Annotated in this window: 132 protein-coding genes, 1 tRNA gene and 1 riboswitch (1 of these 134 running past the window's edge); of the genes, 47 read left to right on the top strand and 86 right to left on the bottom strand. The window is 60.9% G+C overall.

Annotated features, from left to right (window positions below):
* Positions 1 to 456 carry the beginning of a TrmJ/YjtD family RNA methyltransferase gene (locus tag HMPREF9696_RS08050; RefSeq protein ID WP_002712479.1) on the bottom strand. The gene continues 738 nt to the left of window position 1, outside the view, so only the first 456 of its 1,194 coding nucleotides appear in the window; it begins with the start codon at positions 454 to 456; its stop codon lies off the left edge, out of view.
* 180 nt (positions 457 to 636) lie between these two features.
* On the opposite strand from HMPREF9696_RS08050, the gene HMPREF9696_RS08055 reads away from it, so the two are divergent.
* The 5 genes from HMPREF9696_RS08055 to HMPREF9696_RS08075 all read left to right on the top strand — a co-directional run bounded on the left by HMPREF9696_RS08055 (position 637) and on the right by HMPREF9696_RS08075 (position 7,063).
* Positions 637 to 1,827, top strand: coding sequence for an HlyD family secretion protein (locus HMPREF9696_RS08055; RefSeq protein ID WP_002712480.1), 1,191 nt, complete (start codon positions 637 to 639; stop codon positions 1,825 to 1,827).
* Positions 1,814 to 3,397 carry an MFS transporter gene (locus HMPREF9696_RS08060; RefSeq protein WP_002712481.1) on the top strand — a complete coding sequence of 528 codons (1,584 nt, stop codon included), beginning with the start codon at positions 1,814 to 1,816 and terminating at the stop codon, positions 3,395 to 3,397. The genes HMPREF9696_RS08055 and HMPREF9696_RS08060 overlap by 14 nt, the downstream gene beginning before the upstream one ends.
* Before the next feature lie 431 nt (positions 3,398 to 3,828).
* Positions 3,829 to 5,043, top strand: coding sequence for an NADP-dependent isocitrate dehydrogenase (locus HMPREF9696_RS08065; protein WP_002712482.1), 1,215 nt, complete (start codon positions 3,829 to 3,831; stop codon positions 5,041 to 5,043).
* A gap of 290 nt (positions 5,044 to 5,333) precedes the next feature.
* Positions 5,334 to 6,191: a hypothetical protein gene (locus HMPREF9696_RS08070; protein ID WP_002712483.1), complete on the top strand. Its 858-nt coding sequence runs from the start codon at positions 5,334 to 5,336 to the stop codon at positions 6,189 to 6,191.
* 14 nt (positions 6,192 to 6,205) lie between these two features.
* A complete protein-coding gene (locus HMPREF9696_RS08075; protein ID WP_002712484.1) occupies positions 6,206 to 7,063 on the top strand; it encodes a hypothetical protein in 858 nt (285 codons plus the stop codon).
* 63 nt (positions 7,064 to 7,126) lie between these two features.
* Here HMPREF9696_RS08075 and alaS read toward each other — a convergent pair whose 3' ends face one another.
* Together alaS and ppk2 are read right to left on the bottom strand one after the other, a co-directional pair.
* Positions 7,127 to 9,805 carry an alanine--tRNA ligase gene (alaS, locus tag HMPREF9696_RS08080; protein ID WP_002712485.1) on the bottom strand — a complete coding sequence of 893 codons (2,679 nt, stop codon included), beginning with the start codon at positions 9,803 to 9,805 and terminating at the stop codon, positions 7,127 to 7,129.
* 158 nt (positions 9,806 to 9,963) lie between these two features.
* Positions 9,964 to 10,890 (bottom strand): polyphosphate kinase 2, encoded by a 927-nt coding sequence (ppk2, locus tag HMPREF9696_RS08085; RefSeq protein WP_002712486.1) that lies wholly within the window; start codon positions 10,888 to 10,890, stop codon positions 9,964 to 9,966.
* Between the two features lie 179 nt (positions 10,891 to 11,069).
* Positions 11,070 to 11,159, top strand: a riboswitch (glycine riboswitch).
* Between the two features lie 131 nt (positions 11,160 to 11,290).
* Between ppk2 and gcvT the strand changes: the two genes are divergently transcribed.
* The 3 genes from gcvT (at position 11,291) to gcvP (ending at position 15,804) form a co-directional block, all read left to right on the top strand.
* Positions 11,291 to 12,448 carry a glycine cleavage system aminomethyltransferase GcvT gene (gene gcvT, locus HMPREF9696_RS08090; protein WP_002712487.1) on the top strand — a complete coding sequence of 386 codons (1,158 nt, stop codon included), beginning with the start codon at positions 11,291 to 11,293 and terminating at the stop codon, positions 12,446 to 12,448.
* Between the two features lie 19 nt (positions 12,449 to 12,467).
* Positions 12,468 to 12,833 (top strand): glycine cleavage system protein GcvH, encoded by a 366-nt coding sequence (gene gcvH / locus HMPREF9696_RS08095; RefSeq protein ID WP_002712488.1) that lies wholly within the window; start codon positions 12,468 to 12,470, stop codon positions 12,831 to 12,833.
* 109 nt (positions 12,834 to 12,942) lie between these two features.
* On the top strand, positions 12,943 to 15,804 hold the full coding sequence (gcvP, locus tag HMPREF9696_RS08100) for an aminomethyl-transferring glycine dehydrogenase (RefSeq protein ID WP_002712489.1): 2,862 nt from the start codon (positions 12,943 to 12,945) through the stop codon (positions 15,802 to 15,804).
* A gap of 317 nt (positions 15,805 to 16,121) precedes the next feature.
* On the opposite strand, the gene recA is transcribed toward gcvP, so the two are convergent.
* From recA to HMPREF9696_RS08120, 4 genes are all read right to left on the bottom strand, one after another.
* A complete protein-coding gene (gene recA, locus HMPREF9696_RS08105; protein ID WP_002712490.1) occupies positions 16,122 to 17,210 on the bottom strand; it encodes a recombinase RecA in 1,089 nt (362 codons plus the stop codon).
* Positions 17,211 to 17,390: 180 nt separating this feature from the next.
* Positions 17,391 to 17,615 carry a hypothetical protein gene (locus HMPREF9696_RS08110; protein WP_040301264.1) on the bottom strand — a complete coding sequence of 75 codons (225 nt, stop codon included), beginning with the start codon at positions 17,613 to 17,615 and terminating at the stop codon, positions 17,391 to 17,393.
* The gene (locus HMPREF9696_RS08115) at positions 17,615 to 17,806 is read right to left on the bottom strand and encodes a hypothetical protein (protein ID WP_002712491.1); all 192 of its coding nucleotides are present in this window, start codon (positions 17,804 to 17,806) and stop codon (positions 17,615 to 17,617) included. The genes HMPREF9696_RS08110 and HMPREF9696_RS08115 overlap by 1 nt, the downstream gene beginning before the upstream one ends.
* A gap of 138 nt (positions 17,807 to 17,944) precedes the next feature.
* Complete coding sequence (locus HMPREF9696_RS08120) at positions 17,945 to 18,808, bottom strand: DDE-type integrase/transposase/recombinase (RefSeq protein ID WP_040301893.1); 864 nt, start codon at positions 18,806 to 18,808, stop codon at positions 17,945 to 17,947.
* 121 nt (positions 18,809 to 18,929) lie between these two features.
* Between HMPREF9696_RS08120 and HMPREF9696_RS08125 the strand changes: the two genes are divergently transcribed.
* On the top strand, positions 18,930 to 19,991 hold the full coding sequence (locus HMPREF9696_RS08125) for a P63C domain-containing protein (RefSeq protein WP_002712493.1): 1,062 nt from the start codon (positions 18,930 to 18,932) through the stop codon (positions 19,989 to 19,991).
* Here HMPREF9696_RS08125 and HMPREF9696_RS08130 read toward each other — a convergent pair.
* Both HMPREF9696_RS08130 and HMPREF9696_RS08135 read right to left on the bottom strand, forming a co-directional pair.
* Complete coding sequence (locus HMPREF9696_RS08130; RefSeq protein WP_002712494.1) at positions 19,969 to 20,202, bottom strand: hypothetical protein; 234 nt, start codon at positions 20,200 to 20,202, stop codon at positions 19,969 to 19,971. The two genes, HMPREF9696_RS08125 and HMPREF9696_RS08130, sit on opposite strands and share 23 nt — an antisense overlap.
* Positions 20,202 to 20,396 (bottom strand): hypothetical protein, encoded by a 195-nt coding sequence (locus HMPREF9696_RS08135; protein ID WP_002712495.1) that lies wholly within the window; start codon positions 20,394 to 20,396, stop codon positions 20,202 to 20,204. Before HMPREF9696_RS08135 ends, HMPREF9696_RS08130 begins: the two co-directional genes overlap by 1 nt.
* A gap of 462 nt (positions 20,397 to 20,858) precedes the next feature.
* On the opposite strand from HMPREF9696_RS08135, the gene HMPREF9696_RS08140 reads away from it, so the two are divergent.
* Together HMPREF9696_RS08140 and HMPREF9696_RS08150 are read left to right on the top strand one after the other, a co-directional pair.
* A complete protein-coding gene (locus tag HMPREF9696_RS08140) occupies positions 20,859 to 21,233 on the top strand; it encodes a glyoxalase superfamily protein (RefSeq protein ID WP_002712496.1) in 375 nt (124 codons plus the stop codon).
* A gap of 439 nt (positions 21,234 to 21,672) precedes the next feature.
* A complete protein-coding gene (locus HMPREF9696_RS08150) occupies positions 21,673 to 21,858 on the top strand; it encodes a hypothetical protein (RefSeq protein ID WP_002712498.1) in 186 nt (61 codons plus the stop codon).
* A 23-nt stretch (positions 21,859 to 21,881) separates the two neighbouring features.
* On the opposite strand, the gene HMPREF9696_RS08155 is transcribed toward HMPREF9696_RS08150, so the two are convergent.
* Positions 21,882 to 22,175: a hypothetical protein gene (locus HMPREF9696_RS08155; protein ID WP_002712499.1), complete on the bottom strand. Its 294-nt coding sequence runs from the start codon at positions 22,173 to 22,175 to the stop codon at positions 21,882 to 21,884.
* A gap of 328 nt (positions 22,176 to 22,503) precedes the next feature.
* Here HMPREF9696_RS08155 and HMPREF9696_RS08160 point away from each other — a divergent pair, with 328 nt between their 5' ends.
* Positions 22,504 to 22,758 (top strand): PilZ domain-containing protein, encoded by a 255-nt coding sequence (locus tag HMPREF9696_RS08160; protein ID WP_002712500.1) that lies wholly within the window; start codon positions 22,504 to 22,506, stop codon positions 22,756 to 22,758.
* Between the two features lie 17 nt (positions 22,759 to 22,775).
* Here the strand turns inward: HMPREF9696_RS08160 and HMPREF9696_RS08165 are convergent, their stop codons facing one another.
* Both HMPREF9696_RS08165 and HMPREF9696_RS08170 read right to left on the bottom strand, forming a co-directional pair.
* Positions 22,776 to 23,024, bottom strand: coding sequence for a PilZ domain-containing protein (locus HMPREF9696_RS08165; RefSeq protein WP_002712501.1), 249 nt, complete (start codon positions 23,022 to 23,024; stop codon positions 22,776 to 22,778).
* 38 nt (positions 23,025 to 23,062) lie between these two features.
* Entirely contained in the window at positions 23,063 to 23,392 is a 330-nt protein-coding gene (locus HMPREF9696_RS08170; protein WP_002712502.1) for a PilZ domain-containing protein, read from the bottom strand.
* A gap of 366 nt (positions 23,393 to 23,758) precedes the next feature.
* Between HMPREF9696_RS08170 and HMPREF9696_RS08175 the strand changes: the two genes are divergently transcribed.
* The 4 genes from HMPREF9696_RS08175 (at position 23,759) to HMPREF9696_RS08190 (ending at position 26,389) form a co-directional block, all read left to right on the top strand.
* Complete coding sequence (locus HMPREF9696_RS08175) at positions 23,759 to 24,976, top strand: GNAT family N-acetyltransferase (RefSeq protein ID WP_002712503.1); 1,218 nt, start codon at positions 23,759 to 23,761, stop codon at positions 24,974 to 24,976.
* A complete protein-coding gene (locus HMPREF9696_RS08180) occupies positions 24,973 to 25,917 on the top strand; it encodes a cupin-like domain-containing protein (protein ID WP_002712504.1) in 945 nt (314 codons plus the stop codon). The genes HMPREF9696_RS08175 and HMPREF9696_RS08180 overlap by 4 nt, the downstream gene beginning before the upstream one ends.
* A 71-nt stretch (positions 25,918 to 25,988) precedes the next feature.
* On the top strand, positions 25,989 to 26,183 hold the full coding sequence (locus HMPREF9696_RS08185) for a type II toxin-antitoxin system HicA family toxin (protein ID WP_040301270.1): 195 nt from the start codon (positions 25,989 to 25,991) through the stop codon (positions 26,181 to 26,183).
* Complete coding sequence (locus tag HMPREF9696_RS08190; protein ID WP_002712505.1) at positions 26,183 to 26,389, top strand: type II toxin-antitoxin system HicB family antitoxin; 207 nt, start codon at positions 26,183 to 26,185, stop codon at positions 26,387 to 26,389. Before HMPREF9696_RS08185 ends, HMPREF9696_RS08190 begins: the two co-directional genes overlap by 1 nt.
* A gap of 34 nt (positions 26,390 to 26,423) precedes the next feature.
* On the opposite strand, the gene HMPREF9696_RS08195 is transcribed toward HMPREF9696_RS08190, so the two are convergent.
* Positions 26,424 to 27,206, bottom strand: a complete 783-nt coding sequence (locus HMPREF9696_RS08195) for an AraC family transcriptional regulator (protein ID WP_002712506.1) — start codon at positions 27,204 to 27,206, stop codon at positions 26,424 to 26,426.
* A gap of 110 nt (positions 27,207 to 27,316) precedes the next feature.
* On the opposite strand from HMPREF9696_RS08195, the gene HMPREF9696_RS08200 reads away from it, so the two are divergent.
* Positions 27,317 to 28,570, top strand: a complete 1,254-nt coding sequence (locus tag HMPREF9696_RS08200; RefSeq protein WP_002712507.1) for an MFS transporter — start codon at positions 27,317 to 27,319, stop codon at positions 28,568 to 28,570.
* 93 nt (positions 28,571 to 28,663) lie between these two features.
* On the opposite strand, the gene HMPREF9696_RS08205 is transcribed toward HMPREF9696_RS08200, so the two are convergent.
* Together HMPREF9696_RS08205 and HMPREF9696_RS08210 are read right to left on the bottom strand one after the other, a co-directional pair.
* Positions 28,664 to 29,320 carry a DsbA family oxidoreductase gene (locus HMPREF9696_RS08205; RefSeq protein WP_002712508.1) on the bottom strand — a complete coding sequence of 219 codons (657 nt, stop codon included), beginning with the start codon at positions 29,318 to 29,320 and terminating at the stop codon, positions 28,664 to 28,666.
* Positions 29,321 to 29,532: 212 nt separating this feature from the next.
* Entirely contained in the window at positions 29,533 to 30,375 is an 843-nt protein-coding gene (locus HMPREF9696_RS08210; protein WP_040301899.1) for a helix-turn-helix domain-containing protein, read from the bottom strand.
* A gap of 104 nt (positions 30,376 to 30,479) precedes the next feature.
* Here HMPREF9696_RS08210 and HMPREF9696_RS08215 point away from each other — a divergent pair, with 104 nt between their 5' ends.
* The 3 genes from HMPREF9696_RS08215 (at position 30,480) to HMPREF9696_RS08225 (ending at position 31,542) form a co-directional block, all read left to right on the top strand.
* Positions 30,480 to 30,758 carry a hypothetical protein gene (locus HMPREF9696_RS08215; RefSeq protein ID WP_002712510.1) on the top strand — a complete coding sequence of 93 codons (279 nt, stop codon included), beginning with the start codon at positions 30,480 to 30,482 and terminating at the stop codon, positions 30,756 to 30,758.
* Positions 30,759 to 30,792: 34 nt separating this feature from the next.
* A complete protein-coding gene (locus HMPREF9696_RS08220) occupies positions 30,793 to 31,194 on the top strand; it encodes a hypothetical protein (protein WP_002712511.1) in 402 nt (133 codons plus the stop codon).
* Between the two features lie 135 nt (positions 31,195 to 31,329).
* Positions 31,330 to 31,542, top strand: coding sequence for a hypothetical protein (locus HMPREF9696_RS08225; RefSeq protein ID WP_002712512.1), 213 nt, complete (start codon positions 31,330 to 31,332; stop codon positions 31,540 to 31,542).
* A gap of 83 nt (positions 31,543 to 31,625) precedes the next feature.
* On the opposite strand, the gene HMPREF9696_RS08230 is transcribed toward HMPREF9696_RS08225, so the two are convergent.
* The 3 genes from HMPREF9696_RS08230 to HMPREF9696_RS08240 all read right to left on the bottom strand — a co-directional run bounded on the left by HMPREF9696_RS08230 (position 31,626) and on the right by HMPREF9696_RS08240 (position 33,518).
* Complete coding sequence (locus HMPREF9696_RS08230) at positions 31,626 to 32,318, bottom strand: SET domain-containing protein (protein ID WP_002712513.1); 693 nt, start codon at positions 32,316 to 32,318, stop codon at positions 31,626 to 31,628.
* A gap of 162 nt (positions 32,319 to 32,480) precedes the next feature.
* Positions 32,481 to 32,741 carry a hypothetical protein gene (locus HMPREF9696_RS08235; protein ID WP_051053226.1) on the bottom strand — a complete coding sequence of 87 codons (261 nt, stop codon included), beginning with the start codon at positions 32,739 to 32,741 and terminating at the stop codon, positions 32,481 to 32,483.
* A gap of 33 nt (positions 32,742 to 32,774) precedes the next feature.
* A complete protein-coding gene (locus HMPREF9696_RS08240) occupies positions 32,775 to 33,518 on the bottom strand; it encodes a TetR/AcrR family transcriptional regulator (protein ID WP_002712514.1) in 744 nt (247 codons plus the stop codon).
* A gap of 111 nt (positions 33,519 to 33,629) precedes the next feature.
* On the opposite strand from HMPREF9696_RS08240, the gene HMPREF9696_RS08245 reads away from it, so the two are divergent.
* The 3 genes from HMPREF9696_RS08245 to HMPREF9696_RS08255 are packed head-to-tail and all read left to right on the top strand — an operon-like array spanning position 33,630 to position 35,185.
* Entirely contained in the window at positions 33,630 to 34,196 is a 567-nt protein-coding gene (locus HMPREF9696_RS08245; protein ID WP_009736934.1) for a hypothetical protein, read from the top strand.
* A gap of 36 nt (positions 34,197 to 34,232) precedes the next feature.
* A complete protein-coding gene (locus HMPREF9696_RS08250; RefSeq protein WP_002712516.1) occupies positions 34,233 to 34,607 on the top strand; it encodes a hypothetical protein in 375 nt (124 codons plus the stop codon).
* An 11-nt stretch (positions 34,608 to 34,618) separates the two neighbouring features.
* Positions 34,619 to 35,185 carry an inner membrane-spanning protein YciB gene (locus HMPREF9696_RS08255; RefSeq protein ID WP_040301271.1) on the top strand — a complete coding sequence of 189 codons (567 nt, stop codon included), beginning with the start codon at positions 34,619 to 34,621 and terminating at the stop codon, positions 35,183 to 35,185.
* Here HMPREF9696_RS08255 and HMPREF9696_RS08260 read toward each other — a convergent pair.
* Positions 35,182 to 35,487 carry a PilZ domain-containing protein gene (locus HMPREF9696_RS08260; RefSeq protein ID WP_040301273.1) on the bottom strand — a complete coding sequence of 102 codons (306 nt, stop codon included), beginning with the start codon at positions 35,485 to 35,487 and terminating at the stop codon, positions 35,182 to 35,184. The two genes, HMPREF9696_RS08255 and HMPREF9696_RS08260, sit on opposite strands and share 4 nt — an antisense overlap.
* Positions 35,488 to 35,697: 210 nt before the next feature.
* On the opposite strand from HMPREF9696_RS08260, the gene HMPREF9696_RS08265 reads away from it, so the two are divergent.
* A complete protein-coding gene (locus HMPREF9696_RS08265; protein WP_002712519.1) occupies positions 35,698 to 35,994 on the top strand; it encodes a hypothetical protein in 297 nt (98 codons plus the stop codon).
* 146 nt (positions 35,995 to 36,140) lie between these two features.
* Here HMPREF9696_RS08265 and HMPREF9696_RS08270 read toward each other — a convergent pair whose 3' ends face one another.
* Positions 36,141 to 37,478: a carotenoid oxygenase family protein gene (locus tag HMPREF9696_RS08270; protein ID WP_002712520.1), complete on the bottom strand. Its 1,338-nt coding sequence runs from the start codon at positions 37,476 to 37,478 to the stop codon at positions 36,141 to 36,143.
* 143 nt (positions 37,479 to 37,621) lie between these two features.
* On the opposite strand from HMPREF9696_RS08270, the gene HMPREF9696_RS08275 reads away from it, so the two are divergent.
* Entirely contained in the window at positions 37,622 to 38,203 is a 582-nt protein-coding gene (locus HMPREF9696_RS08275) for a TetR/AcrR family transcriptional regulator (protein WP_002712521.1), read from the top strand.
* Between the two features lie 396 nt (positions 38,204 to 38,599).
* Positions 38,600 to 39,550: a hypothetical protein gene (locus HMPREF9696_RS08280; protein ID WP_002712522.1), complete on the top strand. Its 951-nt coding sequence runs from the start codon at positions 38,600 to 38,602 to the stop codon at positions 39,548 to 39,550.
* A gap of 109 nt (positions 39,551 to 39,659) precedes the next feature.
* Here the strand turns inward: HMPREF9696_RS08280 and HMPREF9696_RS08285 are convergent, their stop codons facing one another.
* On the bottom strand, positions 39,660 to 41,312 hold the full coding sequence (locus HMPREF9696_RS08285) for a fumarate hydratase (protein ID WP_002712523.1): 1,653 nt from the start codon (positions 41,310 to 41,312) through the stop codon (positions 39,660 to 39,662).
* Positions 41,313 to 41,521: 209 nt separating this feature from the next.
* On the opposite strand from HMPREF9696_RS08285, the gene HMPREF9696_RS08290 reads away from it, so the two are divergent.
* Complete coding sequence (locus HMPREF9696_RS08290) at positions 41,522 to 42,052, top strand: hypothetical protein (RefSeq protein WP_002712524.1); 531 nt, start codon at positions 41,522 to 41,524, stop codon at positions 42,050 to 42,052.
* Positions 42,053 to 42,058: 6 nt separating this feature from the next.
* Here HMPREF9696_RS08290 and HMPREF9696_RS08295 read toward each other — a convergent pair whose 3' ends face one another.
* Positions 42,059 to 43,309, bottom strand: coding sequence for a DUF2254 domain-containing protein (locus HMPREF9696_RS08295; RefSeq protein ID WP_002712525.1), 1,251 nt, complete (start codon positions 43,307 to 43,309; stop codon positions 42,059 to 42,061).
* Positions 43,310 to 43,456: 147 nt separating this feature from the next.
* Between HMPREF9696_RS08295 and HMPREF9696_RS08300 the strand changes: the two genes are divergently transcribed.
* Both HMPREF9696_RS08300 and HMPREF9696_RS21600 read left to right on the top strand, forming a co-directional pair.
* Positions 43,457 to 43,993 carry a hypothetical protein gene (locus HMPREF9696_RS08300; RefSeq protein WP_002712526.1) on the top strand — a complete coding sequence of 179 codons (537 nt, stop codon included), beginning with the start codon at positions 43,457 to 43,459 and terminating at the stop codon, positions 43,991 to 43,993.
* A 39-nt stretch (positions 43,994 to 44,032) separates the two neighbouring features.
* Positions 44,033 to 44,398 (top strand): hypothetical protein, encoded by a 366-nt coding sequence (locus HMPREF9696_RS21600; protein ID WP_157170011.1) that lies wholly within the window; start codon positions 44,033 to 44,035, stop codon positions 44,396 to 44,398.
* Between the two features lie 130 nt (positions 44,399 to 44,528).
* Here the strand turns inward: HMPREF9696_RS21600 and HMPREF9696_RS08305 are convergent, their stop codons facing one another.
* The gene (locus HMPREF9696_RS08305) at positions 44,529 to 44,816 is read right to left on the bottom strand and encodes a GIY-YIG nuclease family protein (RefSeq protein WP_002712527.1); all 288 of its coding nucleotides are present in this window, start codon (positions 44,814 to 44,816) and stop codon (positions 44,529 to 44,531) included.
* A gap of 1,161 nt (positions 44,817 to 45,977) precedes the next feature.
* On the opposite strand from HMPREF9696_RS08305, the gene HMPREF9696_RS08310 reads away from it, so the two are divergent.
* Together HMPREF9696_RS08310 and HMPREF9696_RS08315 are read left to right on the top strand one after the other, a co-directional pair.
* Entirely contained in the window at positions 45,978 to 46,217 is a 240-nt protein-coding gene (locus HMPREF9696_RS08310) for a hypothetical protein (RefSeq protein ID WP_002712528.1), read from the top strand.
* Between the two features lie 46 nt (positions 46,218 to 46,263).
* Positions 46,264 to 46,680, top strand: coding sequence for a hypothetical protein (locus tag HMPREF9696_RS08315; RefSeq protein ID WP_002712529.1), 417 nt, complete (start codon positions 46,264 to 46,266; stop codon positions 46,678 to 46,680).
* Positions 46,681 to 46,699: 19 nt separating this feature from the next.
* Here the strand turns inward: HMPREF9696_RS08315 and HMPREF9696_RS08320 are convergent, their stop codons facing one another.
* The 14 genes from HMPREF9696_RS08320 to flgB all read right to left on the bottom strand — a co-directional run bounded on the left by HMPREF9696_RS08320 (position 46,700) and on the right by flgB (position 57,845).
* On the bottom strand, positions 46,700 to 47,047 hold the full coding sequence (locus HMPREF9696_RS08320; RefSeq protein WP_002712530.1) for a hypothetical protein: 348 nt from the start codon (positions 47,045 to 47,047) through the stop codon (positions 46,700 to 46,702).
* A 212-nt stretch (positions 47,048 to 47,259) separates the two neighbouring features.
* Complete coding sequence (locus HMPREF9696_RS08325; protein WP_002712531.1) at positions 47,260 to 47,502, bottom strand: LIM domain-containing protein; 243 nt, start codon at positions 47,500 to 47,502, stop codon at positions 47,260 to 47,262.
* 172 nt (positions 47,503 to 47,674) lie between these two features.
* Positions 47,675 to 48,085 carry a (R)-mandelonitrile lyase gene (locus HMPREF9696_RS08330; protein WP_002712532.1) on the bottom strand — a complete coding sequence of 137 codons (411 nt, stop codon included), beginning with the start codon at positions 48,083 to 48,085 and terminating at the stop codon, positions 47,675 to 47,677.
* An 82-nt stretch (positions 48,086 to 48,167) separates the two neighbouring features.
* A complete protein-coding gene (locus HMPREF9696_RS08335; protein WP_002712533.1) occupies positions 48,168 to 48,452 on the bottom strand; it encodes a hypothetical protein in 285 nt (94 codons plus the stop codon).
* Positions 48,453 to 48,575: 123 nt separating this feature from the next.
* Positions 48,576 to 49,283 (bottom strand): glutathione S-transferase, encoded by a 708-nt coding sequence (locus HMPREF9696_RS08340; RefSeq protein ID WP_002712534.1) that lies wholly within the window; start codon positions 49,281 to 49,283, stop codon positions 48,576 to 48,578.
* Between the two features lie 61 nt (positions 49,284 to 49,344).
* Positions 49,345 to 50,007: a hypothetical protein gene (locus HMPREF9696_RS08345; protein WP_002712535.1), complete on the bottom strand. Its 663-nt coding sequence runs from the start codon at positions 50,005 to 50,007 to the stop codon at positions 49,345 to 49,347.
* Between the two features lie 168 nt (positions 50,008 to 50,175).
* Complete coding sequence (locus HMPREF9696_RS08350) at positions 50,176 to 51,138, bottom strand: Tim44 domain-containing protein (RefSeq protein WP_002712536.1); 963 nt, start codon at positions 51,136 to 51,138, stop codon at positions 50,176 to 50,178.
* Positions 51,139 to 51,378: 240 nt separating this feature from the next.
* Positions 51,379 to 53,946, bottom strand: a complete 2,568-nt coding sequence (cckA, locus tag HMPREF9696_RS08355) for a cell cycle histidine kinase CckA (RefSeq protein ID WP_002712537.1) — start codon at positions 53,944 to 53,946, stop codon at positions 51,379 to 51,381.
* Positions 53,947 to 54,259: 313 nt separating this feature from the next.
* Positions 54,260 to 55,327: a flagellar biosynthesis protein FlhB gene (gene flhB, locus HMPREF9696_RS08360; RefSeq protein WP_002712538.1), complete on the bottom strand. Its 1,068-nt coding sequence runs from the start codon at positions 55,325 to 55,327 to the stop codon at positions 54,260 to 54,262.
* A gap of 21 nt (positions 55,328 to 55,348) precedes the next feature.
* A complete protein-coding gene (gene fliR, locus HMPREF9696_RS08365; protein WP_002712539.1) occupies positions 55,349 to 56,119 on the bottom strand; it encodes a flagellar biosynthetic protein FliR in 771 nt (256 codons plus the stop codon).
* 68 nt (positions 56,120 to 56,187) lie between these two features.
* Positions 56,188 to 56,451: a flagellar biosynthesis protein FliQ gene (gene fliQ / locus HMPREF9696_RS08370; protein WP_002712540.1), complete on the bottom strand. Its 264-nt coding sequence runs from the start codon at positions 56,449 to 56,451 to the stop codon at positions 56,188 to 56,190.
* Positions 56,452 to 56,484: 33 nt separating this feature from the next.
* Positions 56,485 to 56,805 (bottom strand): flagellar hook-basal body complex protein FliE, encoded by a 321-nt coding sequence (gene fliE, locus HMPREF9696_RS08375; RefSeq protein WP_002712541.1) that lies wholly within the window; start codon positions 56,803 to 56,805, stop codon positions 56,485 to 56,487.
* Positions 56,806 to 56,982: 177 nt separating this feature from the next.
* Complete coding sequence (gene flgC / locus HMPREF9696_RS08380) at positions 56,983 to 57,405, bottom strand: flagellar basal body rod protein FlgC (protein WP_002712542.1); 423 nt, start codon at positions 57,403 to 57,405, stop codon at positions 56,983 to 56,985.
* Positions 57,406 to 57,434: 29 nt separating this feature from the next.
* Complete coding sequence (flgB, locus tag HMPREF9696_RS08385; RefSeq protein ID WP_002712543.1) at positions 57,435 to 57,845, bottom strand: flagellar basal body rod protein FlgB; 411 nt, start codon at positions 57,843 to 57,845, stop codon at positions 57,435 to 57,437.
* 325 nt (positions 57,846 to 58,170) lie between these two features.
* On the opposite strand from flgB, the gene HMPREF9696_RS08390 reads away from it, so the two are divergent.
* Together HMPREF9696_RS08390 and fliP are read left to right on the top strand one after the other, a co-directional pair.
* The gene (locus HMPREF9696_RS08390; protein ID WP_002712544.1) at positions 58,171 to 59,130 is read left to right on the top strand and encodes a flagellar biosynthetic protein FliO; all 960 of its coding nucleotides are present in this window, start codon (positions 58,171 to 58,173) and stop codon (positions 59,128 to 59,130) included.
* Positions 59,127 to 59,885 carry a flagellar type III secretion system pore protein FliP gene (fliP, locus tag HMPREF9696_RS08395; protein WP_002712545.1) on the top strand — a complete coding sequence of 253 codons (759 nt, stop codon included), beginning with the start codon at positions 59,127 to 59,129 and terminating at the stop codon, positions 59,883 to 59,885. The genes HMPREF9696_RS08390 and fliP overlap by 4 nt, the downstream gene beginning before the upstream one ends.
* Positions 59,886 to 60,009: 124 nt before the next feature.
* Here the strand turns inward: fliP and HMPREF9696_RS08400 are convergent, their stop codons facing one another.
* The 5 genes from HMPREF9696_RS08400 to fliL form a co-directional block, all read right to left on the bottom strand.
* Positions 60,010 to 63,663, bottom strand: a complete 3,654-nt coding sequence (locus HMPREF9696_RS08400) for a PspC-like choline-binding domain-containing protein (RefSeq protein ID WP_002712546.1) — start codon at positions 63,661 to 63,663, stop codon at positions 60,010 to 60,012.
* A gap of 122 nt (positions 63,664 to 63,785) precedes the next feature.
* On the bottom strand, positions 63,786 to 64,556 hold the full coding sequence (locus HMPREF9696_RS08405; RefSeq protein ID WP_002712547.1) for a MotE family protein: 771 nt from the start codon (positions 64,554 to 64,556) through the stop codon (positions 63,786 to 63,788).
* Positions 64,553 to 65,035 carry a DUF6468 domain-containing protein gene (locus HMPREF9696_RS08410; RefSeq protein WP_002712548.1) on the bottom strand — a complete coding sequence of 161 codons (483 nt, stop codon included), beginning with the start codon at positions 65,033 to 65,035 and terminating at the stop codon, positions 64,553 to 64,555. Before HMPREF9696_RS08410 ends, HMPREF9696_RS08405 begins: the two co-directional genes overlap by 4 nt.
* Complete coding sequence (fliM, locus tag HMPREF9696_RS08415; protein WP_002712549.1) at positions 65,032 to 66,237, bottom strand: flagellar motor switch protein FliM; 1,206 nt, start codon at positions 66,235 to 66,237, stop codon at positions 65,032 to 65,034. Before fliM ends, HMPREF9696_RS08410 begins: the two co-directional genes overlap by 4 nt.
* A gap of 17 nt (positions 66,238 to 66,254) precedes the next feature.
* On the bottom strand, positions 66,255 to 66,749 hold the full coding sequence (gene fliL, locus HMPREF9696_RS08420; protein ID WP_002712550.1) for a flagellar basal body-associated protein FliL: 495 nt from the start codon (positions 66,747 to 66,749) through the stop codon (positions 66,255 to 66,257).
* 369 nt (positions 66,750 to 67,118) lie between these two features.
* On the opposite strand from fliL, the gene flgF reads away from it, so the two are divergent.
* The 7 genes from flgF (at position 67,119) to HMPREF9696_RS08445 (ending at position 71,523) form a co-directional block, all read left to right on the top strand.
* Positions 67,119 to 67,886 (top strand): flagellar basal-body rod protein FlgF, encoded by a 768-nt coding sequence (gene flgF, locus HMPREF9696_RS08425; protein ID WP_002712551.1) that lies wholly within the window; start codon positions 67,119 to 67,121, stop codon positions 67,884 to 67,886.
* A 12-nt stretch (positions 67,887 to 67,898) separates the two neighbouring features.
* Positions 67,899 to 68,687: a flagellar basal-body rod protein FlgG gene (flgG, locus tag HMPREF9696_RS08430; protein WP_002712552.1), complete on the top strand. Its 789-nt coding sequence runs from the start codon at positions 67,899 to 67,901 to the stop codon at positions 68,685 to 68,687.
* Between the two features lie 11 nt (positions 68,688 to 68,698).
* Entirely contained in the window at positions 68,699 to 69,727 is a 1,029-nt protein-coding gene (flgA, locus tag HMPREF9696_RS08435; RefSeq protein WP_040301902.1) for a flagellar basal body P-ring formation chaperone FlgA, read from the top strand.
* A gap of 6 nt (positions 69,728 to 69,733) precedes the next feature.
* Positions 69,734 to 70,492 (top strand): flagellar basal body L-ring protein FlgH, encoded by a 759-nt coding sequence (gene flgH / locus HMPREF9696_RS08440; RefSeq protein ID WP_002712554.1) that lies wholly within the window; start codon positions 69,734 to 69,736, stop codon positions 70,490 to 70,492.
* Between the two features lie 357 nt (positions 70,493 to 70,849).
* On the top strand, positions 70,850 to 71,026 hold the full coding sequence (locus HMPREF9696_RS21605) for a hypothetical protein (protein ID WP_002712555.1): 177 nt from the start codon (positions 70,850 to 70,852) through the stop codon (positions 71,024 to 71,026).
* Complete coding sequence (locus tag HMPREF9696_RS21225; RefSeq protein WP_002712556.1) at positions 71,023 to 71,241, top strand: Lar family restriction alleviation protein; 219 nt, start codon at positions 71,023 to 71,025, stop codon at positions 71,239 to 71,241. The genes HMPREF9696_RS21605 and HMPREF9696_RS21225 overlap by 4 nt, the downstream gene beginning before the upstream one ends.
* 60 nt (positions 71,242 to 71,301) lie before the next feature.
* Complete coding sequence (locus HMPREF9696_RS08445; RefSeq protein WP_002712557.1) at positions 71,302 to 71,523, top strand: hypothetical protein; 222 nt, start codon at positions 71,302 to 71,304, stop codon at positions 71,521 to 71,523.
* Positions 71,524 to 72,276: 753 nt separating this feature from the next.
* Here HMPREF9696_RS08445 and HMPREF9696_RS08455 read toward each other — a convergent pair.
* The 43 genes from HMPREF9696_RS08455 to HMPREF9696_RS22205 form a co-directional block, all read right to left on the bottom strand.
* Positions 72,277 to 72,963, bottom strand: a complete 687-nt coding sequence (locus HMPREF9696_RS08455) for a ribonuclease H-like domain-containing protein (protein ID WP_051053228.1) — start codon at positions 72,961 to 72,963, stop codon at positions 72,277 to 72,279.
* Positions 72,964 to 73,319: 356 nt separating this feature from the next.
* Complete coding sequence (locus HMPREF9696_RS08465; RefSeq protein WP_002712562.1) at positions 73,320 to 73,550, bottom strand: hypothetical protein; 231 nt, start codon at positions 73,548 to 73,550, stop codon at positions 73,320 to 73,322.
* Positions 73,551 to 73,658: 108 nt separating this feature from the next.
* Complete coding sequence (locus HMPREF9696_RS08470) at positions 73,659 to 74,009, bottom strand: hypothetical protein (protein ID WP_002712563.1); 351 nt, start codon at positions 74,007 to 74,009, stop codon at positions 73,659 to 73,661.
* Entirely contained in the window at positions 74,009 to 74,479 is a 471-nt protein-coding gene (locus tag HMPREF9696_RS08475; protein WP_002712564.1) for a lysozyme, read from the bottom strand. The genes HMPREF9696_RS08470 and HMPREF9696_RS08475 overlap by 1 nt, the downstream gene beginning before the upstream one ends.
* Complete coding sequence (locus HMPREF9696_RS08480) at positions 74,476 to 74,685, bottom strand: DUF7940 domain-containing protein (RefSeq protein ID WP_002712565.1); 210 nt, start codon at positions 74,683 to 74,685, stop codon at positions 74,476 to 74,478. Before HMPREF9696_RS08480 ends, HMPREF9696_RS08475 begins: the two co-directional genes overlap by 4 nt.
* A gap of 188 nt (positions 74,686 to 74,873) precedes the next feature.
* Entirely contained in the window at positions 74,874 to 76,022 is a 1,149-nt protein-coding gene (locus HMPREF9696_RS21230) for a GDSL-type esterase/lipase family protein (protein WP_157170012.1), read from the bottom strand.
* Positions 76,023 to 76,115: 93 nt separating this feature from the next.
* Positions 76,116 to 76,805, bottom strand: a complete 690-nt coding sequence (locus tag HMPREF9696_RS21610; RefSeq protein ID WP_002712568.1) for a glycine-rich domain-containing protein — start codon at positions 76,803 to 76,805, stop codon at positions 76,116 to 76,118.
* The gene (locus tag HMPREF9696_RS21925; protein WP_002712569.1) at positions 76,805 to 78,145 is read right to left on the bottom strand and encodes a hypothetical protein; all 1,341 of its coding nucleotides are present in this window, start codon (positions 78,143 to 78,145) and stop codon (positions 76,805 to 76,807) included. Before HMPREF9696_RS21925 ends, HMPREF9696_RS21610 begins: the two co-directional genes overlap by 1 nt.
* The gene (locus HMPREF9696_RS08500; RefSeq protein ID WP_002712570.1) at positions 78,142 to 78,483 is read right to left on the bottom strand and encodes a hypothetical protein; all 342 of its coding nucleotides are present in this window, start codon (positions 78,481 to 78,483) and stop codon (positions 78,142 to 78,144) included. The genes HMPREF9696_RS21925 and HMPREF9696_RS08500 overlap by 4 nt, the downstream gene beginning before the upstream one ends.
* A gap of 10 nt (positions 78,484 to 78,493) precedes the next feature.
* Positions 78,494 to 79,474 carry a hypothetical protein gene (locus HMPREF9696_RS08505; RefSeq protein WP_002712571.1) on the bottom strand — a complete coding sequence of 327 codons (981 nt, stop codon included), beginning with the start codon at positions 79,472 to 79,474 and terminating at the stop codon, positions 78,494 to 78,496.
* On the bottom strand, positions 79,474 to 79,974 hold the full coding sequence (locus tag HMPREF9696_RS21235) for an HNH endonuclease (protein ID WP_040301287.1): 501 nt from the start codon (positions 79,972 to 79,974) through the stop codon (positions 79,474 to 79,476). The genes HMPREF9696_RS08505 and HMPREF9696_RS21235 overlap by 1 nt, the downstream gene beginning before the upstream one ends.
* Positions 79,975 to 80,045: 71 nt before the next feature.
* A complete protein-coding gene (locus HMPREF9696_RS08515; RefSeq protein WP_002712572.1) occupies positions 80,046 to 81,974 on the bottom strand; it encodes a hypothetical protein in 1,929 nt (642 codons plus the stop codon).
* Complete coding sequence (locus HMPREF9696_RS08520) at positions 81,975 to 83,003, bottom strand: hypothetical protein (protein ID WP_002712573.1); 1,029 nt, start codon at positions 83,001 to 83,003, stop codon at positions 81,975 to 81,977.
* An 11-nt stretch (positions 83,004 to 83,014) separates the two neighbouring features.
* Positions 83,015 to 83,761, bottom strand: coding sequence for a hypothetical protein (locus tag HMPREF9696_RS08525; protein ID WP_002712574.1), 747 nt, complete (start codon positions 83,759 to 83,761; stop codon positions 83,015 to 83,017).
* Positions 83,762 to 83,770: 9 nt separating this feature from the next.
* Complete coding sequence (locus HMPREF9696_RS08530) at positions 83,771 to 84,481, bottom strand: LamG domain-containing protein (protein ID WP_081602392.1); 711 nt, start codon at positions 84,479 to 84,481, stop codon at positions 83,771 to 83,773.
* On the bottom strand, positions 84,478 to 84,960 hold the full coding sequence (locus HMPREF9696_RS08535) for a hypothetical protein (protein ID WP_002712576.1): 483 nt from the start codon (positions 84,958 to 84,960) through the stop codon (positions 84,478 to 84,480). Before HMPREF9696_RS08535 ends, HMPREF9696_RS08530 begins: the two co-directional genes overlap by 4 nt.
* Positions 84,960 to 86,378, bottom strand: coding sequence for a packaged DNA stabilization protein (locus tag HMPREF9696_RS08540; protein WP_002712577.1), 1,419 nt, complete (start codon positions 86,376 to 86,378; stop codon positions 84,960 to 84,962). The genes HMPREF9696_RS08535 and HMPREF9696_RS08540 overlap by 1 nt, the downstream gene beginning before the upstream one ends.
* The gene (locus HMPREF9696_RS08545; protein WP_002712578.1) at positions 86,378 to 86,713 is read right to left on the bottom strand and encodes a hypothetical protein; all 336 of its coding nucleotides are present in this window, start codon (positions 86,711 to 86,713) and stop codon (positions 86,378 to 86,380) included. The genes HMPREF9696_RS08540 and HMPREF9696_RS08545 overlap by 1 nt, the downstream gene beginning before the upstream one ends.
* Positions 86,714 to 86,769: 56 nt before the next feature.
* Positions 86,770 to 87,243, bottom strand: a complete 474-nt coding sequence (locus HMPREF9696_RS08550) for a hypothetical protein (protein ID WP_002712579.1) — start codon at positions 87,241 to 87,243, stop codon at positions 86,770 to 86,772.
* A 12-nt stretch (positions 87,244 to 87,255) separates the two neighbouring features.
* The gene (locus tag HMPREF9696_RS08555) at positions 87,256 to 88,392 is read right to left on the bottom strand and encodes a N4-gp56 family major capsid protein (protein WP_002712580.1); all 1,137 of its coding nucleotides are present in this window, start codon (positions 88,390 to 88,392) and stop codon (positions 87,256 to 87,258) included.
* A gap of 56 nt (positions 88,393 to 88,448) precedes the next feature.
* The gene (locus HMPREF9696_RS08560) at positions 88,449 to 89,309 is read right to left on the bottom strand and encodes a hypothetical protein (protein ID WP_002712581.1); all 861 of its coding nucleotides are present in this window, start codon (positions 89,307 to 89,309) and stop codon (positions 88,449 to 88,451) included.
* 104 nt (positions 89,310 to 89,413) lie between these two features.
* Positions 89,414 to 91,384: a portal protein gene (locus tag HMPREF9696_RS08565; RefSeq protein ID WP_040301289.1), complete on the bottom strand. Its 1,971-nt coding sequence runs from the start codon at positions 91,382 to 91,384 to the stop codon at positions 89,414 to 89,416.
* A 53-nt stretch (positions 91,385 to 91,437) separates the two neighbouring features.
* The gene (terL, locus tag HMPREF9696_RS08570) at positions 91,438 to 92,715 is read right to left on the bottom strand and encodes a phage terminase large subunit (protein ID WP_245259215.1); all 1,278 of its coding nucleotides are present in this window, start codon (positions 92,713 to 92,715) and stop codon (positions 91,438 to 91,440) included.
* A 91-nt stretch (positions 92,716 to 92,806) separates the two neighbouring features.
* The gene (locus HMPREF9696_RS08575; RefSeq protein WP_002712584.1) at positions 92,807 to 93,154 is read right to left on the bottom strand and encodes a hypothetical protein; all 348 of its coding nucleotides are present in this window, start codon (positions 93,152 to 93,154) and stop codon (positions 92,807 to 92,809) included.
* An 856-nt stretch (positions 93,155 to 94,010) separates the two neighbouring features.
* Positions 94,011 to 94,187 carry a hypothetical protein gene (locus HMPREF9696_RS21620; RefSeq protein WP_002712586.1) on the bottom strand — a complete coding sequence of 59 codons (177 nt, stop codon included), beginning with the start codon at positions 94,185 to 94,187 and terminating at the stop codon, positions 94,011 to 94,013.
* On the bottom strand, positions 94,187 to 94,753 hold the full coding sequence (locus HMPREF9696_RS08580) for a hypothetical protein (protein ID WP_002712587.1): 567 nt from the start codon (positions 94,751 to 94,753) through the stop codon (positions 94,187 to 94,189). The genes HMPREF9696_RS21620 and HMPREF9696_RS08580 overlap by 1 nt, the downstream gene beginning before the upstream one ends.
* Before the next feature lie 81 nt (positions 94,754 to 94,834).
* A complete protein-coding gene (locus HMPREF9696_RS21625) occupies positions 94,835 to 95,032 on the bottom strand; it encodes a hypothetical protein (protein ID WP_002712588.1) in 198 nt (65 codons plus the stop codon).
* Between the two features lie 121 nt (positions 95,033 to 95,153).
* Positions 95,154 to 95,303, bottom strand: a complete 150-nt coding sequence (locus tag HMPREF9696_RS21630; RefSeq protein ID WP_002712589.1) for a hypothetical protein — start codon at positions 95,301 to 95,303, stop codon at positions 95,154 to 95,156.
* Positions 95,304 to 96,153: 850 nt separating this feature from the next.
* Entirely contained in the window at positions 96,154 to 96,678 is a 525-nt protein-coding gene (locus HMPREF9696_RS08590) for an endonuclease domain-containing protein (RefSeq protein WP_002712591.1), read from the bottom strand.
* Positions 96,678 to 96,929 carry a DUF2312 domain-containing protein gene (locus HMPREF9696_RS08595; RefSeq protein ID WP_002712592.1) on the bottom strand — a complete coding sequence of 84 codons (252 nt, stop codon included), beginning with the start codon at positions 96,927 to 96,929 and terminating at the stop codon, positions 96,678 to 96,680. Before HMPREF9696_RS08595 ends, HMPREF9696_RS08590 begins: the two co-directional genes overlap by 1 nt.
* Complete coding sequence (locus HMPREF9696_RS08600; RefSeq protein WP_002712593.1) at positions 96,922 to 97,353, bottom strand: helix-turn-helix domain-containing protein; 432 nt, start codon at positions 97,351 to 97,353, stop codon at positions 96,922 to 96,924. The genes HMPREF9696_RS08595 and HMPREF9696_RS08600 overlap by 8 nt, the downstream gene beginning before the upstream one ends.
* A gap of 504 nt (positions 97,354 to 97,857) precedes the next feature.
* A complete protein-coding gene (locus HMPREF9696_RS08610) occupies positions 97,858 to 98,148 on the bottom strand; it encodes a hypothetical protein (protein ID WP_210161299.1) in 291 nt (96 codons plus the stop codon).
* 44 nt (positions 98,149 to 98,192) lie between these two features.
* Positions 98,193 to 98,612, bottom strand: a complete 420-nt coding sequence (gene ssb, locus HMPREF9696_RS08615) for a single-stranded DNA-binding protein (RefSeq protein WP_002712596.1) — start codon at positions 98,610 to 98,612, stop codon at positions 98,193 to 98,195.
* Entirely contained in the window at positions 98,612 to 99,331 is a 720-nt protein-coding gene (locus tag HMPREF9696_RS21030) for a trna delta -isopentenylpyrophosphate transferase (RefSeq protein ID WP_157170014.1), read from the bottom strand. The genes ssb and HMPREF9696_RS21030 overlap by 1 nt, the downstream gene beginning before the upstream one ends.
* A gap of 32 nt (positions 99,332 to 99,363) precedes the next feature.
* Positions 99,364 to 99,597 (bottom strand): hypothetical protein, encoded by a 234-nt coding sequence (locus HMPREF9696_RS21635; RefSeq protein WP_002712598.1) that lies wholly within the window; start codon positions 99,595 to 99,597, stop codon positions 99,364 to 99,366.
* A gap of 19 nt (positions 99,598 to 99,616) precedes the next feature.
* Positions 99,617 to 100,009 (bottom strand): RusA family crossover junction endodeoxyribonuclease, encoded by a 393-nt coding sequence (locus HMPREF9696_RS08625; protein ID WP_002712599.1) that lies wholly within the window; start codon positions 100,007 to 100,009, stop codon positions 99,617 to 99,619.
* Entirely contained in the window at positions 100,009 to 100,191 is a 183-nt protein-coding gene (locus HMPREF9696_RS08630; protein WP_002712600.1) for a hypothetical protein, read from the bottom strand. Before HMPREF9696_RS08630 ends, HMPREF9696_RS08625 begins: the two co-directional genes overlap by 1 nt.
* The gene (locus HMPREF9696_RS08635) at positions 100,188 to 100,490 is read right to left on the bottom strand and encodes a TSCPD domain-containing protein (protein ID WP_002712601.1); all 303 of its coding nucleotides are present in this window, start codon (positions 100,488 to 100,490) and stop codon (positions 100,188 to 100,190) included. Before HMPREF9696_RS08635 ends, HMPREF9696_RS08630 begins: the two co-directional genes overlap by 4 nt.
* Complete coding sequence (locus tag HMPREF9696_RS08640) at positions 100,487 to 100,873, bottom strand: helix-turn-helix domain-containing protein (protein ID WP_002712602.1); 387 nt, start codon at positions 100,871 to 100,873, stop codon at positions 100,487 to 100,489. The genes HMPREF9696_RS08635 and HMPREF9696_RS08640 overlap by 4 nt, the downstream gene beginning before the upstream one ends.
* The gene (locus HMPREF9696_RS08645; RefSeq protein WP_157170015.1) at positions 100,870 to 101,214 is read right to left on the bottom strand and encodes a helix-turn-helix domain-containing protein; all 345 of its coding nucleotides are present in this window, start codon (positions 101,212 to 101,214) and stop codon (positions 100,870 to 100,872) included. Before HMPREF9696_RS08645 ends, HMPREF9696_RS08640 begins: the two co-directional genes overlap by 4 nt.
* Before the next feature lie 125 nt (positions 101,215 to 101,339).
* Positions 101,340 to 101,732: a hypothetical protein gene (locus HMPREF9696_RS08650; RefSeq protein WP_210161300.1), complete on the bottom strand. Its 393-nt coding sequence runs from the start codon at positions 101,730 to 101,732 to the stop codon at positions 101,340 to 101,342.
* Between the two features lie 53 nt (positions 101,733 to 101,785).
* Complete coding sequence (locus HMPREF9696_RS21640; RefSeq protein WP_157170016.1) at positions 101,786 to 102,460, bottom strand: hypothetical protein; 675 nt, start codon at positions 102,458 to 102,460, stop codon at positions 101,786 to 101,788.
* Positions 102,457 to 102,666 (bottom strand): helix-turn-helix domain-containing protein, encoded by a 210-nt coding sequence (locus HMPREF9696_RS22205; protein ID WP_040301295.1) that lies wholly within the window; start codon positions 102,664 to 102,666, stop codon positions 102,457 to 102,459. The genes HMPREF9696_RS21640 and HMPREF9696_RS22205 overlap by 4 nt, the downstream gene beginning before the upstream one ends.
* Before the next feature lie 92 nt (positions 102,667 to 102,758).
* Between HMPREF9696_RS22205 and HMPREF9696_RS08665 the strand changes: the two genes are divergently transcribed.
* Positions 102,759 to 103,079, top strand: a complete 321-nt coding sequence (locus tag HMPREF9696_RS08665; protein ID WP_002712607.1) for a helix-turn-helix domain-containing protein — start codon at positions 102,759 to 102,761, stop codon at positions 103,077 to 103,079.
* 228 nt (positions 103,080 to 103,307) lie between these two features.
* On the opposite strand, the gene HMPREF9696_RS08670 is transcribed toward HMPREF9696_RS08665, so the two are convergent.
* Positions 103,308 to 103,397: transfer RNA gene (locus tag HMPREF9696_RS08670), tRNA-Leu, on the bottom strand.
* 191 nt (positions 103,398 to 103,588) lie between these two features.
* Between HMPREF9696_RS08670 and HMPREF9696_RS08675 the strand changes: the two genes are divergently transcribed.
* The 6 genes from HMPREF9696_RS08675 (at position 103,589) to HMPREF9696_RS08700 (ending at position 105,419) form a co-directional block, all read left to right on the top strand.
* The gene (locus tag HMPREF9696_RS08675) at positions 103,589 to 103,780 is read left to right on the top strand and encodes a hypothetical protein (RefSeq protein ID WP_002712608.1); all 192 of its coding nucleotides are present in this window, start codon (positions 103,589 to 103,591) and stop codon (positions 103,778 to 103,780) included.
* A gap of 76 nt (positions 103,781 to 103,856) precedes the next feature.
* Positions 103,857 to 104,252, top strand: a complete 396-nt coding sequence (locus tag HMPREF9696_RS21035) for a hypothetical protein (RefSeq protein WP_051053230.1) — start codon at positions 103,857 to 103,859, stop codon at positions 104,250 to 104,252.
* Positions 104,249 to 104,530, top strand: coding sequence for a hypothetical protein (locus HMPREF9696_RS08685; protein ID WP_002712610.1), 282 nt, complete (start codon positions 104,249 to 104,251; stop codon positions 104,528 to 104,530). Before HMPREF9696_RS21035 ends, HMPREF9696_RS08685 begins: the two co-directional genes overlap by 4 nt.
* Complete coding sequence (locus HMPREF9696_RS08690; RefSeq protein WP_002712611.1) at positions 104,527 to 104,736, top strand: hypothetical protein; 210 nt, start codon at positions 104,527 to 104,529, stop codon at positions 104,734 to 104,736. The genes HMPREF9696_RS08685 and HMPREF9696_RS08690 overlap by 4 nt, the downstream gene beginning before the upstream one ends.
* Before the next feature lie 201 nt (positions 104,737 to 104,937).
* A complete protein-coding gene (locus tag HMPREF9696_RS21930) occupies positions 104,938 to 105,120 on the top strand; it encodes a hypothetical protein (protein ID WP_210161301.1) in 183 nt (60 codons plus the stop codon).
* Positions 105,117 to 105,419, top strand: coding sequence for a hypothetical protein (locus HMPREF9696_RS08700; RefSeq protein WP_002712612.1), 303 nt, complete (start codon positions 105,117 to 105,119; stop codon positions 105,417 to 105,419). Before HMPREF9696_RS21930 ends, HMPREF9696_RS08700 begins: the two co-directional genes overlap by 4 nt.
* Positions 105,420 to 105,697: the final 278 nt, after the last annotated feature.

Here is a 105,697-nt window from a genome sequence, read left to right on the forward strand (position 1 = left end):
ATTGACCGGGAATGTCACGATGCGGTTGGCGAGCGCGACCTCGTCGTTCTCAAGACCGTAGCGTTCGCGCCCGAACATGATCGCCGCGGTGCCGCTGGCGGCTGTTTCATGAACGATCTGGCGGGCGGCCTCCTCCGGTCCGACAACAGGCTTGGCCTGGTCGTGCGCCCGCGCCGTGGTCGCGAACAGCAGCGAACAGTCCGCCACCGCCGCCTCGACTGTATCGAACAGTTCGACCTTCTCCAGAATATGATCGGCGCCGGCGGCGGCCCGCTGGGCGGCCATGTTCGGCCAGCCGTCGCGCGGATTGACGATGCGCAGCCGCGTCAGGCCGAAATTGCCCATGGCCCGCGCGCACATGCCGATGTTCTCGCCAAGCTGGGGCTCGACCAGCACCACGATGGGGCCGTTCAGTTCCTTGCGCGTCTTGGTCTTGTCGGTGCCTGAACCGGTCATTGCCTCTGCTTCAATCCGTCATATGTCCCCTGCCGTAACGCAGTTGGCGCGGCGCAGGTCAAGACCTTTTCTCGGATCGGCGGCGATTGGCAGATTGCTGCAACAGGACAATACTGGAATGCACTCGGAGTTCTCCGTTTCGGCTGCCGTTTGCGGTAGTCATTCCGGACAAGGTGACCCGTGACCCAGACAGACGCAAGCAGCACACCCCCGCCCCCTTCGCCAAACCCCACGCCTGCTCCGGACAAGCCATCCGCAAGCGCGACCTTGCGGCGGCTGGCAATTCCGCTTGCGTGCATTGCCGCCGCTGCGGCGTTTGTCGCGGTGGCAACCATCAGTTGGGACGAATGGATCAGCAGCGCCCGCATCCAGACCACCAACGACGCCTATGTCCGCGCCGAGGTCTCGCAACTCAGCAGCCGTGTTGCCGGCGAAGTGAAAACCGTGGCGGTGCGCGACTATCAGCGCGTCAAGGCCGGCGACCTGCTGGTGGAGATCGACCCTGCCGATTACGAGGCGCAGGTCGCGCAGGCCGAAGCATCCGTCGCCGGCGCGCAGGCCGCGCTCGACAATCTTGCCAACCAGGTCGAGCTTCAATACGCGACCATCGCGCAATCGGAAGCGCAGCGCGCCTCCGCCGAGGCCGTTCAGGTCGAAGCGCAGCAGGAATATGACCGCCAGCACGGCCTCCTTCAGAGCCCTGCCTTCACGCGCCAGCGGCTTGAACAGGCCACCGCCACGCTGGCCAAGGCGGACGCGGATGTGCGCGCCAGCCGCGCCGTCATCGCCGCGCAAAAACATCAGATGGAAGTTCTCGCCGGAACGAAGAAGCAGCGCGCCGCCGATGTGCTCGCCGCACAGGCTTCCCTGAAGGCTGCAAAACTCAAGCTCGGCTATACCCGCATCGTCGCGCCGTTCGACGGAATTGTCGGCGCGCGGCAGGTGCAGCCCGGCGACTATGTCAACATCGGCAGCAACCTGTTCAATGTGGTGCCGCTGCCCAATGTCTATGTGATCGCGAACTACAAGGAGACGCAGCTCACCCGCGTGAAGCCGGGACAGCCCGTGGACATCACCATCGACAGCTTCCCGCGTCAGGTCCTGCACGGCAAGGTCGTACGCATCTCGCCCGCCAGCGGCGCGCAATTCGCGCTGCTGCCGCCGGACAACGCCACCGGCAATTTCACCAAGGTGGTGCAACGCATTCCGGTGCGGATCGAATTCGACAAGGGACAGCCGCTGCTCGACAGCCTGCTGCCCGGGATGTCCGCGGAAACCCGGATCAACACAGAGGGCGCGGCGGCCCCGTCGAACACCGGAGCCAAGACAACTGGAACGGCGACTGGAGCTTCGGCCGGTGGCGGAAACTAAAATCATCGCCAGCGGGCCGGTTTCCACCGGCCAGCCTGTCCACTACCCGCTGCTGGCGGTCGCCGCCGTGCTGCTCGGCGCGTCGATGGCGAACATCGACAGCCGGATGTTTTCCATCGGGCTGCCTGACCTCAAGGGCGCGTTCTCCCTGTCCTTCGACCAGGGGGCATGGCTCTCGACCGCGTCCACCGCGTCGCAGATTTTCATCGCGCCCGCCGTGGCCTGGCTTGCAACCACATTCGGCCTGCGCCGCATTCTCGGCGCACCCAGCATCGTGTTTGCGGTGATTTCGCTGATCCTGCCGTTCATTCGCGATTATCCCACGCTGATGGGCCTCACCATCCTGCACGGCCTGCTGCTGGGCACCTTCGTGCCGGCCACGCTGATGATCATTTTCCGCAATCTGCCGATGCAATGGTGGCTGATCGCGATCGGTATCTACGCGCTGCGCGTCGGCTTCTCGCTCAATTTCGGCCCGGCGCTGGTGGGCTTCTATGTCGAGCATGTCGGCTGGCAATGGCTGTACTGGCAGGACGCGCTCCTCGCCGTGCTGATGGCGATCCTCGTCTATCTCGGCGCGCCGCGCGATCCGGTGAACAAGGCGCTGCTGGAAACCGCGGACTGGGGCGGCATGCTGCTGCTCGGCACCGGGATTGCCATGGTCTATGCGGGCCTCGACCAGGGCAATCGGCTGGACTGGCTCAGTTCGGGCACCGTGGTGGCGCTGCTGGCGAGCGGCGCAGCGCTGCTGGTGGCGTTTTTCATCAATGAGGCGTTGGTCCGCGATCCATGGGCCCATGCCAACGTGCTGCTGTCGCGCAATATCGGCTTCGCACTGGTGGTGATCCTGCTCTACACCCTGACCAGCCTCTCCAATTCGTCACTGGTGCCGAATTTCCTCCTGAACGTGGCGCAGCTTCGGCCCGAACAGACCGGCCACCTTCTGCTGATCTATGGCGTCCTGCCGATGGCTGTGCTGTTTCCGCTCTCGATCTGGCTGGCGCGGAATTTCGACGCCCGGATCCTGATTTTGCTCGGTCTCGTCGCCTTCGCAGCCGCCGCCCTGCTCGGCACCCGGATCACCAACGAGTGGCGGCTGGAAGATTTCATCCCGATCGTGCTGCTGCAATCCGTCGGCCAGTCCTTCACGCTTCTGCCGATCATCCTCACGGCGCTGGCCAATTCCGATCCGACGCGCGCCACCGCCTTCGCCGCCTATATCCAGATCATGCGCCTTGGCGGAGCCGAATTCGGCATCGCTCTGATGGGCACATGGCTGCGGGTGCGCGAACAGATCCATTCCAACCTGATCGGCCAGCATGTGACCCACGCCAAGGATCAGGTGCTGGACCTTCTGGCCAAACTGTCGGGCTACTTTGCCGGCCATGGAACGGGCACAGCCATGGGACGCAGTGTCGGCAAACTGGCCGGGATCGTTCAGCGCGAAGCCAATGTGCTGGCCTATATCGACGGCTTCTGGCTGACCTTCATTTTTGCAATCGCGGGTCTGCTCTGCGCGGCCATGATCACCCGCGCCCCGCCGGGGCCGTTCAGCCCGAAAGCGCAGTAGTGTCCTCGACTGAGAAGGTTCGGCTCCGTTTTCGATTCAAGCTCTGAACACTTTGAATCAGGCCGTGACGATGCTGATTCAAGTTCTGATGGCTTTGAATCAACGCACGAGGACCAGCGGTACAGCGGTGGATGGCACATTGAATCGGTCTGTGAAGGTTTTGATTCAAGCCGTGAAGGGATTGAATCAAGAACCGAAGAAACCGATTCAACACGGCCTCCCTTTCCCGGAATTATCCTTATAGATCAATAGGGTTACAGAATCGTTTGAATCTCGTGCGGAACGCGAGAAGCAAGACGCCCGCGCGCCCGGCATGTCAGAAAGTCTCAGCCCCGTTGCCTTCCAGCTTGCCATGGCGGGTGCTATAGGCTCGCTACGGAACCGGTCGCGGTTCTCTCGCCCTCTGTGCATCCACTAAAGGCCCGATCCCAATGGCAAAAATCAAGGTGACCAACCCCGTCGTCGAACTTGATGGCGACGAAATGACCCGGATCATCTGGCAGTACATCAAGGACAAGCTGATCAACCCGTTCCTGGATGTGAAACTCGAATACTACGACCTCGGGATCGAATACCGCGACAAGACCAACGACCAGGTCACCGTGGACGCCGCCAACGCGATCAAAAAGCACGGCGTCGGCGTCAAGTGCGCCACCATCACGCCGGACGAAGCCCGCGTGAAGGAGTTCAACCTGAAGGAAATGTGGAAGTCGCCGAACGGCACCATCCGCAACATCCTCGGCGGCGTCATCTTCCGCGAGCCGATCATCTGCAAGAACGTGCCGCGTCTGGTTCCCGGCTGGACCAAGCCCATCATCATTGGCCGTCACGCCTTCGGCGACCAGTACCGCGCGACCGACATCAAGTTCCCCGGCAAGGGCGTGCTGACGATGAAGTTCGTCGGCGAGGACGGCACCGTGATCGAGCGCGAGGTGTTCAAGGCGCCGGGCGCCGGCGTCGCCATGGGCATGTACAACCTGGACGACTCGATCCGCGACTTTGCCCGCGCCTCGCTGAACTACGGCCTGTCGCGCGGCTATCCGGTGTACCTGTCGACCAAGAACACCATCCTCAAGGTCTATGACGGGCGCTTCAAGGACATCTTCCAGGAGATCTACGACACCGAGTTCAAGAAGGACTTCGAGGCCAAGGGCCTGACCTACGAGCACCGCCTGATCGACGACATGGTCGCCTCGGCGCTGAAGTGGTCCGGCGGCTATGTCTGGGCCTGCAAGAACTACGACGGCGACGTGCAGTCCGACACCGTGGCGCAGGGCTACGGCTCGCTCGGCCTGATGACCTCCGTGCTGCTGACGCCGGACGGCAAGGTGGTGGAAGCCGAAGCCGCCCACGGCACCGTGACCCGCCATTACCGCGAGCACCAGAAGGGCAAGGAGACCTCGACCAACTCGATCGCCTCGATCTTCGCCTGGACCCAGGGCCTCGCCCACCGCGCCAAGCTCGACAACAACGAGGAACTGGCAAAGTTCGCCAAGACGCTGGAGAAGGTCTGCGTCGATACCGTCGAGGCCGGCTTCATGACCAAGGACCTGGCGCTGCTGGTCGGCGCGGACCAGCGCTGGCTCTCCACCACCGGCTTCCTCGACAAGGTAGCGGAGAACCTCAACAAGGCGATGGCCGCATAAGCAGCCCGCACCGTCAAAACATCAAAGGCGCGGATTGCTCCGCGCCTTTTTTGTTACCCGCGAGACACCTGAAACCGATGCGAGGCAATTGCAGGCCCCGTCGCGGATAAGTCTGAACGGCAGCTTGCCCGCCCCCTCGCGGTCCACACGCCGTCATTCAAGGCAACGGTAAGCCCGTGTTGATTTTCAGCCGTTGCGAATCATGAAAAAAGTAACGGGTCCCCTCCCGTCTGGCGCGATCAAAAACGCACCTGAATTTCAAACGCCGTGTACAGCTCCCCGCAGGCAGCATGCTCCTGGTTCAGCCCGACCGCGATCTGGAAGACCCGCTGCTTGCGGAAGCGGCGCAATTGCGCGCCTCACCCGGTTTCCCGGCCGCCGTTCGCGAATACACGGTTGCCATTGCCCGGTTTCGCGAAGCGCCGCGCCTGATCAACAAGCTGATGGCTTCGGAAACGCGGTTCCGCTTGACCGCCTATGTGTTCTGTTTCGCGGCCTATTATGAAAGGCATGGCCCGCTTGGCGGCGTCACCTATACCCAGTTGCTCGACCTGTGCGCACAGCGGGAGGAATTGACCCCGCGCACGCTCAAGACCACGCTGACCCTGCTCAAGCTGGCGGGCTTTGTGAAAACATCACGCAATCCATCCGACCGCCGCTCGAAATCCTATCATCCGACCCAGCGCATGGTGGATTTCGTCAAGAGCTGGATGCCCCATGCGGTCAATGCTCTCGACGCGGTGCAGCCGCAGATGCAACGCGCGCAGATGCTGGCCCAAGACCCGGATTTTATCCGGCGTTTCGCCGCTGCTGCCGGACACGCCCACGCCTCGGGCATTCCGCTGATCGACCGCATGCCCGAATTCACCAGCTTTTTCGGAAAGCGGGAGGGCGCCATTCCCGTGGTGCTGGCGATCATGCTGTCCGATATCGAGGGCACACCGTTGCCGAGCCGGGCGCAGATCGCCAAGCGCTTCGGACTGTCCAAGACGCAGGTGGCGAACATGGTGGCCGAAGGCACCGCGCTCGGTTTCTTCTCCGCCGACGAGACAGGAACGCCCTGTGCGACCGCCCATTTGCGCAACAGTTATGCGCGTTTCATTTCGATTGAACTGGCCTTCTATGCACGGCACATGCAGCCGGCGTAACGTCGAAGACAAACATGTCACTGGTTCAGTCCGACGATGAACTGAAGGACCCTCTGCTGGCGGAGGCCGCGCAACTGCGCGCCTCGCCCGCGTATGCCGCCGCGATCCGCGAATACACGGTCGGCCTCGCCCGCTTTCGTGAAGCACCCCGGCTGGTCAACAAGCTGATCTCGTATGAGTCCCGTTTCCGTGTCACCGGTTACCTGCTCTACCTCGATGCCGATCACGAACGATACGGCACGGACGGCGGCGCGACCTACACCCGCCTGCTTGAACTCTGCAGCCGGCGCAACGAAGTCAGCCCGCGCGTTCTCAAGACGACGCTGGCGATGCTGAAATTGACCGGGTTCATCAAATCCGCGCCCAGCCCATCCGACCGCCGCTCGAAATCCTATCGGCCGACGGCGCGCATGAACGAATTCACCCGCAACTGGCTCACCTATGCGGTCGGCGCGCTCGACGTGCTGCAACCGCGCGAAGCCCGCGCACAACAGCTCAACAACGATCCCGAGTTCATCCGGCGTTTTCTGGTGTCGGGCGGGCGCGACCACATCGTGGGCGAACCGCCCGCGGACCGGATGCCCGAGTTCATCGGTTTCTTCGGCTCGCGCGAAGGGGCCGCAGCCCTTGTCCTGTCAGTCATGCTTGCGGACATCGACGGCACGCCGTTGCCAAGCCGCGCGCGGATCGCCAGCCGGTTCGGCCTGTCGAAAACGCAGGTCTCCAAGATGATCGCCGAGGGCGGCGACCTCGGTTTCTTTGCCATGGATACGGCAGGCGTTCCGGCGGCCACGGACCATCTGCGCAATGCCTACGCGCAATGGATCTCCATCGAGCTCGCCTTCTACGCCCGGCACATGCTGCCTGCGTAAGCGCTCAGGCGCCGGCCAGACCGAATTGCGCGATCATCGCAAAGACGTAGTGCCGAGAGGGCCTCACGCCCCCATCGCGGCTTCGATCGCCTTCAGCGCATCGTCCGCCTTCGCGCCGTCGGGACCGCCAGCCTGCGCCATGTCCGGCTTGCCGCCGCCGCCCTTGCCGCCGAGCACTTCGGACGCCTTGCGCACGAGATCGACGGCGCTGAAGCGCGATGTCAGGTCCGGCGTGACGCCGACCACCACGCTCGCCTTGCCGTCTTCACTCGTAGCAACCAGCGCGACCACGCCGGAGCCGATCTGCTTCTTGCCCTGATCGGCGAGGCTCTTGAGATCCTTGATCTCGATGCCCTGCACCGCGCGCGCGAGCAGTTTCACATCGCCGACCGTGCGGACATCGGACGCAGCGGCCGTCCCGTTCGCAGCCGAGCCGCCGCCCATGGCGAGCTTCTTGCGCGCCTCGGAGAGTTCGCGCTCGAGCTTCTTGCGCTCCTCGATCAGCGCCGCGACACGCACGGGCAGATCGTCCAGCGTGGTTTTCATCTCGGCGGCCGCAGCCTTTGCGGTCTGGATCGTGGCGTTGGCGGCATGACGCGCATTGGTGCCGGTCAGCGCCTCGATGCGGCGGACGCCGGAGGCCACCGCGCTCTCGCCGCTGATGGAGATCAGGCCGATATCGCCGGTGCGCTTGACGTGGGTGCCGCCGCACAGTTCGACCGACCAGCCGAGCGCATTGCTCGCCGCGCCCTCGCGCGCCGCGCTGCCCATCGACACCACGCGCACCTCGTCGCCGTACTTCTCGCCGAACAGCGCGCGCGCACCGGATTCCCGCGCATCGTCAATCGCCATCGAGCGGGTAACGACCTCGCCGTTTTCCAGCACGACATCGTTGGCGATGTCCTCAATCTTGCGCAGCTCATCCGGCGTGATCGGCTTGTTGTGTGCGAAGTCGAAACGCAGGCGATCCGGCGACACCAGCGAGCCGCGCTGCGCGATGTGATCGCCGAGCACCTGACGCAGCGCCTCGTGCAGAAGATGCGTCGCGGAGTGATTGGCGCGGATCGCGCCGCGCCGTCCGTGATCGACTTTCAATTCAAGAGGAGTACCCGGCCAAATTGAACCACCCTCAGCAACTCCTAGATGAACAAACAAATCTCCCGCTCTTTTCACTGTATCAGTGACCCGAAAGCGAACGCCGGGTGCAATCATCAGGCCAGTATCGCCGACTTGCCCGCCAGACTCTGCGTAAAAGGGAGTCTGATTGAGAATGATTGCTCCGGTCTCGCCATCGCGAAGCAATTCAACTTCCTTGCCGTCCTTCACTAGCGCGGTGACGACACCTTCGGCGATCTCGGTGTCGTAGCCGAGGAATTCGCTCGCGCCGAGTTTTTCGCGCAGCGGGAACCAGACGTTTTCGGTCGCGGTGTCGCCCGAGCCCGCCCATGCCGCGCGCGCCTTGGCCTTCTGCTGTTCCATCGCGTCGGTGAACGAGGCGATATCGACGCCGATGCCGCGGTTGCGCAGCGCATCCTGCGTCAGGTCGAGCGGGAAGCCGTAAGTGTCATACAGCGTGAACGCAGTCTCGCCGTCGAACATGTCGCCCTTCTTGAGCGACGCGCTTTTCTCGTCGAGGATCGAGAGACCGCGATCCAGCGTCTTGCGGAAGCGGGTTTCTTCCAGCTTCAGCGTTTCCTCGATCAGGTTCTCGGCGCGCACCAGCTCCGGATAGGCCTGGCCCATCTCGCGCACCAGCGCCCAGACAAGGCGGTACATCAACGGCTCTTTCGCCCCGAGCAATTGCCCGTGGCGCATGGCGCGGCGCATGATCCGGCGCAGCACATAGCCGCGGCCTTCGTTCGACGGCAGCACGCCGTCCGCGATCAGGAACGACGAGGCGCGCAGATGGTCCGCGATGACGCGCAGCGACGCCTTCTGTTCGCCATGCGGATCGGCGCCGGTCAGGTCGGCGATGGCGCGGATCAGCGCGACGAACAGGTCGATGTCGTAATTGTCGTGCTTGCCCTGCAGCACGGCGGCGATGCGCTCGAGGCCCATGCCGGTGTCGATGGACGGCTTCGGCAACGCGATGCGATTGCCGGGGGCAATCTGGTCGAACTGCATGAACACGAGATTCCAGATCTCGATAAAGCGGTCGCCGTCTTCCTCAGGCGAGCCCGGAGGACCGCCCCAGACCTTGTCGCCATGATCGAAGAAGATTTCGGAGCACGGGCCGCAGGGACCGGTGTCGCCCATCTGCCAGAAATTGTCCGAGGTTCCGATTCGGATGATTTTCGATTCGGGCAGGCCCGCGATCTTTTTCCAGAGCTTTGCCGCGTCCTCGTCCTCGGAATAGACGGTGACCAGCAGCTTGTCCTTCGGAAGCCCGTAATCCTTGGTGATCAAATTCCAGGCAAGTTCGATCGCCCGTTCCTTGAAATAATCGCCGAACGAGAAGTTCCCGAGCATCTCGAAGAAGGTGTGATGCCGCGCGGTGTAGCCGACATTGTCGAGGTCGTTGTGCTTGCCGCCGGCGCGCACGCACTTCTGCGACGAGGTGGCGCGCTGATATGGCCGCTTTTCAAGACCCGTGAACACGTTCTTGAACTGCACCATGCCCGCATTGGTGAACATCAGTGTCGGGTCGTTGCGCGGAACCAGCGGCGAAGACGGCACAATCTCGTGACCATTTTTCGCGAAATAATTCAGATACGCCGACCTGATCTCGTTAACGCCGCTCATCATCAAATATCCGCAGCCGCGCCGCGCCGCGGCCGGTCGGCCATGCGGCGACACCGGCTGAATGCAAGGGGGTGTCTAACCCCTTGTATCTAGGCGGTCTGGCGCTGTCCAGAAACCCCGGAGCGCCGGATTCATGGGGTCAACACGCTCCGCGAGGGCTAGAAAACGGCCGGAACGTACATTTCGGCCGGAACCGGGCCGCGCAGATAGTCCGGATTGCGGACCCTTGCCGGTAACACCACCGGCTGATGGGCGACATCCTGATAGGGAATCTGGCTCAACAGGTGCGACATGCAGTTCAGCCGGGCCCGCTTTTTGTCCACAGCATCCACGATCCACCAGGGAGAATCCGGCAGATGGGTCCGCTCCAGCATGGTTTCCTTGGCCTTGGTATAAAGCTCCCAGCGGGTACGGGCCTCCACGTCCATCGGGCTCAGTTTCCACTGCTTGAGCGGGTCGTGGATCCGTATGTTGAACCGGAATTCCTGCTCCTCATCGGTGATCGAGAACCAGTATTTCAGCAGGATGATGTCGGAGCGAATCAGCATCCGCTCGAATTCCGGCACCGACTGGAAGAACTCCTGATACTGCTCCTCGCTGCAGAAGCCCATCACCCGCTCGACACCGGCGCGGTTGTACCAGGAGCGGTCGAACAGCACGATCTCCCCGCCGGCCGGAAGATGCGCCGCATAACGCTGGAAATACCACTGGGTGCGCTCGCGCTCGTTTGGCGCCGGCAGCGCAGCGACACGGCAGACGCGCGGATTGAGCCGCTGGGTGATGCGCTTGATGACGCCGCCCTTGCCAGCCGAGTCGCGGCCCTCGAAAAGAACCACGACCTTCTTCTTTTCGTGCTGCACCCAGTCCTGCAATTTCACCAGTTCGGTCTGCAGGCGGAGCAGTTCGCGAAAGTAAACCCTGCGGTCGATGGACGGACGCCCGGACCGATCCGGCGCATCCTTCACCAGCGCATCAAGGCGCTCGTCGTCCAATTCCAGTTCCAGCTCTTCATCGAGGCTGTCCGCCATCTCCTGATGAATGCGCGCACGGAGCGCGGCCTCGATGCTCTGGGTCATGTCGTTCATGCGCGCCTCCCGCAGGATGTGATGCGGAAAACCATTGCAAGCCTCCCGTTACATCGGTGTGACAGGCCCGCCGCTGGCCCGATTGTGCGACAATTGTGGTCATTGTGATGAAAATCTGTCGTTGAAAGCGGCAGGCCGCCGCGTTGACTTCCGCCTTGATCGGGTGTTCTTTCCGGTCAAGACGTCACGTCGGGAGAGACCGGCTTTTTGCCGGCGCCGAAGGAGCAACCGCCCCGGAAACTCTCAGGCAAAAGGACCGTGTGACGGACTGAAATCTGGAAAGAGATGCGGCCGGTGACGGCGCGGCATCCGCCGACGGGATAATACTCTCAGGCACAGCGACAGATGGGGCTTCGACAGAGATTCGGGAACTGGTCCCGAATCCGTCAGGAGCCCGATCATGCTAGCTGCCGAGCGCCCCTCACCCGAACCCGCACTGAAGCGCGTTCCGCTGCATGATCTTCATGTGGCGCGCGGCGGCAAGATCGTGCCTTTCGCGGGCTATGAGATGCCGGTGCAATATGCCGCCGGCGTGCTGAAGGAACATCTCCACACCCGCGCCTCCGCAGGCCTGTTCGATGTCTCGCATATGGGCCAGATCGTGCTGCGGCCGAAATCCGGCAAGGTGGAAGACGCCGCCCGCGCGCTGGAGCAACTGGTGCCGCAGGACATTGTTGCTGTTGCGCCCGGCCGCCAGCGCTATGCGCAGTTCACCAATGACGGCGGCGGCATTCTCGACGACCTGATGGTGGCGAATTTCGGCGATCACCTGTTTCTGGTGGTCAATGCCGCCTGCAAGACCGAGGACGAAGCGCATCTGCGCAAGCATCTCTCCGACACCTGCGTGATCGAACCGCTGACCGATCGAGCCCTGATCGCGCTGCAGGGACGGAAGGCCGCCGAAGTGCTGGCCAAACTCGCCCCGAGCGTGACCACGATGAAGTTCATGGATGCCGGGCCGCACGCGGTTCTCGGCATCGCCTGCTTCGTGTCGCGTTCCGGCTATACCGGCGAGGATGGTTTCGAGATTTCGGTCCCGGCGAAAGACGCCGAACGTCTCGCGACCGCCCTGCTCGCGGACCCCGCCGTGCTGCCGATCGGCCTTGGCGCGCGTGACAGCCTGCGGCTTGAAGCGGGCCTGTGTCTCTATGGTCATGACATCGACACCACGACCACGCCGGTCGAAGGCGCGCTGGAATGGTCGGTGCAGAAGAGCCGCCGCACCGGCGGCGCGCGGGCGGGAGGTTTTCCCGGCGCGGACATTATCCTGAAACAGTTCGACACCGGAGCCTCGCGCCGCCGCGTCGGCCTGCGCGCCGAAGGCCGTGCCCCGGTGCGCGAACACGCGGCACTCCACGCCAGCGAAACCTCATCGGACAAAATCGGCACCGTCACATCGGGCGGCTTCGGCCCGACGCTGAATGCACCCGTGGCCATGGGCTATCTGCCGACCTCGCTTTCCACCGAAGGCACCATCGTCTTTGCCGATGTGCGCGGCCAGCGATTGCCGCTGCGCGTGTCCGCGATGCCGTTCGTGCCCAATGGCTGCAAACGATAATTCAACGCTGAGGAATGACATGACCACGCTTTACACGTCCGATCATGAATGGCTCCAGATCGATGGCGACGTCGCCACCATCGGCATCACCGACTACGCGCAAACCCAACTCGGCGACGTGGTGTTCGTCGAACTGCCGAAGGTGGGCCGCGCCTTGAAGAAGGCTGAAGCCGCCGCCGTGGTGGAAAGCGTCAAGGCCGCATCCGATGTCTATGCGCCGATCACCGGCGAGGTCATCGAGATCAACGACGCACTGGTGGCCGATCCCTCGCTGATCAATTCCGACCCCGGCAAGGCCGCATGGTTCTTCAAGATCAGGATTGCCAACAAGGGCGATCTCGACGGCCTGATGGATGAAGCTGCGTACAAGGACCATACGGCGTGACCGTCATTGCGAGCGAAGCGACGCAATCCACCTTCCAAAAGCTGGATTGCCTCGTCGCTCCGCTCCTCGCAATGACGACTTTTGAATTCTTGCCTTCAAGGAGAAGTCCATGACCGCGCATCGCAAACCTGCCGAGCCCGCCGTCGATTTCGTGCGCCGCCATATCGGCCCCTCGCCGCGCGATATCGAAAGCATGCTCTCGACTGTTGGCGCAGCGAGCCTGCAGGCGCTGATGGGCGAAACGCTGCCTTCGTCCATCCGCCAGAACGCGCCGCTCGATCTCGGCAAGGCGCTCTCAGAAACCGAGGCGCTGGCGCATATGCGCGGCATCGCGGAACGCAACCAGGTGTTCACCTCGCTGATCGGCCAGGGCTATTCCGGCACGATCCTGCCGGCGGTGATCCAGCGCAACATTCTGGAAAATCCGGCCTGGTACACGGCCTACACGCCGTACCAGCCCGAGATCAGCCAGGGGCGTCTTGAAGCGCTGTTCAATTTCCAGACCTTGGTCTGCGATCTCACCGGCCTCGACATCGCCAATGCCTCGCTGCTCGATGAAGGCACGGCAGCGGCGGAAGCCATGGCGCTGGCGGAACGTTCATCGTCCGTGAAAACGAAAGCGTTCTTTGTGGATCGCGAGGTGCATCCCCAGACGCTGGCGGTGCTGCGCACCCGCGCCGAGCCGCTCGGCTGGTCGCTGATCGTCGGCGATCCGGCGCACGATCTTGAGAAGGCCGATGTGTTCGGCGCGCTGTTCCAGTATCCCGGCACGCACGGCGGCTTGAGCGATCCGCGCACGGCCATTGCGGCATTGAAAGCCAAAGGCGGCATTGCCGTCATCGCCGCCGATCCGCTGGCGCTGACATTGCTCACCTCGCCCGGCGACCTCGGCGCGGACATTGCGGTCGGCTCGATGCAGCGCTTCGGCGTGCCGATGGGCTATGGCGGACCGCACGCGGCCTATATGGCGGTGAAGGATGCGCTGAAGCGTTCCATGCCCGGCCGCATTGTCGGATTGTCCGTCGACTCGCGCGGCGCGCCGGCCTATCGCCTCGCGCTGCAGACGCGCGAACAGCACATCCGCCGCGAGAAGGCGACCTCGAACATCTGCACCGCGCAGGTGCTGCTCGCGGTGATCGCCTCGATGTATGCGGTCTATCACGGCCCGGAAGGCTTGAGCCACATCGCCCGCAACGTACATCGCCGCACGGCTGTGCTGGCGGCAGGCTTAAAGAAGCTGGGCTTCGCGCCGCTGAACGATACTTATTTTGACACCGTGACGGTCGCGGTGAACGGCCAGCGGCAAGCGATCATTTCCCATGCCGCGCATGAGCAGATCAATCTGCGGCTGGACGAAAAGACGGTCAGCATCGCCCTTGATGAAACCACCACGCCTGCGGTGATCGAAGGCGTCTGGCGCATCTTCGGCGGCAACCTCTCCTATGCCGACATCGAGAAGGACGTGCGCGAGACGTTGCCGTCCGCGCTCGCGCGCACCAGCCAGTTCATGACCCATCCGGTGTTCCATGAGCATCGCTCGGAAACGGAACTGTTGCGCTACATGCGCAAGCTGTCCGACCGCGACCTCGCGCTCGACCGCGCCATGATCCCGCTCGGCTCCTGCACTATGAAGCTGAACGCCACCACCGAGATGATCCCGGTGACCTGGCCGGAATTCGGCAACCTGCATCCGTTCGCGCCGAAAGAACAGGCCGCCGGTTATCACGCCATGTTCGCCACACTGGAAAAGTGGCTCGCCGATATCACCGGCTATGACGCGGTCTCGCTGCAGCCGAATTCCGGCGCGCAGGGCGAATATGCCGGGCTGCTGGCGATCCGCGCCTATCATCGCGCACGCGGCGAAGCGCACCGCAAGGTCTGCCTGATCCCCTCCTCCGCCCACGGCACCAATCCGGCCTCCGCCAGCATGGTGGGCATGGATGTGGTGGTGGTTGCCTGCGACGCCGGCGGCAATGTCGATGTGGACGATTTGCGCAAGAAGGCCGCGCAGCACGCGAACGACCTCGCCGCGGTGATGATCACCTATCCCTCGACCCATGGCGTGTTCGAGGAACAGATCCGCGAGATCTGCGACATCGTGCACAGCCACGGCGGACAGGTCTATCTCGACGGCGCCAATCTGAACGCACAAGTCGGTCTCGCGCGGCCCGGCGACTACGGCGCCGATGTCAGCCATCTCAACCTGCACAAGACCTTCTGCATTCCGCACGGCGGCGGCGGCCCCGGCATGGGTCCGATCGGCGTGAAGGCTCATCTCGCGCCGTTCCTCCCGGGCCGTGAGTCCGGCGGCAAGGTTGCGGTGGAAGCGGTGTCCGCCGCGCCCTACGGCTCGGCGTCGATCCTTGTGATCTCCTATATCTACATCCTGATGATGGGCGGCGAAGGCCTGACCCGCGCCACGGAGATCGCGATCCTCAACGCGAACTACATCGCGAAGCGGCTCGATCCGCATTTCCCGGTGCTCTACAAGAATCACAACGGACGTGTCGCCCATGAATGCATCGTCGATCCGCGCGGATTGAAGACCACATCAGGCGTCACGGTGGACGACATCGCCAAGCGCCTGATCGACTACGGCTTCCATGCGCCGACCATGAGCTTCCCGGTGCCGGGCACACTGATGATCGAGCCGACCGAATCCGAATCGAAGATCGAACTGGATCGTTTTTGCGACGCCATGATCGCGATCCGCCGCGAGATCGCCGATGTCGAGGCCGGACGCTTCAGGATCGAGGCCTCGCCGCTGCGCCACGCGCCGCATACGGTGCATGACATTGCCGAGGACAAGTGGGACCGGCCATATACGCGCGTCGAAGGCTGCTTTCCGGCGGGCACCTCGCGCACCGACAAGTACTGGTGCCCGGTCGGCCGCGTCGACAACGTGCACGGCGACCGCAATCTGGTCTGCTCCTGCCCGCCGGTGTCGGACTACGCGCAGGCGGCGGAGTAAGTCCGCTCGCGCGGTTTCTAAACCGGTCGTCCCCGCGAAAGCGGGGAGCCACCTTCTTCTTTCTCATCTGACGAGAGCTACGCATCCATCCCGCATCCCACGGCATCGATAGCTCAGGGAGTATGGGTCCCCGCTTTCGCGGGGACGACGCGGAGAACAGCCGCGCTCGTCGCTCAAAACAAATCGGGCGCTGGGGATGTCGGCAACTCAACATCCACAACGCCCGTTTGCTTCCGAAGATGCGATGGATGCCCGAAAAGGATTCCCGTCTTTCCGGATCGCACCTGATCCGGGCCGAGGCCCGGCTCGAAACTTGATTAGTCTTCCGCCGGCTCCTCGCCGTCGGCATCGCGCTCCGGCGAGCCGGCCAGAATCTGCTCGGCGATCAGGCCCGAATTCTGCCGGATCGAGGCCTCGATCTTCGCCGTCATCTCCGGATTGGCTTTCAGGAAGGCCTTGGCGTTCTCGCGGCCCTGCCCGAGGCGCTGGCTGTCATAGGAGAACCAGGCGCCGGACTTCTCGACCAGGCCGGCCTTGACGCCGAGATCGAGGATTTCGCCCATCTTGGAGACGCCCTCGCCGTACATGATATCGAATTCGACCTGCTTGAACGGCGGCGCCAGCTTGTTCTTCACCACCTTGACGCGGGTGGTGTTGCCGACGACCTCGTCGCGCTCCTTGATCTGGCCGATGCGGCGGATGTCGAGACGCACGGAGGCGTAGAACTTCAGCGCATTGCCGCCGGTGGTGGTTTCGGGCGAGCCGTACATCACACCGATCTTCATGCGGATCTGGTTGATGAAGATCACCATGGTGTGGGACTTGTTGATCGAGGCGGTCAGCTTGCGCAGCGCCTGGCTCATCAATCGCGCCTGCAGGCCGGGAAGGCTGTCGCCCATTTCGCCTTCGAGTTCGGCGCGCGGCACGAGCGCTGCCACCGAGTCGACAATCAGCACGTCCACCGCGCCGGAGCGCACCAGCGTGTCGGCGATTTCCAGCGCCTGCTCGCCATGGTCCGGCTGCGAAATCAAAAGTTCATCGACATTGACGCCGAGCTTGCGGGCATAGACCGGATCGAGCGCGTGTTCGGCGTCGATGAAGGCGCAGATGCCGCCCTTCTTCTGGGCTTCGGCCACCGTATGCAGCGCCAGCGTGGTCTTGCCGGAAGATTCAGGCCCGTAAATCTCGACCACACGGCCCTTGGGCAACCCGCCGATGCCCAGCGCGATATCGAGCCCGAGCGAGCCGGAGGACACCGCCTCGACTTCCATCGAGCGGTCGTTCTTGCCGAGCTTCATCACCGATCCCTTGCCGAACTGGCGCTCGATCTGGGAGAGCGCGGCCGACAGGGCCTTGGTCTTGTCCATGGACGATCCTTCAACGATACGCAGGGCGGCGGGGGCCATCTGATGCTCCTTATGTATGGGATTCGCCTGCCGGACAAACGGCTTCCCAGGGTCGGCGGACCGGAATCGGGCTTGATCCGATGGAACTAACGTACCCTATTTGTTCTAAGTTCGCAATATGTTCTTTTGCGAGGGGCGGGGTAGTGTCTCAGTTTGCCGACTGAACTTTTGTGCTTAGGCCTAGTCGTGGCGTTTTAAGGTGTGAGCACAAGGTACGATCCAACGATTGGAAAGAATGTCATCGACTAAATCAGCGTCGATCCAATCGTTATCGTAAACGGGCAAAGTGAAGCCATGACCGTCCGCCGTCTCAAAAGCGATGCCGCCCGAAAGCTTATCGCCACTCGGGCAACAATGTTGCTCTTCTAAAAACCTGATAACTTCCACTAGGATATAACGCGCCATTAGGCGTAGCGTTTTTGAACCTGCTCACGCTCATCGCGGCGCGCATTAATGCGCTCAATGGCGGCAATGGATTCGGGCACCTGCCCAAGCGCAGTAGCCTCATCAGGATGAGCTACATACAAACCCGGAAGATCGGGGGACGTATAAACGTACAGGTCCCCAATTTTCTTTTGGACCAGACGATAGGACATTGTGAACTCCAAACACCCAGCAATAGGTCCTGCAACAACCATATGTTGGCATGTTCGTTCCAAAAATCAAGCGAAGATTCAGTGACTTAGCCGACGCCTCATTGGAATTTTCCAGTAAAATCAATAGCTCACTAATTGTTAACCAAGTTTATTTCGTCGCAGGTCACGAGCTTCAATCAAGCCCACCACATCTTCCATGTTCCAAAGCCTGTCTGTGACCCCTGCCGCCATCGCTGGCGATACTTTCAGCGTCTTATGTATGCGGCAGAAGTTGTAGAAAATGAAGTACAGCGCCAGCGCGTGACAGTGATTGTCGATCTTCTTTGAGAAGGCGTTTGTCAGGCGGGTGAACCGGCGCATTCCCATGCGCATATTCAGGTTCTGGCGTTCAACGTAGGACGTTGAGACGTGCTTAATGTCCGGATTGCCGTCCACCACAGCCTTCTTTGCGCCAACGCACTGGGCGGGACTGTAGCGGCGCTCATCGCCGCGCCCTTCCGGCGCACCGTAAATCTTGATGAGCATGGCGTAGTCCACGCCGTCCGCGCCAAAGGCCTCCTGCACGGCATCCAGATACAAGCGTAGGCCATCCGTGGTGATCTGGGTGCGCGTCTTAACGCGACCCTGCAAGTCCTCCATGAAGCGCTGAGCGGTTTCAGCATCGCGCCCGCCCACCGCCCATGAGCAAATCAGCTTTGTGTCCGCATCGACCGCCGTCCACGTCCAGACGTTGCCAGCGCCCGCCGGAGCCGCTTTAGCGGTCTTTACGTTCTTGTCCTTGGAGTAGCAGAACGACCAGATTTCGTCGCACTGGATGCGCTTGCTCTGAAGGTTGCGGACATACTGGTCGTGATAGGCCGAACAAACCTCTCCAGCGTCCACCAACATCTTCGAGACGGTATTGATCGACACATCGGCCACGCGGGAGACGGACCGCATGGACGACCCCTCGCAAAGCATGGAGAGGATTTGGACGCGCTTCTGGAGGGGCAATTTGTTCATGCCCCGAGTATCTGAACTTTTATGCTTAGCGTCAAGCATTATTGTCATATTTTCATCCTGCTTGCACAAAATATTGTGCTAGCATATGCTTGCACGTCGATTCTGCAAGCAGGAGAATCTTATGACCGGCATCGAGGGTAAGGATCCAAAGAAAGTTGCTGCGGCGATGGCGCGGAAAAAGAGCCTTTCGCCGGAAGAACGCAGCGCAATTGCGCGGCGCGCAGCACTTGCGCGGCACGACAAGGGGCTTCCGAAGGCAATTGCCGAGGGTGCCATCGTTATCGGTGACCTGCGGATTACCTGCGCGGTCCTTGACGACGCGGAAAACACGCGAGTGTTAACGCAGGAGGGATTTCTGACGGCGATTGGCCGCGCCGGGAAGGCAAAGGGCGGTGAAGGCGCTAGCGTCGACGGGTTGCCAGCATTTTTGAGGGCGGCAAACTTAAATGAGTTTATTTCCAATGACTTGATTGCGTCGACGACTCCAATTGAATTTGTGCCACTTCGCGGTCCTGGATATCAGGGGCGCGCCTTTGGATATCGAGCTTCCCTCCTGCCGAATGTCTGCTGGGTCTACCAAGATGCTCTCGTTGCGCAGAAGTTGTTGCCGAGCCAGAAGCACATTGGTGAGGCATGCCGGTTCTTTCTCAAGGCGCTTACGAATCACGCCATCGATGATCTTGTCGACCGGGCAACGGGCTTTGAGGATGTGCGCAAACGGCGCGCCATCGACAAGATTATTCAAAAGTACGTTGAAGTTGGCGCGCGGCCTTGGGTCCAGATGTTCGATCTTGAGTTCTATCGGCAAATTTTTCGATTGAACGGATGGGCGTTCGATCCCGAGAAAACAGCCCGCCCGGGAGTCATCGGAAGATGGACGAACGATATTTATGACCGACTCGCCCCCGGCGTCCGAACTGCTCTGCATGAGAGGGTGCGGCGTAACGCAAAGGGCAAGCCGACGCAGAAGCTCACGCAATATTTGACTCCAGAGGAGGGAAAGCCGGAATTGAAGCGCCTTCTGGAGGGGGTGATGCTTTTGATGCGAATGAGCACAACGTGGGATGAGTTCAGGCTTAAGCTGGACGAGTGGTACCCACGATTTGAGGATACTTTGCAACTTCCGTTTTCGTCGGGAGTTTACTCACTGCCCGCGCCACCTAAGACTTTGACCAGCGAGTAGCTGCAGCTTTCTTGGCGATTTCTTTGCGGCGTTTGGCGGTCATGCCCTCGGCCCGCGCCTTCCCGCCCTTGCTGCCGAGTTCCACGGCGGCGGCGTTCTTGGTGGTGGCCGGTGGCTTTTCCTCAATCTCGCCGGTCGCGATCCTGCCGATCATGACGGCGGCTCCGATCACGTCGGCGGGGCGCTTCTCGCCTTTAGGACCGCGTGGCATTAGCGATCCTCCCACTTCATCAGCAGGTCGTCGAACTGCTGATGGGTGTAGATTATCCCCTCGGGGTCTTTGATGTGGACGCCCTTGAGGCCAGCACCCATCAACTGCAGGGCCTTTTCAATGGCCTGCACTACCGACATCGCCTGAAACGCGCCGCTAGCCGCCCCGTCAACGCCGCCCAAGATCATGAACATAACCGCCTCCTGCTTATCGCTAAGCATACCACACATTGCGGTGGGAGTGCGACCGTCCGTCAAGGCGGATTATTTTCAAACTGAGACACTACCAGGGGCGGTACTGGCCTGTTTTATCCCCGAGTGGCCTGATTTGATTTTGGGAGGACGTGTTCACCGGACCGGCCGTCGTGGATGGTACTGCTGCAGCCGGCCCCCTATCCAAACGAATAGCGACGGCGGGCGGTCGCCAGCGCTAGTTTGTCCCTGCAGCCAATTCCGGCTGCAACGTTCAGTGCATTGCAATCCTCAGGGTCGCCCGGTCGGCGGCCCTTGTTTTTAGGCTGATTGCGCCAAGCCCCGGCCAGCTTGCCAGACGCGGCTTTTCCCGCGGCACAAACTCAAGCACACTCTGCCGGCCATCGCTGGCTTCATTCACCGAATGGCAGCCCGCCCCTCGCCTGCCCGTTGCCCAAGGCGCCCATGACCATCACGTTCTCCCGCGTCATCCCGACGCTTCGCATGTTCGACATCGCCAAGGCGCGCGAGTTCTATCTGGATTATCTCGGCTTCACGGTCGATTTCGAGCATCGCTTCGAGCCGGGCCTGCCGCTGTTTCTCGGCATCTCGCGCGGCGGGCTGCAGCTTTACCTGAGCGAACATCATGGCGACGGATCGCCCGGCGTTCACATCTCGATCCAGATGACCGGGCTTGCGGACTACCACGCCGAACTGAAGGCGAAGAACTACGGCTACATGCGTCCGGGCCTTGAGCGGCAGCCCTGGGGCGCGACGACGATGACCGTGTACGACCCGTTCTCAAATCATCTGATCTTCACCGAGAACGACGGCGGCTAGGCTGGCGGGCTCCTGACGCGGAATACACGGCAACTCGATACCGCCTCAGCCATGGAGCACGGAGCCTCAGGAGCGCGGAGGGTTCGCGTCGATCCCCGGCCCGTCGTGGCGCCCCTCCACACTGCCGGATGCATCGCGCTCAGGCTCCAGCAGCCGGACGAGGTCGGCCATGCTGGATGTGTCCTGCGCCTGTGTGGAAGGTTCCGGCGCCGCTGGCCGCAACCAGCGTCCGACAAACCTGATCAAACCAACCATTGTCCCCGCCATGCACTGTTTGAAGACAGACGATTGCCCGGCGGCATTCGTTCCATAAAAAACGAAAAATATATGCAGGTTCCACGCGCTACAGCGAGGGATCGTTCCGGCCCACCGCCGGTTGAACCTGTTCACCCGACGCATCACGAACCGGTGGAACCCAGCAGGCAGGAGACGCTGACCCATGCGCCAAACACACGACATATCAATCACAGAGAAATGGCAGAAGATCGCCGATGAAACCCGCAGCAAGGCGCGCGCAATGCCGCCCTGTGACAAGCGTGACGAGCTGATCAAGAAAGCCCGTCAGCTGGATGTTGCCATCAATCTGAATGACTGGCTGTCAGCGGGGGCAAAGGCCGCCAAATAACGGCCACGGTGCGGCTTGCAGGCTTAGTTCTGCTTGCTCGACGGGGATTTGGCCGCCGATGATTTGGTCTTGGCGGATTTCGGCGCGGGCTCGTTGCGCACCGCAGCCCACGGATCGTTGCTCACCTTGGCATCGGGGATCTTGGAGCGGGCGGCCTTTGCCGCCTCCTCGTTGGCCTTGATCTTGGCCTTCTCTTCCTCGCTGTATTCCTTGCCCTCGCCGAGCCGGAACCCGGGCATCATGCTCTGGGCGTAGACCGGCACCGAAACAGGCGTCATCGCCAGGCCAATCAGCATCGCCACTCTCAACACCCGCATGAAAGCTCTCCCCGTCGTCCCTGTCGGCCGGTCATTGTGAATCCGGTAATCGCGCGTCCGCGCCCGCCGGAAACCTACCTCACCGCAGGACGATGGCCAAGACAGGGCAGAAGACAGGGCAAAACGACAGGGCAGACCGTTCAAAACAGCCTCGCCGGGCGGATTGCCGCATGATCCCATCCCATGATCCAGTCTCACGGGGCCGGACCGCCGGGGCGAACATGGTGAATCAATTCTCACCACGCCCTGCCCCGGCAGCGTGCATCGTTTCATCCGCTGGCAACGCGCGACAATTAGATTCAAGGTTATGGTTCAGAGGATCGCAGCCATGACAGACATACCGCTGGCGGAGCGGCGCCTCGATGTGCGCCGCCGCGTCTTCAAGGGCGGCGTGATTACATTCGATGGTGCAGGCGTGGACTGCACGGTGCGTAATATGTCGGATGGCGGCGCGGCGCTGGATATCGCACGCGGCACCCTGCTGCCGCCGCGTTTCCGGCTCGCGATCAAGGCCGACGATTTCGTGGCGCACTGCCGTCTGGTGTGGAGCGATGGCCGGCGCGTGGGCATTGCATTCGACTAAGCGAAGCGCTTTTCAAACTAGAACGACACGCCGACGCGCACGCCCTTCACCCAGACAAGGCGGCATTTCTTTTTCGATCCGGCATAGAGCAGTTCAAACCGCTTCGGCAGCGGCTTGCCGGGCGCCACTTCGAGACATGCGCCGCCCGCGGAATAATCCACGACGTTGCAGCCGATCACCGGCGCTTTCGGATCGAGGATGATGCTAGCGGTCCGCGATAGATTGCCAGCGGGCTTGATGCGATTGAAGCGGCGATCCTGATGCATGGCCTCGTGCCTTGGTGTCACACTCATTCAAACGGAAGTCAGGAAACGCTCTGCGCAGGCGCGCGCCGGTCGGACGGCGACGCGATCTTCTTCCTGCATTCGTGCTTCAGAAAAAGAACGCCGATCTGATCGCCATTCACGCGGACCATCTTGCAGCGCCGGAAAGCAAGACCCGTCGCGGACAGCACCAGGAAGAATTCCTTCAGATCGAGATCCCCGACCGACCCTTCCACCTGGAGCAGCGCGCCGCTTTCCGAAACATCCAGCATCCGGCAACCCCGCCGCCAGGTGCCGTCGATTCCCATGATCTGCACGTCAAAGCCGCGTTGAAAACCGACGCGCGGGTTCTTGCGAAGTTCCTTGCCCATTGCGACCTCCTGCGGAGACTGCCGCCTGGTAAATATCCGAACCAGAGATTCTGGTTTACAAAAGCTGAAGACTGAAAATTTCAGGCCGCCGGGAAATCCAGTCCGGGCGGTGACATAATGCTGTCAGGCTGCGCTCAATTGCTTAAATTTCCCTGACGATGCCAATTTGCCGCAGCTAAATACCGCGCTTCGCCGCCGCATCGTCGCGCAGAAAATCACCGTTAACGGCGGGTGAAAAAAGCACAGCCGATTTAACCCTAATCCCACATCCGATTTTGATGTTTGCCCCCTACTGTTCAGGATCAGGGACGCAAGAAAAACGCGCGCGCTTCGCCGTGCGCAAAAAGCGTGGATGGGAACAGGGCCGTGGCCGAGATTGCCAATGCAGCAGAAGCTGCGACGCGACGCGAGATGAACTTTGCGCGCGATCGCGCCGCCAGCAATGCTGCGGCTGAAGGGCTCGTGCCGCTCGACACCGTGAACACCGAGCGCTGGCACCGCCTGAGCGATAACGCCGTCGAACCCAACGGCTATTTCCTTCCCGAATGGGAGATGGCCGTCAACGCAACCGCGCAGGGCCGCACCGGTGTCAACGCGATAACCGCCCATGTCACAGCCAGCGAAGGCCAGCGCCTGATCGGCCTTCTGCCGGTGGTCTCTGCGTGGCGTGCCTATGGTCTCCCCTTGCCCGCACTGGTCAGCGCCGATCCTTACGGCACGCTCGCCACGCCGCTGCTCGACCGCGATCAGGCCGACGAGGCCGCAAAGGAATTGATGCAACAGGCGCGGAGCAGCGGCGCCCATGCCCTGATCCTGCGCGACATCGCGCTCGATGGCGCGGTGATGATGTCGTTCACACGCGCGCTCGCATGCCGCGGACTGAAGCCGCGTCTCCTGCAACGCCATGAACGCGCCTGCCTCGACGCGACGCGCAATGCCGACGACCTGCTGCGCGATGCGCTCGGCCCGAAGAAGCTCAAGGAATTGCGCCGCCAGCGCAACCGCCTCGCGGAACATGGCGAGGTGATCTTCACCATCGCCACCGCGCCAAGCGAAATCAAACGCGACCTCGCCACCTTCCTCACGCTGGAGGCCAGCGGCTGGAAGGCGAAACGCGGCACCGCGCTGGCGCAGAACGAGGGCGACGAGACCTTCGTCCGCCGCGCCGTCTTCGATGCGGCCGCACGCGGCCATTGCGAGATCGTCACGCTGCATGCGGGCGACACGCCGGTGGCATCCGGCATCGTCCTGCGGCATCTCGACCGCGCCTTCTATTTCAAGATGGGTGTGGACGAACGCTTCGCCAAATGCTCACCGGGCGTGCAACTGACGCTGGAGCTGACGCGGCATCTGTGCGCCGATCCCGCCATCGCCATGGCCGACTCCACCGCGATCCCCGGCCATCCGATGATCGACCCGATCTGGCGCGGACGCCTCGCCATCGGCGACGTGCTGATTCCGCTGGGCCGCCGCGATCCGTTCGTTCCGGCCATCCGCTACGGCCTCGCCCTGCGCACGCTCATCCGCGAGCCGGTGCGCCGCCTTGTTCACACCATCAGAAAACTCCGGGAGACACGCTCATGAACGTCGCCTCAAGCATTTCGCCGGTCATCACAGCAGACAACGAAGCGCTGAAGCACGACTTTCCGCTGAAGCCCTTCGCGATCCGCCACAAGCTCTCCGGCCATCCGCTGCTGACGCTGCCGCGCATCGCCCAGCTCGCCGCGGAAATGCCGCGCGACCTGATCGAATACAATTCCGGCGACGCCTCCGTCAGCCAGGACCCCGACAAGGTCAAGAGTGTGGATCTCGATCCGGTCGAAGTGGTCAACCGCATCCAGACCGCGGGCGCATGGATGGTGCTCAAGCGCATCGAAAAATCACCCGAGTATCGTCAGTTGCTGGAAGACGCCCTGACTTCGGTCGCCCGCGCACGCGGCTTCAAGAGCATCGAGGACGCCGGCTTCTCGCAGATCGAGGGCTTCCTGTTCGTGTCGTCGCCGAACTCGACGACGCCGTTCCATATGGACGCGGAAGACAACTTCTTCGTGCAGATCCACGGCGAGAAGATTTTCGCGGTCTACGACAACCGCGACGGCCAGATCGCCGACGATGCGCAGGTGGAGCATTCCACCGTCAAGCACCGCAACGTGCCATACCACGAGAGTTTCCGTCCGCGCGGCATCGAGTTCAATCTCGACGCGGGCGACGGCTGCTACATCCCCTATCAGTGGCCGCACTGGGTCAAGACCCGGGGCTCGCATTCGATCTCGATGGCGATCACCTGGAAGACCGAAGAAGTCCGCCGCCTCAACGACCTGCATCGCTTCAACTCGATGCTGCGCAGCCTCGGCATGCCGCAGGCCGCTCCGGGCAAGAACCCCGTGCTCGACAGCGTCAAGCTCGGGGTCTATCGCACCGCCGCCGCCGTCGTCGAACCGCTGCGCGGCTCGGAAACCATGCGCCGGGTGATCCGCCGCATCGCGCTGGGCAAGAACGCGAATTATTATCTGAAGAAGGCGTGAGGGCCGTCCGATCGGTCCGCGCCACTTGTGACATTTTGCACCTCCCGCTAAAATCTTGGCGGGGGCGCAAGGTGAAGGTCAGGGACGCGATTACGCTGCTGGAGAGAGATGGCTGGTTTCTGGTCGCGACCCGCGGTTCTCACCGGCAATACAAGCACCCGCTTAAATCCGGCCGCGTGACAGTGGCAGGAAAGCCTTCGGACGACCTTGCGCCGGGCACATTCAACAGTATCTTGAAGCAATCTGGACTGAAGGATAGCCGCTGATGCGCTACGCAATCGTTATCGAGAAAACCGAAGGGAATTATTCAGCCTTCGTGCCCGATCTTCCGGGCTGCGTTGCGACGGCTCAAACAATCGCTGACGTCGAGACTGAAATTCGCGAAGCCATCCGCTTTCATATCGAAGGCCTGAAGGCCGACGGTCTTGAGGTGCCGCTTCCTACAAGTCTGGCTGAGTACGTGGAAGCGTAACGTCCATCGCGATCCCGAGGTCAGCCTTAATCCCTTAATCCACCCCCTCCACCCGCAACGACCTCGGCGGCTGGCCCATGGCCTTGCGGAACGCCGCCGAGAACGCGCTTGAGCTGCGATAGCCGTTGCGCTCGGCGACGCGCGCGATCGGCTCGCCCGCGACGATCGCCTCCAGCGCATTGTGAAAGCGTACGCGCTGACGCCATGCGGCGAAGCTCATTCCCAATTCGGACTCGAACAGCCGCGCCAGCGTCCGCGATGACGCGCCCGCCACATCCACCCAGCTCTCCAGCGTGAGTCTGCTTGCCGGATCGGCCAGAAGTGCGTTGCAGACGCGCAGCAGGCGCGGATCGCGCGGCATCGGGATCACCAGCGACAGCCGCTGCGCGCGGGCGATCTCCGCCAGAATAAGAAATGCCACCGCACCGGCGCGGCCCTTCTCGTCATAGATCACCGGCTCCTCGACCATCGCCAGCACCAGTTCGCGGAGCAGAGCTGAGACTTCCAGCACGGTCGGGCTGGATGGCAGATCGTCGCTGGCGCCGCGCGAGATATAGAGCGTGCGCATCTCCACCTGCCCGCGAATGCTGATCGAATGAACCGTCTTCGCCGGCAGATACACCGCGCGGTCCGGCGGCACGATCCACGCCTCATCGGCGGTGCGCACGCGCATCACGCCGGTCACCGCATAGACAAGCTGGTCGCGCGCATGATGATGCGGCTCGATCTCGGAGCCGTCGCAAAAGCTCTTCGACATCGCCGCCAGCGGACGCGGCACGAATTGATAATCGCGGGCATCGGTGCTGCGGCGGGCCATAAGCCAAAATCCTGAATGGCAGTTTCTCGACGATTTTTGGCATGACAGCGCCAGCGTGCCAAGGCTACTTTTCACCTCAGAATCGAGAATACGCCCAGCAAGAGGCTCCCATGACGCGCGACCGCATCCATTTCCTGTTCCTGAACATCGGCCATTATCTCGACCACCTGTTCACGCTGATCTTCGCCACCGTCGCGGCGCTCGCGCTCTCGCGGGAATGGGGCCTCAGCTACAGCGAACTCCTGAAATATGCCGCGCCCGGCTTTTTCGCCTTCGGCGTGTTCTCGTGGCCTGCCGGATGGCTCGCCGACAAATGGAGCCGCGAAGGCATGATCGCGGTGTTCTTTGTCGGCATCGGCGCCGCCTCGATTGCAACGGCCTTCGCGCAGACGCCGCTGCAGGTCGGCATCGGCCTGTTCGTGGTCGGCGTGTTCGCCGCCATCTATCATCCGGTCGGCCTCGCCATCGTGACGCAGAAGTGGAAGAACACCGGCATGCGGCTGGCGACCAACGGCATCTGGGGCAATCTCGGCGTTGCCTCCGCCGCGCTGATCACCGGCTATTTCATCGACCACGGCGGCTGGCGGATGGCGTTCATCATCCCCGGCGTGTTGTCGATCGGCGTCGGCATCCTCTACACCCTCCATCAGTGGGGCGAGATCGCACATGCGCACCGCAAGGTGGCGGCCGCCACCGTCGCGAGCGCGCCGCAGACCGCCGACATGAAGGCGCTGTTGCTGCGAATTTCCGCCATCGTGTTCCTCACGACAGCCGTTTCAAGCCTGGTGTTCCAGTCCACAACCTTCGCGCTGCCAAAAATCTTCGACGAACGCCTGCAGGGCATCGCCACCGACATGACGCAATGGCTGTCCGCGAGCGGACTGACGGCGGCCAAGGGCGATATCGCTACCATGGTCGGCGCGTTCACCTTCATCGTGTTCGCGGTGGCGTCGATGGCGCAGCTTGTGGTCGGCGCGCTGCTGGACCGGCTCGGCCCGCGCACCGTGTTTATGATCGTTGCGGCGATGCAGGTGGTGTTTTTCGCCGCCATGCCCGGCCTGCGCGATGCATGGGCGCTGGCCGCCGCGCTCGGCTTCATGCTCGGCGCGTTCGGCCAGATCCCGATCAACGATTTCATGATCGGCAAGATGGCGAGCGGCGAGGCCCGCGCCCGCATCTACGGCATCCGCTATGTGGTGAGCTTCACGGTGTTCGCGCTGGCGCTGCCGATGATCTCGTTCGTCTACGGCAATTACGGCTTCGACACGCTGTTCTGGCTGATGGCGACGTCGGCAGCGATCATCTTTGTCGCGGTGGCGTGTTTGCCCTCGAAACTGCCGCAGCCGGCGGCCGCGGCGGCGTAAATCTCGTCATTGCGAGCGAAGCGAAGCAATCCATTCTTGAAGAAAGCTGGATTGCTTCGTCGCTACGCTCCTCGCAATGACGACCGAAACCCATCACGCCGCCTGGTTGATCTCCGCCGAGACCTGGCGGATCGCGCGGGCCAACTGGTCCGCGGGCTGCGCGCCGGAGACTGCGTATTTCTGTGCGAAGACAAAGGTCGGCACGCCGGAAATGCCCTTGTCGGCAGCCTCCTGCGCATCCGCTGAAATGCGCTCCACATCCTCGTCGGTGGCGAGGCGCTTGCGCACGCTCTCCGCGTCGAGGCCCACGTCAGCGGCCGCCTGCACCAGCACATTGCTGTCGGTCAGGTCGCCGCCGTCGCGGAAATAAAGCTCCATCAGCCGCTGTTTCATTTGCGCGGCCTTGCCCTCGGCGTCGGCCCACAGGATCAGCCGATGGCAATCAATGGTGTTGGGCTGGCGCTTCACGCTGCCGGGATTATATTGCAATCCCTCTTCCTCCGCCGCCGCGACCACGCGGCCCGCGATGTTCTTGTAAGCCTCGGGCGAGCCGAACTTCGCGGTGAGGTATTCATCGCGGGTGATGCCTTCGCGCGGCACCCAGGGATTGAGGAAAAATGGCCGCCAGTTGACATGGACCGGAACGTCGCTCGCCAGCGCCAGAGCATCCTCGATGCGCTTCTTGCCGATATAGCACCATGGGCACACAACGTCGGAAACGATGTCGATCTGCAGCGGTTTCAGGGCCATGGCGTGTCCTCACGAATGTGAACCCGGAAGATAAGCCACACCGGCCATAAGGCAAGGCACTACACCCCGGTGTCGTCCCCGCGCAGGCGGGGACTCATAACCACCGGCTGCGGTGATACGGGGAAAGAGGCAATCGGCTATCGCAACAACGCTGATAATTCAGGGAGTATGGGTCCCCGCTTTCGCGGGGACGACCGCTGAAAGATCACATCTTACCCCTGCCCCTTCGCCATCGCCCGCATTGTTTCGGTGGTCACCTCGTCCGCCGGAAAGAATGTCTCCAGCGCCAGTTCGGACAGCGTGACATCGAGCGGCGTACCGAACACCATGGTGGTGGAGATGAAACTGAGCACGGTGTCGCCCATCTTCATCCTGAACGGGACGGCAAGACTGTCCGCGCCGGAGGACTGCGGCGCCTTCCGCGCCGGGATCGGATAGGTCTTCAACTCTTCATAAAGCGCGATCAGGGCCGGATCGGCGGTCGCCTCGCATTGCCGATGCAAGCGCTCGAGCAGATGCCCGCACCATTCCGCAAGATTGACCGTGAGCGGCGCAAGGCCCTGCGGATGAAAGCTGAGGCGCATCACATTGATCGGCGGGGCAAGAAGCGCCGGCGCGACACTGGTCAGAAACGGCGCGATCATGGCGTTGGCCAGCACTAGATTCCAGTGCCGGTCCACCGCCATCGCCGGATACGGCTCATGGGCTTTCAGCACCGTCTCCATCGCCTGACGCGCGGCGGCCAGCGCGGGATCGTCGAGCGAGCGATTGGGAAAGGCCGGCGCGAAACCCGCCGCCACCAGCAGCACATTGCGCTCGCGCAAGGGCACATCCAGCCGCTCGGCCAGACGCAGCACCATGTCGCGCGACGGCGCGGCACGTCCGGTTTCCACGAAGCTGAGATGCCGCGCTGAAATCTCGGCGTCGCCCGCCAGATCGAGCTGGCTGAGATGGCGGCGCTGCCGCCACTCGCGCAGGTGATCGCCGAAATGGCTGGGCCGTGCGGTCTTGACCGAAGTCTTGGCGGCGCGGCGCGCCGATGTGTGTGCGTTCATCATGGCAGAAGCCTACCATGCAGATTTCGCACGTTCCATTACCTGACAGGTAATCGAATTGGGCGCGCGGCCGGATCATCTTCGCCATGACAGGAGATGACCTCATGACCACGCGAACGACCTCACCCGCACAGACACCCCGCACGCAGGAGCAACCGGCGCCGAAGCCTGGCGGCTCCATCATCGAAACAAGCCCGCTGGCCTGGGTCGCCAAACTCGCCAAGCGCCTGCTCGCGCAGTCGCTCAACATGCCCGAACCGCTGCTGCATCACACCGGCGTTTTCGTGTTCGCGCATGTGCAGGCCGCCGAAGACCGTGCGCTGAAAACCCTCTGCCCGCTCACACTGCTGCGCCAGTTCCTCGCGCAGCGCCGCAAGCCCTGATCGCTCACGTCCACCTCACCAAAGGAGAACCACCATGATCCATCCGTCCCCCTTCCTTCGCCGTGCCCTTCAGATCGACGCTCTCTTCAGCGCTGTGTCCGCGCTGCTGCTGGTGTTCGGCGCAGGCTTTCTTGCTTCGCTGACAAACCTGCCTGAAGATTTTCTGCGCAACACCGGTCTCGTGCTGGTGGCGTTCGTGCTCGGTGTCGGCTATCTCGCCACCCGCGACATGATGCCGAAGATCGCGGTATGGGCCGTAATCGCCATCAACGCGGTCTGGACCATCGACAGCATCGCGCTGCTCGCCAGCGGCTGGGTCTCGCCCAATCTGCTCGGGCAGGTCTTCATCGTCGCGCAGGCCATTGCAGTCGGCGTGTTCGCGGAGCTGGAATTCATCGGCCTGCGCAAGAGCGCGGACGCGGTCGCGGCCCGGTAAGAACTTCCTAACCAAAAGCCGGGCGGAAACACTATTCCGCCCGGCTTTTTTCGTTTCCGTACAATTTTATCGGTCTCCCTTGCTGCCACTTAATGCGGCTCGGCTAGCCTCATCGCGTTGTCATGGGAGCCGGACATGTCGGTCATGGAAGCAGATTTTGGCGACGAAGCCGAACCGAATGAAGATACATTCGACCATCGTCTGCCGCTGGTGCTGCTGCGCGAACGCCGCCGCGAACTGGTGATGGAAATGCGCGCACGCGGGCCGAAGCTCTCGACCGTGCTGATCCATGAGATCGCGGCGATCCAGCAGACCATCAAGGCCGTCGAAGCCGTCATCGCCGAATAAGGCGGCCCATTCATCCCGGCTGATGGCAGGAAACAGATTCAAGGGACGGTCAGCGCAACGCCGCCGTCAGGCAGCGTGCCGGATTACAACGCGCGCTTGACCCGGGTGGCGGCTTTCGTCTGCACGCGCGATAGCGGCCTGGTCCGCGAAGCCTTGGTCTTCGTCGGCTTGCCGGTGCCGCGCGCATGGGCATTGGCCTTTGCAGCGCCAAGCGGATTGCGCTTTTTGGCAGCCTTCGGGGTAACAGCCTTGCCGACGGCCTTCGTCGCCTTTCGGGCAGCCTTGTCGGCCTTTTTCGCGGCTTTCTTCTCGGCCTTGAGTTTCAGCCGCAGCTTTTCAGCGCGCGCCTCGGCGCGCTTCTTCGCCCGCTTCTTCTCGCAGTGATCGCACTTGCAGCCGATGGGTTTCAGGAAGATTTTGAAATAGTCGGTGCCGTAGTCGTAGTTGATCTCCTCGCCCGGCTCGATGGTCTTGATGGCGCGGATAATCACCTTGCGCTTGCGCGAATTGACATCCGACTCGGCGTTCGGGCGGCACGCATGGTTGACATAACGGGCGATGTTCTTGCGCGTGGAGCCATCGATGGTCCAGCGATTGTTGATTTCAAACAGATACTTGTTGTCGATGTCGTCGTGCTTCTTGTTCTTCGAGTCGAGCAGCGGCCCGAAGTAGCGGATGATCTTGGTGCCCTTCTTGATCTTCCGGGTGGCGAAGAGACCGAGCCCGGTCTTGGACCGGCCGATGCGATAGGGCTTGCTGGACGAGATTTCGGGCATGGCTCACGGACGACTGAAAGGGCACAAAAGCTGAGAGTGCTTCTAATGCGATTCCACGTATCATGACACGTTTTTCGCGAGCGCGGCATGAACGATCCACACGCCTGATGCGACAAATGCAGGCAGATTCTGCAGGACAGCTCAGACCGGCAGGTTCCCTGTCTATCGCGCAGCGGCGCCGGAACGGCGGGCCGCCGGTTTGCTGGCGGCCCGCTTGCGGCCGACGCGCCTCTTCGCAGCGGGCTTCTTCTTTGAAGTTGAAGCCGCGCGCATGTTGTCCACGAGATTGGGATAGCGCCGCCCGGCCCGCTTGGCGCGGGCCTTGGCGGCCGATTTCTGTGCGGGCGAGAGATGTCTGGATGCCTTGCCCGCGCGCTTGCGCGGGTTGTCACGTTTCCAGGGCGCGCGGGGTGTTCTTGCCATGCGCCGTTAACGCACGACGGCGAGAACGGTTGCCTACTGGCAGGCCGGCGTCGGCTTCAGCATGGCCGCCAGCAGTTCCTCCGCGGTGACGCCGGGCGTCGCATCGAGAATGTGCTGCAGGCGTCCATCGAGATAAAGCATCGCGAAGCCGTGCACCTGCGACCAGATCCGCGCAACATCGGCGGCCTGTTCGATGGTCAGGTGATCGAGTTCAAGATTTTCATGACGCTGCGCGGCAACGATGCCCGCCAGCTTGGCGAACGCCGCCCTGGAGGCTTCATTCAGCATCGGCCGGCTGTGATCGAGCCGCTCGGCGCGGAACATGAGCTGGAACATGCAGGGATTATCGCGCGCGAACGCGACGTAGGCATTGGCGCGGGCGCGCGCCGCCGACATCATGTCCGGCCCCGCTTCGCAGGCCGCCAGACCGAGCGCGGCGGAAAACTTCTGGAATCCGATCGCGGCGAGCTCGCTGAGAAGACCCGTGACATCGCCGAAATGATGCGCCGGCGCGGCGTGCGAAACACCGGCCTCGCGGGCCACCGCACGCAGCGTCAACCCGTTGATGCCCTCGCGCTCGGCCACCCGCTTGGCGGCCTGAAGCAGCGCCTCGTGCAAATCGCCGTGATGATAGGGGGCGGCCCGGCCGGTCTTCGGGGCCGGTCTGGCGGCCCCTGGGGATGGTTTTTTCGCAGCCGCAGCCTTCGGCAGCGGCTTTTTTCCAGCCGCCGCGGCTTTGGGGAGTTTTTCCCGTCTGGCTGCGCTCTGCGTGCTCATACCAGCAATCTAGGTATGCATTTTGACGCTGTCAAGATTTTCCTTGACGACTCCCCGGCGAGGCCCTAAATGCATCTTTACAACGTCAAGATACCAACCGGCAGACCCGCCATGGCCCTCTTTCTGATCCTTGCCCCGTTCGCGACCTTCGCCACGCTGATGATGCTGACCACGGTCAAGATCAGCCTGCTGGCGGGCGCCGCGGTCGCTCTTGGCCTGGTCCTGCGAGATATGGTGGCCGGCCGTTCGATCAAGATGCTGACCGCCGGTGCGCTGGCGATTTTTGCGGCGCTTGCCGGCTATCATATGATCGCCACCGACATGACCCCGACCTCAGTCCGTCTCGCCGTCGACGGCAGCGTTCTGGTCCTCGCGCTCGGGTCGATCGCGCTGCGCAAGCCCTTCACGCTGCAGCATGCGCGCGAAGTGGTCGATGCCGAGACCGCCCAGCGTCCCCTCTTCCTGCGCACCAACTACATCCTCACCTGGGTGTGGAGCGCAGCCTTCGTCCTGATGCTCGCCGCCGACATGGTGGCGATCTACATGCCCAGCATGCCGCTGTGGATCTGCGCGGCCATCGCCTTCGCGATCCGCAACAGCGCCATCTACTTCACCCAATGGTACCCGAAGCACGTTCGCGCCGGGATCGCGGCCAGCGCCACCACGGCTGCTGCCTGATCCGGACTGCCCCTCTCACCGACCAAGGAGCCACTCATGGCCCGCACCGCTTTCAAGATTCTTCTCGGCTTTCTCTCCACCGCCGTGTTCTTCGCAGCCTTTGTGCTGATCGGGGACGTCGTGCTGGCGGCCCTGACGGCAACCGCCGTCGTCGTCGCGCAGGTCGTGTTCGGCCGCACCACCGGCGCAAAGCCCAGCGCCTCCATCTGGGCCAGCCTTGCGCTGGTGTTCGCCCTGACCGGCCTGACGCTCGCAGGTGACGACACCGCATCGGCCGCGCTGGCCTTCCCGGCCGAGGTCACCGGCTCGGTCTCCAACTGCGCCTGCAAGCCCGGCACCAAGCCCGTCAGCACGCCGCTTGCGCCGCATTCCTCATGGAAGGCTCTTGCTCCCGCGCCGACAGCCGTGTGACATTCGGCCCCATGGCCGCAGTCTTCCGTCAGCTTTTCACCGACTTCTTTTCCACCATCGTCTTTCTCGTGGTTTACGCCGCGACGGGAGACATCCTGATTGCGACCGCCGTCGCCATCGTCGGCGCGGTCGCGCAATTCATCCGCGCGCGGATGCGGCGCGAAAAGCTCGACATCATGACCTGGGCCAGCCTCGCGCTGGTCATCGTGCTCGGCACCGCGACGCTTCTGACCAAGGATCCGCGCTTCGTGCTGGTGAAGCCCAGCATTGCGCATTTCGCCATCGGCGCGATCATGCTGCGCAAGGACTGGATGCTGCGCTACTCGCCGCCGATGGTCCGCGACAACATCCCTCACCTCGCAACCATCGCGGGCTATTGCTGGGCCGTGCTGATGTTCATCCTCGGCGCCGGCGTCGTCGCGACCGCCATGACCGGCGACGTCAAGCTGTGGGCCTTCTACGTCACCGTGATCGCCATTGGCGCCAAGGTCGTCGCCTTCGCGATCCAGTATGTGGTGTTCCGTATCGCCATCACGCGCAAGCTGCGCGCCGCCGCGGCGGCACAGGCGGCGAACTAGGCCCGCCCCAGCACGCCCTTCCGCTTTGCCGGCTTGTCCTTGACGAATCCCGCGCCGATGCGGTCGCCCTCGACCCAGGCCAGCGTGCAGCGGCGATGCGCCGTTCCGCGCGACGACAGGACGAGGAAGAATTCCTTCAGGTCGAGCCCTGCGAGACTGCCGAGAACCCGGAGCAGCGCACCGGTCTCCGACACATCCAGCATTTCGCATTCACGCTGCCAGGTGCCGTCGATGGCAAGTATCCGGACAGTGACACCGCGCTCGAAATTCACGCGGGGTGCGGCTCGTTTCTCTTTATCCATTGTGTCTGAAATTACGCAGATGTCCCGATATGGCCGGGACGATAGGAAGGGCGTCCTAAGAATTGGTAAAATGCATTGCATACACTCCCGCCCGCGCGCGCATGCATCCGGTGCAAATTCGCATGGGCGGTAAAATGCGCTATATCGGCGCTGGCGCGGCCCGCTTCAGAACCAATTCAGGCGCAGCGGCGCGCGGAGAGAGGGAAACATATGGCAGTCGACGGTAACTGGAATATCACCTTGAGCACACCGCTTGGCGATCGCGAGGCGACGCTGGCGCTTGCGACCAACGGAAATACGCTGACCGGCAAGCAGGCGGCGGACGGCAATGAGGCCGACATCGTCGACGGCACCGTGAACGGCAACGACGTCGCCTGGAAAGCCTCGATCACCAATCCGATGCCGCTGACGCTGGCGTTCTCGGGCAAGGTGGACGGCGATTCCATCTCCGGCGACGTCAGCATCGGCCCGATGGGCAGCTTCCCGTTCAAGGGCAAGCGGGCGTAAGCGATTTCTCCCTCTCCCCGTAGACGGGGAGAGGGTTGGGGTGAGGGGCAGCTTAACCACTCATCGCATGTTTGAATTGCCCCCCTCACCCGGATTGCTTCGCAATCCGACCTCTCCCCGCAGGCGGGGCGAGTTGAAGAAAGCGCTTACACCCCCGGCATCCAGTTGCCGTGGAAGCCCTGCGGCACCCGTGCCGGCAACTGAATCCGCGCCACCGGCTTCGACACCATCTTCTGCGCATCGAGAATCAGAAGATCGCTGGCATTGCGCACGCGGTCATAGACAAAGCCGATCAGCCAGCCGTCATCCTCACCAGCGCCGCCCTCGCCCGGCACATGGACGAATTCGCTGGAAACGCCGTTCCTGAAAACGTGCTCCGTACTGTTGCCGGTCTTGAGATCGTATTTGCGCAGCGAACTTGCGTCGTCGCTCGCCAGCGAGCCCTTCCCGGCATCGACCGCGTAGACGATGTCGTGATGCAGGCCGGCAAGGTTGTCGTTGACGCGCGGAAATTCGATCGAACGATCGTCGAGCGTCTGCTCCGTCGCCCTGGTCGCACCGGGAGGAACGCGCCAGCGCTTCAGATGTGCCTTGTCGAAGGTGGTCGCCGATGGCCCGCCACGCCACAGCTCGTTGTACCAGGCCACATCGACAACGATGGTGCCGTCCGCTTCCTCGAACGCATTGGCGACATGGAAGACATAACAGGGGTCGATCTCGACCCAGCGCAAGGATTCGATACCGGCACCGCGCTTGAGAATGCCGAGCCGCGCGCCGTAAGTCTCGCTCCAGGCAAACGGCATGGTGCCGCGCTGCGCGGCGGGCATGTCGAACACCACCGGCAGATCCATGAAGATGACATGGCCGGAGGTCATGGCGAAATCGTGCACCATGGTCGCCGCCTTCACCGGAATCGGAAGACTGCGCAGCAGCGTGCCGGCGCTGTCCACCACATGATAGGTCAGGAACGGCGGCACGAAACCGTAGCCGAAGAAATGCAGTTCGCCCGTGGTCGGGCAAATCTTCGGATGCGCGGTGAACGGCGTATCGAGCTTGCCGCCGTAATCGTGGAAGCCGACCGTATCGAGATCGCGCGTCATCATCATCGGCAGTGCGTTTTCCACCAGCGCCATGATCTTTCCCGCATGGGCCAGCACATTGGTGTTCGCCGTGCTGCTGCGGATGTCGGGAATGCCGGGCTTGCGCGGCGCGCCGTTGAAGCGCGGCGTGCGCACCCAGCGGTTGCGATACCATTCGGCCTTGCCGTTGCTCAGTGAAACGCCATGGATCATGCCGTCGCCGATGAACCAGTGCCCGGCATGGCCCTCGCGCGGATTGGCGCCGTTGCGCGCATAAAGCCCGTTCAGTTCGGGCGGGATTGCGCCCTCTACCGGCAAATCGAACGCGGTCACCTCTTCAAAGACCGGCGCAAGGTTGCCCTTTTCCCAGAACGGTTTCTTCTCGCTCGTCTCCACCACACTCATGGCTGTCCCTTCCCGTTGTCGTGCTGATTGTCCTGCTTGCCGCGCTCTTGATGGCGAGCCGGATCACCGGTTCGCCGGGCGCTTGGCATAAGTAAGCATCGCATACTTTACGGGATGCCCGAGTCAATGTAAACATCAATTACATGAGAATTGCCAAGAAAGAGGCCTATCACCACGGCGACCTGCGCAGCACGCTGGTGGCGCTGGCGCTGGATCATGTCCGCAAGCACGGCGCGGACAGTTTCAGCCTGCGTGAAGCCGCGCGCGAGGCCGGCGTCACGTCCGGTGCGGCCTACAAGCATTTCGCCGACAGGGATGAACTGCTGACAGCGGCGGCGGCCGAGGCGCTCGCGCTGCTGGCGCAACGCTCGCAAAAGGCGACCGCCGGCCTTTCCGGACGGAAGCGCCTGCACGCCTCGGCGCTGTCCTACATTGATTTCGCGGCCGCCGAGCCGCGCCTGTTCCGCCTCGCCTTCAGCCGCTTCGGCTCGGACCGCGCAGCGGACAAGGATGGCGTGCCCGGCGCATTCGAGCAGTTGCGTGTCGCCGTCGCCGAACTGCAGGCCGACCCCGCAAAACCCGTCGATCCGGATGCGCTGGCGCTGGCCTGGGCCGTGGTGCACGGCATCGCGTCGCTCATCAGCGACGGGATGTGGAAGAAGAGCGATCCGCGCGTCGACGCGGCGCTTCGGCTTTCGTTCAAGGGCATCGCACCGGGGAAGTGAGAGGCTTTTTCAGCGCGGGCCTTCGCCGATTACAATGTCATCACCGGGCTTGCCGCGGTGATCCACGTCTTGCCTCACAGCGAGACATGACCACTCCAAATTCGAATCCTTGAACACGTCGTTGCGCTTTGCATCCATGATGAAGGCCGGAACGTTCTCGACTCGACATGCGGATCGCGTGCAAAATCGAAAATTCTTCGCGCGATGTTTTGAAGTGCGCGCGAATTCACTTCAGATCGCGCCTCGATTCTTTTCATGCGCGTCGCATGGTATGAAGCTACTTCCCAACCAACGGTAAGTGCTGCGGGTTTATCTTCGTGGCTGCTTCTGCGATAAGCGCCCGCATCGCGAAGACGATCATGCGTGTTCGCAGACAAGAGAGACAAAGGGGGCTTGATGCTGAAGAAAGCGGGAACGGAATTCTCCCGGATCAACCAGGCGAAGGCGATCTTCGACGATATCTACGTGGAGAACGATCCTCGGTCCTATTTTTCAGCTCTCGGCGATCTCGACTACATGATTCCCGACGTTGCCGAGCCCGTGGTGCGGCAAATCCTTTCTGCGAAATTTTCCGCAACAGCCGCCAAGCCGGTCGTCCTCGATATCGGCTGTTCGTATGGAATCAACGCGGCCGTGCATCGCTTTCCGTTGACGTTCGGCGGCTTGCGCCATCGCTATGCGCGGCGCGAGATGAAAGCGGTTACATCCGAAGAACTCATGCAGTTCGACCGCAATTTCTATTCGTCGTGGCCGGACGTCGGCCTTGCGCGCTTCATCGGCCTCGATGTGTCCGCACCCGCCGTTCACTACGCAACCAGCGTCGGTCTTCTCGACAAGGGCATCGTTGCGGATCTTGAAAACGACGCGCTCTCCGCCGAGAACGCCGCGATTGTCCGTCATGCCGACGTCATCATGTCGACCGGCTGCATCGGCTACGTGACGGAGAAGACCTTCGGCAAGATTCTCGACGCGACGGACAAGACTCCGTGGATCATTTCGTTCGTGCTGCGGATGTTCCCGTTCGAATCACTGGCGGCAACCTTCGCGCAGCGCGGGCTCGTGACCGAGCATCTCACCGGCGTGACCTTCATCCAGCGCCGCTTTCGCGATGCCGAGGAATTCGAGAGCACGCTGGCGAACCTCGCGGATGCCGGCGTCGATTCGACCGGCCTTGAATCGGAAGGCCTGTTCCACGCCGATCTGATTCTTTCGCGACCGGAAGCGGATGCGCGCGCCGCTCCGCTGGAAGACATCGTGACCGTCGCCAGCGGACGCGGCCGGCCGATCGCGCCGCGCTACGTCCATGTTGAAAACAACGAGGGCTTGCAGGTGACGCTGGAGCCGTAGGTCCGTTTCATCGGCGTAAACGATCATGGCCGGGGCATCGCCGCCCCGGCCATATTGTAACGAGATACTTTGCGGATTTGTCTGCGCGAACGGGCAAGCGCCGGGCGCGCTAGCCCAGATTCAACTCCTTGAAGAAGTCGTTGCCCTTGTCATCCATGATGATGAAGGCCGGGAAGTTCTCGACCTCGATGCGCCAGATCGCTTCCATGCCGAGTTCGGGATATTCCACCACCTCGACCTTCTTGATGCAGTGCTCGGCCAGGTTCGCCGCCGAACCGCCGATCGAGCCGAGATAGAACCCGCCGTACTTCTTGCACGCATCGCGCACCGCCGCCGAGCGGTTACCCTTCGCCAGCATCACCATCGAGCCGCCCGCCGCCTGGAACTGGTCGACGAACGAATCCATGCGTCCCGCCGTAGTCGGGCCGAACGAGCCGGAGGCGTAACCTTCCGGTGTCTTGGCGGGGCCTGCGTAATAGATCGGATGGTTCTTGAAATAACCCGGCAGCGGCTCCCCCTCCCCCAGCCGCTCGCGCAGCTTCGCGTGCGCGGAGTCGCGCGCCACGATCATGGTGCCGGTGAGCGACAGCCGGGTCTTGATCGGGTTCTTCGACAGCGTGGCGAGAATGTCCTTCATCGGCTGGTTGAGGTCGATCTCCACGACCTCGCTGCCGAGCTTGGTTTCGACTTCCGGCAGATACTTCGCCGGATTGTGCTCCAGCTCTTCCAGAAACACGCCATCCTTCGTGATCTTGCCGAGCACCTGACGATCCGCCGAGCATGACACGCCAAGACCGATCGGGAGCGATGCGCCGTGACGCGGCATGCGGATCACCCGCACGTCGTGGCAGAAATACTTTCCGCCGAACTGCGCGCCGACGCCGAGGCTCTGCGTCATCTTCAGGATTTCCTGCTCCATCTCCAGATCGCGGAAGGCGTTGCCGTCCGGCGAGCCTTGCGTCGGCAGTTCATCGAGATAGCGCGCGGAAGCGAGCTTCACCGTCTTCATGCACAGTTCGGCGGAGGTGCCGCCGATGACGATGGCAAGATGATACGGCGGGCACGCGGCGGTGCCGAGCGTCAGCACCTTCTCTTTCAGGAACGCCAGCAGCCGGTCGCGCGTCAGCAGCGACGGCGTGCCCTGAAACAGGAAGCTCTTGTTGGCCGAGCCGCCGCCCTTGGCCATGAACATGAACTTGTAGGCATCATCGCCTTCCGCATAGATCTCGGTCTGCGCCGGCATGTTGTTTGCGGTGTTCTTCTCCTCGAACATCGAGAGCGGCGCCACCTGCGAGTAACGCAGGTTGCGGCGGAGATAAGCGTCGCGCGCGCCTTCGCTCAGGGCCGCCTCGTCGTCGCCGTCGGTGATCACCCGCGCGCCTTTCTTGCCCATGATGATCGCGGTGCCGGTGTCCTGGCACATCGGCAGCACGCCGCCGGAGGCGATGTTGGCGTTCTTCAGCGCATCGAGCGCGACGAACTTGTCGTTGTCGCTGGCCTCGGTGTCGTCGAGGATGTTGCGAAGCTGCTGCAGGTGGCCCGGCCGCAGATAGTGATTGATGTCGCCGAAGGCGGCTTCGGAGAGCGCGCGCAGCGCCTCGCGCGTCACCACCAGCATTTCCTTGCCCATCACCGTCTCGACCCGGACACCGTCGCTGCTGATCTTGCGATACGGCGTCTTGTCCTTGCCCAGCGGAAACAGCGGGGTGTGCTTGTAGGGCGGAACGGCCTTGGGCGACGGGATAGCGGTCGGAGCGTTCATAGCGGGTCTCGCGGTTGGAAAGGCAAAAAGCGCTGGATTTTCAACGATCCGGCTCTGGCCTTGTCAGAGTTTGAACCGTTCTAATCGCTTTTCCGACAAAGGGAAGATGGCCAAAAGCCGATCCGCCTTTTGCAGGGCGGCTGTGCGCGGGCCGCGGACGCGCTAGGTTGCGGCCTTTCACAATAGATTTCGTTCAGGACGTTTCAGACATGACCCCCGCCACGCCGGTGATTGCCGAAGACGCTGCGCCCGCGCCCGCCCCGCGCATGCTCGGCCTGCGCACCGTTCTCATTATTCTGGCTCTGATCGAGGCCGGGCTCGGCCTCTCCGACGCGCCTGTGCTGTTCGGCGATATGTCGCATATCGGCTCCGGCATCGGGGCCGGCCTGATCAAGGCCCACCTCGCCGCCCATCCCGTGCTGGCGATTGCCGCCATCGTGTTCGCGGCCATGGGCCGTGTGCGGCATGCGATCATCGCGCTCGGCACCATTATCATCATGACATGGCTGAACGACATGCCGTCGGTGGTCGCGCACGGGCTCGAATTCAAGAGCGCGTTCGGCGCGGTGGAAACCACCGCAAGGATCATCGCCTTCCCGCTGATCGCCGCCTGCGCCATCGCCTATGCTGCGCATAACGAACATCTTGGCCGCGCAACCTTCCTGGTCGCCGTCCCCACGCTGTTCAATGTGGTCCTGATCGTGGGATTTGCCGTGAGCGTGACGATCTACGGGTTTTAGCCGTCATCAATCCCGCAGCCACGCCGCGGCGTCGCGCAACCGCTGCCTGTCGTGCTCATGGGCGAGTTGAGCCTCGCCGCGTTCAAAGGCTTCCACCGCCTGACGCCGCGCCGCCGCCCGCAGACCCGGTGAATTCATCGCTGCGACGCTGCGCAGCGCCTTCTGCAAGCGGATGCAGACCTCGACCAGCGATGCGCCATCGCGCCCCACCGGCGTGAACACATCCTGCACCAGTTCCTGCGCGGTCAGCGGCGGCACATACACGCCCGGAAACTCCACTTCATCGCCCTCGTCCGTCTCATCGGGCAGCGACCATTCATGCAGCACGCGCACCGCGGTGCCGATCACGTCGATGGCGGTGCCCGGATCGTTGACCGCAGGCGACAGCGCCCGCGAGGCGATCTCAGCCAGCACGATCAATCCGAAACGCGGGTCCTGATCGAACGAGCGTCCATCGCCGACATTGAACGCCTTGCGCACCCGCTCCGCTGTGTCCTCGTCCGGCTGTTTGGAGAGCGAGGCCAGCGGCCGGTCCGGCGTGGCGAACCCGCCGGGCAGCAGATGCACATGCACCTCGCAATCCTGCGCCTTCGCGATGGCGGACAGCGTGCCCATGTCGATCCGGTCGACATAACCGATCCGCGACGCCGCCACCGGCTGTAGGCCGGCAGGGACTTTCACGGCAGGATGCCCGCCGAGATAAGGCCGCTTGCGCCGCGCGCGGACCGCCGCCGTCGTCACCCGCTCGACCTGATCGACCGTCTCGCCGACCCGGCCGAGTTTCGACAGGCGGTCGATCCAGCGCAGCAGGGTGAGGATGATCACCGCGATCACCACCAGTGTCACAACGAACAGCACGAAGCGCCCGCTCGGCCCATAAAGCCCGGTGGAGAGCGCGATGATGCTGACCAGGCTGAAGACGAACGTCCCGATAAAGGTCGCCAGCGCCCGCTGCGCGGTGCGGTCCTCGACCAGAAGCTGGGTCGCGCGCGGCGTTGCGCCGCTGCCCGCCGACGCGAAGGCCTGAACCATCGTGGCAATGGAAAATGTCGTCACCGCCAGCATGCTGGAGGCGAGGATGCCGAGAATGCGGTCCACCGCATCCGCGCCGATCTTGCTGGGAACGTCCATCGGAATCAAAGGATCGAGCACCAGCGCACTGAGCGCGGTGACGATTCCGACAAGGCTGTAGACGGCGACGGTGAACCAGAGTTGCCGGGTGGCGTCGCGCAGCCGCCATATCCACCGCGTCAGCATGTCGAATCCTTCCCCTCGCCCCTTTGGCTGCGCGACGACAACGCACAAATCCCCGAATTGTGCCGCGGGCCATGCCTTAGCCATGCTCTTAGCCATGCCCTTGCACTTGCCCTTTCCACACGGTTCAATGGCGGCGGGGGTTGAACAATGACACACCGCACTTCGACATACCGCACGTCAAACGGCACCTGGCTTTTCAGAACGTCTGTCTTGAAATCCTGCCTGGCCGCCATGGGTTTGGCCTTAAGCTTGACCTTGGGACTGGCCCTGACCGCCGCCAGCCCGGCCCGCGCCGACCGCTGCGACGATCTCGCCAAGGACCTCGCCCGGCAGATCCCCGATCTCAAGATCGGCAAGACGGTCGCGGGCGTGATCTATCTCGAACACCCCGCGGTGACGCAGGCGTCGCTCGGCTGCGCCAGCCGCAACCGCAGCAACGACGTGTTCGCCTCCACCGACAAGAAGAAGCCGACGGACGCCTATTACGACTTCATCGGCACGGCAGCGGCGCTGGTGTTCACGATCCCGAAACCGGATGCCGTGCGCGGCGCCAAACGCTGCGTCAGCCGCACCAACATCATCCGCGGCTACAATCTCGATTCACGCTACCGCAAGCTCGACGTCCACTGCACCGTCGCCAAGACCGGCGTGCGCATCACCATGTCGCGCGAGAAGGGTGTGTGAGGATAACCCCGTAGTAGCAGCGAAATTTTGGAGTAGACTATGTTTGGATGGCTGAGGAAACGTCAACTTTTAGAACATCGGAAATTACTGGCTCAAAACTTTTTGGCATCTTCGCACGGCGGAATGCGCTTCCACTTTACCCATGTAAATGATGTCGCCACGATAGAAAAATTGTCCTCAATGGAAGAAAACGCTCGGCGCATCGCCATAGAATTCGAGGAAACGGGGTCGATATCACAAGCCTACGTAAAATCAATGCTTGAGATGAATTTAGAACTCCGAAGAATATTCGATGTGTACAGTTCAAATTCTGGAGAAGCAAAAGTACGAGCCGCAATGGGACAACCCGCCTTACGGCCTGATTTTGACAAAAGTTTCCGACCGCATTTGGCATGGGACTCGTAAGAAGCTTCCATAGCCGGATAAACCGTAGCGCAATCCGGAATTGAACGCATAATACTCGCGCCGTGCCCGCACAGATATCTCCACCCGTCATTCCGGGATGCGCCTCTTGGCGCAGGCCCGGAATCCATGACTAGCTTGCTATCCCGGGATAGAGATCGATCCATTCGCGATTGCTTTCTTCAATCAGCCGAATCTTCCAGACTCGCCGCCATTTTTTAAACTCCTTCTCGCGGGTGATCGCAGTCAGAGCGTCGTCATAGGTTTCAAACCAGACCAGTTTGTCCACGCCGTATCGCGTTGTAAAACCATCAACTGCCTTGGTCCGATGTTCGTATCCGCGCCGCACGATGTCGTTCGTCACGCCGAGATAGAGCGTGCCGTTCTTTTTGCTCGCGAGCATGTAGACGTAGTAGGCCATCGTGACCGTGGATTCCGGGCTCGCGCGAAGTCGCGCGCCCCGGAATGACGGGCTTTGACTGCATCCACCTTCTCATAAACGGATAGATGTCGCAGCACCGCGCTTGACATCTGTCCTGATCTAGGAATATATTCCATATGTCCCGCCCCACGATGAGGGGCGTGTCGCGATCGTCACGATGCGCGGGGCGGGATGCGGTGGCCGCGTGCGGTGTTCGATGCGCGAGCCGGATGAACGGGCGCACTCTTGAAAAAGAGCGGCGCTTTTTTATTCGGCCCGGGCTGACGACCACATTGTTCGCGGACGGCCCAGGACGCGATATCCCGGTGCCTCGCCTGGCACCATGGGGCAGCGCCAAGGCTCTTGCCTCGTACAGAGGGCGAGCGGCGGCGCGTCAGTCCCCTGCAGCGATGATCACCTCAGGGTCGGTCGTCGGGGGTTTTCGCGCAGCAAGCCGTTAAAACCATTGCGTGCGGAACGCCGGGTGAAGCGGCGTGACCGTGGTGACTACGCTCGTGTGCTTTTCACTTTTGCACACGAGGCTGCGGATGCGTTCGCGCATCCGGCGTTCCGCGCGCCCTCATTCGGGCGAAGCGCTGAAAGAGCTTCGGGCGCCCCCGCGCCGTCATAACAACAGGGGCGATGGCGCGTGGCTCTTTGAAAATTAAATCTGGATGCGGAGGTTGCGCACCCTGCGTCAAATAGGCCCTCGTCATGGCCGGGCTTCGTCCCGGCCATCCACGTCTTCTCGACCTTCATCGACAAAAGACGTAGATGCCCAGCACAAAAGGGCGTTCACGCCCGTCTTCGACGGGCTATGTCCGGGCATGACGAACCGTAAATCGTGCACGATCGTTCGACACACTCAGCCGTCGTCCCCGCGCAGGCGGGGACCCATAACCACCGGATGTCGTGACAGTAGCGAAAAAAGTCACCCCGGCATCTCTCTCAACTTGATGACTCAGGGCTTATGGGTCCCCGCCTGCGCGGGGACGACACGGAGAGAAAATCGCGGACGCAGCAGAACCTCCCCGCCCGCTTACGTCCGCTTAACCACGCCGCCACCCTTTTCAAACCGTCACACCGGCGCATGAACCGGATGATAACGTCCCGCGACTAAGACCCATCGCAACAAGAGACGCTCAAGTCGCAGAGGCGGATATGTTCAGGGATATTCTGGTGACATCGGACGAGGAAGCGCAGCGTTTGCTCGCCGCGTTCAAGGCGATTCCGAACATGCAGGGCCGCCTGAAGATCGTCGAACTCGCCGAGCGCATGGCCCGCGAGAAGCGCACTGTGCGGATGAGCACGCACGCAGGTGCACATGCCGGGCTGACGCCTTCTGCGTCACGAAAAGGTGACGCCGCCGACCTCAGGAACGCCACACCGCAAGCGCTATAATCGCAGACCGCGCATCACCCGGTTGATCCGAACAGGAGTGACCGCCATGTGTGATTACAGCCTGCATGCCGTCGCAAGCCGGCCCGCGAAAGCCGGCGAGACGCTGATCTCCACCAAATTCCCCCTCACCGTGACCCGCGGCTTCTGCGGCGAGGACGAGCCCAACGTCGCCGTCTGTGTCCTGCCCGGCACCGAACTCGCCTTCGCGCGCGAGGTCGAATATGACGGCGCATTTTTCAGGAAGAAGGTCCGCCATACCGTGGCGCGGTTCCGCACTGTCGATCTCGACAATCCGAACCGCCATCATGACGCGCTGGAATTTCCGGACGGGCAGCTCATTCTGCTGACGCAGCTCGATCCCGGCCAGCGGGCCACCGTGCTGCAGCTTCCGGCCGTGCCGTTGAGGCCGCGCACCGGAGCGGACACCGCCGAAGAGGCGCCCTCTCAGGTCGAGATGCGCTGATGACGGAGTCTGATCGCGTTTACGCCGCGACGCAGCTCTTCACATAGACGCGGCGGGCGGAACCGCGCAGCTTCTGGTCGATCGCCTGCTTGAGGCATTCCACGCGGGCCTGCGCCACGCAAAGCTGCATCTGGTCGCGGGCCTGATGCCGGTTCAGATGCTTCGCCGAAACGCTCTGGCGGCAGCTTTCGCGTCTGCCGATACGCGCCGTGGAATGCGGCTTGCCGGTGCTCGGAACCGCATAGGCGATCTTCGCGCCCTCGGGCGGCACGGAGGCGACCGCATTCGGCAGCGGGTTCTGGGAGATGGCCAGATAAATCGCTCCACCGAGCAGGGCTGCGTAGATGGCGGGGGTGACGATACGCATCGTATCCTCCTGCGTCGGTTTGTGAATGTCTGATGAACAGACAGGGCGAATGCGACAGGATTGCGGCAAATCGCCTGATTCGGGAACCCGCCCGCGCGCAACATTGACGCGCGGCGATCAACACGGAACCCGCGACGCAGTCGTCAATGACATGATACCGCCGGGCAGCGCACGCAGGCGCCAGCGCCCGCGTCCGCTACAGGTGGGAGATATCAGGCCGCTATGGCCGGCTGGTCCGGAATCGGAACCACAGCAGGCGCATGTTGCGGCACAGGAAGCCCGATCACACCCGGCTTGAGGACGGCCACGGTGACGAACTGATAGTCGCACGCCTTGCACGCCCACAGAAACGAAACGCGGTTGCGTTCGCGCTCAAGCCACAGCGGCGAGGCAATCGGCTTGCCGCACTGGGCGCAGGGTTGTTTGTCGAGAAGGAACTCAGAGTAATCAGGCATGCTACGCACCTCCGAGATGTGCACGAAATAAATCCGCGCGCACCTTCATCGTCAAGCGCATTCGTCGCTGCGCCGCGCAAGGTGAATGCGTCAGCGCTGCGGACATGTTCTGCGATGAAATAATTCGCGCGGACTTGTGTCAGCCGCATGAAGCGATCACTTGGATGGCGGATCACATGGACGGCGACACCGCATACTGTTCGTCGGTAACGTGCTCAAGCCAGGTCGCAAAGCTGCCGCTGTCATCGGACTCCTGCATCGCAAGATGAGTCATCAGCGTGTTCGGTCCCGCCCCGTGCCAGTGTTTTTCTCCCGGCGGAATCCACACCACGTCGCCCGGATGAATTTCCTGCACCGGACCGCCTTCAGTCTGTACCCGCCCGGTGCCCGCCAGCACATAGAGCGTCTGGCCGACCGGATGGGTATGCCACGCGGTGCGCGCGCCGGGCTCGAAGGTCACGCGCGTCGCGTTGAGCCGCGCCGGCGCGGGCGTCTCAACCACCGGATCCTGCCAGACCGTGCCGGTGAAATAGGATGCTGGCGCGCGCTTGGTCGGCACCGAGCCGGAAGGCGTGATCTTCATGGGATGCTCCGAAGTGATGGACCGCCGGGACCGGCGTCGCGGCACAGTTTACGCAGCAATCCTTTGGCCGGGGAGCTTTATTTCAGCGCCACGATGACGTGCCGTCATCGGTGGACTGCGAATAGCGAATACCGCGCAGTTGCAATTCGCGCTGAATACGGCGGGTCTTGCTGCGCTCGAGCGCCGCGATCATGCGGTGAAGCCCGTGATCGATGGCCTGTATGAAGCGGTCGAGGCGAACTCGCAGCCGCGCCAGACGAACACTGCATGAATGATGGACAATCGGCGGCGGATTGCGGCTGATCAGCCAGGCGCGATAATCGTCCTCGGGAAACGGCTTGTTGTTGCGGGTCCATGACGCGGCCATGGCGATCTCCTGAAAATCATGACGCGGAAAGTCCGCGAGACGTTTTCAAGATGAGTGCCAAGGCATAAGGATTCGAGACGAAAAACCCGAACCGCGCATAAAGGCGATGTAAAGCCGCGATGCTTACCGGTCCAGCACCGGATAGTGACGGAAGATGCCATCCTCGTTGAAGGGAATGCGGCGGTCGCTCGCCAGATAGGCTTTGATGTTTGGCCGCGCGGCGACTCTCTCGTGCAAAGCGATCAGATGCGGCACCTTTCGCGCGAAGCGATTCATGTTATGCGGGAACGAATAGCGCAGGCCTTCGACAATCTGGAACAACGAGAGGTCTGCATAGCAAAGCCTGCGGCCATTGAGATACGGCCCGCCGCTGGCACCGATCAGCCGCTCGAAATAGCCGAGGAATTTCGGCACGCGCTCGCTCCAGAATTCGCCGGTGCGCTTCTTCGCGGAAGGACGCTGATCCTCGTAGTAAAGCGTCGGCCCCAGCGGATGATGGGTGTCGTGAATCTCAACCACGAAATCGGCGATGGTCAGTTGAAGCTGATGCACCCACAGCCGCTGCGCCTCGGCCTTCGGCGCAAGACCAAGACGCGGCCCGAGATAAAGCAGGATGTTCGCGGTCTGCCCGATCACGAGCTTGCCGGCTTTCAGGAACGGAGGCGCGAAGGGCGGCGTTCCCTTCGATGCGTCCATCATCTTCATCATCCGGTTCATGCCGTTGGCGCGCCGCGCGGCATCGACATAATCCGCGCCCGCGTCTTCAAGCGCCAGGCGAACATATTCACCGCGCCCCTGAATGGTCGGCCAGTAATAGAGTTCGTATCGCATGAGACCTCACAAACGCCTTCGGCGCGGACAACCGCGCCGAGGTTAACTATCTCTACCGCAATCAGTTCGATGCGAAACAATACAGCAGACCGTCGCCGCCGGTGCTGCGCAGGTCGGCCTGCGAACATCCGCCATCCGGCCCGCGCGAGCCGTGCGACGAATTCCACGACTTCGACGCGTCGTCATCGCGCAGACCGAGACGATCCGAATGACCGACCATGGCCGAGCCCTGCGTGCTGCTCGTCCAGTTCTTGCAGGTCTTGTCGTCACCCGCCGGGAACGCCGTGCCGTCGGGCTGCGAGCCGGTGAGAATGTCATGACGGTTCGGCTGATCACCGCGCCCGTTGACGACCTCGCCCTTTTCATTCAGCGCGGACTGCTTGGTCAGCGCGTTCGGGCCATGCAGATCGGCAACGTCCTTGGCAACAACCGCGCCTTTGGCGTTGGTCCATGGCCCCTTCCCGATCCGGTCGCGGGCGTTAATCGCCGGCTTGCCGTCGGCGGCCTGCGTGGAGAGATACGCGCGCCAGACTTTGGGGGCACCGGCACCCGCGCCCTGCGCCAGCGTCTGGCACTGATTGTCGGCGCCGGCGAGACCGCCGAGATTTCCGCCGTTGCCGATTGGCGTGCTGGTGATGAAGAAGCTCATGTTCGTCTGTTGCGCCTGAACGGAAAGCGGAGCGAGAAGGAGCAGCGGCGCGGCGATCATGAAACCCTTGAGCATTCGTCTCTCCCTGAAATTCTTTTTGGACTATCGCGCGCTGATGCACGCTTAGACGCGCAACATCAACACACAATGCCGCGATTTATTCCGGGAACGTCACGACAGCGCAAAAAGAAAAAGGCGCCGCGCGAGCGCGACGCCCTTTCATCGATGCGTTCCGACGGACCGTCAGGTCGGCTGGATGGCCGACAGTTCCCACTGGCTTCCGGGACGCCTCACGAACGTCCAGACGTCGGTAACGTCCTGCGGTGCATCGCTGCCCTCGACAATCTTGCCGGTGGCGCGCTCGACGGTCTTGTCGATCAGGCTGTAGCGCAGAGCGACGGTCGCGTAGTCGGTGGTGCCTTCGCGCCAGGCTTCCGCAAGGTCGCCCTGCAGCAGCTTGACGTCCGATACCTTGTTGATCACGCCGCGTTCCTTGTTCGCGTTGAGGTCCTCGGTGAAGTAAGAGACCATTTCCGGCGTCGCAAGCGTATGCAGCTTGCCGATGTCCTCGTTCGACCACGCGGTCTGGATTTCGCCGAGCATGCGCTCGAACGCGTCGTAGTCGTCCGGCTTGATCTCGAGCGGCGCATCGTTCGAGCCGCCGCCAAGACCGAAGCCGAAGCCCGAGCGCGCATTGGCCATCGGGCCCTGATCCTGCTGCGGAGCCTGACCGGGCGCAGCCGATGCATGGGCATAGGCCGGCGCATTGCGGCGCCGCCACCACGACATGACCAGACGCACCACAATGAAGATCAGCGCGAGCTGAAGCATCAGACCGATGATCGACGACAAGCTGCCAAGGCCACTGAAGAGACCGCCGCCGAACAGCATGCCGAGGAGACCCGCGCCGAGGAAGCCGGCGGCGAGGCCGCCGAGCATGCCCATACCGGGACGATTGAAGAAGCCGCCCGCAGGCGCGGTTGCCGGAGCCTTGGTGCCGGGCTGGGTGATGGTCCGGTTCAACGGCTGCGCGGCATTTGGTGCGGTCCGTGTGGTCGGCGGCGCGGAGAACGTGCGCGAGCCGCGGCTGCCGCCGCCGCCCGGGCGCGCGTCAACCGACGATGAAATGGTCACGGCCAGCGGCATGGCGACGGCCATAACCACGGCGAGCGTTTTGACGAGTGAGCGCAAGCGCTGCGAAATCATGTCTGTTCCCTCTCGGCCCTCAAGGGGCATTGATCCCCGGCTGGCGGACTTGCGAACCACCACACGAGGGACAGACCCATAAATGGGCAGCGTCGGAAATAAGGGAAGCGGATAGGTACGATAAGGCCTGCGGCCCTCGGTCGCGGTGAGGCGTGCCGTCACAGCCTGCGGGCTGGCGCCAAATCCCTGGCCGGGATGACCAAATCCGAGAAACGGTTCCCGCTTCTCGGGATCATGCCATTATGACGCCGCCGTCATGGTTTCCTTCGCCGCTGCGACAAGCTGGCTCAGGGTGAAAGGCTTCGGCAGGAAGTTGAACTGCTGGCCTTCCGGCAGGCTCTTCTCGAAAGCATCCTCGGCATAGCCCGACACGAAGATGATCCGCAGTTCAGGATTGCGCTTGCGCATCTCGGTCAGCATGGTCGGCCCGTCCATTTCCGGCATCACCACGTCGGACACGACGAGATCGACCGCGCCTTCCTCCCGCTCCAGCGCTTCCAGTGCGTCGAGACCGTTCTCCGCCTCGATCACGGTGTAGCCGCGCGAGCGAAGGCCGCGCGCGTTGAGCGAGCGCAGACCATCCTCGTCCTCGACCAGCAGGATGGTGCCCTGCCCGGTGAGATCCGGCGCCTTCGGCTTGGCCGCCGGTTCGGCAGGTGCTTCACCTGCAACCGCCGCTGCGACATCCGGCACTTTCTCGGCTTCGGGGAAATGACGCGGCAGGAAAATCCGGAATGTGGTGCCTTTGCCCTGAACCGAGTCGACATAGATAAAGCCGCCGGTCTGCTTGACGATGCCGTACACCGTGGAGAGGCCGAGGCCGGTGCCCTTGCCGACTTCTTTGGTGGAGAAGAACGGCTCGAAAATCTTGTCGACGATATCCGCCGGAATACCGGTGCCGGTGTCGGTCACCTCGACGCAGACATAATCCGCCGCCGGCATGCCCTTGAAGTCCCCGCGCTCGGCTTCCTTCGCGGTCACGTTGGCGGTACGCACCGTCAGCTTGCCGCCTTCCGGCATCGCGTCGCGCGCATTGACGGCAAGATTGACGATCACCTGCTCGAATTGTGAAAGGTCCGCCTTCACCGGCCACAGGTCGCGGCCGTAGACGAATTCGGGCTTCACCTTCTCGCCGACCAGACGCTTGAGCAGCACATTCACGTCGGACAACACGTCGCCGATATCGAGCACCTGCGGACGCAGCGTCTGCTTGCGCGAGAACGCCAGCAGTTGCCGCACCAGCGCTGCGGCGCGGTTGGCATTCTGCTTGATCTGCATGATGTCCTGGAACGACGGATCGGTCGGCTTGTGCGCGTTCAGCAGGAAGTCATTCGCCATCATGATGGCGGAGAGCACGTTGTTGAAGTCGTGGGCGATGCCGCCGGCAAGTTGACCCACCGCCTGCATCTTCTGCGACTGCGCGAAGCTATTTTCCAGCGTGCGCTTTTCGGTGGTGTCGAGCAGGTAGACGATGGCGGCTTCGGCATCGCCCGCATCGTGCTCAACCGACGTGACGAAGAACTGGCCCCAGCGTTCCTTGGCGCTGTCCAGCGACGCCTCGACGGGCGCAATGTCGCCCTGTCCGTCCGCCGCCTTGTTGATCGCAGCGACCAGTTCGCCCCGGTCGCGCTCATGGACCACGGCAAAGATCGACTTGCTCGATGTGCCTGCAGGCGACAAGCCTTGCGTGAGCTTCGCGAAGCGTGCATTGGCGCGGACGATGTTGCCCGCCTTGTCCACGGTGGCGATCGCCATCGGCGTGTGATCGAAGAAGCGCATGAAACGCACTTCCGCCGCGCGCTGCGGATCGGAATGATCGTCGCGCGCGCGATTGATTACCAGCGTCCGCGACGCGCCGGGCGCACCGTCCGCGCCGAACGCCAGCTTGTGATAGAGGCGGACGGGCATGGTCTTGCCGTTGCGCATGCGCAGGTCGAGGTCGAACACCTCGGTCTTCACCTCACCTGGTTCCGGCACAATCGAGGTCAGCAGCGCCGCGCCGTCGCCGGACATGATATCGGCGACCTTCAGGCCACCGGACCCGATCTCCGCGAGATCATAGTCCAGCCAGTTGGCAAGCGTCGCGTTGACGTAGACCAGTTCGCCACGCGCGTTGACCGAGAAGAAGCCGCACGGCGCATGATCGAGATATTCGATGGCGTGCTGAAGCTCCTGGAACACATCTTCTTGGCGCTCACGATCACGGGTGATGTCCGCCACCGACCAGACCGCGAATTTCGCCTGCCGCTTTTCGCTGCTGAGGGGGCGCACGCGCATGCGCAGCCACCGGCCATGCGCGGCATCAACACCCGCGACGCGGACTTCCTCCTGCTGGCGCTTGCCCTCGCGCGCGGCCTTGAGCAGGCGGAACACCGCTTCGGAGACATCGGGATTGCCGATGAAGACACGCTCCACCGGCCGCACGTCGTTGGGACCCGTTGCGCCGGTCAGCGCCAGATACGCCGTGTTGGCATAGACAATGTGGCCGCGCGGATCGGTCACCGCCAGCCCGTCGAAGGCATGGTCGGCGATGGGCCGCGTCACCGGGTCTTCCGTCAGCCGATCCGCAAAGCGGACGATGCCAGCGGCAAACGCGAACAGCGTGAACAGCCCCACCATGGCCAGCAAAGCCAGCAGCGCCAGAATGTAAGGCTGCGCCTGACTGCGGCCGAGGGTCATAAAAGCGACGGCGGCGGCGATGATCGCGCCCGCCACCAACAGGACAAGCAGGATACTGCCGCTCCGCCGCGCCGGTTCATGGACGGCGGCGAAGGAAGAACGCAGTTCGTTGTCCGTATCGGTCGTCATCGCACCCTGCTCGCGCATGTTCCACAGAGGATGCGCAGGTCATTTTTGCAGTCTACCTGCCCCTGAGTGCCTGAATCGGGGCCCCTGGTGGAGCGGATTTGACATTCGCACCGGCCCCGGCCGCAAATTAGCAATGCGAATGTCAAATCCCAAGCTCCACCAGCAATTAATATCTACTCGTGGTCCTTTGATTCTGACATTCGCAAAATAGCCTGCTGCAACGGGATGCGAATGTTAGAATCGGACCACTAGCGCAAGGCACATTACGTCCGGGCCGACACCGGCACCAGCCTTGTCAACCGGAGATCGGGCCTCAGTTCAGCCCCGCGCGCCGCAGGCGCATCACGTAACCGATGACTTCGGCAACGGCATGGTAATGCTCGACCGGGATTTCGTCGTCGACCTCGACCGTCGCATGCAGCGCCCGGGCCAGCGGAACGTTTTCGACAATCGGGATGTTGTTCGCGGTCGCGATTTCCCTGATCTTGAACGCCATCAGATCGACGCCCTTGGCGACGCAGATCGGCGCGGACATGCCGCGGTCGTATTTCAGCGCCACCGAATAGTGGGTCGGGTTGGTGATGATCACCGAAGCGCTCGGCACTGCGGCCATCATGCGCTTCTTCATGCGGGCATGGCGAAGCTGCCGGATGCGGCCCTTAATGTGTGGATCGCCCTCGGACTGCTTGTATTCCTCCTTGACCTCTTCCAGCGACATTTTCTGCCGCTCGAACCACTGCCGGTACTGGAAGAGGTAGTCGAGCGCGGCGACCAGTGCGAGCATCGCCACGACGGTGCCCATCAACTGAACCGAGATGGTCTTGGTGATGTTCAGGATCGACATCGGATCGAAGTGGACCATCGCGTCGAGACGAGATCGCTCCGGCCACAGCACGAGGCACATCACCACGCCGACCAGCAGGACCTTGAAGATGCCCTTGAGGAAATTCGCGCCGGCCTGCTTGCCGAACAGCCGCGCAAAGCCTGCCGCTGGTGAGATCTTGCTGAATTTCGGACTGAGCGGCTCGGTGGAGAATACCAGCCGGTGCTGGATCAGGTTGCTGCCGACCCCGGCGATCAGCAGCATCAGCAGCGGCACGCCGAGAACGCCGATCAGCATCAGTTCGAGCTGGCTCAGCAACTGCAGCAGACCCGGGCCGTCGACACGGATCTGATGCATGTTCATCAGGAGATTGCGCATCGGCGCTTCGATGCCCTGGCTGATCGTCCCCGAGAAGGACGACAGCAGCAAGGTGGACGCACCGATCACGAACCAGGTGTTGACCTCCTGACTCTTGGCGACGTCGCCCTTCTCCAGGGCATCGTCGAGGCGTTTTTGCGTCGGGTCTTGTGTTTTGGATTCCTTGTCGTCGTCCGCCATGGCCTGTCCTCAGTACCTGCCTTAACGCGCCGGTATGAGGTCATGGAGGACACCGCCGAAGTAATCGAGGTAGGTGCCCATCATGGTGGCGATGATCGCCGCGAGAATCAGGAAGCCGGCCAAGATAGAGAGCGGGACGCCGACGAAATAGACCTGCATCTGCGGCATCAGCCGCGCCAGCACGCCAAGGCCGAGGTTGAAGACCAGGCCGAAAACGATGAACGGCGCCGACAACTGGATGCCGATCTTGAATGCCGTCGCAAACACTTTCGTCGCCAGCGCCGCGACATCGCCGCTCGGCAGCAGTTGCCCCGGCGAGAACACGTTGTAGCTCTCACTCAACGCCGCGATGACCAGATGATGCATGTCGGTGGCGAACAGCAGCGTCAGCCCGAGCATGGTCAGGAAGTTGCCGATGAGCGCGCCCTGCTGGCCCTGCGTCGGGTCAATGGTCGTCACAAAACCGAGTCCGAGCTGCTGCGCAATCACCGAGCCGGCCACCGCCAGCGCCGACAGCGTCACGCGCGCCGTCGCGCCCAGCACAACGCCGATCACGATCTCATGCACCATCAGCACCAGGAGCGGCGCCATCGACGACATGTTGACGTTGTAGGCGTTGCGGTGCATCGGCAGCAGGATCAGCGTCAGCGCCAGCGCGATCGCCAGACGAATCCGGACCGGAATGTTGGCTTCGCCGAATCCGGGCAACAGCATCACCATGGCGCCAATGCGCGCAAATACCAGCATGAAGGCCGCGGCGAGCGCCGGAAGCAGCGAGATGTCGATGCGCATGGAAAACCCGCTCCGCAAGGTGTCTCGCTCCTGAACGTCGCGTTCCCGAGCAAGTCCCCGATCATGCGCTAGCCGCCGATGATTCGCGACGATATCCGCAGCATCTGGCTATGCATGGCGTCGGCCATGAACGGCAACGCGAGGACGAGGGTGATGAAGATCGCAAGGATCTTCGGCACGAAAACCAGCGTCTGCTCCTGGATTTGCGTCAGGGCCTGCACCAGCGAAATCACAACGCCGACCACGAGACCGACCACCAGCAATGGCGACGACACCTTCACGATGGTCCAGATGGCATCGCGCGACACGTCGAGAACTTCAGCACCTGTCATATCAATCCCCTGCCCGCGGGCATGTCGCAAAAATCAGATCGGCATCCGCATGATGTCTTCGTAAGCCTGGATCACCTTGTCGCGCACCGACACCAGCGTCGACACCGCGACGTCGGTTTCGGCGACTGCCGTGACCACGTCCATGACATTGGCCTTGCCCTGCGCCATGGCGATGGTCTGCGCATCGGACTTGCGGCCCGCGTCCATGACGCTGCCGAGCGTTTCCTTCAGCACCGTGCCAAACGAAGGTCCGTTCGTCTCGCCGGTCTTGCCGAGGGCGCCCGCGCCTCCTGCGGAATCCATGATTTTGGCAAGGCTGGCATAGGCATTGGCGGCGACGGATGGCGAAGCCATGGGTTAGTGTCCTGAATCCGAAGTTCGCTTCATTTTGCGGCATCCTCCCGAGCGAACTTCGGATTCGAAAGGACACTAGTAAAATATAATTCCAGTGCGGTTTTGGTTCGCAAGTCCGCAACGGGAGCGCGCCGTACAAATAATGCGGACTTGCGAACCACCGCACTGGTCTCCCTGTCAGGCCTTGAGAATGTCGAGGGTGCGCTGGATCATCCGGCGCGTGGCGGAAATAATGTTGAGATTCGCCTCGTAGGACCGCTGCGCCTCGCGCATGTCGGTCATTTCAACCAGCGAATTCACGTTGGGATATTTGACGTTGCCGTTGGCATCCGCCGAGGGATTGCCCGGCTCATGTTTGACCCGGAAGTCCGACGTATCGGTCTTGATCTTGCCGAGCGTCACCACGCGCGACTCGATGGTGCGGTCGAGTTCGGACGAGAAGGTCGGAATCTTGCGGCGGTAGGGATCGCCGCCCGCGGTCTTGGCGGTCGAATCGGCGTTGGCGATATTTTCCGAGATCACGCGCATGCGGCCCGCCTGCGCGCGCAGACCGGACGTCGCGATGCTCATCGAGCGGAGGAAATCGTTGCCGTCGCTCATGCTGTTGCTCCCTCACACATGGGCACGCGCTAGCGCTTCCCGATTGCCGTTTTCAGCAGCCCGAGGCTGCGGGTGTAGAGCGAAGTGGCCGCCGCATAGTCCATCTGGTTGGCGGAGACCTTCAGCATCTCGTCTTCCAGATTGACCGCGTTGCCCGCCGGCCGCGTCGCGTAACCGCCGCGATTGTTCATGTTGAACGTGTCGCTGGTGCCGACCGCCTGGATGTGCCCGGCGCTGGTGCGCGTCATCGCCAGCGACTGCATGCTGCCGGTCACCGCCCCGGTTCCGCTCGGATCGAACTTCGGCTCGACGAGATCGCGCGGCTTGAAATTCGGCGTGTCCGAATTCGAGATGTTTTCGGCAAGAACGCGCTGACGCTCCTGATGCCACTGCATCTTGGTGCGCAATGCGGACAACATGGGAAGATCGGTGATTGCCATCGGCCTGTTCCACCTCAAGGCCCGAAGCGGCGCTTCAGGTAGGCAGAATTTGCCGTGTGTATGGTTAATAAGAGGTTAAGAGCCGCTTCGGCCTACTTTCGCCACGAATGGTCTGCAACGGGACAAGTCATTGAAGTTCCGGAACAACATTCCTGCGGGGCTGCCGGACTTTTCCCAAACAGCACAGGCGCGGCGGGCAGCAAATGCCGCCGCGCGTTAACAGATCGGTCAAACTTCGCAACCAATTCGGGCCAAGCCGCTTGTTTCGCGGCGATTGACCTGCGAATCTGGCATAGATGCGGGTGAGGTTTGACGGGGACAGGACATGTCGCAAACGCTTTGGTTCTTCTTTGCCTTCGTCATCGTACTTGGCCTGATCGGATTGGCCGCCTGGCTGGTCCGGCGGTTCGGCGGCGGCAATCTCGGCTCGAGCGCGAATCGGGGACGGATGCCCCGGCTTGCCGTGATTGATGCCGCCGCGGTGGATGGCCGCCGCAGACTGGTGCTGGTCCGGCGCGATAACGTCGAGCATCTGCTGATGATCGGCGGCCCTGCGGACCTTGTGGTCGAGCCGAATATCGTGCGCGGCAGCCCGCAGCGCGATCAGGCCCCGCCCCGCGCACCTGCCGGAACCGAACTGCCGCCGCGCGTTGCTCCCGATGCCGGCTGGTCCGACAGCGAACCGCACGCGGATCCGTTTGAACATCGCGAGCCCCCGATGGCCGAACCGCCGCCGCGCCCCGCGCGCGGGCCTTATTCCGAAGAACCGCGCCGTCCTCCCGTGATGCCGCTGCCGGATCGCCACAGCCCCGATACGATTCCGAGCTTCACGCCAGAACCGATGATCCGGCCGGAACCTGCGATGCGTTCCGAACCGCCGCGCGCGATCCCGCGCAGCGAACGCACCGAACCGCTGCCGCCCAGGATGCCGCGGCCGAGCGATACCGGTCCGAAAGCGCCGCCGCTGCCGCCGCGTGCCCCGGCTCCGGCCCGCCCGGCTGAACCGCTCTCCTCCGCCGACCAGAATCTTGCCGACATGGCGCAGCGCCTTGAAGCGGCGTTGCGCCGCCCCGGTGGCGAAATGCGGCTTGATGCTCCGATCGAGCGGCCTGTGCCCGCACCGGAGACCGGCGGAAACCGTCCCGTGCCGCGCTCCGAAGGCGCGCCGCGCCCGCCGGCTCCGCCCGCACCTCCGCCGCCTCCCGCGCCCGCGCCGAAGGCCGCATTTGAAAATCTCGAAGACGAGATGGCCAATCTGCTCGGCCGTCCGAAGCCTCCCGCGTGAGGCCGGCGAAACCACCGCGTAGAGTTTTATTTTTTGTCAGCCTGTTCGCCCTCGCCGGATTCTTGATTGATCCGGCGGGCGCGCAGGATATCAGCATCAATCTCGGTGCCGGCAACGGCGGCGTCACCGAGCGCGCGATTCAACTGATCGCACTGCTGACGGTGCTGTCGATCGCGCCGTCGATCCTGATCATGATGACGTCGTTCACACGCATCGTGGTCGTGCTCTCGCTGCTGCGGACCGCGCTCGGCACAGCCACCGCTCCGCCGAACTCGGTGATCCTGGCGCTGGCGCTGTTTCTCACCGGCTTCGTGATGGGGCCGGTGCTGCAGAAGGCCTATGACGACGGCATCAAGCCGCTGGTCGCCAACCAGATCACCGTCGAACAGGCATTCGAGCGCGGCACCGTTCCGCTGCGCGCGTTCATGCAGAAGAACGTTCGCGAGAAAGACCTCAAGCTGTTCATGGACCTGTCGGGCGAGCCTCCCGCTGCGTCGCCCGAGCAGATGTCGCTGCGCATCCTGATCCCGGCCTTCATGATCTCGGAATTGAAGCGCGCCTTCGAGATCGGCTTCCTGCTGTTTCTACCCTTCCTCATCATTGACCTCGTGGTGGCATCGGTTCTGATGTCCATGGGCATGATGATGCTGCCGCCGGTGACCGTATCGCTGCCGTTCAAGCTGATCTTTTTCGTGCTGGTGGACGGCTGGTCACTGGTGGCCGGAAGCCTCGTCCAAAGCTACGGCGGCGGGTGACAGCTTCGCGCCCACCCGACGTCATTGCGAGGAGCGCAGCGACGAAGCAATCCAGCTTTTCTTCTCAGGATTCTTCTTGAGAAGAATGGATTGCTTCGCTTCGCTCGCAATGACGAAGCGATAATCAGCGCGCCGTCTTCACCCGCTTCAAGCCGACAATCTCAGGCAATGACCCGGTCGGGTTCGGATCGGCCTTGATCTCGGGCGGCAGCTTCGCCCGCGCCATGGCATCGGGGAAGCGGACGCGCATGTCGCGCAGGAAGCCGTCCAGCGTGTCGATGCTCGCCGCCATCTTCGCGATCCGGGCAAAATCCGCGCTGTTGGCCTTCGCCGGCTTTGAAGCAAGATCGAATGCGGCACGGTCGGCCTCGCTCTCCATTTTCGGATTGTACTTGTCCCGGAAGCGCGCAAGGCCCACGGCGTCATCCGCCAGCGCGTAGCCGATCGCTGCCCGGATCACGTCGCTTTTCTCCGTCGGCGAAAGCGGCTGGAAGTCCCGCCAGCGGTCGCCGTACAGCAATTCGATCTGCTCGGCGGATTCGCGCCAGCGCCGCGAGGCCCAGTAGATATCGGAGCGCAGCCGGATCGCCTCGCGCCCGCCGACATTGGTGATGATATCGAGCGCCAGATCGTGACGGCCGATGTCGGTCTGCGCACGCGCCTCCAGCAACAGGCGCTGCTGCCGGATTTCACCGGCGAGGTCTGCAATCCGCGTGGTGCGCAGTGCGGCAATGGCGCGCTCCGGCTTGCGGTTCATCAGGTAGACCATCGCAAGCCGTGAGGCGACTTGCGCGCGCGCCGAGCCTTCCAGCCGGTGATCAATCTGGTACTGCAGCAGTTCGCTAGCCTGATCGAGCAGATCGACGCCCACCAGCCGGTCCGCCAGCCGCCGGATCATCTCGTCACCCCGGCGGCCGATGGGAGTCAGGTCGCGAAACTCATAGAACATCGCCAGCGCTTCGACCGGCGCCAGTTCATCGCCCTTCGCGCCGTTGTAGATCTGCTCGAACAGCGCCGAGGCGTCGTCCTGCATCTTCCGCACGAGTCCCGAATTGGGTTCGAGATGGTTGGCACGGCGCACCGCCGCGAAGGTCTCCGGATAACGCCCCTTCGCGGCATAGAGCTTGCTCAACATCGCCTGCGCCTGGACCTCGATGGAGTCGCCGCGCCAGGTCGCCGCAACGGTTTCGAGTTCGCGCAGCGCGTCGTCCTGCGAAATCTCCTCGCGCTTCTGGCGCAGCGCGACTTCGCGCACCTTGGCTTCGGACGCTGACTGGCGGTCCGCCGATCCGGATGCGGCGGCATAGGCGGCCAGCGCGTCCTGGTCGCGCCCCAGCGCTTCGGCGAGCCGTCCGCGCAGCACCGCAACCGCCGCCGACTGCTCGGCACCGGAGCCCAGAACCTCAAGATCGTTGCTGCGCACGGCGGCGCCCGGATAATCCCTCACTTCCAGCGAGGCACGAAACGCCTCGGCAACGACAATGCGCTGGAGATCGACCGGCAGCGCGGTGATCGCAAATTCGACGTTCTTGAATTTCTCGCGCGCCTCCGGCCACTTCCGCAGATGCGCCAGCGCGAGCGCCTTCCAGAGTTGCGAGTCGATGTTCACCGCCACCGCGGGATTGGCGAGGTCTGCGAGCGCGCGTTCGGAGCGGCCGGCGAGCGTGCTCGCCACCGCATGAACCGTCAGCGCCGCTGAGTCCTCCTCGCCCGGCTTGGCCTCGGCCAGCGCCAGATCGAGGATGCCCTTGGCTTCGACATACATGCCGCGCGCCAGATAGAACCGCGCCATATCGACATGCGCCGGCATGCGCGCCGGGCCGCTCGCCTGCGATGCCGCCGTCAGCAGTTTGTCGCGCGTCGGAATGAATTCGGCCTGCTGATAGGCTCGCCATTCGGCAATGTCGAACACCGGGCGGATCACCGACGTGGCGCGGTCCGGCGACGTCATCGCCGTGGAAAGCGTCAGGCCTCCGGGACGCGACAGGGTCAGCGTGTCGGATGAGATGCCCGCGGTCAGATCATCCGACTTCTGCTGCACCACGACGCCATGGACGGACTCGAGCAGCGAGAATTCCACAAAATCCTGCCGCTTCATGAAGCCACGCGCCGGTCCGCCCGCCGTCATCACGAGCAAAAGGTCACCTGCATCGGGATCGCTGAAGCGATGAACCTGTCCGGGCTTGAGAAGGCTGACGCTGACACTGGCGCGGCTCGGATCGGTCAGGTTGCGCGTAGCGGTCAGTTGTTGCGGCGGCGACTGCGCCTTGTCGGCAAGGGTGAGCGTCCATGCGTGCTCGTCCCCGTTCAAGCTGGCGAGTTGCGGACGGTTCAGCCGGATTCGCAGGGCACGGCCTTTCGGCAGGTCTATCACCGACGTATCCGCCACGAGCCACGAACCTTCGCGCTTGATCGCGCTGGCATCAATCGTCCGGCTGGTATCGAAGATCAGCCAGATCGAATCCGAGCGGCGGAATACCGCCGCCGGGGTCGGCTCGGAAAAAGGAAATGTCAGGCGGAATTCATCGCTAGTCAGCCGTGCGTCAACGGCGATCCCGGCCGCAGACGGCATCGGAGCGTCGGACTGCTGCGCCTTCTGCGGCGCTGGCGGCGAAGAAGCCGGCATGGAGGGCGGTGCGGAAATTTCGGGCTTCGCGGATGACTGCGGCTTCGCCTCCGCGGGTTTGGCATCAGGCTGCTGCTGTGCTTCGGACGGCTTCGCTTCGGTGGCGTTTGTCTCGGCGGATTTCATCTCGGCAGGCTTCGTTTCCGCCGGCTTGACCTCCTGCGCGATCTGCTTGGCGAGTTGCTCCGATGTCGGCGGCACGATCTCGGCGGCTTTTTCTGCCGGTGTCGACAGCTTCGCGGCAGCCTTTGGCTTCTGCGCCTGCTCGAACGCCACATCGACGATGTAGTTCTTGTCCTCGCGGAACGTATGGACATCGGCCTCGCCGATCAGTCCGATATCGACACGCGACGTCTCGCCGTCGATCTTCTGGTTGATCGACTGGATATTCGCGGGCATCGCAATCTTGGCGTCCGCCAGATCGAACACCAGCGGCGCCGTGAACGACAGCGAGAACTTTTCGGCCCCGAGTGACGATGACACGCTGACGCCGTCCGGCATTTCAAAGACGAACCGGACGAATGTCGGCTGCACCGATGCCCTCACCCGGATCGGCGGCCGCTTCTTGGCTTCGTCCGCGGTCTTCTGAATGCGCAGCGCGCGCTCCGCGGCAATCGCGCGGTCGGACAGTTCCTTGACGACTTCGGCAGGCAATGCGGGCGGCAGCCCGACCCACTTTTCCGGCAGAAGATCAATGAACACACGCTCGCCCGCGGTCATCACATTGACGCGCACTTTCTGCGTCAACGCCATTCGGATGCCGGTGCCGTCTGGATCGCGGCGAACCGAACCGACATAGGCGGGCGCGGCTTCGGACAGCAGGTCGATCGGAACCGCAACCGGCTGCTTGAACTGAATGACCAGAATGGAGCCCGCCACCGTGACCTCGGTCGGCACGTCCTCCTGAAACTGAAACACCAGCCGCGCATAGTTCCCCTGCGGCGTCAGAGTTGCTTCACCCCTGATCGGATCGGCGTGCGCGGCGTGAGGCGAGAACGACAGCGCAGCGGCAAGCGCAAGCGCCACCGGCGGCAAGCCATGGTGTTGCAAGCCATGGTGTTGCAAGACATGCCAAAGCTGGCCCGCAAAAGCCCGGACCCTTGCCCCGGATTTCCGGGCAGCCCTGAACATGAGGCCGGCCTTGCAGAACATTCCCCGATCTTTCTCGCCAGAGCCTTTGCCGGATGGTCTCGCCAATTCTCTCCGGAAACCCGTGATGGAGGCGCAATCCGAATCTAGAATTCGCCTGTTAAGGAGCTGTTAATGATCCTGTTTCAATTGCGCGGCGGGGTCTGCGGCCGCCCCTCGATCTTCGGAAGATCGCCGGCGGATGCCGAACGCTCGCCGGTGGAGCGGCGGGCCATCTCGACGGTCAGCCGCTCGGCCGCCTCCGGCTGCATCTGACCCATGATGTCCGACATCTTGCGCGGCGCGATCTGCGAGGCGATCTCGAACAGCACCGAGAGTTCGAGCCGGTCGAACACCTTCGCGGCGTCCTTCGGTTTCATGGCTTCGTACATCGTCACGAGCCCTTTGAAGCGCGCGCTGTCTTGCTCGTTCTTCTGTTGTCCGGCGACGGACACCCGCGCCTCGGTCGCTTTCATTTCCTCGAGCTTGCCCTCGATCCGCTTCTCGGCGGACTTCATCAGGCTTTCGCGGATATCGATCTCGCGCGCACGCGCCTCGATCTCCTGCCTGCGTGCCTGCAGGCTTTCCAGCACCGCCCGCTCCGATGAGGTGATCGGCCGGTTGGGATCGGGATAGACGATATCGTCCGGCGGCGGCGGCGCAGCCGCAGGCACCGGCGCGGCGGGCTTTTCTTCCTTCTTCGCCGGAACCGAACCGGTGATGTCGGATGTATCCAGCATCTTGCCGGTGGACGGGAAGCCAAGGTTTTCCTGCGCCCACGACTTCGGCTTCGGCATGTCGTCGCCGAGGATATACCCGCCTTCCAGAAGGAGGCCCGACACCTTGAGCACGACCAGGCAGCAGGTCGCGATCAGCAGAATCGGGATAAGCCGGATATCGCGAAGAACACTTTTCATGCAGCGAGACCGGTCGCCCTTCGCCGTTCGGAGAAGGCCTGCGCGGCGGCAAGCAGCGCCTTGGCATTCGAGAGATTCTGCGCCGCCGGGCTCTGCGCGGGGGCCACTGGCTCCGCCGGTTCAATGGCGACGGGCGCTTCGGCGACACCGGGCCGTGCCGCCAGCGCGATCTGGGTCAGGCGATTGAGGATCGCCTCTCCTGAGGCCACCTGTTTGGTGAGCTTCGCCGACAGCGCGGTTCCGGCGGTGAGCTGCGCGCCGAGATTCTCGTCGCATTCGCGCACCGTCAGTTTGAGGCCGCCGATGGCCCGTTCCGCGATCTCCGTCGCGGTGATCAGTTCGGCGATCATCGCCCGCATCGACTGCTCATCGGCCCGCAAGCGCTTGAGGCGGCGATTGAGCAGCATGCAGTAGCCGATCGTCAGAAGAAGGAGAACGGCAACAAGGCTCTCGATCACAAGTCCGAATGAATGACTCATTGTGCCTCCATCAGTTTGGTTTGTTCGTCCTGCTTCTCAAACATCGCGTAGGTGGTGTGCGGCTTGCGCAGCGGCTTGGTGACGCGAATGGCGACGCGGTCGCCGACCCGTCCCATCCGCCCCTCACTGAGCGGGACATCGCCACACCGCACCGTGATCAGCGCATCGGGCCGCACGTTGAGCGGCAGCGTGTCACCGACCTTCAGCGTCATCAACTGCTTGAGCGGAATGTTCGCCTCGTAGAGCACCGCATCGACGGCGATTTCGGCCTGAGCGATCTCGGTTGCGAGATGGCCTTCCCAGATCGGATCGCGTCCGAACTTTTCACCCATGAACATCTGCAACAGCACGTCGCGGATCGGTTCGATGGTGGCGTAAGGCAGCAGAAGTTCGATATTGCCGCCGCGATCTTCCATGTCGATCCGCAGGCGGACCAGAATGGCGGCATTGGCGGGACGGCTGATGGCCGCGAAGCGCGGGTTGGTTTCGAGCCGGTCGATGGTGAAGCGCACCGGCGACAGCGGCTTGAACGCCAGTTCCGCGTCGGCCAGCACGACCTCAACAAGGCGCTTGACCAGATTGGTTTCGATGGTGGTGTAAGGCCGGCCCTCGATGCGCAGCGAGGCCTGCCCGCGGCGACCGCCCAGCAACACGTCGATGATCGAGTAGATCAGGCTCGAATCCACCGTGAACAGGCCGAAGTTCTCCCACTCCTCGGCCTTGAACACCGAGAGCACGCAAGGCAGCGGGATCGAATTGAGATAGTCGCCGAAACGCACCGAGGTGATGCGATCCAGCGAGACTTCGACGTTGTCCGAGGTAAAGTTGCGCAGGCTCGTGGTCATCAGCCGCACCAGGCGGTCGAACACGATTTCGAGCATCGGCAGACGCTCATACGACACCATCGCGGAATCGATGATGGCGCGAATGCCGGAATTCTCGTCGAGATTGACCTCGCCGTCGCTGAAGCCGAGGAGATTGTCGATCTCCTCCTGCGACAGCACACGCTCGCCGCCAGCCTTGCCGATTTCGAGATTGCGGCTGCCGTCGTCGACCATCGCCGCCCACTGCTCGGCCATGGTCTCGGTGAGCGTATTGGCTTCGGCTTCGGCCGCGGCCGCGGCCGGATCTTCGGAATCGAGCGCGCCTTCCCACTCGGCGGCTAGCGCATCCTGATCGACATCTTTATCACCCGGAGCCATACGTCAGTTTCCGTCCGTCACTGAATGACGATTTCCTTGAAAAGCACTGCGTTGACCTGATTGGGCGAGACCGCCGCGTTGACACGGCGCGTCAGTTCTTCCTTCAGGCGGAACAACCCGACCGACCCGTTCAGATCGGAGGCACGCAGCTCGCGCAGATAGGTCTGAAACAGATCGGTCAAGCGCGGCATGGTCGGCGCGATCTGCGCCATCAGAGGCTGATCCTTCACCTCGAGCACGACCTTGATCTTGAGATACTGAACCCGCTCGCCCGGCATGCTGGAGAGATTGACCAGGACTTCCGGCACATCGAGGAACACCGGCGGCTTCGGCGGCGGCGCGGCGGCATGCTCTTCCTTGCCGTGATGTCCGCGCATGAAGAAGAACCAGCCGCCCCCGGCCAGCAACGCCACGAGCACCACAGCGCCACCCATTATAATGAGCTTGCGCTTGCCCTTCGGCGCGGCCGCGGCTTCGGCGCCGCCCTCTTCGACCTGATCCTCGTCTGCCATTGCCCTGCCCATGGTCCCGGGATGGGCGCGATGCTGCCGAACTGGCTTGAATTGACGCGATACAAAGGCCACCGGCGCGCGAGCGCCCTCTTTGTCCACCGTACGGACGCAATGGTTAACGAAATCTTTCTTTTATGTTTCGAGTGGGAAATTTTTGCCGGGCCAACATGGTCAACAAGAGGTTATTGCCGGGCTCCGGCGAGCCTCTGAAATCACCAAGCCTATGTAATTCTTGAAATTTTTGAGTTGGCACACCTCTCGCATTGTATGTGACGAACCGCAGCGGCTTGGGAGAGCCAGAGCGGTTCGCACGATCCGCGTCCGGTCTTGGGAGAGGCAGGCCGCGGCTCAACAAGGGGAGATTGGCCGATGGAGAATACGCTTCTCGTCGCTTTGTCGCGGCAGATGTCGCTTGAGCGGCAGATCGACATCATTGCGAACAATGTGGCCAACACCAACACCAATGGTTTCAAGGCCAGCAAGTCGCTGTTCGAGGAATACCTGAACACGGGCGCGCACGAGGACAACTTCTCGGTCAGCGACCGCCGGGTCAGCTTCGTGCAGGACCGCACCGCCTATCACGACTTTGCCCAGGGGCCGAACGAGAAGACCGGCAACCCGCTCGATGTCGCCATCGACGGCAAGGGCTTCATCGCGATTCAGACACCGCAGGGCGAACGCTATACCCGCGACGGCTCGTTCCAGATCAATTCGCAGGGCCAGCTCGTCACCACCGGCGGCAACCTCGTGCTTGGCACCAACGGCCCGATCACCTTCCAGCCGACCGACAAGGATATCGTGATCTCCGGCGAAGGCACGATCACGGTGCGCGAAGGCATCGTCACCCAGTTCGACTCCATTCGCGGCAAGCTGAAGCTGGTGAAGTTCGACAACCCGCAGCGGCTCACCAAGGAAGGCTCGAACCTTTACGCGGCCCCCGCCGGCACCCCCGCCCAGCCCGACCTCGCCTCGCGCGTCAATCAGGGCTTCGTCGAGAAGTCCAACGTCAGCGCCGTCGCCGAGATGACCCGCATGATGGAAGTCATGCGCACCTATCAGTCGGTCGCATCGCTGATGCAGCAGCAGAGCGACCTCCGCAAGAACGCAATCCAGATGCTCGCCGACGTTCCGGCATAAGGAAACAGACCCATGCGCGCACTCTATACAGCAGCGACCGGTATGGCGGCCCAGGAACTCAACGTCCAGGTCATCTCCAACAACATCGCGAACCTGCGCACCACCGGCTACAAGAAGCAGCGCGCGCAGTTCCAGGACCTGATCTACGAACACGTCAAGCGCGTCGGCGCGCAGGCGTCCGATCAGGGCACCATCCTTCCCGTGGGCATCGACATCGGCGGTGGCGTCAAGACCGTCGGCACCCCGCGCCTGATGACGCAAGGCACGCTCACCCCGACCGGCGGCGATCTCGACATCGCCATCCGCGGCGAGGGTTATTTCAAGATCCAGCTGACCGACGGTACCTACGCCTATACCCGCGACGGGTCATTCACCACCGATGGTCAGGGTCGCGTCGTCAATGCACAGGGCAATCCGGTCCAGCCGACCATCACCATTCCTCAGAATTCATCCGGCCTCACCATCAACGCGCAGGGCCAGGTCTCGGTAACAACGCCGGGCACGACCACGCCAACCGTTGTCGGCCAGATCGGCCTCACCCGCTTCATCAACAAGGCAGGCCTGCAGTCGATCGGCGACAACCTGTTCACCGATACGCCCGCTTCCGGCCCGCCGCAGGATGGCCTCGCCAATGCCGACGGCTTCGGCGACATGCAGCAGCGCAACCTGGAATCCGCAAACGTCGAAGTCGTGTCGGAAATCTCGGACCTGATCGCAGCGCAGCGGGCCTATGAAATGAACGCCAAGGTCGTCAGCGCCGCCGACCAGATGATGCAATCCACCACCGGCATGTTCCGCTGAGGGAGAGAATGATGTTGCGCTCGACACTCATTGTTGCCGCCCTGTTCGCCTTCACAGGCGCGGCCTTCGCGCAGGCCGAACGGGACACCATGGCCGCGCCGGCCCTGCGCGCCAGCGTCACCGTCAGCAGCGATGTGGTGCGCATCGGCGACGTCGTGGAAAATGCCGGCACCGCCGCGCAGATCGCCATCTTTCGTGCGCCCGACCTCGGCACCACCGGATCGCTGCCGACACAGCAGTTGCTGTCGGTGCTGCGCGCCCACGACGTGATCGGCGTCCAGACCAACGACATCCGCGAAGTCTCCGTGACCCGCGCCTCGCGCACGCTCGCCGCGAAGGAAATCGAACAGCAGATCGCCCGTGTGCTGGAACATCGTAACGGTCTCGGCGACGCCGCCAACATCTCCGTCACCTTCGAGCGCGATCTGCGGGAACTTCAACTCGATGCCGCGCACAGCGGTGACCTGCGCGCCACCGTCGTGCGCTTCGACCCGCGCAACGGGCGCTTCGACATCACCTTCGAGATTCCCAACGACGTGACCTATACGGCGACCAAGCTGCGCTTCACCGGCGTCGCGGTGGAAACCGTGGAAGCCGCGGTACTGACCCGCTCCGTCGAACGCAACGACATTCTCAAGTCGTCCGATGTGGTGGTCGAGCGCCGCCCCAAGGCCGAGGTCGGCAACGATATCGCGATCCGCGACCGCGCCGTCGGCATGCAGGCCCGCAAGCCGATGCGCGCCGGACAGGCACTCAAGGCCGCGGACCTCGGCAAGCCGGACATGGTGGCCCGCGACCAGAGCGTGATGCTGATCTATGAAACGCCGGGCCTCTATCTCACCGGCCGCGGCAAGGCGCTCGAAAGCGGCACCGAAGGCGACACCGTCAGCGTCACCAACCTGCAATCCAAGCGCACCGTTCAGGGCGTGGTCACCGGCCCCGGACAGGTCTCCATCATCGTCCCCGGACCCCGCCTCACCACCGCAGCACTTTCAAACAGCGAGCCACCTGCCGCTTCCGACTCCAGAAAAGCCGAGTAACCAGTCATGTCGAAGTCCCACCTGTTGAACCGTATCATCGTCGCAGGCAGCCTGCTCGCACTCGGCACGATGGCCAGCGGATGCTCCTCGCTCGACCGCCTCGCGGCGATCGGGGAGAAGCCGAAGCTCTCGGCGATCGACAATCCAACCACACAGGCAGGCTACAAGCCGGTGTCGATGCCGATGCCCGCGCCGCAGCCGGCCTCGTTCAATCCGAATTCGCTGTGGCGGAACGGCTCGCGCGCCTTCTTCAAGGATCAGCGCGCGCATCAGATCGGTGACATCCTGACCGTGCAGGTCAACATCACCGACAAGGCCAACATCGCCAACGAGACCCAGCGCAGCCGTACCAACTCCGAGAACTCCGGCGTTACCAGCTTCTTCGGCATCAACAAGATTCCCGGCACCAATGCCGCGATCCCGCCTGGACGCATGCTGACCGCCGACTCGACTTCATCGAGCGACGGCAAGGGTTCGGTCAACCGGCAGGAGGCATTGCAGACCAATGTCGCCGCCGTGGTGACGCAGCTCCTGCCGAACGGCAATCTCGTGGTCGAAGGCAAGCAGGAAATCCGCGTCAACTACGAAGTCCGCGAACTGATCGTCGCAGGCATCGTGCGGCCGGAGGACATCCAGAGCGACAACACCATCGACTCCAGCAAGATCGCGCAGGCCCGCATCGCTTACGGCGGCCGCGGCCAGATCACCGATGTGCAGCAGGCCCGTTATGGCCAGCAGGCATTCGATATCCTGCTGCCGTTCTGATCGTCCAACGCCTCACACGCAACCGATTTTCAAGGAGATCACGTCGACTGCCGGGACGGCTCCCACCGTCCTTCTCCCAAGCTCCCACACCAGGCAGCGAACCTAGGCGCGGCACGGTGTTCACGACGCGGCTCTCATCAGCTCCCCTGATGAGGGCCGCGATCGTTTATGGATATTGCAGGAAAACCAATGAAATCAGGCGGTTTACGGTTAAGCGCCTTGCCAGTTCTTGCGCCATCGGGCGTGAACGTGTCGGGAACCTGCAGGAAAATTGACACACGACAGACACAGGCTTGTTCTCTATACGTTCTTGGTGGATGATGGGTTCAGAGAAGATCGCAGAAGGAGGGATTGGGGATGAACGAAGGTTCCGAAATTGAGTGTCCCGCCGAGGAGCGCGTCGCCCGAGCGATTTGCAAGGAGCGCCGCATTGATCCTGATAAATTAGATGTCCTAGACGGGCGTCCGCTTTGGCAACATCACGTTCGCTTCGCCCGCGCCGCTATCAACGCTATGCAGGAGGAGCCAGCATGACCCCATATGCCAGCGCGACGAAGCTGCCGAAGATCAAGCCATGTCCATTCTGCGGCAGCGAACCGGAAACGATGGGATCAGGAGATGGCCAAAGAGGCTTGATGATCCAGTGCATCGGCGCGGACTGCCCCAATCCGCACGCCAGCTATTACGATCATGGCGCAGCGATTGCTGTTTGGAATCGGCGGGCAAACTCAGTCCGTGAACCCACGTAGTTCGTGATTTCTCATTCTGCGGTCTTTTCTGGAACAATCTTTGTAGAACAGGAGAGGATGATGACCCTCAAACCTCCCACCAGAACATTACCTAAGGTGGTTATGAAGGAGTGGCCCGAGAGAGATGAACACTCGCGATGGGCAGCCAAATTTGAGGAAGACCTCATTGATGTGTTGCTGGCAGATAAACCCCTCTCCGACTTCACCCGAGTAGTAGAAGAAACGGGGGTGTTGGATCAGAAAGAGACTCAACGCAGAAAGCAGGAATCGAAACATGACTGAGGCATCTGCACTGAGTGACCAATCCGTGAAGGATGCTTTAGCGGCATACGATAAACGAATGCAGGAAATAGGCGCATGCGGTGATGGCTATTGCCTTGTAACTGGTAAAGCCAAGGGCATGCACACAAACGGCGGCTGTCGATGCTGGTCAAACAAATATACAGCGCAGCGCGTTATGGGCGCGGCCCGCGCCTTGCGAGACGCAGTAGCTAACTCAGTCTCGGACCCCACCTAGGCCCCGATCTCTCCTTCTGCGCATCTTGGCTGAACCATGCCCCATACAGGAACAGTTCAAAACACTATAGACGCAGGAGCCTCAAAGACCATTCACGTCTATTGCAAGAGTTTCATCAACGACCAGCCCTGTCACTACATGGCTCCAAAGACCATATCTGACCTACCTCGAACGACATGGGCTGAGATAGAGCGACGGTTTACCTGTCCCAAATGCAACGCCAAGGGCAATGTCGAAATCAGGTTCTACAACGACGGCGATTTTAAAGGCCGTGCGCCGAACATCATAGATGGGAAGCTGGTCCCGCAGTGACTAATCCTCATCCGGCGTAAACTTAAACTTCCGCCTAGCAGCAGCAGTAGCCCTATTATCGACAGTCGCACGGAACTGAATCTTTCCATCGACAACCCGATAATCCACAACGTGGACCAGACCACATCCGCAACACTGTTCCTTGAAGCCCTTGCGGACAGGCGTCATCCATTCCCCGTCCGTGAGCTGGTCATACCGCAGGCGGCTCATACCTTCGCCCCTGTGAACCACGTCGAACAATCCTGGCACTGAAACCGCTGTTTACGGCTATTGGCCTTCACGGCAATGCCACGGCGCTGAACATTCGTGCTTTGGCACGTCGGGCAGCCTAGATGCTCGGAATACAGGTTGAGATTTGGATGGTTGGGCGACCACGCTTTAAGGCGCTCGTAAACGCGCACAAGAAGGTCCACATCCTGCGCATTGTAGCGGCGCATGGTTGCCCATGATTTAGGATCGCCCTCTACACAGCCTCGCCAGAGCGCTGCGCCGGTGTTAGGAATCTTCCGTCCCTCCCCGAGGTATCGCCCGATGTTATCGAGCTTGTGGGAGTCGAACTTGAACATCCGGCGGGAGATTTTGAGTGTGTCGATGGTCTTGAACGGGGATGGCGGCTTGAAGCCGTTCACGGCTAGGCGGGAATTGATTTTCTTGATGTCGAAGGCATCGCCGTTGTGCGCCACGACAATATCGGCTTCGTCCAGCAGGGCGAACAGATCGGCGCTGATGGCCTTGTCGCAATGCTTCTTGCGCTTGTAGCCGGGATAATCCGGCAGCGCGTAGGTCTTGGTTTTCTTGCCGCCGTGCCAGCGTGCGGCGAAGGACAGGATGTAGGTATCGCGAACCACCCATACGGCCCCGGCATAGGGCGCTCTGATGGACCATGAGGTCATGAGGATCGGGGCTGTTTCTATGTCGATGAAGAGGATTTTGGGGCCTACCATGCAATGCCCCGCAGCTTGAAGGAGAGGATGATGCCGCCAATGAACAACAGGCCAAGCATCGTTAGCAGCGCGAAAACCGCGACTGGATTCATGGTGCCCCTTTGTGTGTATTTATGTGTACTCGTACCGATCAACGTCAGTACAAGGCTGGTAGACAGCGCCACCGTCCCTGAATCTCAATGTCTCAGAAACGCAGTACGGCACGACAACCGCCGGAGCGCGTGGCTTCGGCAGCGTGTTCAGGATTTGAAGACAGACAAAGCCGATCCAGATGACGATGACGCCAGCGATCAGCAGGGCGACCTTCATCTAGGCAGGCCGCTAATCAGGCCGGTGAACTTGGCCGCGAAGCCCGCCAGAGCGCCAGCAATCGACGCTGCGGCGATCAGCACCCAGCGGGCACCCTTGGCCTGCATCATAACGCCGTGCATTTCGTCCACCTTGGTCACGGCCTTGTCCAAAGCCTCTGAGAGGTGATCGACTTTGGTTTCGAGCCGGGCGACACGTTCGCGCAAGGTGTCCTCGTGCCCTGTCATTTCCAGCAACCCAACTTTCGCCCGACGAGGTTATGAGTGCGGATTTGATCGACGGTCAGCTTGGTATCGCCCTTGGCGGAATAGGTGATTGCCCGCCATGCAGCGCACCTACTTGCCTTGTCCGTCACGGTCCCGGTTGTACCGGTCGTTACGCAGTTCGTCAGGAGTGTCATCAGACACATCGCGCTCAGCGTCGCTGCGAGCCTTTTCTGATTGACTGACGGACGCCGCGAGAGCCGCGTCCCATTTTGCTTGAACGCGCGCCATTCCATTGGAAACTCCGATTCCATAGCTGATAGTGATGATGATCGAACCAACCGCGACCCAGAGCGCGGTCTTCTTGAACACAGGCGAGAACCAGGCAAAGGCCAGCGCGAGGATCGCGACGCCAACACCGATGCCGTAGTGCCAGATGAGCGGCCATAGACCGGCGAGCTGGATTTTGAGCCACCAGATCATCAGATGCCCTCCAGACACATTGCGCGTTCAGCGGCGCGGCGGCGGGTCAGCCCGGCGAACACACGCCCGCCAGCCCTATTCCACGCCATCAGCCCGTCGCAGGCGTCATGCGTCTTTCCGGCGTTGAGCTTCTTGAGCAGGGTTGAACGGCAGAACGCGCCGCTGCCGACGTTGTAGGCGAACGAGATGAAGGCCCCGCGCGTCTTGTCGGAGATCGGAACCTTGATGCAGCGCGCAATCTCATTGGCATAACGCGGCAGCTTCTTTGCGAGCATGTCGGCGCATTCCTGCGGGCTGTACTTGTCGCCCATCTTCACGCCTTCAGTCTCGCCGTAGCAGACGGTGACGACGCCGACAGGATCGCGGTATGCCTTGGTGTAAAGACCCTCGAACGAGGCCACGAGGGGCAGAGCCAGCCCGACAGCCGCGCCGATGCCAACGCCAGCAGATACCTTTGCCACTGTCTTCATGCGTCAGCTCCCGGCTGTTTCAGGAGCCGCGCGCCGATCAGAATGGCCCAGCCAACCGTGTTGAGCAGCAGAAACCACGTCGGCGGGATGACGTAGACGAACGCCGCAAGGCCCAGCATGGCCCCGTTCAGCGCTCCGAAGAACAATCCGACCCTGATGCTCCAGAGGCGTTTGAACTGCGCCCATGCGTCGTCAATCAGGCGCATCAGAAAATGATGCCCAGAACGGCAACGACTCCCAGAACGATCAAAAATCCCTTGGGGTAATCGCGGACAAGCTGAACAATGGCCTCACCGACCATCTGGGCAAATTCCTTCATTGGGGCTTCCTTGGTTGTAGGCATGAAAAAACCGCCTCGGAGGGCGGCTACAGGCGAAAGATACAGTTTGGTGATTTATCGTATGGGGACGATCAGCGCAGAAGCAGCATTGAACCGCTTTACAAAGCCGCTCCCAACCAAATGAATTTGGTCCGCCATATAGTCAGCGGCGACCAACGAAGAACCCCACTCGTAATATAGTCCGCCCGGTTCATTTTTCAGCGCCGCCTTTATCATTGCGTTGCGCGCTGCTGCCTCGGCATTCATGACCGAAGCGCCGCCATAGTTCGGGTATCCCGGACCGACCGGCAAAATGCCCTCGACATAGACAGTGATGCCCGCTGCCACAAACTTGCGGACAATGCCGAGAATGTTATCGACCGTCTGCTGGCGAGTAAGGCCTAGCGGATAGTCGTTCACGCCCGTAAGAACGAACGCCATCTTTGGCTTGAGCGCAACGATTGCATCCGTGCGTGCGTGCAATCCCGCGCTTGTCTCACTAGGCACGCCAGCGTTGAATGTTGGCGAAAACGAGTAGATTGAGGCCGATGAGTTCGGCGGCTGATCCATGTACCAAGTGATGGAGTCGCCAGCGAAAGCAATGCCTGAATTTCCTATCGGCGGAGGCGGCGGAGGTGGAGCGGAGCCGTCAGTCGTCGCCCAAGACACGCAACCGGCTGGCATCGTAACCGCCAGATCAGCCGACTTTGTGCGGAGCTTCATTCCATCGCCGGGGCTGTACGAAGAAACAGCCGGATAAAGCGGCGTTGTTACAGTAAAGGAAAAGTCAGCGCCTGTGCCTGCAGTAACGTCAGCACCGGCGGTGCGGAAAACATCATTGCGCTTGATCCATCCTTTTTTCAGATCAAAGCGGATGATGAATGCGTATCTCGTGCCAACGACCTGCGCAGGACTTGAGTCCGCCCCTATTTTTGAAAATCCGCCTGCAACTGGCGAAACATTGAGATTCCAAACGCCAAGTGAGTTTGCGGAGGTCCCGAGGTAGCTTGCCAGAGAAAATGTTGCGTCACCGATTCCGAAGCGGCTTGATCCAGCAACTGACGTAATCTCTATCTCGAATGCTCTGCAACCATCAGAACGACCGATATTTGCACGGGCGGAGCCAAATCCGCCAGTTGTGCCAGTGACAGTCAGGCCATCTGAACTGATCGTGACGTTCGAGGCATGATCTCCCCACGACACATTGTCCTCTGCGCCAGCCATGCTAGGCAACAACGCGATAAATAGCGCAACCAATATGACGCGACAGCAAGGCATGAAATCCTTTTATCAGTGAGGAGGCAGCAGTTGCAAACCTCATGGATAGACGTATCGAATGATAACGACGCCCGTGCCGCCAGCAGCACCAGCGATGGACGAGAATTGTCCGCCGCCGCCGCCGCCGCCGCGATTGGCCGTGCCAGCGGTAGGGTTCGCGCCAGATGTGGTGCCGCCTGCGCCAGCGCCATTGTTTCCACCGCCGCCACTGCCATTGCTGTAGATGACCGACGATCCCGATATGGAAGACGCCGTTCCGTTTGAGCCGGCGGAACCACTTGACGGGTTCGATAGTCCTCCGTTGCCGCCTGCGCCGGAGCCAGTGCCAGCAGAGGCTGCGCCAGTGCCTGCGCTACCGTTACCTCCGAGGCCACCAGTCGCAGATGCAACAGTAGCAATCGACGACGTTCCGCCAGTGTTGCCGTTTCCTGTGGTGGTGGAAGCCGTGCCTCCAGCGCCAACGGTTACTGCGTATGATCCGCTTGACGACGAGAAGGTGCCGGACGCCTGCACGCCGCCGGAGCCGCCGCCGCCAGCATTGCCACCGCCAGAGCCGCCACCGCCGACGATGAGATATTCGCAAGTCGCTGTGCCGCCCGGCACAAACGTATCGTTCGTCGTAAACGTATGGATGCGATAACCGCCGGAGGTTGTTATCGTGCCGCCCGTGCTGGCCCCCATGGGGTTGGAGGCGGAAATTCCGAGCAGGGTAGAAATGACGGCGGTCATTAAGTTAAGCCCGTGCCGGAAATCATCCAGCGCGTGGATGTCATCTTAACGGCTGTCGCCATCCCATTGGCGGCGAGCGTTCTGCTGCCCGTTGTGCCAGCGCCAGCAAGGACGAGGGTATCGCTCGTGATTGCAATTGTGATTGCGCCGCCGCTCGTGTCGTTTATGAAAACAACTGTCGTCCCTATGGGGAACGCAACGGATGCGTTAGCTGGGATTGTCCAAACTCGCGCCGTCGTATCGGCGGACGGATGGTAAATATGCTTTTGTGCATCAGCGGCGACAAGGGTGTAAGCCGCGCTCTGCGAGTTCTGCGGGATATTGCTGAACAGTTGCGCGTCTGCGGCCTGATAATCTGTGCCAGCAGAGGCGCTTGAAAACCCGCCCGATCCGTTGCCCTTCAAGATGGATGTGCCGGACGTTGCTGGCGCGTAGTCCGTGCCAGATGACGCCGCGCTGAGAATGCCAGAGGTCAGCTTGGCAAGGCCACTGCCAGTCGCGCGCTTGCCGGTCTTGCCGCCTGTGCCACTGAACAGAACAATCTCGCCATCAACGGACGAGGACGTGTTGCTCGAAAAATCGCCAGTGCCAGCGCCGTCAGCGCCCTTATTCCCCGTGCGATACGGAATGAGATAAACGGGGTCGCTTGCCGAGAATGATCCAGAACCCGAGACATAGGTAACTGCGATCTGGAGCCACGTTGTGTTGTCGGTTACAGAGGTGATCGAGTAAAGTCCAAGGACCGCGCCGCTCCCCTCTTTGCGAACCTCAACATAGCCTTTCACTGTGTTGGTGCTGTCATCCCACGTCGCGATGAAATCCGAAACATCGACGCCGCCAGCCTCTGTGGCATTCACTGCTATTGCGGTCACCGATGCCAACGAAGCGTTGTTGAGGCGGATGCCGCCACTCGCTGGCGCGGCCATGCTTGTCGATGTCTCGAATGCGAAGCGCATCCCGGCATCCGCACCGCGAGGGATGGAGAAATCAAGGACGGCGGCACTTGATGTGCCAGAGTTGGATGCTGACGCGGACGTTCCGGCGTTGCCGGTCGATGTGGACCCAGCCGTGATAGTTGCGGCTGCGCCATCGTCCCCCGGAGGTCCGGCAGGAAGATTATCAATCAGCGCCTGAACGGACAGGCGATAGTAAGAGTCAGCAGTAGGATCATATGTCCAAAGCTGACGACCTGACGCATCAGGAATCGAAGTCTCAAGCGAGAGATAGGACCAATCCGGCTCAACAGTCCAGATGCCATTGCTCTTTGAAACCGCGAGACCTCCGGTCGCGGTGACCGTGGCTGGAAAGTTGACCTTGGAGCGGAGCTTTAACGCGGTCATCGCGAAACCCTCCCGTCAAGAACAGGAAGCGCCCCGATAATGAATGATCGCGTCTCACCAGCGTTCTCAATCGTTGCGCCGACATCGTATTGACCGGCGCACAGGTTCGCCATCTCGCTGCGCGGGATCGCCACGCGAAAAGTGGTGTCTTCAACCAATGTGATTTTCCCGTTGTCTGTCGTGGCGGTGATAAGCGGCCTGCAACCTGGTTCTGAAATGTCGAACTCTATGGTCGCTGCGGTCAGGTCGATTGGATCGCCAGTATCCTCATCGACAAGCTGATAGATCGCCTCGAAGTCTTCGCGATTTGATGTTGCCGGGAGTGAGCCTTGATACATGGTCAGGCCCTCACAGCTTCAGGAAGAACGTGCCAAGCACGGTCTTTTGAACGTTGTTGTGAGCTGTGCCGGAGCCAAGCGCTCCACCAGTAAACGTCGCCGTCAAGGACGCGATGCTGGCTGTTGCGGTAATCTGCAGATTGTTTTGCAGGCCGGTGCCAGAGCCGCTACCGACTGACACCGAAGCGGTACCACCAAATACGGGCGTGCCACCGCTAATCGTGATCGGTATCGACCCGCCCATCGCCACCGTTCCGGTCGGCGCATCAGCCGGAAGTTCTGCTTTGATAATTTGGTGCGTGGCCTCACCTAGCACCGCCCCAGCAGTTACCGTGTCCCCTGAAACAACGGGCACGTTGGCCCAGCGCGAGGCTGCGCTGTTGCCCATGTCATCGAGGCCGCCCGGCACATAGCCGCGCCAGTCGAGAAGCGTAATCGTCTTGTTCGCAGCGAAGTCAGCCGAAGCATTTGCGCCGCGCCCCGTGGAGACAGGGCAAATCGTGTTGCTGAAGTTGTTCCAGAGATAGGCGTAAAGCGTCGCCGTATCCGCGTTAGCCCGTTCAGTCGCGCCAGATGACGCGCTTCCCATGGTTCTACCATTGGCGCGCACCCAGCCGGTACGGGTGCCCTGAATTGGCATCCAGAGAACATCGCCGGTCTGGAATACAGTCGTCGGATCGACGCCGCCACCGCCGCCCTCACCGGAGCTAGGGCCGATAACCAGGATGTTGTCCTGCTCAAAGCGGGTTACGCCATCGCTATCGACAATGCGGACTTTGATCTGGCCATCCGCGAGATAGTGAAACGGTATGCGCGCATCCGCTCCCAGCGTGAGGGGATTTGCCAGTGGGGTGACTAACCCCGCGTCATAATAGGCATTTTGAGGGGTACTGGTGGTTCCGGCCTGAATCCAGTATACTTTCGCGCCTCCCAAGAGGCGGCCAAGTACATCGAACTGCTGCACACCAGCCAAACTGATCGAGCCAGCCATTACGCAGCCCTCGCAAATTCACCGTGACGTTCTTTGAGCGACGCCATGTAGGCGTCAGATGCTTCCTCACGCGATCCATATGATCCGAGCGAATACCACTTCCCATCGGACTCGTAAGAAGCCCGCCAGCGCCCGTTAGGGCGAGCCTGAATCCCCTTGAAGCCAGATGTGTTGTTTTTTCCAATCTTTCGGTTCGCAGAATTCTGCTTGACGCTGGCCAAACGCAGATTGGAAATCTGATTATTGAGTTTGTTTGCATCGATGTGATCTATGGCGCGATCTGGCCAAGTTCCGTTAACGTAGAACCATGCGAGACGGTGAGCCAAGGTTGAGCGATTGCCTACCTTGATGCGCCAGTACCCTTCGCCCACTAGCGACCCAGCAACCCAACCAGGCCTTGCGCGCGAGTTGACGTGGATTTTCCATGTGAAAACCCCGGTTTCTGGGCTATAATGCAGTAACTTCAAAAGCTCTGAGTGAGAGATTGCGTTCTCAGCCATCTAGGCCCTTTCAAAACGACAAAAGCCGCCCCAAAGGACGGCTGTTTCTGATTTATTGTGTTGCGATAGTCCTACTGGCGTGGTGGCCGTGGAACGTCTGGCTGATCGTTGGCGCGGCCTACGCCTGGAGATTGAAGCGCCCGGAGGAAGTCGGCAGTCGTGAGATTCTTGACGCCAAGCGTGCTGATGAGATTTTTTGACGCGATGTTGAGCGCTGCCAGCCGAGCGGGACTTGGCGCGCGAACAAGGCCTTCGTTTGCGCTTGCCCACTTAGCGATAGACGCAGCAGTAGCTGGCTTGGCCAGTGCGGTTGCAAGAACACGACCTCCTAGAACGGTTGTCAGCGTCGTAATCGGTTCCGCAAATGCTCCTGCGCCAATCAAGCCTCCGAATCCGGCCCTTGCCGTACCGGACGGGTTCGCAAACTTCTGTAGCTCTTTGAACCTGCTCGATACGCGCGCAATGTCATCAAGATGATTTGCAAGATCGCTCTTGCCGCCAGAGCGGAAAAGTACGTTCTTGCCAGCGTCGGATATCTTGCCATACGCCGCGATGAACCGCTGCGGACTGAACTCGCCCTCAACATCGCGCCCGAGGCGGGACACAATCGTTGACGCCAACTCGTTCCAGTCGTCGGCTCCTATGGCCTTACGCGCCTGTGCCAGCTTTGAAATGTCAGCGCGAGACGTGCTACCTGCCATGGCCTCGATGCGGCTTAGAACGGCCTCCGCAGGAGCGTTGCCATCAGCGCCGACGATCTTTGCCAATGACTCCCGCCGCTCGGACGCAAGCCGATAATAGTTATTTGCACGCGCAAGAGCGGCGCTCGCCTTCTCGCCACCAGCGGCCTGCGTTGCCGCTTCCAAGTCTTTCGTTAAAGCGCCATAGATGCTTTTGAGTTCGCCGGCGGAGACGCCTTCCGGCAAGATGCCGCGAGACATATCCTCGCCAATGGTAGTTCGCAGCGTTTTGACGCCTTCGTATGTCAGGCCGTCGTTACGCTGTACGGCCTCAAGAACTGAGTCCGTCGCCTTCCCAGACGGCAGTCCCGCCGCAGATCGCTTGGCCGCGATATCGGCAATGGTGTCCCGCGTCGCCGTGAGAGGGGTTTTTACGTTCGGATCAACGAGGTCATCGACGCGCTTATACAGCTTGCTCGCTGTTGCGGCGCTTCCCCCCGTAATCCAATCCTTGACCGCAGTTCTTGCTGTGTCCCCAGCCTCTGCAACGGATTTGCCAGAGCCGAAACCCTGAGACACTTCATCGGCCTTGGTCCCAAGCTGGGCTATGGTGCGCTCCGCAGCCTTAACCAGCGGCGTCCCAGCGACTGGCACGTTCGATGTTGCCGCTCCCGCCTGCTGAACAGACATATTGTCCGTAGCCACGGCGCGCGGCACTTGAACGGGAGAACCGGTCGCGGAAAGCCGATCCGCCGCAGCGATAACCTGCTGGCCCGGACGGAGCTCCTGTGCGGCCTCCGCAACGGGCGCAGCGATCTGAGCGGCGCGTGACGTTGGAGCGCCAACGGCAAGCCCTGTTCCGAGCAGCCGACCAGCCGACGAAAAAACGCCTTCGTTCGTGTCAGAATTCCTGGCAAAGATTTTGATCTTGTTGTCAGCCGGGTCGCGCAGCGCCACCTGCTTGCTCTGATCGGTCGGGACAAGTTTCCCTGACTTTGGATCGCGATAGAGGACTTCGCCAGCGTCGTTCTGATGAACTTCATCCGAGATGAAATTCTTCATCTGTGCGTCAATGTTCGGCGTAGTGCGCTGACCAGCCGCAGAACCCTGATTCATAAAGTCGAGCGTCAACCGTTCCGCCGCACTTGTCGTCTGCTCACGCGGCGGCGTGGCGAGCGCTCCGGTGTCGCCAGCCTGCGGCGCAGCATCCTTGAACGACGATGCGATCTCATCCACAGTAGCGCTTTGCTGTTCAGGCGACAGCTTCAAGAAGCCGTCGTCTACCGTAACGCGCTTGCCGTTGATGTTAAGCGTCGGCATCTATTCGATGCTCCACTTCACGCCGGATGATGTGACATTGCCAGACGGCTTCTTTCCGTATGGAACGACGCGGCCCGATTCATCGAAGGTGTACTTAGGCTTATACGAAGGCCCGCCCTCGCGGCCCATTGCCTCCACGGCGGCGCGCCGGTTAGCCGCCTTTTGCGCGATAACCTCTGCCGAGTCGCCGACAGACGGAAAGTATTGCTTATTGGCGCTATCAAATTCGGACGGCGAGATCGCCGCGCCAGATTCGCGCCGAAGCTGTGCATTGATAAAGTCACGCTTCGCCTGCTCGTATTTCTGACGATCTGCCCCCTTAAGATTGTTGGTTAGTGCGCCAACAACTCCGCCGACATAGGGCGCATTCCCGGCGGCTTCCATCGCCCCGCCCCATGCGCCGGCAAGGCCGCTACCCTGATCCTGAACGCCGGGCTTATCGCCAACTCCGCTCAAGATACCTTCTGACTGCAGCATTCTGTCGGTGAAGCCAGCGGCTTTGCCCTGTCCTTCGTTGAACTTGCCCCCGCCGAAGGGGTTGTTGGGCTGCGATGCAGGCATAGGACTGCCGAGCGGCGAAAGCTCTCCGGTGCGCGGATTAATACGCACAAAGCTGGTCGCGCCAGTATTTGGGTCGGTGACTTCCTTAATCAGCGGCTTGTCTTCGTTCGCGCGTGCCGCTGCGGCCTTCTGCAGACGAAGTGACTCTTCGCGGAAACGATCATCTACTGCATCACGTGAGGTTTGGCGCTGGTCAAGACGCGCCTGCCGCTCCTGCTCCTGCTGGCGTTGACCGGCGGTCATTCCGAGTTGCGCAAGCGATAGGCCAAGCTGCGGATTATAGGCACCAACCTGAGCGCCAAGCTGCGCAAGGCCCTGAGCGTCCGTAGGCACGCCGTTTGCGAATGCATCTCGCAGCCCGCGATCTGCCTCGGCTTTCTTGTAGACCTGACCAAGATTAGCCAGCGACGAGAAGTCCAGAGACTGAGGTGTCGCGTAACCGGGTATCTGGAGCGGTGCAATCGCCATCTATGATCGCCTCACGTAAACATGGGCCACGACTGGCCGCCGTAGTTCATCGTTGATTGCTTCCCGCCGCCACTGAACAGGCTACCAAGGCCGCCGCCTCCGCCGGCCAGGCTGGTCCCAAGCGTCGCCAGAGACAGCGCGCCGCCCAAAAGGTTCTTAGCTCCCGCAGCCTCTCCTGCAGCCTGCATGTTGTTCGCGCCGACGTTGCCGGACGTGTAGTTGCCTTGCAGGCCGATGCGGTTTGTCGCGTCTCCCTGATAGAGATTCGCAATGTTGGTCTGATTGCCCGCAGCGCCGCCAGCAGCCGCGACCTCAGGACTGACAAGTCCGCCTAGACGATCTAGCCAGCCGTTGTATTGCTGGTTCTGCAGGTTCTGCCCGTATGTCAGCGCGTCAAGATCGGCATTGCCGCTGTCGAGCATTCCAGCCGATGCGCGCCGACGATTGAGCGTATCCAGACCCGCCTTGATCGCTGCGTCGTTACCTGGATTGGTCGTGAAGGATGATTGCGCGGCTGCGGCTTTGTCAGCACCATTGACACCGAGAGCGTCCAGATAGAGCGACGTGCCAGCGCCGTACTTGCCCTGCAGGTTGCCGTAAATGTCGCCTGCTTTGCCGAGCGCGCCGAGCGAATTGTTCAACCCGCTATCGAGCGCAGTTGTGCCCTTGGCGAGATAGTCTGCGTAAAGAGCGCGGTTCTTGTCCGCAGCCTCACGCTCCGCGCCGCCTCCGAAGAGGGTGTCGAAAAATCCTGCCATGATGTGTCCTTAGGAATACGCCGCTACAGGAGGCGTGAAATTAGATGTCCATCGCGGAGTGCCGACCGACAGACGGAACTCGTCAATCAGCGCCGAGAAACCAGAGCCAGAATCGCCTGACCTGCCGATGGTGAACGGCTGCGCACTAGAGGCCACGGAGGCCAATGTCTTTGTGCTGTCTTCCTGCACGCCATTGACGAACAGGCGGAATGACGTGCCAGACTTAGTGAGTGCGATGTGATTCCAGTTCGATGTACTGGCGAGCGACGTTGTGCCCGTGAAGAAGATTTGGGCCGCAGCGCCGACGCTCGTTACCGTCGCAAGAATGACGCCGGTCGTCGTCTGCCGCGACATGATGAAAGACATAGTGGCAATGGCGGCGGCGCTGTTAACCTGTCCGCATAGCCCGTAACCCGGCGAACCGATCCCGTTGTTGTTAAGCCAGAAGTCAACGCAGGCGTCGCTTGTCAGAATGTCAAAATCAGAGTGCGTCGGCGTCGAGATATACCCAGTTGCACCGAGCATGGCTGACGGCCCGAACTTCGCCGCTGATGTGCTTGTCGTCGCACTGGATGGCGTCCACGTATTGGACGAGCCGCCCGCGTTGACATCGGTAAACGTTGTGCCGCCGTTGCTGCCGTCCATATGCAGCAGAATCTTCGTGAATGCGTCGTTGCCGGGAACACCCTGCGGGAAACCGCCGAACATAAACCGGCTCATGCGGCGATGTCGCCAAAGTAAACGTATGCGTCAGTCCCGACATTGAGCAGCGTTGATGTGCTGTATTGTCCGCCCGTCGATTTGTAAGAAGCCTTCGAGGCAATCGAGACTCCCATGTCTGGCGTAAGCGTCACTTTGCCAGCGCCAAACTGGAGAATATCAATCTGAACGAGACCCCCCGCTGTCGGCGCAATGCCGAGCGCAGGAATCGTGAAGGTCACTGCAGACGAGTTCGTGAAAAGGATGACCTTTCCGCTATCGCTCGTCTGCAGGCTGTAGCTCGTTCCTGTCTGCGTGTTGAACTTGCGCAGGGTGTCGGACTTCAGCGCGATCTCGGCTTCGATGGCCGAGAAGTCCTGATCCGAGAGCGGGTTTAGCAACTCAAGAAACTTGAGCTTTTCGTACCAGTCAGGATTGACCGAGTTGCCAATCTGCAGCGGCACATTCTGGCCTGGAATTGTAATCTGACGAACGGCCATCAGCGCAGCGTGTCTGCTTGCATGTCAGCGCCCATCAGCCCATAAGGCACGCTGCTTGACTCATCGAAGCGCCAGCGCACTCCCTGAACATCAGCCTGTCCCCATATGGCCGAACGAGCGCGAATGCTGCTGACGGACTGGCGGCCTGCCTTTACGAGGCGGCCAGCGCTCCATGTCGTACCGCCATCGCGCGAGATGGAAATCTCAACGTCTGGATCGGTCTGCACCGGGTCAGTGCCGGTCGCGATGCCGACGCCCTTGGTCAGATAAAGCTCGATCCCGTTAATGCGCAGAACTTTCGGGAAGCCTCCGAGAGGACCAGTCTCGATCCTCATGCGCAGCGGATCGCCTGTCTCATCATGCGTGGTTGAGCTAATCTCAAGTAGATTGCCGGACGAGCGGTCGCCGCACAGCCACTTGCCAAAGGCATTGACCGGTCCCATGCAGCGCCAATAGCTCAACAGATGGCTCTGGCGCTCGTGCCAGCTTTGCAGAACCGTATCGAACTCCCAGCACCATGTAGGCGACTGAACTACGACGTAGCCCCGGCCCTGCGCCACATAGACCGAAATGCTAATCTGAGTGCGGTCCTCTTCCGCCTCGATAAGCGTATCAAGCTCAACAGGCGAGATCGGCGTGAACTGATAGCCATCGAGCCGCGATACCTTCAGATCATCGCCAACTGCATAGATACCCTTGCCCCAGCCATCCTGATCGCCAGTGATCGCGTAAGGGCCGACAACCCCGCGCGGGATGGTGGCAATGTAGCTGAACGGGTAGCCCGTATCGTTGACCTGCCCGCCCCACACTTCCGTTGATGCCGATCCGACAAGCAGCAATTGACCGTTGCCGAGAGGCATGGGCCGATACAGCGTGTCGGGCTTGCTCTCAGCCGTCGCCACATCCAGCGTGTTGATGCTGGTAGAATTAACGCCGGACGTTCTGGTTTTCCCGTCGCCATACGTGAAGACAAAAAAGCCCTTGAGGAAGCAAACCGAATTGGGCTGCCCAACATCGGCGTCAGGCCATGAAGAAACCGACCCGCTCGCGATCTGCACAACTCCGTCACCCGGAGAGACAATAGCGATGTTCGGCGTTGCCGCGTTGTTGCGTGCCATGATGACTGGCGCGGTACCAGGCACAGTCCCGGAAAGCGGTGTTCCCGCCCCGCCCGATGACGAGAACGAATAGGCTGTGTCGTCAATGACGGCATAAACCGTGCTGCCGACTTGCAGCGCACCGCGAAAGGTTGCGCCTCCGCTCGTGCCGAATGCTTTCAGCCCCGGCGTGCGCCAATAGATGTATTGCTCGCCCGCAGTCCCGCTCAGTTTCTCAGGGAAACAATTAATGAGCCTGCCGCCTGCCGACTGAGGCTTTCGCCCCGGTGCTGACAGGACCGGAAACGGAATTGCGGTCATTAGTAATAGACCGCCTTAACCGGCTGATAGCTTGGCTGGATTGCCGCCAGCTCGCGCAACCTATTCTCGTGCTGACGAACCTGCGCCAGATCAACCGGCGCATTGCTGAACTTCGCTGCAGAATGAATCGCAACTAGCCGCGCGATAGTCTGAAAGTACTTGTCTTCGATTTCGTCGCGGTCACCGATGTAAACAATGCCCTCGATCTCCGCCAACACAGGGTCAATGTTGCCGTCAATCGTCTCATATTCAGGCTGACCGAGCGATTCACCGGCCACGGCCTTGCCAAGAATGGCGGCCACCTCATACACGAGATCGTCGGCTGTCTTGGTCATGAGGCCTCGCTAGGACAAAAAGAAAGCGGGGGCCGAAGCCCCCGCGATGCAATCCCTTACGGGACGATGTAGTAGACCAGCATATTCAGACGGCCAGTGCCGCCTGCGTTGGCTGCAGCGTTGAAGATGATCTGATGCACGGTTTCCGCGCTCAGGGTCTTCGGGCCGCCAGAGGCCAGCACACCGGCACCGAACAGGCGGACAGTCGCCGTGTCGTTGCCAATGCCGTCGCCGGTCACGTTGACGAAAACGCCCCACGCATCGGTGTCGGCAGCGTCCACGCCATTCGCGGCATAGCCAGCATCGAAGTCGAGCGCTTCAGTGCCCGTATCAATGTCCTGACCAAAGATTGCCACGTCCAGAATAACCGCGCCCTTCGGGGTGCGGCACATCTGGATAACGTCGTTCTGCGCAACGGCAGAGCCGATGTTATACGTGCCGTAGGCGACCTTGAGGTTGCCCGCAAAGCCATGGCCCGCGACAGGCTTGCCAGAGGCAACCTGAGCGGAAGCAACAGTTCCAATAGCCATGTGTCAGACTCCTTACGAGGTTGCCGAGACGGAGAAGAAACCAGTCACAACACCAAAGTCCTTCGGAGTCGTGCGGTCAGTTCCGCCGGTGCCGAACGTCAGCTTTTCGATGCCGTAAATGGCCTCGATAGCCACGCCGCGCTTGTCGCCGTAGTCGAAGGTCTGCTCCTTCGAGGTCCAGCGCTTTGCATACGCCGCGCCAACAGCCTGCGCACCGCACAGGAACACCGGCACAACTGTCGAAGTGCTGGAGTCGCCCAGATTGGTCAGGGTGTTGATGTCGTACATGTCCGGCACTTCCTTGAAGATGATGCCGTTCCAGAGCAGATCGCCGCCCTGGAAGAGACGGTTGTTTTCCATCTCCAGCTTCACTTCACGCTGCGCCTGCGTGATGGTCGTATCTGCCTGCAGATCGCGGAAGGCGAGCGGGTGGCAGTACGCGACGTAGTAACGGCGGCCCTTCGAGGCATCGACCCGGATGGGACGAATCTTCGGGTTCGCAGTCACAGTTGCCATGAACTTCATGGCCTTGGCGTTGACCGACGAGAAGTTCTCGGCAGCGGTCGCGTTCGTCAGCGTCGCCAGACCAGCCGACAAGTCGGTCTTGGCCGTATAGGCGTTGTTGGCGAAGTAAACGCGGTCAGCGTTGTTCACCAGCCACGCATCAAGCGCGGTCTGGTTGCCGGACGCAGCCACGTCGGTCGCATTCATGTTGATGACGGAAGTGCCATCGGTCATGGTGCCGAGCGACTTTGTGACGAGCGTTTCGGTATCCTTGAGCGACCAGTCCTTGAGGACTGCGCGGCCAGCATCACGAAGGCCAATGGCGGAGTACTGCTCGTCGATCTCAGCCACGCGCACAGCGTTACGGCGCTTGTCAACACGGACCTCGCACGAACGCGAAGCCATGTCTTCTTCGTTGCCTTCCATGACATTGCTGCCGGTGACAGCGTCCTGGGTCAGCTTGTTCACGAGCGCGAAGTTAACGCGGTCGCCCTTTTTCTTGGTCAGATTTTCCTTGACCTGGATGATCGAACTTTCGTCCGTACCCATTTCGCCGGAATAGCGGGTTTCGGTCAGGTATTCAGTGAAGAACTTGTCGTCCCACTGTTCGACAGTGAGGCCGGAGGCTACACGAGTGTCAGCCATGGATGGCTATCCTTTCGGATGCGGACACCAAATCGCGCGCCGTCGTAACGGCGTGGTTAGCGTTTGAAGATGTCCTGAAGTGGTGCGGGACCAGCCCATGCGGGGCCGGTACTGCGATTGGCCACGTTGCGGGCCGTTGCGAAGTTGGAGGGCATGGTGGCCTGACGCTGCTGCGTCTGCTGGCCTTCGCCCTGCTGAAGCTGGCTAGGGTTTTCGAGAAATAGCTGTAGCTTATCTACTATGTCCGGGTTTTCGTTGAGCTTATCTAAAAGCGACGAAACACGTTCATCCTGCACAAGCGCACTGCGCTGATGCCCCTTAAACCAAGCGACCATATCCTCGAATGGATGATCGGACTCCTCGATAAGGGATTTCTTGAAAGCCGCCGCCTCCGGCGCGCCACTACTGATCCACTGATTGGCAGCGCTATAAGCCGCCTTCACAATATCCTTGCCGTGATCCCGTTCGGCCTCGCGAAGTGATCGCTTTTGCCAACGCGCGTTCTGCGCCTCTATTCGACTATCGTACTGCTGCAAGTCGGGCATCAAAGCGTGCCTGGCTGCACCAGTAAAATCCTCGAACTGATCGGGCGGCTGCTGAGGTTCCGGCTTCGGCTTTTGCGCATCAATGATCTGCGCAATCCGTCGTTCCCAGGCTGCATCGCGATCCGCAATCTCTTGGCGGAGGCTCGATACTTCCTCGGTATAACGCTTGACCTTCTGCTTCTCGGCGTGGAGAGCTTCGTGGGGTACGGTCTTCTGACCGCCCTGCTGTTGCTCGCCCTGCTCTGATGCTTCAGCCTGTTCCTGCTGGCCTTCGCCTTCAGCAACCTGCGTTACCTGTTCCTCAACTTGGGTGTTCTGCTCGGGCACGGCTCCGCCGCTCCCGGACAGGATATTGTCCAGAGATTCAGTCATGGCATCCTAGTTTTTGTGAGTAGTCACATACGCCCGATGATCGGCGGCACCGCGTGTTGTGTGAGACACGCTCTCAAACGCCCGTAACCCGGCGACGGTATTGGTTAAGCAGCCTGCGGCTTGCGCGCGGCCAGCTTCAGATTGTCACGGTCCATGGAAACCTGATGCGCTGCCTGATACGGCGCGAGGGAGGTTTCCATGTGCGTCTTTTCGGTCGTGGCGTCGCTCTTGCGCGCCTCAGACAATAGCTTCTCGATCTCTGCCACGATCTTGGCATTCTGCAGTTCAGGCGGCGGCTCATAATCGCCCTGCTGTGGCTGTTGCGCCTGATCCGGCATTCCAGCCTCGTGCGCCTTGGCAAGGTTGAGCGGTATCTTCGACTGGATTTCCTGCGCCTGCGCCTCGGTCTTGCTGACTTCAGCGACCGCACCGCGCATCTGGAGTTCCTGCGCAGGCTTGCTGGCCTCTGCCTTCTGCTGGCCGCGCTCTTCCATCTCGTTCAGGATCGCCTGCTTGCCCTTCAGGTTCGGGGCGGCCCGCACAATCGACTTGAACGGAATTTCTCCATCGGTATCGAACTTCTTCAGTTCGACAAGCGCCTGGAACTGTTCCAACTGCGGTGACAGGCTGTCCGGCGCTTCATCAATGATGATGTCGCAATCCAGCTCGGCCACATTGCTGACAATGCCCTTGATCTTCTCGGCAGACTGCGGGTCTTGCGCTGCTAGCATCTCGATTTGCTGCGGATCGACGTTGACGCCAACCCATTTGACGTTCTGTTCGTCGTCGGTGACGCGAATCCACTTCTCAGCCGTCCAGAACTGACGGATGCGATTCCACATCGCGCGGAATACGCGCTTGTCCAAATGGCGCAGGCTGTCCATCAGATCGCCAATCTGGATCATGCCGCCCTGCTGACTGGCAACGATAGCGCGGCCAGATGCAGCATTTGACCCTTGCGTCTTGTCGCCCATTTCCGTGGCGTTCGGACCCTTCAGGTCAATGGCGTTCTTCGATTCCTGCAGAAGCTGGAACTGAGCCGTAGCAACCTCGACGCCGCTGATGGTCTGAACGCGCTGATCGCGCAGCGCGCCCGGCGCAACCTTCATCGTGCCGTCGGCCTTGGCCTTCTCGCGCCGGAACACCTCGATATTGTCGATTGCGCCATCTTCGTACATCGTCTGGTTGGACGACAGCAGATGCAGCGATTTGGACCGGCGCTTGTTGATTTCGTCCTGCAGCGAGATCATCTCGCGCACGAGGCCGTAGCGGTTGTTATCTCGGTCGCAATAAGCCGACTGCAGGATCAATTCGCAGTCAGTCTCGCCCTTGTCGGTCTTGTAAGGCGACGGCCCGGCCTTCAGAATGCCGCCCTTGGTGTATTCAGCAAAATACCACTGCTCGTCGCGCTTGAGCCAAATCTGGCAGATGCGGACACGCTTGCGCTTCTTGTCCGCCCAGAGCGAATGTTTCGGCTTGTCGTCGTAGGTGTCGCTCGGCGCTGTCGTCAGCGTCACGTCAAGGATATTGGCGGCGTCCGGGTTGTCCTTGTACATCGCCAAGGCATCGTCGTAGTCCATCCACAGGACCGCCCCGAGATAGCCAGCGTCCGAAAAGTCCACCTCGGACGAATGTGGGTCATAGAACAGCCGATCCCACGAGTACCGGCGAATACGGACCTCAATGCCAGGCTGGCCGTTGTAGTCAATGGATTCGGCTACTGATACGCCGATGCCGCCAAAGCCCTCGACCAGCATGTTGCGCCACACGCCAGAGCGCTTGGCGTCGTAGTCCTGTTCCTCGGCCACATATCGAAGGGCCTCAGTCGCGCCGTCCGCATCAGCTTCATGCTTTGGCGTGCGGGGCATCGCCTTCGGATCAATGCGCTGCTGCTTCTCCAGCCCAACAAGATAGTCGATCTTGGTCTTGATGCGGTTGTCGATGACCGGCGGCTGGCCGCGCTTCTTTAGCGTTGCTTCCTCTTCAGCCGTAAGCTGCTTGTTGTCCACATAGTCACGGTCGCGCTCTGACAGCTTGCGGGATTCGTAGGTCGAATCCTCGCTTTCCTCAAACATTCTGCAGAGATCGCCAACGTCAAGCATCCCGTCCTTGGGAGCCGCGTCAGCCGCTACGCCGTTTTCCAATTCAATTCGCCTCCGTCATCGTCAAATACCGCGTCCCATCTGTCGCGCGGCTTCTGTTCCTGGCTCTTTGGTCTAAGTCCGGCCTGCATCCTGTCGAGCAATTGGCCGACAAGGCCCAGCGCATCCACCTGATCGTCGTGCTTGCCGGCAGGGAAGCTCAACAGCTCGCTCCGCAAGTCCGCGTACCAAGGCGCGTTCACCGGGACATACAGCCCGTTCATTGCCATGCTGGAGCGAATAGATTGCGCTCTGATGGCCTTGTCGCCTCTGGTCGGGAATTGCTCCCGAACCGTGTAAGCGCGGCGCTCACGCATCCTGCGCTCAAGAAACGGCCCGACGCCTGATTTAATCTGGCCCTGCTCTTCAGCCCAAGCCATCGGCTTCCACTGCAGAACCATGTCGCAGAACGACTCAATCCACATGTCCGACGACGCCTGCTTGCGCCATAGATCGAGGAGGTACATCCGCCCCTCGGGATCAAGGCCCACAACGGCGTGGACTGTGTAATCGCCGCCGTCAGCAGTCACGGCGTAGTCGGAGCCGCCGTAGACCCGCAGCGTATCGAGCGGCGGTGTCTTGTCGTATGGCTTGAGCCATTCGGCCTTGAAGTAATCGCCGTCTTCCGGCGCTGGGCGCTGCTGATAGAGTGCTGACCAATATCGCGGCTGAGAGTTCCGCCTGATGCGCTCAAGCGCCTTCACCGGATAAGCCTCGGGCCAAAGCGCCTCACCTGCATCATTCAATGCCGGGAGTTCAACGACCTCCCATCTATCGCCGCCCGCCGCCTGCTGCGCCAGCAGTTGGCCACACAGATCGTCCTCATGCATGCGGTGATTTATGACCACAATCGCCGCGCCCGGCATGAGGCGGTTATAGGCCGTGCCCGTATACCAATCCCAGACGTTCTTGCGCGTCAGTTCCGACTGCGCCTCTTTCATCGTGGCGTAAGGGTCGTCAATCAGCAGAACGTCGCCGCCGCGACCAAGAATGTTGCCTTCAACGCCGATGGCGTAGAACATGCCGCCTTCTGAGGTGTGCCATTTGCCCTTGGCCTGGCTGTCCTCAGCAAGCCGCGTGTCAAACACAGCGCGATATTCGGCACTGCCAATGATGTTACGCACGTCGCGGCCAAAGTCCGCTGCAAGGCCCTCAGTCGCTGAGACGGACAAGAACTGCTTATGCGGCTGGCGGCCAAGATACCACGCCGGAAGGCGCTTTGAGGCCAGTTCAGACTTTCCGTGCCTTGGCGGGACCAGCAGCATGAGACGGTCTATTTCGCCCCGCTCTACCCGCTCTAGCTGACCTGCAATGATCCTGTGGTGCGCAGCCGTCCTGTAGCGCGGATATGTGTACTCAGTGAACGCTATCAGGCTCTGGGCCGCGTCCGTCCGCCTCAGTAGCTCCTGAGCCGCCATTTCGGCGCTCATTGAGGAAGGCGACCAGCTCTGCTCGGCTCCAGTCCGCAGCTTCTCGCTTGTCGTCAAATGTCACCGTCGATTCTTGTGCGGGTTTGCCGTCAAGACGGTCTGCAATAGCGTTGATCGCCTGCATGTCGCCGTTCTCGGCCATGGAGATGACCTTGGCGGCTATCTTGCGGAGCGCCTTATGATCCTCGCCTGCAGCGTTCAGCTCCATGCGGAGCGCTTCAGAGAACGGCTTATCCTTGTTGATTGCGCCCTTTGGCCTGCCAGCTTTCGCCATGGATATTTTATTGCCTAAGTGCCTGACGCCAAAAACAATCCCCAATGACTGCAGGACACGTAATGAGCTACGCAGTCGATCTTGTAGGTGTATTTGGAGTTAGGCTGATTCATCAGGTGGCTCTGTATCAGAAGGCCAGTCCCAGAATGGGATTAGGAATGGGGCTGGCGTGAGAAACGAGGGAATGCTGTCGTGAATGTAGGAGACGTTGGAAGGCTTGCTTTGGTCTTCAGTCTTGGGCTTTCCAAATACAATTCCGTAAACAACCTCACCCATGGTTCAGACAAGGCTCCCAGAAAGCAGGCAGTGCAGATGGGCAATTAGTCCCGAGACTGAGTGGAGCGCTTGACCATGTCCGCATAGCTGCTCCAAACCATTCCAATGTGGGCAAGCCGATACAGAAGTGATGGATGTTCAACCAGTACGGTTTTTGGCACAGAAGCGCCGTTCTTGAACCTCGCAAGCCAACGACGCTTTGACGCTCTCTTGCGCATGGTTCACTCAGTCCCTTTGGCCGATGTTCTGGCCGATGTTGGCTTTCTGCGATCTTTGCTGAACAGTGAATATTAGCTCCGAGCAGCAGCACCCCTCGAAAGGCTCAACCGTCCACCCTTCGGCTACAGGGGGAGATATGCTCGTGGGGACGTGGCAAGAGTGAGTGCCGCTGCTCGAACTGCTTCTGACTGTCCGGGGTAGTTCAAGTCCCAGAGGGGTCTTGGCGATAAACCCTATTGAACGCCATTTGCGCCGCTCTCTACCGTCGCCGCAGTCAGAATCAAAAACCCCGCCTCGGACGGGGCGCAACTTTGGCTGTTATCGAATGTCTGCCAGACTTTGTAACTGATGTCAACACCGATTACTTGGCCGCACCCGATTTATTTTCATCCCCGCCCCCTGTCCCCATAAGCAGGACGGCCAATAAAAACCACCAGCCGCTATAGCCAAGCCAGAAAACAACATAGGACGTTCCGATAAGTACCGTAAACACCCAAGCAAATCTCAGAATAACAGCAACGACCAATGCGGCACCCATCACACCATCCCCCAATGTTTCGCCAGTCGCCATCCTGAATCCCGCAGGCTCTCAATAGCCGCCGCCTCTGCCTGTGGCCGGTTCTTCCAGCCCAGCGCATAGCCAGCCGTCAAAACCGTCTGCTCGGTGCAAACCACGTTCTCAAGGACAATCCGCGCCCGGTGACCGAGCATTTCCAAGACCTCCCGATATTGCTGGCGGTGGAATACCTGCCGCTCTGACTTCGCCATGCCCGAGAAATTCGACGGGTCCGCAGCAAACACCCGGTTAGGGTCTACGCTGCTCAGGGAAGGCTGCAGGCCGCCGTGATACCAATGGATACGGAACTTCACCAAGCCGTCGTACTCGTGCTTGGTGAGCTTCCCTTGGGCGTGTAGGCGCTCCAATGGGCTGTCCATCATGGTCCAGGTTTTGCCGCCCTGCTTGTCATCGCCAACAACGAAGTGGCCGTCTGTCTTGCGGATGCGCTCGATTGTTGCGCCACGGAAGTCCTCGCTTGAGGATTTCTCCCGGCGGAGTTCATCGCGATCTATGACTTCCGCTGTGTTGCGTCCTTGCCTTGCCATTGTGATGCTACCCCGTTGTTTCAGAAGAGACTCAATTCAGAAAGCCGCCATCGCAGAGAAACGCCCCTCTCCGCGACCGAGTTATGCCTTCTTCGGCTCCAGGCGGCCCTTGATGTATTTGAGTGCCTCATCAACGCTCGTTGCCGCGAACCGAAATGGCGGGCGGTAGTTGAAGCCATCGCGATCCCGACCAATCGGGTCAAGAACCAGATATCCGCCCTCCGGCATCTTCTTAATTTCAAGTTCAGTCAATTTAGCTTCATCCAATGCGATTGCCATTTTAGCTCCACTCAGTTGCTGTTCTATCGTTAGCGGGAAGTGCCCGCCTTCTGCGGTCTTCTCTGCTCAATCAAAATTACATTCACTACAATACCCAGGCTTACTAAAGCCATGAGGACACTTATCCGGCCGGACCGGCCTTCAACTTACCGATTTCCGTCTCGACAAATTCAAGCGCTGCATTCCATCCCCTTGGATATCCCCAATCCTCATGCTGCTTCTGCATGTGGTTGGACTTCAGCGTTTTCTCTAGGCGTTCAAGCTCGGTCATGCTGGCACCTCGTATCCGGGCGGCCACCTCGATGGGAATCGCCAACCGCCACGACTGTTGCGCGGGAATGTTTTGCCGGTTTTCTTCTTGCCGTATTCATCCCAAGCAGCGAGCTCAGCTTCGCCGGTCACCTCGACCAAACCATCTGATGCGCCGGGCGAGCTCGAGACGGGTGGCGACCTGCCAAGCCTCTCAGCCGCCCCAATAAACCAATTCCGTTCAGCGGCGATCCAATCGACACACCGCCGGTCATTCTGCTTGGCGTGGTTACAGAACCGCTGATGCTCTCGAGCGGACTCTGATCCGGTAAGCCCCTGCGCTTCGCCATATGCGCGGATAGCATCCGGCATCGGGTAGTTGTCTGGCAGTGGGGTCTGTACGCCCTTCCTGGTTTTACGTTCAATAGATCGAGCTCGCGGCGCGTCAGCGTCCGCGCTGATACTAGGTACTAGGTCCATGGTACTAGGTACTAGGTCAGCATCGGATGCTCGCGAATCCTCGCGAGGACTCGTAGAAGGCTCGCGATACGGCGGCAACCGGGATGGCGACGGCCTGTCAATCTTCTGATGCTCGAGCCACTTAACGATCTCGAGGTACTGCGACCCATCAACCTCATAACGGCGAATAGCGCCAGCCCGCTCGAGCTCATCAAGCCATCGGTCTACCAGCTTCTTGGCGTCGTCGTCGTATGGGTAGAGAAGGCTCGCGAGCATTCGCGAGGCTGCGCGAGCCCTCCCGGCGTCATCCACAATGGTCCAAAGCTGAACAAACAGAAGCCTGGCATCTCTCGAGAGTCTACCTACTGTCTCTGATTGAGGAAATTCGGGCTTTATTGTCCTTATGCGGGCCATCAAGCACCCCACGTTTGCTTAAGCGCGTCAAGAACTTCCCGCACGCACTTGAGTGGGTCACGATAGAGCTCAGAGCCGGTGAAGCGCAGGATAGAGTAGCCTGCCGCCTGAGTCTCTCGGTCCCTCGATCTATCTCGAGCGGCTTGCTCCTTGGTTCTTTCATGGAATTGGTGGCCGTCACACTCGACGATCATCTTCCTGCTAGAAAGCGATGGAACGGACAAAACAAAATCCGCTCTCCACGAAAGTTCGCTCTTTTGATACTCGAGAAGGATAACCCCATGCTTGTTGACCTGGGCGATATCCTGCTCTGATAGATCGCGGCCGCCGTAGCGCACAACAACCGAGGAGAACCCCTCGTACTCCCAGCTGTGCAAATCCACAAACGACCAAAGCCCTATGCAGAATATCCGCTCAATCGGGCTGGCGATTCCGCCCTGCCAGTTCTCGAACGCCATAAGCGTATTGCTGGCCACCAGCTCTGCCAGTTGCTCGCATAGCTTCTCAATCCCCCCGGCGCTCATTACAGCATTCCCAGTGAGGCCATATAAAGGTCCACGTCGGCCTCGAGCTCAGCAATCTTTTTGGCATCAGCTCGTTGCCTACGAACGATCACGCGCACCGCCTTCGAGTTGAAACCAGCGGATTGCGCCTCGGCGTACACGTCGCGGATATCATCACCGATAGCCTTCTTGTCGTCCTCGAGGCGATTAATGCGACTAACGATGCTCGCAAGCTGGTCTTTAGCGATGGAGTTATGTCCGATCTCATTCATGCTTTGCCCCTAGCTTGATAGTGATAAGTTCAATATCCCGTGCAATCGGGTGGCGCAGAGCGATCATCTTTTCGACCGAATTGACGCAACTAAGAATCGTGGTGTGATCGCGGTTGCCGAACATCCGCCCGATGGCCGGGCAAGATTGAACAGTGAGATTTTTGCAGAGATAGATTGCCGTTGCGCGCGGCAAATAATGCGCGTGATTTCGACGGCTGCTCTCCATGTACATGTGCGGAACGTGGAAGTGCTCGCAAACCGCCCTCTGAATATCCTTAATGGAGAGGCGAATGTCGGGGCCATCCAAGAGCGACCATGCCTCACAAAACCATTCCTGTGCAGTCGGTGCGCGCGGCGGCTGCCGCCGAAACTTCTCTCTGCGCTGCTTCGCAACAGGCACCTTTGCTGGCCAAAGCCGATCCATGCGGCCCTTATGCGCGTCTGCGAATTGCCTCTGCGATGGCGTTACTTGCATAGTCTGCCCCGTATTTCAGTGCCGAAGATGGTGATGCGGCGCGCGGTAATGAAGCCTTTTGCTAAACTGTCCCCACTGTTCAACGCCTCTCGACAGTGCCGTCCATACGCTTACGCAAACCAGACGCTTTAGAACCAGGCATCGGCCTGCCCTTCTTTGGCGCGATACCGATTGACTTCATGCGCTTGCGGCGGACAATGGATTTCTCGCGAACGTCCCTAGCGGTCTTTCCTTTGTGGTGCTCAGTTAGCCATGGCTTGAAGTTGCTCTCGCGGCGCTCGCCCCCGTTAACAATCGCGATTGTGTCTTCCAAATCCCAGCGCTCACCGGCCAGAATCTTTCGATTGCAGCCGCACTGACAGCGCCCGTCGTACCGATCAAACACGCGAAGCCTAACCCGAGGCGGAGGATTGCTGTCTGGCGTCTTTCCGATCCATTCTGGTACGCTGCGGCTCATACACGCGCCCTCGTATTTGAGGACTGCGTGCGCCATGCGTCTATCTTCGCGTCTGCGGCGGCGCGCAGGAACCTATGCCCTTCATCCTCAAGCACCGCCTGCTTAATGGCGTCGAGGTGCGCGATGTAACGCGGATCGGCATATGCTTCGCGCTCCTGAAGAACGGCAGACTTGTCGCCGTGTTCCTTCATCAACTGCGCCTTGATGACCTTGCGATATTCTTCCACGTAGACGCGATCTGCTCGCGCCTGTGCAGCATCCCTCGCGTTATCGCGGAGATAGTCCAACGCCCTGTCGATCTCGTCGTCAGTGATGTGGGAGCGGTTTGTCATCAGAACGGCACATCATCGTTCATGTCGTCGCCTTTGCCAGCAACCCGGCTTGGTGGTGCATTATCCGACTTGCCGTCCAGCATCGTGAGCGCGCCTCCATAAGCCTGGATCGCGACCTCGGTTGAGTAGCGATCCTTGCCATCCTTGTCGGTCCATTTGCGAGTCTGAAGGCTGCCCTCGATATAGACCTTCGATCCCTTGCGTAGGTATTGCTCGGCGACCTTGCAGATCGGCTCCGAAAAAATGACGACCGTGTGCCACTCGGTCTTTTCCTTGCGCTCGCCGGTTGATTTGTCCCGCCATGTCTCAGACGTAGCGATGCGGAGGTTCGCAATCGGCCTGCCATCCTGCGTGCGCTTGATTTCAGGATCGGCCCCGAGGTTGCCGATAAGAATTACCTTGTTCACTGATGCTGCCATTAGCCTGCCATCCTCATGTCATCGCCACGCGCGAGATTGCGCAGCCCGTTGATTTGCTCTGCGTACACTCCGCGCAGCATTTCCTGCCAATCAGGCTTGAGGTCCGCGAGACGGTTTTTGTTCTTCTCAGCCCACTCCTGCAGCTCGATAATCGAGCCAGTGGCGTGGATTTCCTTCTGCAGCGCTTCAAAAATCGGGCGCTGGTCCTTCACCGGCAACTTCCGACCGGCCCCAGGATCGGCAAGCGGGATATTGTCGATAGGCTCGCCATTCGGGCCGAACTCAGTTTTCGGCAGAATATCCTCCGGGCGCGTGACATGAGGATTCTGGCGGCGCTCTTCGGAAAACTCGTCCGCTTCGGCCTCGGAGTACGCAGAGCCGTGCAGATTAAGCAGCTTCAAGATCACGCGATCCTTCGCCCGCTTTTCCGCCATGGCGTAGACGTATCCGGCCTGCTTCCCGGTAACCTTGTAGTTTCCGCCGATCACGCCATCGCGAGCAATGAGGGCTTCACCGATGGACCATTCCATCTGCTCACCCAGCTTGCCGAACACAACGAGAGCGGCGACGCCTTTCTCGCTGTTGCATTCGAGCATTGCCGGGCGCTCCCATGTGATGCCAGCCTTTGCGGCGACACGCTCAAGCGCCTTGTGCTTCACAACCCACGTTGAGCCGTGGACTTCCCACACGTCATCGCGGGGTACGTCCCACTTCTTCATGAAGTCGATCAATTCCTGTGAAGGGCGACCCATTATGAAACCCTCCGCATGCTGCGGCTTACCAGAATGTCCGAAAGCAGCCAGTTGATTGAATTGCGGATCGCGGTGATCTCCGCTTCATCCTGCGTGACAAGCGAGCGGCCTTCTGCGTCGTTGTAGAGCTTGACCAGATCGTCCACGTCCTCGCGCATGTCGTGCAGCAAGTTGCCGATGCGAGCGTGTGTAATAGCTCGCCTCCCAACCGGCTGGTGTTCCTCGATACTCATGCTGATCTCCCTTCAGCGGTTACGACTTGGAAACTGGAATGATTTGAACCCGTGCGCCGGTCACAGCTTTTGACCAGCCGAGTGCAATAGCCCGGACAATCGTGTTGTCGTCAGACTCAATGACCTTGTGTTCAACGAGCAAATCGGTCGGGGCTTTCTCAAGATTGCCAATGTCGCGCTTGCGCCGATCCTGGCCCTCCTGAAACAGATACTTGAGAATGACAGGGCCTTTGATCGAGCGCGGGCGCTGCGCCTTCAGCGACCATCCAGCCTCTTGCCGCCAGTCGGCATAACGTGCGGACGGAATCCTGCCCTTCGTTACATTAATGAAAAGGTTGTTTGTGCTAGGCGGAAACGGCAAGTTGATAACAACTGCCCTTTCCAGATCAGCGGCCATCTCGAAATAATCCATCACGCCCGCGCCTCCACATAGCCGTATTCAATCTCTGCACCGCGAGCGATGAGGATTTTGAGCTGCTCATGATTGACGATTGCGCGCACAAGCTGACCGTCTGGCGTCTGCACGTTGATAACCGGCTGGCCCGGCGTCGGCTCCGTGAGATAGCAAAGCAATGCGTGAGGAAACTCGCTCATCCCATCACCATGTCATCAAGAACAACACCAAGCGGCGATGCTGGTTGACCGTCAGGGTTGCGAACCATTGAGTGCGCCAGCTCGTGCGGCTTCACTCCGCTCTGCAATGCGATTGAGATTGACGTTGAAGCATCGCTCATCATCGCTTCAATGACCGAGCCAGCCTTCCCGCCCGACAGGAACAACTCCTTGATCTTTCCGCCGTCATCGCGGCCATAAGAAGCGGTGAAGTTGACGCCCGCGTGCTGAAACTCGAAAGTCTCATTGAATCGGCGATTTGGAAGGCGCTGGCGGGTCATGCTGATGCACTCTCACCCGCAAAGCTAAAAATTGGCTTAGTCGAAAGCGTGTTTTTGATTAAGCTTCCTGACTCCGGTGTAAGCTCGTATCCCTCGCCCCACACCGTTTTGATCTCAATGCCGTATGGCTTGAGCTTCTTTCTAAGCTTGCAAATGTAGACCTTGACCAGATCGCGGTCTGTAGCGTTGCCATTACTCGCAGCGAAGCGAATGGCCTCTTCCTGCCGGAAGAAATTCTGACCCGTGTAGAGACAATTCAACGCCCGTTGTTCAGCGCCCGTCAGCCCCCACTCGCGTGGAAAATCATGCTTCATGCCAGCGATCGATTGCCGTAGCTGCCGGTTCTCTTCTTCCAGATATTCGACGCGCTCATGAATGTTCATTGCCGCCCCTCCAATGCTGAAAGCCCCACGGGTGGATCACCAAAGAACGCGCCGGTCAGATCGCGATGAGGCATGGCCTCGCGCCGGTCACGATCAGCGAGCATTTCTGGCGTTGGCCTGGCAATCGGCAGAGCAATGTCGGCCTTTGGCTTCCCGTAATGAGTATTCCGCCACTCACGCTTGCGGTCGCGGTTGATCTGCCGTTCCTCTGGCGTCATCGCGTCCCATTTGAAGCGATTGACTATCGTGTTGTACTTGCGGCCCATAGCAACCGCGATCTGGTTGAACGTCAGCCCCTGCTTCCTCAGTTGGTATGCGCGCTTCACTTCATCTTCGGACATGACCTGTCTCATGACATACTCACCATCATGCCGATAAGGACGCCGATGCTCGTCGTGATGCCCATGAGAAATAGGGCAAGCGCAATGTCCCAAGTCCAGGTTCTCATTGCTGATGCTCCCAGAGTTCAGGTGCCACCCATCGAGCGCAGACGATTAGCCGCGTCGAGCAGCGAATTAATCTCTGCGCCAAAAAAATCCGCATCTTTAGCATTGAGTCCCTCGGCTGTGATCTCGAAGCGTGACGCGAGTTGTGCGGCCTCGCGGCGTGTTGCTTCAATGCGCGCAAGTTCTGCTGCGCTCAGTACGCTCGACGCCACACTGAACTTCGGGTCTTTTACGTGCCCGTAATAAAGGCTGGTGATGTAACGAACGGAGACGTTGGCCTTGCGAGCGGCACGGGAAAGCCAACTCTGCTTTGTGTCCGTAGGCTGAAAGGGTCCGGCTATGACGCCGATCTCATCCTTCCAGTTCACGTTTGCGATGACATTCATCACGTTCTTGTCCTTCTTCATCACCACTTTGATCTCTCCATGTGTTCAGTTGCGAACCATGGATAGACAGACAGTTGACCTCAGACCGATCCTCGATGACCCGCGTTGGCGCGCGAGTGAGGAGCTACAGAATTTGTTGCGACGACCGTTAGCGCGGAAGTCAGCAACCGTGATTTGCTTGAACACTTGGATCGCGGAGAGAACGAGAAGGAGTTTTCAATGTGGTGCTGGATCGCAGGAGCAGCAGCCGTGCTGATTGCGCTCACATACTTTGGATTGAGGTGGTTCTTGCGCGGGTTGCGCTGAACGAGATTGCGACGTTGCCCCACGTCGTGATGCACGGAAGCTGCTGGCGGTATGCCCCTGCCGTCAGCAGCTTTTGAATTAAAAGCCAGCGGCGCAATGCGGAATCGAATTTCCTTGCCGCCAATTCCGTTTTGGAAATGATCTAAGGTTGCCGCTTTTGGCTGGGGGGCGACATTATGAGCGAGGAAAGAATTATCGACGGCTACGACGTTCCACTGATCTACTTCGAGGCCATCGGAAACATGTTTGTCCGCAACGGCAACTTCCACATCACCCTGATGAAGGTGCAGGACTCCCGAGAGGGCCGCGTTCTGATTCCGCAAATTGAACTGATCTGTCCGCTCGGCAACGTGCCGGGACACATCAAGGATGTTCTGAAAGCCACGAGTAAGTGGCTCACATCGCCGCCCAATCAGGAGGTCTTGGAAGCTGATCGCGTTGACCGTCATTGAGCGGCCTCCGCCTTAACGTGTCCAATCATTTGCGAGGGAGTGATGCCAGTCACTTCCTCGATCTTTGGCCACTGTGCCTTGCGCGGGAGGTGTTCGCCTCGTTCCCAGCGCGAGACTGTCATCGCGTCAACACCTAAACGCTCGCCAGCCAATGGCTGAGAGAGGTTGAGGCTTAGGCGCCAAACTTTCAGTGGATGAGTCATGCCCCACTATAGGCATAGAATGTTAGTATCGTCAATAGCAATATCATTCTATGAATATCGTAATAGGCACAGCGGGTTAGTATGTTCTGCTGATGGTCGTCAAAATTCATCCACGCCGCCCGAGGCGCGTTTATCTGGCGGAACACCGGGAGGCGCGAGGCCTCACCCAAAAGCAGCTCGCGGAGCGCTTGGGGTGCGATGTGATGACCGTTTCTAGGTGGGAGCTACAAAAGGTCGCCATTTCGACGGACGCGCTGGCGGCCCTCTCAGAGGCTCTTGGCGGCGACCTTATGGAGCCAGAAGACCTGTACCATCATCCCGACCGGCCAACGCCCAACCAGCTATTGCGAGACCAGCCCGCGGCGATCCAGGAGCAGGCGCTTTCCATCATCAAGGCAATTCGGAAGGCCTGAAACGAAAGGCCCAGCCTATTAGGGCCGGGCCTTTGTTTGGTGCAGTTCTCACCGCCACCCAGCCCCGCAGGGCTAGGAATGTTCGCAGGCACGGCTTTCGCCGGTCGCATTGCCAGCTCACGTCCCCATAATAGCTATCCTGGCTAAAAGTTCAATTACCGTGAAAATGCATATCTGCGGGGGCATAATCTCGCATGGCCCCCGCAGATCGCTCTCCCCTTAAAGGAGTGGCGGTGAGAGAGGGATTCGAACCCTCGGAAGATGCGACTCCTCGGCGGAACCTAAAACCGCTGCCTTCGACCGCTCGGCCACCTCACCGTGTCGTGAATGTAGGTCGAATGTCCAAGTTTCCAAACAGATTTTGCGCCGCTAACCACCTGATTCTCCTCAGGAATGTTTTCTCATAACTTTCTTTGCCTACTCCTATTGCCTTCCATAACATTCTATGCCTATACTTCTCCCATAGCAGAGCCTTACCCATGTGGGGCTGGTGAAAAGGGGAAACGGAAATGGCCAAGCAAGTAACTCACCTCAGCAAGATCGCACTGAACGCTCGCGGGTTCGCTGGCCATACCATCACCGGCACCCTCTGCAATCGTATGACCAGCTACGGCGACATCAACTGCACCGAGAACGAAGCTGAAGTCACCTGCAAACTCTGCCTTCGCGAACTCTCCTACCGAAGAAAGCGGGTGGCCTGAGACGGGCCACTCAGTTCGTGGCCCCTCGTAGGTGGGGTTCTCTCCTTCTGGAAATCTTTACTGAAACGAATTGGGGATGAAGATGCAGTCAAGTTCCTCAGAAAACGATCATCGCGGCCAACAGAGCGCTCCGGTAGTGAGTGGTCGTACGTTCAATTGGCCCAAGGCTCTCTTGGTTCGCCGCCTTAAGCAAAACACTTGGCATGCTGACGTCAGCTTCGCCGCCGAACCGACCGATGCTGAACTGGACGCGCTAGGGGCGTTCCTGCGCGACAATCACAAGCATGTCCGCGCTGTAAACAGCCATGAAGCTCTGGTGAAGGCGCTGGATGAATGTCAGCGCGCTCTTGCAATGATGGTCCAGCCGTCAGCTATCAAAGCCACAAGCAGCATGAACGCTTGGACGATAGCTGTCATGGCCGAGGCCTCTGCCCGCGCCGCCCTCGCCTCTGCCCGCGAGGTGCAGCAATGACACGCAAATTCATCACCGATCTATTCACCGGCAAAGAGCATCAGTCCTTTACCTCACGCGAAGAACTGATCCGCGCCATTACGGCCAATGGCTTTGCACCTGACACCGTTCATGAGGTGGAAGCCCCGGCGATCTGCAATGACGTCACGGATGACATTGCATGGGGCGTTGTTGAGTTCCGCAGAGCTGATGGCGATGACCTGACCGATCTTGAACGAGACTTCGTTGAGCAGACCATCGGGATAGAAGCTGCTCGTTCGTCTATGGAGGCAGCATGACCAGCACAGCGGGGCGGACATGGCAGGACGACGCGAAGGATTATTGGCGCGGCGTTCGTGGCGAATTTGCCAGCGGCAAGCGCAAGTTCACAATCATCAAGCCTCAGCCGCTTGCCCATGAGCGCATTCCGCTTCTTGAGGCAGAAATTGTGAGACTGAAAGCGGAGATTGATAGCTTGCGCGCCGCCAAGACCGGGGGTGCGTGATGATCGTCGGCTGTTATTCGATGGACCTATACTGCCGTAATCATCCGGTCAGCACGGGGTCTATGGAGAGCGCCTGTCGCTCGCAGGAGACGTTTATTGGCGAGAACGCCTCAGAATGCCGCACTAAGGCCCGCAAGAATAAATGGCGGTTTGGCCCAGATGGCGACGTGACTTGTCGCCATTGCTTGAGCAGGTGATGCCATGACCCCTCGCCTTGATCTGATGACCAACAGTGAAGCCACGGAATATCTAAGAGAAGTATGGCAAGCAAATAGAGGATTAGTTGGAGAAGAGAGGTTTCAGCGAAGATGCGTACAAAGAGCCATCGCGGAAACAACTCCAACTGCACGTACTGAGTTTTCAATCGAAGGGGCAACGCAATGAATGCAGAGCTTAAGAAGAAGTGGATCGAAGCGTTGCGCTCAGGCGAATATGAGCAAGGCCGCAACTATTTCGAGAAAGCAGGAAAATTCTGTTGCCTCGGGGTGCTGTGCAAGGTCGCTGGCAAGCCGACGACGCGCGCCGAAGATGATGTCGGCAATTGGCATTTTGCTGAGACAACGCTTCCCCTTGGAATGGACATGCGCCTTGCGACGCTCAATGACAAGGGATCGTCCTTCTCTGAAATTGCCGACTACATCGAAGCCAAAATTCCGGCTGACGAACACTCACACACTGACTGAACTGCTCTGTGTCGATGAATGCTTTCTGCGGTGAATCTCTTTCTGAACCTCAAGGGCACTAAAACAGATGACATTCAAGATCGGGATGAAGGTTGTTTGTGTAAACGCATCTCTCCCCCCGTCCCGCGCCGTTCTGGGGCAGATGCGCCATGTGATGGAACTGGTAGAGGGGCACATTTACACGATTGCGGCGGTCGGGCTGCGTCATCCACTAGATGCAACGCAAGGTGAGTGCGTTCTGGTTGAAGAAGTGCAGCGCGGATGGAACGAACCATTTT

The organism is Afipia clevelandensis ATCC 49720 (assembly GCF_000336555.1).
GTDB classification, from domain to species: Bacteria; Pseudomonadota; Alphaproteobacteria; order Rhizobiales; family Xanthobacteraceae; genus Afipia; species Afipia clevelandensis.

Bases quoted from the DNA above. Each gene is read 5' to 3' on its own strand.
- HMPREF9696_RS08065 (WP_002712482.1), top strand. From the start codon at position 3,829: ATGGCAAAAATCAAGGTGACCAACCCCGTCGTCGAACTTGATGGCGAC.
- HMPREF9696_RS08070 (WP_002712483.1), top strand. From the start codon at position 5,334: ATGCTCCTGGTTCAGCCCGACCGCGATCTGGAAGACCCGCTGCTTGCG.
- HMPREF9696_RS08075 (WP_002712484.1), top strand. From the start codon at position 6,206: ATGTCACTGGTTCAGTCCGACGATGAACTGAAGGACCCTCTGCTGGCG.
- alaS (WP_002712485.1), bottom strand. From the start codon at position 9,805: ATGAGCGGCGTTAACGAGATCAGGTCGGCGTATCTGAATTATTTCGCG.
- ppk2 (WP_002712486.1), bottom strand. From the start codon at position 10,890: ATGAACGACATGACCCAGAGCATCGAGGCCGCGCTCCGTGCGCGCATT.
- gcvT (WP_002712487.1), top strand. From the start codon at position 11,291: ATGCTAGCTGCCGAGCGCCCCTCACCCGAACCCGCACTGAAGCGCGTT.
- gcvH (WP_002712488.1), top strand. From the start codon at position 12,468: ATGACCACGCTTTACACGTCCGATCATGAATGGCTCCAGATCGATGGC.
- gcvP (WP_002712489.1), top strand. From the start codon at position 12,943: ATGACCGCGCATCGCAAACCTGCCGAGCCCGCCGTCGATTTCGTGCGC.
- recA (WP_002712490.1), bottom strand. From the start codon at position 17,210: ATGGCCCCCGCCGCCCTGCGTATCGTTGAAGGATCGTCCATGGACAAG.
- HMPREF9696_RS08110 (WP_040301264.1), bottom strand. From the start codon at position 17,615: ATGGCGCGTTATATCCTAGTGGAAGTTATCAGGTTTTTAGAAGAGCAA.
- HMPREF9696_RS08115 (WP_002712491.1), bottom strand. From the start codon at position 17,806: ATGTCCTATCGTCTGGTCCAAAAGAAAATTGGGGACCTGTACGTTTAT.
- HMPREF9696_RS08120 (WP_040301893.1), bottom strand. From the start codon at position 18,808: ATGAACAAATTGCCCCTCCAGAAGCGCGTCCAAATCCTCTCCATGCTT.
- HMPREF9696_RS08125 (WP_002712493.1), top strand. From the start codon at position 18,930: ATGACCGGCATCGAGGGTAAGGATCCAAAGAAAGTTGCTGCGGCGATG.
- HMPREF9696_RS08130 (WP_002712494.1), bottom strand. From the start codon at position 20,202: ATGCCACGCGGTCCTAAAGGCGAGAAGCGCCCCGCCGACGTGATCGGA.
- HMPREF9696_RS08135 (WP_002712495.1), bottom strand. From the start codon at position 20,396: ATGTTCATGATCTTGGGCGGCGTTGACGGGGCGGCTAGCGGCGCGTTT.
- HMPREF9696_RS08140 (WP_002712496.1), top strand. From the start codon at position 20,859: ATGACCATCACGTTCTCCCGCGTCATCCCGACGCTTCGCATGTTCGAC.
- HMPREF9696_RS08150 (WP_002712498.1), top strand. From the start codon at position 21,673: ATGCGCCAAACACACGACATATCAATCACAGAGAAATGGCAGAAGATC.
- HMPREF9696_RS08155 (WP_002712499.1), bottom strand. From the start codon at position 22,175: ATGCGGGTGTTGAGAGTGGCGATGCTGATTGGCCTGGCGATGACGCCT.
- HMPREF9696_RS08160 (WP_002712500.1), top strand. From the start codon at position 22,504: ATGACAGACATACCGCTGGCGGAGCGGCGCCTCGATGTGCGCCGCCGC.
- HMPREF9696_RS08165 (WP_002712501.1), bottom strand. From the start codon at position 23,024: ATGCATCAGGATCGCCGCTTCAATCGCATCAAGCCCGCTGGCAATCTA.
- HMPREF9696_RS08170 (WP_002712502.1), bottom strand. From the start codon at position 23,392: ATGGGCAAGGAACTTCGCAAGAACCCGCGCGTCGGTTTTCAACGCGGC.
- HMPREF9696_RS08180 (WP_002712504.1), top strand. From the start codon at position 24,973: ATGAACGTCGCCTCAAGCATTTCGCCGGTCATCACAGCAGACAACGAA.
- HMPREF9696_RS08190 (WP_002712505.1), top strand. From the start codon at position 26,183: ATGCGCTACGCAATCGTTATCGAGAAAACCGAAGGGAATTATTCAGCC.
- HMPREF9696_RS08195 (WP_002712506.1), bottom strand. From the start codon at position 27,206: ATGGCCCGCCGCAGCACCGATGCCCGCGATTATCAATTCGTGCCGCGT.
- HMPREF9696_RS08200 (WP_002712507.1), top strand. From the start codon at position 27,317: ATGACGCGCGACCGCATCCATTTCCTGTTCCTGAACATCGGCCATTAT.
- HMPREF9696_RS08205 (WP_002712508.1), bottom strand. From the start codon at position 29,320: ATGGCCCTGAAACCGCTGCAGATCGACATCGTTTCCGACGTTGTGTGC.
- HMPREF9696_RS08210 (WP_040301899.1), bottom strand. From the start codon at position 30,375: ATGAACGCACACACATCGGCGCGCCGCGCCGCCAAGACTTCGGTCAAG.
- HMPREF9696_RS08215 (WP_002712510.1), top strand. From the start codon at position 30,480: ATGACCACGCGAACGACCTCACCCGCACAGACACCCCGCACGCAGGAG.
- HMPREF9696_RS08220 (WP_002712511.1), top strand. From the start codon at position 30,793: ATGATCCATCCGTCCCCCTTCCTTCGCCGTGCCCTTCAGATCGACGCT.
- HMPREF9696_RS08225 (WP_002712512.1), top strand. From the start codon at position 31,330: ATGTCGGTCATGGAAGCAGATTTTGGCGACGAAGCCGAACCGAATGAA.
- HMPREF9696_RS08230 (WP_002712513.1), bottom strand. From the start codon at position 32,318: ATGCCCGAAATCTCGTCCAGCAAGCCCTATCGCATCGGCCGGTCCAAG.
- HMPREF9696_RS08235 (WP_051053226.1), bottom strand. From the start codon at position 32,741: ATGGCAAGAACACCCCGCGCGCCCTGGAAACGTGACAACCCGCGCAAG.
- HMPREF9696_RS08240 (WP_002712514.1), bottom strand. From the start codon at position 33,518: ATGAGCACGCAGAGCGCAGCCAGACGGGAAAAACTCCCCAAAGCCGCG.
- HMPREF9696_RS08245 (WP_009736934.1), top strand. From the start codon at position 33,630: ATGGCCCTCTTTCTGATCCTTGCCCCGTTCGCGACCTTCGCCACGCTG.
- HMPREF9696_RS08250 (WP_002712516.1), top strand. From the start codon at position 34,233: ATGGCCCGCACCGCTTTCAAGATTCTTCTCGGCTTTCTCTCCACCGCC.
- HMPREF9696_RS08255 (WP_040301271.1), top strand. From the start codon at position 34,619: ATGGCCGCAGTCTTCCGTCAGCTTTTCACCGACTTCTTTTCCACCATC.
- HMPREF9696_RS08260 (WP_040301273.1), bottom strand. From the start codon at position 35,487: ATGGATAAAGAGAAACGAGCCGCACCCCGCGTGAATTTCGAGCGCGGT.
- HMPREF9696_RS08265 (WP_002712519.1), top strand. From the start codon at position 35,698: ATGGCAGTCGACGGTAACTGGAATATCACCTTGAGCACACCGCTTGGC.
- HMPREF9696_RS08270 (WP_002712520.1), bottom strand. From the start codon at position 37,478: ATGAGTGTGGTGGAGACGAGCGAGAAGAAACCGTTCTGGGAAAAGGGC.
- HMPREF9696_RS08275 (WP_002712521.1), top strand. From the start codon at position 37,622: ATGAGAATTGCCAAGAAAGAGGCCTATCACCACGGCGACCTGCGCAGC.
- HMPREF9696_RS08280 (WP_002712522.1), top strand. From the start codon at position 38,600: ATGCTGAAGAAAGCGGGAACGGAATTCTCCCGGATCAACCAGGCGAAG.
- HMPREF9696_RS08285 (WP_002712523.1), bottom strand. From the start codon at position 41,312: ATGAACGCTCCGACCGCTATCCCGTCGCCCAAGGCCGTTCCGCCCTAC.
- HMPREF9696_RS08290 (WP_002712524.1), top strand. From the start codon at position 41,522: ATGACCCCCGCCACGCCGGTGATTGCCGAAGACGCTGCGCCCGCGCCC.
- HMPREF9696_RS08295 (WP_002712525.1), bottom strand. From the start codon at position 43,309: ATGCTGACGCGGTGGATATGGCGGCTGCGCGACGCCACCCGGCAACTC.
- HMPREF9696_RS08300 (WP_002712526.1), top strand. From the start codon at position 43,457: ATGACACACCGCACTTCGACATACCGCACGTCAAACGGCACCTGGCTT.
- HMPREF9696_RS21600 (WP_157170011.1), top strand. From the start codon at position 44,033: ATGTTTGGATGGCTGAGGAAACGTCAACTTTTAGAACATCGGAAATTA.
- HMPREF9696_RS08305 (WP_002712527.1), bottom strand. From the start codon at position 44,816: ATGGCCTACTACGTCTACATGCTCGCGAGCAAAAAGAACGGCACGCTC.
- HMPREF9696_RS08310 (WP_002712528.1), top strand. From the start codon at position 45,978: ATGTTCAGGGATATTCTGGTGACATCGGACGAGGAAGCGCAGCGTTTG.
- HMPREF9696_RS08315 (WP_002712529.1), top strand. From the start codon at position 46,264: ATGTGTGATTACAGCCTGCATGCCGTCGCAAGCCGGCCCGCGAAAGCC.
- HMPREF9696_RS08320 (WP_002712530.1), bottom strand. From the start codon at position 47,047: ATGCGTATCGTCACCCCCGCCATCTACGCAGCCCTGCTCGGTGGAGCG.
- HMPREF9696_RS08325 (WP_002712531.1), bottom strand. From the start codon at position 47,502: ATGCCTGATTACTCTGAGTTCCTTCTCGACAAACAACCCTGCGCCCAG.
- HMPREF9696_RS08330 (WP_002712532.1), bottom strand. From the start codon at position 48,085: ATGAAGATCACGCCTTCCGGCTCGGTGCCGACCAAGCGCGCGCCAGCA.
- HMPREF9696_RS08335 (WP_002712533.1), bottom strand. From the start codon at position 48,452: ATGGCCGCGTCATGGACCCGCAACAACAAGCCGTTTCCCGAGGACGAT.
- HMPREF9696_RS08340 (WP_002712534.1), bottom strand. From the start codon at position 49,283: ATGCGATACGAACTCTATTACTGGCCGACCATTCAGGGGCGCGGTGAA.
- HMPREF9696_RS08345 (WP_002712535.1), bottom strand. From the start codon at position 50,007: ATGCTCAAGGGTTTCATGATCGCCGCGCCGCTGCTCCTTCTCGCTCCG.
- HMPREF9696_RS08350 (WP_002712536.1), bottom strand. From the start codon at position 51,138: ATGATTTCGCAGCGCTTGCGCTCACTCGTCAAAACGCTCGCCGTGGTT.
- cckA (WP_002712537.1), bottom strand. From the start codon at position 53,946: ATGACGACCGATACGGACAACGAACTGCGTTCTTCCTTCGCCGCCGTC.
- flhB (WP_002712538.1), bottom strand. From the start codon at position 55,327: ATGGCGGACGACGACAAGGAATCCAAAACACAAGACCCGACGCAAAAA.
- fliR (WP_002712539.1), bottom strand. From the start codon at position 56,119: ATGCGCATCGACATCTCGCTGCTTCCGGCGCTCGCCGCGGCCTTCATG.
- fliQ (WP_002712540.1), bottom strand. From the start codon at position 56,451: ATGACAGGTGCTGAAGTTCTCGACGTGTCGCGCGATGCCATCTGGACC.
- fliE (WP_002712541.1), bottom strand. From the start codon at position 56,805: ATGGCTTCGCCATCCGTCGCCGCCAATGCCTATGCCAGCCTTGCCAAA.
- flgC (WP_002712542.1), bottom strand. From the start codon at position 57,405: ATGAGCGACGGCAACGATTTCCTCCGCTCGATGAGCATCGCGACGTCC.
- flgB (WP_002712543.1), bottom strand. From the start codon at position 57,845: ATGGCAATCACCGATCTTCCCATGTTGTCCGCATTGCGCACCAAGATG.
- HMPREF9696_RS08390 (WP_002712544.1), top strand. From the start codon at position 58,171: ATGTCGCAAACGCTTTGGTTCTTCTTTGCCTTCGTCATCGTACTTGGC.
- HMPREF9696_RS08400 (WP_002712546.1), bottom strand. From the start codon at position 63,663: ATGTTCTGCAAGGCCGGCCTCATGTTCAGGGCTGCCCGGAAATCCGGG.
- HMPREF9696_RS08405 (WP_002712547.1), bottom strand. From the start codon at position 64,556: ATGAAAAGTGTTCTTCGCGATATCCGGCTTATCCCGATTCTGCTGATC.
- HMPREF9696_RS08410 (WP_002712548.1), bottom strand. From the start codon at position 65,035: ATGAGTCATTCATTCGGACTTGTGATCGAGAGCCTTGTTGCCGTTCTC.
- fliM (WP_002712549.1), bottom strand. From the start codon at position 66,237: ATGGCTCCGGGTGATAAAGATGTCGATCAGGATGCGCTAGCCGCCGAG.
- fliL (WP_002712550.1), bottom strand. From the start codon at position 66,749: ATGGCAGACGAGGATCAGGTCGAAGAGGGCGGCGCCGAAGCCGCGGCC.
- flgF (WP_002712551.1), top strand. From the start codon at position 67,119: ATGGAGAATACGCTTCTCGTCGCTTTGTCGCGGCAGATGTCGCTTGAG.
- flgG (WP_002712552.1), top strand. From the start codon at position 67,899: ATGCGCGCACTCTATACAGCAGCGACCGGTATGGCGGCCCAGGAACTC.
- flgA (WP_040301902.1), top strand. From the start codon at position 68,699: ATGTTGCGCTCGACACTCATTGTTGCCGCCCTGTTCGCCTTCACAGGC.
- flgH (WP_002712554.1), top strand. From the start codon at position 69,734: ATGTCGAAGTCCCACCTGTTGAACCGTATCATCGTCGCAGGCAGCCTG.
- HMPREF9696_RS21605 (WP_002712555.1), top strand. From the start codon at position 70,850: ATGAACGAAGGTTCCGAAATTGAGTGTCCCGCCGAGGAGCGCGTCGCC.
- HMPREF9696_RS21225 (WP_002712556.1), top strand. From the start codon at position 71,023: ATGACCCCATATGCCAGCGCGACGAAGCTGCCGAAGATCAAGCCATGT.
- HMPREF9696_RS08445 (WP_002712557.1), top strand. From the start codon at position 71,302: ATGACCCTCAAACCTCCCACCAGAACATTACCTAAGGTGGTTATGAAG.
- HMPREF9696_RS08455 (WP_051053228.1), bottom strand. From the start codon at position 72,963: ATGACCTCATGGTCCATCAGAGCGCCCTATGCCGGGGCCGTATGGGTG.
- HMPREF9696_RS08465 (WP_002712562.1), bottom strand. From the start codon at position 73,550: ATGACAGGGCACGAGGACACCTTGCGCGAACGTGTCGCCCGGCTCGAA.
- HMPREF9696_RS08470 (WP_002712563.1), bottom strand. From the start codon at position 74,009: ATGATCTGGTGGCTCAAAATCCAGCTCGCCGGTCTATGGCCGCTCATC.
- HMPREF9696_RS08475 (WP_002712564.1), bottom strand. From the start codon at position 74,479: ATGAAGACAGTGGCAAAGGTATCTGCTGGCGTTGGCATCGGCGCGGCT.
- HMPREF9696_RS08480 (WP_002712565.1), bottom strand. From the start codon at position 74,685: ATGCGCCTGATTGACGACGCATGGGCGCAGTTCAAACGCCTCTGGAGC.
- HMPREF9696_RS21230 (WP_157170012.1), bottom strand. From the start codon at position 76,022: ATGGCTGGCGCAGAGGACAATGTGTCGTGGGGAGATCATGCCTCGAAC.
- HMPREF9696_RS21610 (WP_002712568.1), bottom strand. From the start codon at position 76,805: ATGACCGCCGTCATTTCTACCCTGCTCGGAATTTCCGCCTCCAACCCC.
- HMPREF9696_RS21925 (WP_002712569.1), bottom strand. From the start codon at position 78,145: ATGACCGCGTTAAAGCTCCGCTCCAAGGTCAACTTTCCAGCCACGGTC.
- HMPREF9696_RS08500 (WP_002712570.1), bottom strand. From the start codon at position 78,483: ATGTATCAAGGCTCACTCCCGGCAACATCAAATCGCGAAGACTTCGAG.
- HMPREF9696_RS08505 (WP_002712571.1), bottom strand. From the start codon at position 79,474: ATGGCTGGCTCGATCAGTTTGGCTGGTGTGCAGCAGTTCGATGTACTT.
- HMPREF9696_RS21235 (WP_040301287.1), bottom strand. From the start codon at position 79,974: ATGGCTGAGAACGCAATCTCTCACTCAGAGCTTTTGAAGTTACTGCAT.
- HMPREF9696_RS08515 (WP_002712572.1), bottom strand. From the start codon at position 81,974: ATGCCGACGCTTAACATCAACGGCAAGCGCGTTACGGTAGACGACGGC.
- HMPREF9696_RS08520 (WP_002712573.1), bottom strand. From the start codon at position 83,003: ATGGCGATTGCACCGCTCCAGATACCCGGTTACGCGACACCTCAGTCT.
- HMPREF9696_RS08525 (WP_002712574.1), bottom strand. From the start codon at position 83,761: ATGGCAGGATTTTTCGACACCCTCTTCGGAGGCGGCGCGGAGCGTGAG.
- HMPREF9696_RS08530 (WP_081602392.1), bottom strand. From the start codon at position 84,481: ATGAGCCGGTTTATGTTCGGCGGTTTCCCGCAGGGTGTTCCCGGCAAC.
- HMPREF9696_RS08535 (WP_002712576.1), bottom strand. From the start codon at position 84,960: ATGGCCGTTCGTCAGATTACAATTCCAGGCCAGAATGTGCCGCTGCAG.
- HMPREF9696_RS08540 (WP_002712577.1), bottom strand. From the start codon at position 86,378: ATGACCGCAATTCCGTTTCCGGTCCTGTCAGCACCGGGGCGAAAGCCT.
- HMPREF9696_RS08545 (WP_002712578.1), bottom strand. From the start codon at position 86,713: ATGACCAAGACAGCCGACGATCTCGTGTATGAGGTGGCCGCCATTCTT.
- HMPREF9696_RS08550 (WP_002712579.1), bottom strand. From the start codon at position 87,243: ATGGCTATTGGAACTGTTGCTTCCGCTCAGGTTGCCTCTGGCAAGCCT.
- HMPREF9696_RS08555 (WP_002712580.1), bottom strand. From the start codon at position 88,392: ATGGCTGACACTCGTGTAGCCTCCGGCCTCACTGTCGAACAGTGGGAC.
- HMPREF9696_RS08560 (WP_002712581.1), bottom strand. From the start codon at position 89,309: ATGACTGAATCTCTGGACAATATCCTGTCCGGGAGCGGCGGAGCCGTG.
- HMPREF9696_RS08565 (WP_040301289.1), bottom strand. From the start codon at position 91,384: ATGTTTGAGGAAAGCGAGGATTCGACCTACGAATCCCGCAAGCTGTCA.
- terL (WP_245259215.1), bottom strand. From the start codon at position 92,715: ATGCTGCTGGTCCCGCCAAGGCACGGAAAGTCTGAACTGGCCTCAAAG.
- HMPREF9696_RS08575 (WP_002712584.1), bottom strand. From the start codon at position 93,154: ATGGCGAAAGCTGGCAGGCCAAAGGGCGCAATCAACAAGGATAAGCCG.
- HMPREF9696_RS21620 (WP_002712586.1), bottom strand. From the start codon at position 94,187: ATGGGTGCCGCATTGGTCGTTGCTGTTATTCTGAGATTTGCTTGGGTG.
- HMPREF9696_RS08580 (WP_002712587.1), bottom strand. From the start codon at position 94,753: ATGGCAAGGCAAGGACGCAACACAGCGGAAGTCATAGATCGCGATGAA.
- HMPREF9696_RS21625 (WP_002712588.1), bottom strand. From the start codon at position 95,032: ATGGCAATCGCATTGGATGAAGCTAAATTGACTGAACTTGAAATTAAG.
- HMPREF9696_RS21630 (WP_002712589.1), bottom strand. From the start codon at position 95,303: ATGACCGAGCTTGAACGCCTAGAGAAAACGCTGAAGTCCAACCACATG.
- HMPREF9696_RS08590 (WP_002712591.1), bottom strand. From the start codon at position 96,678: ATGAGCGCCGGGGGGATTGAGAAGCTATGCGAGCAACTGGCAGAGCTG.
- HMPREF9696_RS08595 (WP_002712592.1), bottom strand. From the start codon at position 96,929: ATGAATGAGATCGGACATAACTCCATCGCTAAAGACCAGCTTGCGAGC.
- HMPREF9696_RS08600 (WP_002712593.1), bottom strand. From the start codon at position 97,353: ATGGATCGGCTTTGGCCAGCAAAGGTGCCTGTTGCGAAGCAGCGCAGA.
- ssb (WP_002712596.1), bottom strand. From the start codon at position 98,612: ATGGCAGCATCAGTGAACAAGGTAATTCTTATCGGCAACCTCGGGGCC.
- HMPREF9696_RS21030 (WP_157170014.1), bottom strand. From the start codon at position 99,331: ATGAAGAAGTGGGACGTACCCCGCGATGACGTGTGGGAAGTCCACGGC.
- HMPREF9696_RS21635 (WP_002712598.1), bottom strand. From the start codon at position 99,597: ATGAGTATCGAGGAACACCAGCCGGTTGGGAGGCGAGCTATTACACAC.
- HMPREF9696_RS08625 (WP_002712599.1), bottom strand. From the start codon at position 100,009: ATGGATTATTTCGAGATGGCCGCTGATCTGGAAAGGGCAGTTGTTATC.
- HMPREF9696_RS08630 (WP_002712600.1), bottom strand. From the start codon at position 100,191: ATGAGCGAGTTTCCTCACGCATTGCTTTGCTATCTCACGGAGCCGACG.
- HMPREF9696_RS08635 (WP_002712601.1), bottom strand. From the start codon at position 100,490: ATGACCCGCCAGCGCCTTCCAAATCGCCGATTCAATGAGACTTTCGAG.
- HMPREF9696_RS08640 (WP_002712602.1), bottom strand. From the start codon at position 100,873: ATGAACATTCATGAGCGCGTCGAATATCTGGAAGAAGAGAACCGGCAG.
- HMPREF9696_RS08645 (WP_157170015.1), bottom strand. From the start codon at position 101,214: ATGTCCGAAGATGAAGTGAAGCGCGCATACCAACTGAGGAAGCAGGGG.
- HMPREF9696_RS21640 (WP_157170016.1), bottom strand. From the start codon at position 102,460: ATGACGGTCAACGCGATCAGCTTCCAAGACCTCCTGATTGGGCGGCGA.
- HMPREF9696_RS22205 (WP_040301295.1), bottom strand. From the start codon at position 102,666: ATGACTCATCCACTGAAAGTTTGGCGCCTAAGCCTCAACCTCTCTCAG.
- HMPREF9696_RS08665 (WP_002712607.1), top strand. From the start codon at position 102,759: ATGGTCGTCAAAATTCATCCACGCCGCCCGAGGCGCGTTTATCTGGCG.
- HMPREF9696_RS08675 (WP_002712608.1), top strand. From the start codon at position 103,589: ATGGCCAAGCAAGTAACTCACCTCAGCAAGATCGCACTGAACGCTCGC.
- HMPREF9696_RS21035 (WP_051053230.1), top strand. From the start codon at position 103,857: ATGAAGATGCAGTCAAGTTCCTCAGAAAACGATCATCGCGGCCAACAG.
- HMPREF9696_RS08685 (WP_002712610.1), top strand. From the start codon at position 104,249: ATGACACGCAAATTCATCACCGATCTATTCACCGGCAAAGAGCATCAG.
- HMPREF9696_RS08690 (WP_002712611.1), top strand. From the start codon at position 104,527: ATGACCAGCACAGCGGGGCGGACATGGCAGGACGACGCGAAGGATTAT.
- HMPREF9696_RS21930 (WP_210161301.1), top strand. From the start codon at position 104,938: ATGACCCCTCGCCTTGATCTGATGACCAACAGTGAAGCCACGGAATAT.
- HMPREF9696_RS08700 (WP_002712612.1), top strand. From the start codon at position 105,117: ATGAATGCAGAGCTTAAGAAGAAGTGGATCGAAGCGTTGCGCTCAGGC.